The organism is Mesorhizobium sp. G2-6-1 (genome assembly GCF_055809095.1).
Genome location: NZ_CM147896.1, coordinates 3,741,805 through 3,852,886 on the forward strand (window position 1 = coordinate 3,741,805; position 111,082 = coordinate 3,852,886).

Sequence of the window (111,082 nt, forward strand, 5' to 3'; positions counted from 1 at the left end):
ATTCCTTCCAGGAGGCATCATGGAAGGGCTGCGGCGCTTCGGGTCTATTTTCAACAGGGGTGACGACGACGGCGATCCCGTCGCCATTCAGCACCCTCAAGCGGCAGAGTAGAGCGATGAGCGACAAGAACATCGTTCTCCATGTTGCCGACGTTCACAAGAGCTTTGGCGGGTTGCAGGCGCTTTCCGACGTTGATCTGCAAGTCGCGGAAGGAACTGTTCATGCAATCATCGGACCGAATGGCGCCGGAAAATCCACATTGCTCAATGTCTGCGTCGGACGCATTCGGCCGGACCGGGGTCAGGTCGTATTCGATGGCGAAGCCCTCAACGACCACCAGCCATATGAAATCAACCAACTTGGTGTCAGCCGCGTTTTCCAGACGCCGGAAATTTTTACCGACCTGTCGCTGATCGAAAATGTCATGATCCCCGCCTTCGCCAAACGCGATGGTGCGTTTCGCTTCAATGCTGTTTCAACAGTGACGGGACAATCCGATATTCGCGAGATGGCCGAGGCTGCACTCGACGATGTCGGTCTGCTTGATCGCCGTAACGCGGAAGCCGGCAGCCTGTCGCGCGGCGACAAGCGTCGGCTGGAACTTGCAATGTGCCTGGTTCAAAAACCTCGCCTTCTACTGCTCGATGAGCCGACTGCCGGAATGTCGCGCCATGATACCAACAGCACCATCGACCTCTTGAAGCGGATCAAGAGCCGAGGCATGACCAAGGTCATCATCGAACATGACATGCACGTCGTATTTTCTTTGGCGGACAAGATCAGCGTGCTTGCTCAAGGCCGCATTATCGCTGATGGTTCTCCAGAAGAGGTTCGCGCCAATCCGAAGGTGAAGGAAGCCTATCTCGGGGAGGCGCAGGAATGAACATTTCTGCACACGGGCAACAACAACTTTCGGGGAGGCTGTTCTGGTGGCCGAAAACGACGCCGAACCATTCTTCAGCGTAAAGGACATTCACGCCTATTACGGTGAATCCTACATCGTCCAGGGCGTGTCGTTTGAAATCAAGAAAGGCGAAGTCCTGTCGCTCCTCGGGCGCAATGGTGCCGGGAAAACCTCGACATTACGCACATTGGCGCGCGTCGATGATCCAGCGCTCAAAAATGGTGAAATCTGGCTTCAGGGTATGCCTCTGCATAAGATGAAAGCCCATCAGGCGGCGAAGTCCGGTGTGCAACTGGTGCCTGAAGACCGCCGCATCATTGGCGGATTGACGGTCGAGGAAAACCTGGTCCTCGCTCAGGTAACCGAACCTCTGGGTTGGTCGCTCGACCAGATCTACGAACATTTTCCGCGTCTGGCGGAGCGCCGCAAACAGGAGGGAACCACGCTTTCCGGTGGCGAGCAGCAAATGCTGGCCGTCGCACGCGCCCTTGCCCGCGACATCAAGATCTTGTTTCTCGACGAACCATACGAAGGGCTCGCCCCGGTTATCGTTCAGGAGATCGAGAAGATCGTGCAACAAATCCGCGATATCGGCATTACGACGATCATCGTCGAGCAAAATGCCGTTGCGGCGCTTAGGCTTTCGGACAGCGCCGTGATCATGGATACGGGCACCGTCGTCTTCAGTGGCAGTGCCAAGGAAGTGCTCGATAATGCGCAATTACGGCACGAATATCTGGCAATTTGACGCCAAACCGGACTGTTTTTGGCGCAAAACTTCGAAATTTCGGGTGTTTTCGCCGGTATTTTGCCGGATTTTGCGCCAGTTTTCCTGAAAAATTCTGCAAAAACGCCTATTTTCGCGGCTCATCAAGCGCCTTGAGAAGGGCGACCGCCGCGATCATGTCGCGTTCCCGGTGCTTGCGGCGGGCGGCAGCTTCGGCGTCGTGCCCCCATTGCTCGATCTGCCAATCCTCATCGACATGGGCCGCAAGCCAAGCCGTCTCGTGATCCAGTTCGCCAGCTTCGACAGCAAGAGCAAGCAAGGCCGATCCGGTCAACGCCGTCACGATGTGAATGGAGCCAATCCGGAAAGGATGCGTACGCTGCTTGAGATGAGAGCCGATGATTGCAATCGATTCGCGGGGTTGCTCGACATGGATGATGCCCTCGGCAAGATTGAAGCGCGCGCCCAACTGACGCTCTACCCAATCCAGAACCGGGTCCCAATGGATATTCTGGCGATCCACCAGACCCTGCGGCTGGTCTGCCCGGTAGCAAAGCAGATCGGATGACGCAAAGCGCAAAATGTCTTCCAGCACCGACTGGGTGTCCGTTGCCACGCCGTCGATGACGGTATTGACCAATCTCAATGTGGGCATTGAAACGGGATCAATGACATCAAGCTGCGCGTCAAATTCACCGGCAACAAGGGTAGCTGCCTTTTCGCTGGGCAATGCAAGTGGCGATTTACCCGGCGTGCGCACCGGCTTGCCATCCAGAAGCACGGCAAAACCATCATATGATGGTGAAACGGATGCGGCTTTGTAAAACCGCTTTGGCAGAGGTGACTTCATCTGAATTTGCGCACGACGCACCGGGTCTGGATCGGAAAGGTAATTTTCTGCGTCGAGATCGCTCAATATGTCCCGGATTTTTCCGCCATTCATGCGTTTTCTCCCGCACTCTCGTCGTCAAAACCGATCAGATTCCAGCTTTGGCGCATGTGTTGCGGCATCGGTGCCGTGACATCAATGGTTCCTTTGTCGGGATGGGGAATGATGATTCGACGGGCGTGCAGATGCAGGCGATTTTGCATGCCGCCCGGGAAATCCCAATTGGTGTCAGCTTCAAAATATTTCGGATCGCCAATGATCGGACAACCGAGATGGGCGGCGTGAACACGAAGCTGATGAGTGCGGCCCGTGTACGGCTCCATCTCAAGCCAGCACATGGACTGAGCCGCCTGCTCAAGAACACGATAATAGGACACGGAGTGGTCGGCACCTTTTTCGCCATGTCTGGCAACCCGCATGCGGTCGCCATCAGGTGTCTGCTCTTTGATCAGCCACGTCGATATCTTGTCTTCGCGCTTGGCCGGCACACCTTTCACCAGCGCCCAATAAGTTTTCTTCGTTTCACGCAGACGAAACGATTCTGCCAGTTTCATGGCCGCGAGCCGCGTGCGCGCGACAACAAGAACACCAGACGTATCGCGATCCAGCCGGTGAACAAGCCTTGGCTTTTCGCCCTTCTTGTTGCGCCATGCTTCCAGCATGTCATCGACGTTTCGCGTGACACCCGAGCCACCTTGAACGGCAAGACCGGCAGGCTTGTTGAAAACGAAAACCTTTGGGTCTTCATGCAGGAGCATTTTGGCGAGGACGTCGCCATCGTCTTGATTTCGGATCGAATGGCCGGTGAGATTTTCGGCTCCCTTGCGATCGACGCCAAGCGGCGGAATGCGGATGATCTGGCCAGGTTCGATACGAGTGTCCGATTTGGCGCGCCCACCATTGACGCGCACCTGCCCGGAACGGAGAAGTTTTTGCAGATGGCCGAAGCCAAGGCCCGGAAAATGGGTCTTGAACCAACGGTCAAGCCGCATACCTGTCTCGTCAGGCTCTACGGTGATTTGTTCAACGCCTGTCATTTGTACTGCCTGTCAATTGAATGCGTGCCAATAGCATTAGGGCCTGTTGACTATCAAGATTTGGAGCGTGGTATGAGCAAAAATCGTTTGGTTTCAGGAGTGGAGCCGATGGAAGGATCGCCCCCTTTCGAAGCTCTGCGACGTAAAACCGGACGATTTTGGCCATATCCTTATCGGACGCGGGCCAAGCGACCAGACCGCTTAGTTGGGGCGCTCTTTGCGTAGTTTTGCCCAATAATCCAGCCTCTTGCGCAGTTCGCGCTCAAAACCGCGTTCGGGCGGATCGTAAAAAGTCCGTCGCCCCATTTTTTCAGGGAAATAATCCTGACCGGAAAAGGCATCCGGTTCGTCGTGATCGTAACGATATCCCGAGCCGTAACTCTCTTCCTTCATCAATTTGGTCGGCGCATTGAGAATATGCTTGGGCGGCAACAGCGAACCAAATTCCTTTGCGGCGCGGGTAGCTGCCTTGAAAGCGGTATAGGTGGCGTTGGATTTCGGTGCTGTCGCCAGATAAACACATGCCTGCGCAAATGCGAGTTCACCCTCCGGCGACCCCAAATAATCATAGGCATCCTTTGCTGCATTGGCGACGACCAGAGCTTGCGGATCGGCGAGGCCGATGTCTTCAATAGCCATGCGCACAAGCCGGCGACCGAGATAGAGCGGGTCTTCGCCTGCATCGAACATTCGCGAGAGATAATAGAGGGCGGCATCGGGATCGGAACCGCGCACCGACTTATGCAGCGCGGAAATGAGGTTGTAATGACCGTCCTGCCCCTTGTCATAAATCGGAGCCCGGCGTTGAACGATATGTTGCAGACCTTCGGCGTCAAATATCTCGCCCGTTTTGGCAGAACGCCACACTTCCTCCGACAATGTGAGGGCCGCACGACCATCGCCATCGGCCATGCGAATGAGAACTGCCCTCGCCTCCTCGTCCAGCGGCAGCGGCTTTCCTTCGGTTTCTTCCGCTCTCAACAGCAATTTGCGGATGCTGTCTTCATCGAGCGAATGGAAAACCAGAACCCGTGAGCGCGACAACAGAGCGGCATTGAGTTCAAATGACGGATTTTCGGTGGTGGCTCCGATGAGCACCACTGTTCCATCTTCCATTACCGGCAAAAATGAATCCTGCTGAGCCCGGTTGAAACGATGAATCTCATCGACGAAGAGCAATGTCTGCCTGCCGCTTGTGCGGCGCAGCCGCGCCCCTTCAAAGACTTTTTTCAGATCCGCAACGCCGGAAAAAATCGCCGATATCTGCTCGAAAGCCAGGCTGGTTTCACCGGCCAGCAGCCGCGCAATGGTTGTCTTTCCAGTGCCCGGAGGTCCCCAGAAGATCATGGAGCCAAGAGTGCCGGAGGCTATCATGCGTGTGAGGGCGCCATCGGGCGCTGTCAGATGTTCCTGGCCAACCACTTCACCCAGGTTTTTCGGGCGCAACCGGTCTGCGAGCGGGCGGCCAACGGGTGCCTTTTCCGGTTCGTCTGATCTGAACAGATCGGCCATGAATTATGCCACTATCTGCGAAAGTGCGTTTCGCATCCCAATGCCTTTCACAAGTCCCGGCTCAATAGCGAAGAACCTGGCGCAGCAATTGCCCGTTACGCTCAACTGTGAAGCGCCACCAGCGCGTGTTCTGCTGGGAAATCTCGGCAAGCTTCTTTGTCGCATCAACCGTCTGACCATTGACCTCGCGCACGATATCGCCCGGCTGGAAGCCGAAATCGGCCGCCGGTGAATTACGGTCGATATCAACGATAGCGATGCCCTTGGTATCCGTGCGCAGACCGAGGCGTTGCGCCAGCCGCGGCGACATTTCCTCGACCTTGGCACCGGCAAACGGGCTACGACCGCGCAGAGTGATTTCGCTGGACCGCGCACCTTCGGGCGCACGCTCAAGGGCGATATCCATGGTTTCCTGCTCGCCCTTGCTCAAAATCTCGAACGTGGCGCTGCCGCCTATGGGCAGCGTTGCCATGCGATAATCCAGTGCTTCGGTGCCTTCAACAACAGCACCATTAAGCGTCAGGACGACATCTCCCGGCTTCAAACCTGCTTTGTCTGCCGGGCCTTCCGGCTCTACCGACGACACAAGTGCGCCGGTTGGCGCGTCCATGCCAAGAGATTCTGCAATTTGTGGTGTGACCGTCTCGAACTCGGCACCAATATAGGGACGCTCGAAGAACTCGCGGCCAGCACTTGCAGCATCAACGAATGCACGCACCATGTTCGATGGAATGGCAAAACCAATGCCGATCGAACCACCGCTGCGGCTATAGATCGCCGTGTTGATGCCGACGAGTTGACCACTCATATTGATCAGCCCGCCGCCGGAATTTCCCGGATTGATGGCGGCGTCAGTCTGAATGAAAAAGCCGGAGTCGGAAATGCCGATATGGGTGCGCGCCAGCGCCGAGACGATGCCGCTGGTTGTCGTTTGACCAACGCCAAACGGGTTGCCAATTGCCAGCACCAGATCACCGACCTGAAGTGCATCGGAATCACCAATGGCGATGACGGGGAACGGCTTGTCCGATTCGATTTTCAGCACCGCAAGGTCCAGTGTCTCGTCCTTCAACAATATCTTGCTGGTGAATTCGCGCCCGTCGGATGTCGCAACCTTGACCTCATCGGCATCCTTGATGACGTGGTAATTCGTGACGACAATGCCGCTTGGATCAACCAGCACGCCCGATCCAAGCGAGGATTGCGCGCGCGGTATTGAACGTCCAAAGAACTCCTCAAAGAACGGGTCCCCATCGAATGGTGATTTGACCTTGGCTGTTTGTGAGGCATAGACATTCACGACGGCGGGAGCGGTCTGTTTGACAAGCGGGGCAAAGGACAATTGCACTTCGCCCTGTCCGAATGGCACACGCCGATCCGGGCCAACGTCTGCTTTTTACCCTCGTTACCTCGAAGCAAGTCCGTGAGAACATCGGACAGGCCCGGTTCATCGCTACCACTTTGGGCCACGGCGTGGCGAATTGATAAAACAGATGCAAACGCCATCAAAGCGCAGATCACAAGCAAAGAAAGGCGTTTGGCGCGCATTCAAGAATCCTCCAAAACGAGTCCGGCGCCATTGTCGCGACGATTGTGCAAATTGAAAGGCTAAGACACGGATTTCGGGTTATTTTTTCAACCCGGCTTCGATACGCCGCGCAATATCGCGAAAACCACGCTGGCGCGCGTGATCGAGCGGCGTTTGCCCGTCATTGTCGACAATGTTTTTAGCGCCTGCGTCAACCAGCAAACCGACGATCTCCTGATATATCGCCCCGCCATCGCCAAGCAGTACCGCTTCGAGAAGTGCGGTCCAGCCGAGATTATTGACGTGATCAATGTCAATGTCGGTTCCAAGCAGGATGCGCACGGTATCGGGGTGACCATGATGCGCGGCCGGTATCAAGGCGGTTCCACCGTAGCGGTTCGTATCCGCCAAATCTGCCTTACCGGTTGCAAGGATCAGCTTCAGGATTTCGTTTCGCCCCTCTGCTCCGGCGAAGAGGAATGGCGTGTCGTCGATCTCATCCTTCGCATTCACATCTGCACCGGCGGAGATGAGTTCGGCGGCTATGTCGATATGGTTCGCACGCACTGCGACAAGCAATGCGGTGCGCCCGTTGCTGCCACGAACGTCAATATCCGTGACACCGGCAATGAGTGAGCGCACCTTGTCGATATCTCCTTTTTCTGCGGCGGAAACAAGCATGGCTTCACCCTTTCCATCTTCGGCCACTGCGAATGGCACGGCACAAAGCAAGAGCGCCATCGCCAATGAAGCGATCCGTGCGCCTATTGCCCGCATGAGATTTCTCCCTTCGACGCAGGTTTGCATCATTACTCCATCGTCTATCGCATTTCATCGCATGTTCGGCCGCACAGCAGAAACGTGTTGATTTTGGGCTGCCCTACATCGGATTTCAACGCAAATAAAAAAGGGGCCCTCGCAGGCCCCTTTGATGTGTTTCGGAAGGAGTTTGAGGCTTATGCAGCCTCCGCTTCCTCACCATTACCTTCGGCTTCAATCCGTACGCGATCTGCCGCGCCCTTGGCCGATGTGTCGCGATCAACGAATTCGATCACTGCCATGGCAGCATTGTCGCCCTTGCGAAAACCAGCCTTCATGATGCGCAGGTAGCCGCCATTACGGGTCGCGTAGCGCGGCGCAATAGTGTCGAACAAACGCTTGACGACGCCTTCATTGCCGATCTGGGCAATGACCTGACGGCGGGCGTGCAAATCGCCGCGCTTGCCAAGCGTCACCAGCTTTTCGACGATCGGACGCAGGTCTTTCGCCTTCGGCAGTGTGGTTACAATCTGCTCATGCTCGATGAGCGACACGGCCAGATTGGCAAACATCGCCTTGCGGTGACTTACACTGCGGGCGAACCGGCGGCCGGCAAATCCATGGCGCATGGTTCTTCTCCTTGAATGGTCCGGTCGGGCTTTGTGCCCGCCTGTTGGTTAGTATTGATCTTCGTAACGCTTGGCGAGATCTTCGATATTTTCCGGCGGCCAGTCGGACACTTCCATGCCAAGATGCAAGCCCATTGCCGCGAGAACTTCCTTGATCTCGTTCAGGGATTTACGACCGAAATTCGGGGTCCGAAGCATTTCGGCCTCGGTCTTTTGAATGAGGTCGCCGATATAGACGATGTTGTCGTTCTTCAGGCAGTTGGCCGAACGAACCGAAAGCTCAAGTTCATCAACCTTCTTGAGAAGTGCTGGGTTGAAGGCGAGTTCGGTAACGGTTTCGGTCGCAACTTCCTTCTGAGGTTCATCGAAGTTCACGAACAGGCTGAGCTGATCCTGCAGGATGCGAGCTGCAAATGCGACCGCATCTTCGCCCGTGATCGAGCCGTCGGTTTCAAGCGTCAGGGATAGCTTGTCATAGTCGAGCACCTGACCTTCGCGGGTGTTTTCGACCTTGTAGGAGACTTTCTTGACCGGAGAATAGAGGCTGTCGACCGGTATCAGGCCGATAGGTGCATCTTCGGCACGGTTGCGATCGGCCGGCACGTAGCCCTTGCCTGCATCGACCGTGAACTCCATGCGGATTTCCGCGCCTTCATCCAGTGTGCAGATGACGTGATCGGGATTGAGTATCTCGACATCGCCGACAGTCTGAATGTCACCGGCGATAACAGCGCCCGGGCCCTGCTTGCGCACAACCATGCGCTTTGGACCTTCGCCTTCCATCTTGATGGCGATTTCCTTGATGTTGAGGACGATGTCGGTCACATCCTCGCGAACACCAGCGATCGAAGAAAACTCGTGCAATACGCCGTCAATCTGGACAGCGGTTACAGCTGCACCGCGCAGCGACGACAAGAGCACCCGACGCAGGGCGTTGCCAAGCGTAAGGCCAAAGCCACGCTCAAGCGGCTCGGCAATCAACGTCGTCAAAGTCTTTTTCTTCGACGAGAACTCAACCTTGTTCGGCTTGATGAGTTCCTGCCAATTTTTCTGGATCATGTTGTCTTCCTTCCGTTTGCCCACCACCATCCAATCGTGGCAGGCGACCTGGAAAACCGTAGGGAGCGCAATAGCCCCGCACGGCGTTCAGAATAATTCTATACGCGGCGCTTCTTGCGTGGCCGGCAGCCATTGTGCGGGATCGGTGTCACATCACGGATCGACGTGATGGTGAAACCCGCCGCCTGCAACGCGCGCAATGCTGACTCGCGCCCGGAGCCAGGTCCGCAAACCTCAACCTCAAGCATGCGCATGCCATGTTCCTGCGCTTTCTTGGCGACGTCTTCGGCGGCCATCTGCGCGGCGAATGGTGTCGACTTGCGCGACCCCTTGAAACCCTGCGCACCGGCCGAGGACCAGGCAATTGCATTGCCCTGCGCATCGGAAATGGTGATCATGGTGTTGTTGAATGTCGAGTTGACGTGGGCAACGCCCGAAGAAATGTTTTTGCGTTCGCGACGGCGAACACGTGCGCCTTCCTTGGCCATAATAGTCCTTTCAGTTGATCTCTACACCGCCGTAGTGCCAGCGGCTCCACCTTTCCCCGTTTTCAGTTGCCTGGGAAACGCAACGTGTCGAAACAAAGCATCATCCAAAGGCGAGTTTCGCCAGAAGACTACTTCTTCTTGCCAGCAATCGCCTTTGCCGGGCCTTTGCGGGTGCGCGCATTTGTATGCGTACGCTGACCACGAACCGGCAGGCTGCGGCGATGACGAAGACCGCGATAGCAACCGAGGTCCATCAATCGCTTGATGTTCATCGATACTTCACGACGCAGATCGCCTTCGACATGATAGTCGCGGTCAATCGCTTCGCGGATCGACAGAACTTCGGCATCTGTGAGCTGGTTGACGCGACGCTCTGCTGGAATGCCGACCTTGTCGACGATTTCCTGCGCAAAACTCTTGCCAATGCCGTGAATATATTGAAGGGCGATGACCACGCGCTTGTTGGTCGGAATATTGACGCCGGCTATACGTGCCATTTCTTCTCTTCTCCATATGGGTCGGACTTGCCGACGCTATTTACAATACCCGCGTCCGGTGGAGGCCGGCCCTTGCGGGGGTTCCTTACTCAAAGCGGCTAGACTATCCTTACGGACAAGCAAACCTCATGCCTGACAGGGAGACGGGCCGCCATACCCCAGCGCCCTGCTCCAGTCAAGCCTAAATGTCTATCTCGGCTTGCCCGCAGATTTAAGAAGCGATTCAATTTCTGCAGTCACCGCATCAATCTCGCCCATGCCGTCGATGCTCTTGAGCATTCCCTTGGCATAGTAATAGCCGATCAAAGGCGAGGTTTCCTTGTAATAAGCCTGCAATCTCGTTCGCAATGTCTCGGCATTGTCGTCGGGGCGCCGCTTGAATTCATGCGAGCCGCACTTGTCACATACGCCTGGCACGCTCGGCTTCAAATAAGTGTCGTGATAACCCGCACCGCATTTGGCGCAGGTGTAGCGCCCAGAAACGCGCTCCACCAAAACATCGTCATCCACTTTCATCTCGATCACGACATCGAGAGCCAGCCCCTTCCGGGTCAGCATGGCCCCCAGTTCGTCAGCTTGCGCCAAAGTGCGTGGAAAACCGTCGAGAATGAAACCATTTTTGGCGTCGTCCCCGTCAATGCGCTCTGAGACGATGTCATTGACGATCTCGTCGGATACCAGTTTGCCCGCGTCCATTACCGCCTTGGCACGCTTGCCGACTTCGCTTTGCGCCTTGACGGCCGCGCGCAGCATATCGCCCGTTGAAAGTTGCGGTATGCTATATTTGTCGACCAGTCTATGTGCTTGCGTACCTTTGCCCGCTCCGGGCGGACCGAGCAGTATCAGCCTCATTTGCCTCGCTTACCCCCGCGTAACTTCGACTTCTTGATCAAGCCTTCATACTGATGCGCAATCAGGTGACCCTGAATCTGCGCAACAGTATCAAGTGTTACACTGACAACGATGAGAAGCGAAGTACCACCAAGGTAGAAGGGCACACCGGTAGCGGCGATCAGATATTCCGGCAGCAGGCAAATCAGCACCAGATAAATGGCTCCGACGACCGTGATGCGCGTCAAGACATAGTCGATATAGCTGGCTGTTCGTTCGCCGGGCCGATAGCCCGGTATGAAACCGGAATGTTTCTTGAGCTGATCGGCCGTATCCGTCGGATTGAAAACAATGGCTGTGTAGAAGAATGTGAAGAACGCAATCATGCTGCCATAGAACAGCATGTATAGCGGCTGGCCATGACCAAGCGCCGATAGCACGGTTGCAGCCCAAGACGGCAAATTGGTCGTGTTGGAGAAACCGGCAAGCGTAGCTGGCAGGAGCAACAAGGATGACGCGAAAATTGGCGGAATGACACCGGCGGTATTGAGCTTCAATGGCAGGTGCGACGTATCACCCTGGAACATCCGGTTGCCAACCTGGCGCTTGGGATACTGGATCAGCAGCCGGCGTTGCGCACGCTCGACAAACACCATCAGCCCGATCACGGCGACGGCAAGCACCATGATTGCCAGGACGACGCCCGTCGACAACGCACCTGTGCGGCTCAATTCAAGTGTTCCGGCGATTGCGTGAGGCATGCCGGCCACGATACCGGCGAAGATAATAAGCGAGATACCGTTGCCGATACCGCGAGCCGTTATCTGCTCACCAAGCCACATCAGGAACATTGTTCCGCCAGTCAGCGTAATGACAGTCGATACCTGAAAGAAAACGCCAGGTTGAGTGACGATATTGGCACCACCTTCAAGGCCAACAGAAATGCCGTATGACTGAACCACGGCAAGCAGGACTGTTCCATAGCGGGTGTACTGGTTGATGATCTTGCGGCCCTGTTCGCCTTCCTTCTTCAAGGTTTCAAGCGAAGGAATAACCGACGTCATCAACTGCATGATAATCGATGCAGAAATGTAGGGCATGATACCGAGCGCAAAGATAGCCATGCGCTCGACAGCACCACCGGCGAACATGTTGAACATGCCCAGAACACCGCCGCTCTGCTGCTGGAACGCTTGAGCGAAGGCTTCCGGATTGATGCCAGGAAGTGGAATATAGGTGCCAAGCCGATAGACGAACAGCGCAGCGAGCGTAAACCAGATGCGCTTCTTCAAGTCTTCAGCCTTGGCAAAGGCCGCGAAATTAAGATTGGAGGCTAGTTGTTCAGCAGCCGAAGCCATTGTTGTTTCTCCGCTAGATGACGCGGGAGGCCCGCTTCGGGCGGCGCGTATCACCGTAACCCCGAAATAGGCTCGGCTTGGCCAATATGCAAGCGGCCACCCTGGAGCAGCCGCCTGGAGAGAATTTATTCGCTGGCAGCAGGTGCCGGCAGCTTGATCGTTCCGCCAGACTTTTCGATCTTCTCGATAGCGGCCTTGGAAGCGCCGGCAACGTCGAATGTCAACTTGGTTTTGATGTCGCCGTCGGAGAGAATGCGAACGCCATCCTTGATGCGACGGATAACGCCAGCCTTCAGCAAGGTATCCGCAGTCACGGCTTCCTTGGCGTCGAGCTTCTTTGCATCAAGCGCCGTCTGAATACGGCCCAGCGACACAACTGCGAAGCTTTTGGCGAAGATGTTGTTGAAACCGCGCTTTGGCAGGCGACGATAAAGTGGCATCTGGCCACCCTCAAAGCCATTTACGGAAACGCCGGACCGCGATTTCTGGCCCTTGACGCCTCGACCGCCGGTCTTGCCGGTGCCAGAGCCGATACCACGGCCAAGACGCTTTCTTGAATGCGTCGCGCCGTCATTATCACGCAGATCGTTCAATTTCATGGTGCTTCTCCTGCGCTATGGCTCAGGCCTCGTCCACGACGCGGACGAGGTGGCTGACAGCTGCGATCATGCCGCGCACCGAAGGGGTGTCTTCCAGCGTGCGCTGCTTGTGCATCTTGTTCAGCCCCAAGCCGACCAGCGTGGCACGCTGCTCTTTGGGCCGGCGGATCGGCGAACCGATCTGCTCAACGGTGATTGTCTTTGTAGCTTTCTTGGCCATGGTCAATATCCCTGGTCCATGCCGACTATTCTTCAGCCGCTACGGCGGAACCGCGGCGGGCCTGAAGTGTCGAATACTTGATGCCACGCGCAGCAGCAACATCCTTGGGATGCATCTGGGTCTTCAGCGCGTCGAATGTGGCGCGGATCATGTTGTACGGGTTGGACGAGCCCATCGACTTGGCAACCACATCATGCATTCCCAGCGTCTCGAAGACAGCACGCATGGGACCGCCTGCAATGATGCCGGTACCCTGCTTGGCTGCACGAAGGAGAACACGACCAGCTCCCCAGCGACCCTCAACGTCATGGTGCAATGTGCGGCCTGAGCGCAGCGGCACAAAGATCATGTCGCGCTTTGCCGATTCGGTTGCCTTGCGAATTGCCTCTGGCACTTCGCGCGCCTTGCCATGACCAAAGCCAACGCGGCCCTTCTGGTCCCCGACAACTACGAGCGCCGCAAAGCCGAAGCGACGGCCACCTTTTACGACCTTGGCAACACGATTGATATGTACGAGCTTGTCAACGATCCCGTCGTCGCGCTCATCGCGATCACGGCCACGGCCGCCATCCCTACGTTCTTGTGCCATTATCCTAGTTCCTTATTCTTTTCCGGAAGCACGGGTTGAAAAATGCCGACCCCTTAGCGAGGCCTTGCGGTGAATTCTAGAAGCTCAGACCACCCTCACGAGCGGCATCGGCCAAGGCTTTGACGCGCCCGTGAAAAATGTACGAACCGCGGTCAAATACAACCTCTTTGACGCCCGCTTTCGTTGCCCGCTCGGCAATCAACTTGCCAACGGCACTGGCCGCCGCAGTGTCTGCGCCGGTCTTGAGCGAACCCTTGATGTCCTTTTCAAGTGTCGATGCGGCTGCGAGTGTCTGCCCCTTCGCATCGTCGATGACCTGAACATAGATGTTCTTTGACGTGCGGTGTACCGAAAGGCGGGGACGCCCATTCGCAACTGCCTTTATTTGACGGCGGACGCGCGCCGAACGGCGCTGGGTGGTTTCCTTCGAAGCCATGATCTATTCCTTGCCTTGAAAAACGGGGGCGGCCATATGCGGTAGGCAGAACCTCCCGCGACAGCGCCCCGTGGCGTTAAAACTACTTCTTCTTGCCTTCCTTGCGGAAGACCTTTTCGCCCGCATAACGTACACCCTTGCCCTTGTAGGGCTCTGGTGGACGATATTCTGCGGATTTCGGCGGCCACCTGGCCAACCTGCTGCTTGTCGATGCCGCTTACACTGATTTCCGTCGGCTTGCCAACAGCAATTGTTACGCCCTCTGGCGTTTCGTAAACGACGTCATGGCTGAAACCCAACGCCAGTTGCAGGTTCTTGCCCTGCATTGCGGCACGATAGCCGACGCCGGTGATTTCGAGCTTGCGTTCAAAACCGTTGGTGACACCCGTCAGGATATTGACGATCTGCGTGCGCGACATGCCCCATTTCGAGCGCGCAACCTTTGACTGATCGCGCGGTTGAACGGAGATTTCGCCGTTTTCCAAGGTTACCAGAACTTCGTCGTTGACGACGAACTTCAGTTCACCCTTCGGGCCCTTGGCAGTCACGGTTTGACCGTCAAGTGTCGCTGTCACACCTTGCGGTACCGAAACGGGCTTTTTTCCAATACGAGACATGATGTTGTCCTCGTCACTTTTCTTGTTTCAGGTCTCTGCTATCAAACACGGCCGTTACAGATAAAGGGCATAACCCTCTGTTTGGCCGTGCACCAGACTAGAATATCTGACAGAGAATTTCGCCGCCGACATTCTGCTCACGCGCTTCATGGTCTGCCATAACGCCTTTCGGCGTTGAAAGAATGGCAATACCCAAACCGTTCGCAATATGCGGAATCGATTTTGCCGAGACGTAAACGCGCCGGCCAGGCTTTGAGACACGCGAAATTTCACGCACCACAGGAGCACCATCGAAATATTTCAGTTCGATTTCGATTTCCGACTTACCGCTATCGAAGTCCGTCTGGCTATAATCGCGAATGTAGCCTTCCGTCTTCAACACGTCGAGAACACGGGCACGCAACCGGGAAGCAGGCGTTGAAACCGACGACTTCTTACGACCATATGCATTGCGAATGCGGGTAAGCATATCGCCGAGAGGATCGCTCAATGACATCTCGTATCCTCCTTACCAGCTCGACTTGACCAGGCCCGGGATCTGGCCGCTATTGCCGAGATCACGGAGCGCGATACGCGACACCTTCAATTTACGATAATATGCCCGCGGACGTCCGGTCACTTCGCACCGGTTACGGATGCGAATACGAGCCGAATTGCGCGGCAATGCTGAAAGCTTCAACTGCGCACGAAAGCGATCTTCCATCGGCTTGGATTGATCCATGACGATGGCCTTGAGAGCTTTACGCTTTTCAGCATACTGATCCACAAGCTTGCGGCGCTGCTTGTTCTTCTCGACTGAGCTGGTCTTTGCCATTTCAGAGTTTCCTTTGCTCGCTGCCGTTACTGGCGGAAGGGGAAGTTGAAGGCCTTGAGCAACGCTCTGGCTTCATCATCCGTCTTCGCAGTCGTACAAACGATGATGTCCATGCCCCAGATCTGATCAACCTTGTCGTAGTTGATCTCCGGAAACACGATGTGCTCCTTGATACCCATGGCATAGTTGCCACGGCCGTCGAAGCTCTTCGGATTTAGCCCACGAAAATCGCGGACGCGCGGTAGTGCAATATTCACAAGACGGTCAAGAAACTCATACATGCGTTCCTTGCGCAACGTGACCTTGGCGCCAATTGGCATCTGCTCACGAACCTTGAAGCCGGCAATCGACTTGCGGGCACGCGTGACAACCGGCTTCTGCCCGGCAATCATCGCAAGATCTTCAGCGGCGATCGTCGGCTTTTTCGAGTCAGCCGTTGCTTCACCAACGCCCATGTTAAGAACGATCTTGTCGATGCGGGGAACCTGCATCTCGTTGCCGTACTTGAACTGCTCCAACAGGGCCTGGCGGATGGTCTCGTTATAGACCTTCTTCAGGCGCGGCGTGTTCTGAGCCGTGGCTTGTGTGTTTTGAGCCTTAGCCATTGATGGTTTCTCCCGAGCGCTTGGCAAAGCGCACCTTCTTACCGTCCTTCTCGAATTTGAAGCCGACGCGGGTCGGCTTGCCGTCCTTCGGGTCGGCCAATGCAACATTCGACAACTGGATCGGAGCTTCCTTGGTGATGATACCACCTTCTTGAGTCTGGCTCTGTTTCTGATGACGGCGGATCAGATTGACGCCACGCACCAAAGCCTTGTCTTCTTTTGGCTGCACCGAAAGGACTTCGCCAGAGCGGCCCTTGTCCTTGCCAGCCAGAACGACGACCGTGTCGCCTTTACGGATCTTCTGCATTGTTCCGGCTCCTTACAGCACTTCAGGCGCAAGCGAGATGATCTTCATATGGTTCTTTGCACGAAGTTCGCGCGGAACCGGTCCGAAAATACGCGTGCCAACTGGCTCTTTTTATTATCGACAAGAACGGCTGCGTTCTTGTCGAAACGGATCACGCTGCCATCTGAACGGCGAATATCCTTGGCGGTGCGAACAACAACCGCCTTCATGACATCACCCTTCTTCACGCGGCCGCGCGGAATGGCTTCCTTGATCGACACCACGATGATGTCGCCAACGGAAGCATATTTCCGCTTCGAGCCGCCCAGCACCTTGATGCACATGACACGACGTGCGCCGGAATTATCCGCCACGTCGAGGTTTGTTTGCATCTGAATCATGACTGGCCGCCTTCTTCTTTTACATCGGGATGGGTCTTAGCCCCTCCCCGGTCTGTCCAAAATTCGATTGTTATGCCTGGTCCGACGATATGACGACCCAGCGCTTGTCCTTGGAGACTGGAGCCGATTCCTGAATCGACACCTGATCGCCTACCTTGTGGGCATTGTTTTCGTCATGCGCCTTGTACTTCTTCGACATGCGCACTGTCTTCTTCATGACGGGATGCGTGAAACGCCTCTCGACCTTGACGACAACCGTCTTCTCATTCTTGTCGCTGACGACAGTGCCCTGCAGGATGCGCTTTGGCATGGTTTTCGTCCTTAAGCCTTCTTGGCCGCAGCTTTTTCAGCGGCGATGGTCTTGATGCGTGCAATGTCACGGCGGACTTGTTTGACGCGTGCGGTCTTCTCAAGCTGGCCCGTTGCCTTCTGGAAGCGCAGGTTGAACTGCTCTTTCTTCAAGCCCGACAACTCATCGGTGAGCTGATCGGGGGTCTTGGTGCGAATATCTTCGGCTTTCATCTCAGCTCTTCCTTATTCTGCGATGCGCTGCACGAAGCGGGTACGCACCGAGAGCTTCGCCGCGCCCAAGCGCAACGCCTCACGGGCAATTTCTTCGGACACGCCGTCGATCTCGAACATGATGCGACCCGGCTTGACGCGCGCCGCCCAATAGTCAACCGCGCCCTTGCCTTTACCCATACGAACTTCCGTCGGCTTGCCGGTAACGGGCAAATCCGGGAAAATACGGATCCAGACACGACCAGCGCGCTTCATTTCACGCGTGATCGCACGGCGAGCCGCCTCGATCTCACGTGCGGTGACGCGGTTTGGTTCCAACGCCTTCAGTCCAAATCCGCCGAAATCCAGATTGGTGCCGCCCTTGGCAGCGCCGTGGATACGGCCTTTGAACTGCTTGCGGAACTTAGTGCGCTTTGGCTGCAGCATCTTACTTGCTCCAAATTCTCAGTTTGCTCAGGCGTTTTCGCGCCGGCGTCCACCGCCGCGTTCGCCAGGATGTGCATCGCCTTCAGTGGCGCGGCGTTCGGAAGCCATAGGGTCATGCTCAAGGATTTCGCCTTTGAATACCCAGACTTTTACACCGCAAATGCCATATGCGGTTTGCGCTTCAGCCGTACCGTAGTCGACGTCAGCACGCAGAGTGTGAAGCGGCACACGACCTTCGCGGTACCATTCCATACGCGCGATTTCCGCACCGCCGAGACGACCGGCGCAATTGATGCGAATGCCTTCCGCGCCAAGACGCATTGCCGACTGAACAGCGCGCTTCATGGCGCGACGGAACGCGATACGGCGCTCAAGCTGCTGGGCGATCGACTGGGCAACCAATGTCGCGTCGATTTCCGGCTTGCGGACTTCAACGATATTCAGGTGCGTTTCCGACTTGGTCATGTCGGTCAGCTTGCGGCGAAGCTTCTCGATGTCGGCGCCCTTCTTGCCAATGATGAGGCCCGGACGCGCAGCATGGATCGTGATCCGGCATTTCTTGTGCGGACGCTCGATCACCACCTTGGAGATGGCAGCCTGCTTGAGTTCCTTTTCGATATACTCGCGGATCTTGATGTCTTCATGCAGAAGCTTGCCGTACTCTCCGGTATTTGCATACCAGCGGGAATCCCAAGTGCGGTTAATGCCGAGGCGGAAACCGATTGGATTGATTTTCTGACCCATTATGCGGCCTCCACTTTTTCTTCGACTTCACGAACGACGATCGTGAGGTGCGAAAACGGCTTCTCGATACGGCTGGCACGACCGCGGCCACGAGCGTGGAAGCGCTTCATGACAATCGACTTGCCGACAAAGGCCTCAGCAACGACCAAGGCGTCAACGTCGAGGTCGTGATTGTTTTCCGCATTGGCGATCGCGGACTCGAGCGTCTTCTTGACGGTTCCCGAAATCCGTTTCGCCGAAAATTCAAGATCGTTCAGTGCAGTCGCAACCTTCTTGCCGCGAATAAGCGCAGCAACGAGATTGAGCTTTTGCGGGCTGATACGAATGGTGCGCAATACGGCACGCGCCTCGTTGTCAGCAAGCCTGCGCGGAGCTTTGGCCTTGCCCATGACTATTTCCTCTTCGCCTTCTTATCCGCGCCATGACCGTAATAGGTCCGGGTTGGAGCGAACTCACCGAATTTGTGACCGACCATGTCCTCATTTACCGAGACGGGAACATGCTTCTGGCCGTTGTAGACACCAAAGGTGAGGCCAACAAACTGCGGCAGGATGGTGGAACGGCGGCTCCACATCTTGATTACCTCACTACGACCACCTTCACGAACCTTGTCTGCCTTCTTCAAAAGGTAGCCGTCGATGAAGGGGCCTTTCCAAATAGAACGAGTCACTTGGGCGTTACCTCTTCTTAGCTCTTGCGCTGATGACGCGAGCGCAGGATGAATTTATCGGTCGCCTTGTTGGACCGCGTCTTCTTGCCCTTGGTTGGCTTGCCCCAGGGGCTGACTGGATGGCGGCCACCCGAGGTGCGGCCTTCGCCACCACCGTGCGGATGATCGACCGGGTTCATGGTCACGCCGCGATTGTGCGGACGCTTGCCACGCCAAACCGTACGACCTGCCTTACCGTCATTGATGTTGCCGTGATCCGGATTGGACACAGCGCCAACAGTTGCAATGCAAGAGCCGTGCACAACACGCTGCTCGCCGGAATTCAGGCGAAGGATCGCCATTCCCTGATCACGACCAACCAATTGGGCATATGCACCTGCCGAACGGGCGACCTGGCCACCCTTGCCCGGCTTGAGCTCAATATTGTGAACGATGGTGCCAACCGGCATGGCCGACAGCGGCATTGCATTGCCTGGCTTCACGTCAGCCGATGCGCCAGCCACGACCTTGTCGCCGACCGCGAGACGCTGAGGTGCGAGAATGTAATTCAACTCGCCATCTTCATACTTGATCAGCGCGATGAACGCGGTCCGGTTGGGATCGTATTCGAGGCGCTCAACGGTGCCAACGACATCAAACTTGCGACGCTTGAAGTCAATGATGCGATAAGAACGCTTATGTCCACCACCGATAAAACGTGCAGTGATGCGCCCGTAATTGTTACGCCCGCCCGACTTGGTCAGACCTTCGGTCAAACCCTTCACCGGCTTGCCCTTATACAGGCCCGACCGGTCAACGATGACCAGTTGGCGCGTGCTCGGCGTGATCGGATTGTATTTTTTAAGTGCCATTGTTGTTGTCCTCGCCGTCCGTATCAGAGGCCTGTCGCGACGTCGATCGACTGACCGTCAACCAGTGTCACAACTGCTTTTTTGACATCACCCTGGCGACCGATCGTCCCGCGAAAGCGCTTGACCTTGCCCTTGCGTACCAGTGTGTTGACGGCGGTTACCTTGACACCAAACAGCGCCTCGACCGCTGCCTTGATCTCCGGCTTGGTCGCCTTTCGAGCCACATTGAACACCACCTGATTATATTCAGAAGCCATTGTGGACTTTTCGGTGATCGCCGGGCTCACGATGACATCGTAATGACGAAGGTCGGTCATTTGAAGCGCTCCTCGAGAGCCTCGACGGCTGCCTTTGAAAGGACCAGCGTGCCGCGGCGCATAATGTCATAAACGTTGATGCCCTGAATTGGCAGCACATCAACATTGGGGATGTTGGTTGCAGCAAGCTTGAAGTTGTTATCCAACTCCGAACCGCCGATCAGCAGAGCGTTGGTCAGACCGAGTGCCGCAAAATTGGCAACCAGCGCCTTCGTCTTGGCCTCGGACAGCTTCAACTCGTCAATGACGATGATCGATGCGCTCTTGGCTTTCGCCGACAATGCGTGCTTGAGCCCAAGTGCGCGGACCTTCTTGGGAAGATCGTGCTCATGGCTGCGTACAACTGGGCCATGAGCCTTGCCACCGCCACGGAACTGTGGGGCGCGCGCTGAATGGTGACGGGCACGGCCCGTGCCTTTCTGCTTGTACATCTTCGCGCCGGTGCGGGAAATTTCGGCGCGGGTCAGTGTCTTGTGCGTGCCCTGCTGGCGCTTTGCCAACTGCCAACGCACCACACGCTGCAAAATGTCTTCGCGAGGATCAAGGCCGAAAATCTCATCGGAGAGTTTTACCTTGCCGGCATCCTTGCCGCCAAGTGTGGAGATCTTGATATCCATTATTCCGCTCCCTCGCTGGCCGGAGCCTCGTTGCTGGCAGCGCGAACCGCAGCAGGCTTCGGTGCATTGTCCGGAAGCGCAACCTTGGCGGCATCACGTACCAATATCCAGGCACCCTTGGAACCCGGAACAGCGCCACGGATCAGGATAAGACCGCGATCCGTATCGGTTGAAACAACTTCAACATTCTGCGTGGTGACGCGAACATCGCCAAGATGGCCAGCCATGTGCTTACCCTTGAACACCTTGCCCGGATCCTGACGCTGGCCGGTCGAACCATGCGAACGGTGAGACACCGAGTTACCATGCGAAGCGCGACCGCCACCCATGTGATGGCGCTTTATAACGCCTTGAAAACCCTTACCGATCGTGGTGCCCGTCACGTCAACCTTCTGACCGACCACGAAATGCTCGACCGTGATCTCGGCACCGACATCAATGAGATTGTCGGCGGAGACACGAAATTCGGCAACCTTCGCCTTGGGCTCGACCGAAGCGGTCGCGAAATGGCCGCGCATCGCCTTGGATGTATTCTTCACCTTGGCCAAGCCAACGCCGAGCTGCACGGCTGTATAGCCGTTCTTCTCCTGCGTGCGCTGCGCAACGACCTGGCAGTTCTCCATCTGGAGAACGGTGACGGGAACATGCTCACCTGCATCATTATAGATGCGGGTCATTCCCACCTTCTTTGCAATCACACCTGAACGCATCAGTTCGTTCCTCTAGAGTTGCCTGTCGGAGCCTAGGCTCCTTCATGCCTCTTGTTCCTTAAAGCTTGATCTCGACGTCCACACCGGCAGCAAGATCGAGCTTCATCAGCGCATCGACCGTCTGAGGGGTCGGATCCACAATATCGAGCAGCCGCTTATGTGTGCGCATCTCGAACTGTTCACGGCTCTTCTTGTCGACATGTGGCGACCGGTTGACCGTGAATTTCTCAATTCGCGTCGGCAGCGGGATCGGGCCGCGGACATTGGCGCCAGTGCGCTTGGCCGTCGACACGATTTCCTTCGTCGAAGCGTCGAGCACACGATGGTCGAACGCCTTGAGGCGAATTCGGATATTCTGTCCGTTCATGCGTCAATTCCTTGTTCTGGCGCGGCGCGGGCTAACCGCGCCCGCGACAGATCGGTTGTTTTACTTATTCGACGATGGAGGCGACGATGCCGGCGCCAACGGTGCGGCCACCTTCGCGGATAGCGAAGCGAAGCTTCTCTTCCATGGCAATCGGCACAATCAGTTCAACATCAACCGTGATGTTATCACCAGGCATCACCATCTCGGTGCCTTCCGGCAGGCTGACAATGCCCGTCACGTCCGTCGTGCGGAAATAAAACTGCGGACGATAGTTGGTGAAGAACGGCGTATGACGCCCACCCTCTTCCTTCGTCAGAATGTAAGCTTCCGCCTTGAACTTCTTGTGCGGCTTCACAGTGCCCGGCTTGGCCAGAACCTGACCACGCTCAACACCCTCACGGTCAACACCACGCAACAGCGCGCCAATGTTGTCGCCAGCCTGACCCTGATCAAGCAGCTTGCGGAACATCTCAACGCCCGTGCAGGTCGTCTTCGACGTGTCGCGAATGCCGACAATCTCAAGCTCCTCGCCAACCTTGACGATGCCGCGCTCAACGCGACCCGTGACAACCGTGCCACGACCCGAAATCGAGAACACGTCTTCGATCGGCATCAGGAACGGCTTGTCAATCGGACGCTCCGGCGTGGGAATGTAAGCATCAACCGCTTCCATCAGCTTGCGGATCGCGTCCTCGCCGATTTCCTTGTTCGAATCTTCAAGGGCAGCAAGCGCCGAACCCTTGATGATCGGAATGTCATCGCCAGGAAATTCGTACTTCGACAAAAGCTCGCGAACCTCAAGTTCGACAAGTTCAAGCAATTCGGCATCGTCAACCTGATCAACCTTGTTCAGGAAAACGACAATGGCGGGAACGCCAACCTGGCGCGCCAGCAAGATGTGCTCACGCGTCTGGGGCATCGGGCCATCGGCTGCCGAAACAACCAGGATCGCGCCGTCCATCTGTGCTGCACCCGTGATCATGTTCTTCACATAGTCAGCATGGCCCGGGCAATCGACATGGGCGTAGTGACGCGCCGGCGTCTCATACTCAACATGCGCCGTCGAAATCGTGATGCCGCGCGCCTTTTCTTCAGGAGCCGCGTCAATCTGGTCGTAAGCCTTGAACTCACCAAAATACTTCGTGATCGCTGCCGTCAACGACGTCTTGCCGTGGTCAACATGACCAACCGTGCCAATGTTCACATGAGGCTTATTACGCTCAAATTTACCTTTTGCCATGTGAGGTCTCCATTCCTAGCTGCCCACCAGGGCGTTGAATTGATCTGCTTTTGCAACCCGTCGGGGATTACGCGTATTTCTTCTGAACTTCCTGAGCGACCACTGTCGGGACCGGCTCATAATGATCGAACTGCATCGAGTACTGGGCGCGGCCTTGCGACATCGAACGCAGATTGTCGACATATTTGAACATGTTGGCGAGTGGCACCATCGCATTGACAACGGTTGCAACACCACGGGCTTCAGTGCCCTGAATCTGCCCACGACGAGAATTCAAATCGCCGATTACATCACCGACATAATCTTCAGGGGTGACGACCTCGACCTTCATGATCGGTTCGAGCAACTGCACACCCAATTTCGGCGCTGCTTCACGGAAACAGGCACGACCGGCGATTTCAAATGCCAACACGCTGGAGTCAACATCATGGTAGGCACCATCGATGAGCGTCGCCTTGACGCCGATCATCGGGAACCCGGCAAATGGACCGGAAGACATGATGCTCCCAATACCCTTTTCCACGCCCGGGATATATTCCTTCGGCACGGCACCGCCGACGATCTTCGACGAGAACTGAAATTCGCTGCTTTCCGGATCGGGCTCGAAGATAATCTTGACACGCGCGAACTGGCCAGTACCGCCGGTCTGCTTCTTGTGCGTGTAATCCTGCTCATGCGTGCGGGTGATCGTTTCGCGATAAGCCACCTGCGGCGCACCGATATTGGCCTCGACCTTGAATTCGCGGCGCATACGGTCAACGAGAATGTCGAGATGCAACTCGCCCATGCCGGCAATAATGGTCTGGCCGGACTCTTCGTCAGTCTTGACGCGGAATGATGGATCCTCAGCCGCAAGACGATGCAGCGCCAGGCCCATTTTTTCCTGATCGTTCTTGGTCTTGGGCTCGATCGCGATCTGGATGACCGGATCGGGGAACTCCATACGCTCAAGAATGACCGGGTGCAGCGGATCGCAAAGTGTGTCGCCAGTGGTCGTGTCCTTGAGACCGGCAAGCGCCACAATATCGCCTGCGAAAGCCTCATCCACATCGGCACGCGAATTGGCATGCATCTGAAGCATGCGACCGATGCGCTCTTTCTTGCCCTTTACCGTATTGTCGAGCGATGCGCCCTTGACGACCTTGCCCGAATAGATGCGGCAGAAGGTGAGCGAGCCAACGAATGGATCGTTCATGATCTTGAAGGCGAGCATCGACATTGGCTCATCGTCGTCTGCATGGCGCTCGATATCGTTTTCCGTCTTCGCATCGATCCCCTTGATGGCAGGGACATCGAGCGGCGATGGAAGAAACTCGACAACAGCATCAAGCAAAGGCTGGACGCCCTTGTTCTTGAAGGCAGAGCCGCAGAACATCGGGAAGAATTTCACCGCAATGGTGCCCTTGCGGATCAAAGCGCGGATCTCGTCATTGTCAGGCATCTTGCCTTCGAGATAATTTTCAAGCGCCGTCTCGTCCATCTCGACAGCGGCTTCAATCAATTTCTCGCGATACTCCTCAGCCCGATCCTTGAGGTCGGCGGGGATTTCCACGATGTCCCAGGCAGCGCCGAGAGATTCATCGCGCCACACCAGCGCATTCATCTCGACCAGATCAACAACACCCTTGAATTCGGACTCGGCACCAATCGGAAGCTGCATGACAACGGCATGCGCGCCAAGACGCGAACCGACCATCTCAACCGAGCGGTAGAAATCCGCACCGATCTTGTCCATCTTGTTGCAGAAGATCATGCGCGGGACGCGATACTTGTCGGCTTGGCGCCAGACAGTTTCCGTCTGCGGCTCGACACCAGCATTAGCATCAAGCAGCGCAATCGCGCCGTCGAGAACGCGCAATGAACGCTCGACTTCAATGGTGAAATCAACGTGGCCGGGCGTGTCGATGATATTGAAGCGGCGCATCTTGCCGTCGCGACCCTTCCAGAAGGTCGTCGTCGCAGCCGACGTGATGGTTATGCCGCGTTCCTGTTCCTGCTCCATCCAGTCCATGGTGGCCGCGCCGTCATGGACTTCACCGATCTTGTGCGACTTGCCCGTGTAATAGAGGACGCGCTCGGTGGTCGTCGTCTTGCCGGCGTCGATATGCGCCATGATACCGAAATTGCGGTAGTCTTCGATTTTGTATTCGCGGGCCATGGGATGGTGCCTCTAACTCTTGTTCGCGCTCTTACCAGCGGTAGTGCGCGAAAGCGCGGTTGGCTTCCGCCATTTTGTGGGTGTCTTCACGCTTCTTCACAGCCGTGCCGCGGTTGTTGGCCGCATCCATCAACTCGCCGGAAAGGCGCTCAACCATCGTCGTTTCGTTGCGATTGCGCGCGGCAGTGATCAGCCAGCGAATAGCAAGGGCCTGGCGACGCTCGGGACGAACATCGACGGGAACCTGATATGTTGCACCACCGACACGGCGCGAACGCACTTCAACATGCGGCGCAACATTCTCAAGCGCCTGATGAAACACGGTGACCGGCTCCTGCTTAGTCTTGCCCTCGACCTGATCGAACGCACCGTAAACGATGGTTTCGGCGATCGACTTCTTACCGTCATACATAACGGCGTTCATGAATTTCGTGACGATGAGATCTCCGAATTTCGGATCCGGATTGATCTCACGCTTTTCTGCACTGTGACGACGCGACATTGCTTTTGTCTCTCAATCTCGTAGCCCGGCGCATTCACATGAAACGCCAGAGCCGGAAAACCCTTACTTCGGACGCCCTACTTCGGACGTTTGGCACCGTATTTGGAACGACGCTGCTTGCGGTTCTTCACGCCCTGTGTGTCAAGCACACCACGGATGATGTGATAACGAACGCCGGGAAGATCCTTCACGCGGCCGCCGCGGATCATGACCACGGAATGCTCCTGGAGATTATGCCCTTCACCAGGAATATAACCGATCACCTCGAACCCATTGGTGAGGCGGATCTTGGCAACCTTACGCAATGCTGAGTTCGGCTTCTTCGGCGTCGTTGTATATACGCGCGTGCAGACACCCCGCTTCTGCGGATTCTGCTGCATGGCCGGGACCTTGTTGCGCGTTGCCGGCGCCTGGCGCGGCTTGCGTATCAGTTGGTTGACGGTAGGCATTAAACCCTCTTGTCTCTCAATTCCGTGTCTCAAGCCCATTTGGGTCTCAAGCCCATTTGGGCAGCTTCAAGTGCGATTCCCATACGCAAATTCGGGCCACAAATCGCAAATCGCGATCCTGCCCGAACAAAGTGCAGAGGAAGCGATAACCGCTTCATGCGTGCCGGAAATGTCTTTTCGCTCGTAAAACGAACCTTGTTTGAGATAAACTCCAAAGCGTGTCGCCTTGGAAAAGAAAATCTCACATCGGTCCAGACTTGGCGGCTTCTACTCGCATGCCCGCACCTCGTCAACCCCGAAGCGTCAATTATCGCACTGACACCGAACAGAACGACCGACAGCCCGCATCAATGTAATTATCGTTCGCGGCAGCGAGGTTCCGGGGAAGAAAATGACCGGCTTTGATTGTCGAAAGGCGCTTTTTCGTGCGACAAGGCCGCCGACAACATGCACTCGCCGACAAAGGGAATCAATACATGTCCGATAGTGACGAGCGGCCCGTTACAATTATTACCGGCAGGGTCTGGAAGCGCAAAGGCGGTGAACCGGAAGGTGTTCATGTCATGTTGATCGCGCCGGACGATGATTCTGCGGTGAGACGCGCGCTCGAATCACTGGCGGCCGAGGGATACGCCGAAGCCGAACTCGACCAGATTGGCGATATGGAAGGCGAACCGGACGAAGAACCACATATCTCGGCCTTTCAGGGCGCACTGGAGGGAGAAGTCTCTATCGTAACATTCAACGAACCATTCTGAGGCGGCAATTTCGCAGCGATCTGGTCTTGTTTGACCATCGTCTCACGCATTACCGGCCCTTTGCAGCCTGATAGAACGGATCATCTTTCATCATGCGGGTGTATTCTTGATGACTTCAGACAATTTCCCCATCAGACTCGGAATTGTCGGGGTCGGCAAGATTGTCCGGGACCAACATCTTCCGGCTTTGTCCAAAGACCCCAATTACCGCCTTGTCGCCGCGGCGAGCCGCAATGGCAAGGTTGATGGCATCGAGAATTTTGCGAGCATTGAGGCGATGCTGGACAGTGTCGAGAACCTCGATGCGGTTTCACTGTGTATGCCACCCCAATACAGGTATGATGCAGCCCGCAAGGCGATCATGGCGCGAAAGCATGTCTTTCTGGAAAAGCCGCCGGGCGCAACGCTCAGCGAGGTCGAAGACCTGAAGTCACTGGCATTGGCGAAAGGAGTTTGTCTGTTTGCAAGTTGGCATTCCCGCTACGCTCCGGCTGTTGAGGCCGCGCGCAAATTCCTTGCTTCCACGCAAATTCTATCGGCGAAAATCATATGGAAAGAAGACGTTCGGCGCTGGCACCCTAATCAAGAATGGATTTGGGAACCGGGAGGGCTTGGCGTCTTTGATCCGGGCATCAACGCGCTTTCAATCGCAACGCATATACTGCCTTCATTCTTCGTCACCAATGCAGAACTGGCATTTCCCGAAAATCGAGATGCACCGATTGCCGCCAGCATGACATTGCGCACGTCCCAGGGATTGTCGGTAACGGCGGAATTCGACTGGCGTCAGACCGGCCCGCAAAGTTGGGACATCATCGCGCAAACGGAGGCAGGTGAAATGGTGCTGTCTGGTGGCGGGGCGAAGCTGACAGTTGACGCCCAGATTGTCCACGAAGAGCCTGAAGCAGAATATAGCGCACTTTATGCACGCTTCGCCGAGATCGTGGCAGCCGGCCACTGCGATGTCGATCTGGCACCGCTGCGCCACGTCGCCGACGCTTTCATGCTCGGAAAGCGAAATGTGGTCGAGGCGTTTCACGACTGAGCCCCGGCACCTATCGCGCACGCTTTACCCTAACTACATGATCCAAAGTAAAAAGCCGCCGGATATCTCCGGCGGCTTTTATTCATATTGATCGCAGCGCTTACTGTGCTGCCGTAATCATATCGGTCAACATCGGCTCGGCGACTTCCGCACCAGATGACTTGCGGCGCTCGTCGAGGATCAACTCGTCGCGCGACGTGGCAATGCGCCTGATCTGGCTCATCTGACCACCGGTACCGGCAGGGATCAAGCGGCCCACGATGACGTTTTCCTTCAAACCCTGAAGCATGTCGACCTTGCCTGCAACCGCAGCCTCCGTCAGAACGCGGGTCGTTTCCTGGAAGGAAGCGGCCGAGATGAAGGATGGCGTCTGCAGCGAAGCCTTGGTGATGCCGAGCAGAACCGGCTGACCGACAGCCGGCTTCTTGCCGTCCTCAACGAGACGTTCGTTGATTTCGTCAAGCTCGATGACATCGACATGATCGCCCGGAATATAGGTCGAGTCGCCCTGCTCCGTGACTTCCACCTTCTGCAGCATCTGGCGCACGATCACCTCAATGTGCTTGTCGTTGATTGACACGCCCTGCAAACGGTAGACTTCCTGGATTTCGTTGACGAGGTAGGAAGCAAGCGCCTCCACGCCCCTGATTGCCAGGATGTCATGCGGTGCCGGATTGCCGTCCAGAATGTAGTCGCCCTTCTCGATGACGTCCCCATCCTGAAGATGGAAAGGCTTGCCCTTCGGGATCAGATATTCGACCGCCTCCATTGTCGAGTCATGTGGCTCGATAACGATCCGGCGCTTGTTCTTGTAATCCCGACCGAAGCGAACCGTACCGTCGATCTCCGCAATGATGGCGTGATCCTTGGGACGGCGTGCCTCGAACAATTCGGCAACACGCGGCAGACCACCGGTGATGTCCTTGGTCTTGGCGCTTTCCATCGGGATACGTGCAAGCACGTCGCCCGGACGGACCTGACTGCCAGGTTCAACCGACAGGATTGCCTCGACCGAAAGCAGGAAGCGAGCATCGCCACCCTTTGACAGCTTGCCAACCTTGCCTTTGGCATCTTGCACGACCATTGCCGGCTTGAGGTCCGCACCACGCGGCGTGGAACGCCAGTCAATAACCTCGCGCTTGGTGATGCCCGTGGATTCGTCGGCTGTTTCCTGAACGGAAATACCGTCGACAAGATCCTCGAACTCCACCCTGCCCTCGATTTCCGTCAAGATCGGGCGGGTGTAAGGATCCCACTCGGCGATACGCTGACCGCGCTTCACCTTGTCGCCATCATCAACGAAAATACGCGAACCGTAGGTGAGACGATGGCTGGCGCGTTCCTTGCCGGCTTCGTCGAGAATGAGGATCGCCATGTTGCGGCCCATTACGACGAGATTGCCATCCGAATTGCGCACGACATTGCGGTTACGCACCTCGACCTTGCCCTCATAGGAGGCTTCAAGGAACGAGCTGTCGACCACCTGAGCGGTGCCGCCCATGTGGAAGGTACGCATGGTAAGCTGGGTGCCCGGCTCACCAATCGACTGTGCCGCGATAACGCCAACAGCTTCACCCTGGTTGACGGGCGTGCCGCGCGCCAGATCGCGACCGTAGCAAATTGCGCAGACGCCGGTCCTGATATCGCATGTCAAGGCAGAACGGATACGAACCGACTGTACGCCAGCCTTTTCAATCTGTTCAACGTCGCGTTCATCCATCAGCGTTCCGGCTTTGACGATCACGTCGCCGGTGACCGGATGCAGGATGTCGTCAAGCGAGGTACGGCCAAGCACACGCTGGCCAACCGAGGCAACGACCTGTCCGGCATCGACGATCGGCTGCATGGTAAGACCCTTGTCGGTGCCGCAGTCGAGCGAATTGACGATACAATCCTGCGCCACGTCGACAAGACGCCGCGTGAGATAGCCCGAGTTCGCCGTTTTCAAGGCGGTGTCGGCCAGACCCTTGCGGGCACCATGGGTCGAGTTGAAGTACTCGAGCACGGTGAGGCCTTCCTTGAAGTTCGAAATGATCGGCGTTTCGATGATTTCGCCAGACGGCTTGGCCATGAGGCCGCGCATGCCAGCGAGCTGGCGCATCTGTGTCGGCGAGCCACGCGCACCGGAATGCGACATCATGTAGATCGAATTCATCTGCTTTTGACGGCCATCGTCATCGAATTCGACCGCCTTGATGCGGCCCATCATTTCATCGGCAACCTTTTCGGAGCACTTGGCCCATGCATCGACGACCTTGTTGTACTTCTCACCTTGCGTGATCAGGCCGTCATTATACTGCTGCTCATATTCCTTGGCGAGCGATTCAGTATCGGTGACCAGCTTCTCCTTGGTGTTTGGCACAAGCATGTCGTCCTTGCCGAACGAAATGCCGGCGCGGCAGGCATGACCGAAGCCGAGCGCCATGATGCGGTCGCAGAAAATAACCGTCTCTTTCTGACCGCAATGGCGGTAGACCGTGTCGATCATCTTGGAGATGTTTTTCTTGGTCATCTCCTGATTGGCGGTCTCGTAAGGCACGTTAACGTTCTTGGGCAGCAATTCGCCGATGATCATGCGGCCAGGTGTCGTCTCGTAAATCTTCGAAACTTCATTGCCTTCAGCATCGACGGTGCGGAAACGGCCCTTGATCTTGGAATGAAGGGTAACCGCCTTGGTTTCCAAGGCATGTTGCAGTTCACCCATATCGGCAAAAACCATGCCCTCGCCCGGTTCGTTCTGATTGACGATCGAGAGATAATAGAGGCCAAGCACCATGTCCTGCGACGGCACGATGATCGGCGCGCCAGATGCAGGATGCAGGATATTGTTGGTCGACATCATCAAGACGCGCGCTTCGAGCTGTGCTTCCAATGAGAGCGGCACATGTACCGCCATCTGGTCGCCATCGAAGTCGGCATTGAACGCCGTGCACACCAACGGATGAAGCTGGATGGCCTTGCCTTCAATGAGGGTTGGTTCGAACGCCTGGATACCAAGACGATGCAGCGTCGGAGCGCGGTTCAGGAGAACCGGATGCTCGCGAATAACCTCGTCGAGAATATCCCAGACTTCCGGGCGTTCCTTTTCAACCAGCTTCTTGGCCTGCTTGACGGTCGAGGAGTAACCCTTGGCGTCAAGGCGCGCATAGATGAAGGGCTTGAACAGCTCAAGCGCCATCTTCTTTGGCAGGCCACACTGATGGAGCTTCAATTCGGGGCCCGTCACGATGACGGAGCGGCCCGAATAATCGACGCGTTTACCAAGCAAGTTCTGGCGGAAACGGCCCTGCTTGCCCTTCAGCATATCGGACAGCGACTTCAACGGGCGCTTGTTGGCACCCGTGATGACACGGCCACGACGACCGTTATCGAACAGCGCATCAACAGCTTCCTGCAACATGCGCTTTTCATTGCGCACAATGATGCCGGGAGCGCGAAGCTCGATCAGGCGCTTCAGGCGGTTGTTACGGTTGATAACACGCCGATAAAGGTCGTTCAGATCGGATGTCGCGAAACGGCCGCCATCAAGCGGCACCAGTGGACGCAGGTCCGGCGGAATGACCGGCACGACCTTCATGATCATCCATTCCGGGCGGTTGCCGGATTCCATGAAATTCTCGACGACCTTGAGGCGCTTCAGGAATTTCTTCTGCTTCAGTTCCGACGTGGTGGTTGCCAGTTCGGTGCGCAGATCACCCGCGATCTTTTCCAGGTCCATGCCTGACAAGAGATCGTGGATCGCCTCGGCGCCAATCATGGCGGTGAAGCTGTCCTCACCATATTCGTCGACGGCCAGCATATGCTCTTCTTCGGAGAGGAGCTGGTGTTCCTTCAACGCTGTCAGACCGGGTTCGGTAACGATGTAGTTCTCGAAATAGAGAACACGTTCGATATCCTTCAAGGTCATGTCGAGCAGCGTTCCGATGCGGCTCGGCAGTGACTTCAGGAACCAGATATGCGCAACAGGTGCTGCAAGTTCGATATGGCCCATGCGCTCACGGCGAACGCGTGACAAGGTGACTTCAACGCCGCACTTTTCGCAGATGACGCCCTTGTACTTCATGCGCTTGTACTTGCCGCACAAACATTCGTAATCCTTGATCGGACCGAAAATGCGCGCGCAAAACAGACCGTCACGCTCGGGTTTGAACGTACGATAATTGATCGTCTCCGGCTTCTTGATTTCGCCGAAGGACCACGACAGGATTTTCTCAGGGCTGGCGAGCGAAACCGGATGGAATCGAACACCTGCGCTGGCGCCTGCGGGTTGAAGAGATTCATGACCTCTTGGTTCATGCCATTCTCCTTTGCGGGGTCCTCGAAAACCCCATTCCAATTTTATGCGGGAGGTCACCCGCGAGACTCGGCCTTGGCCGAAAGATTCGTGGCGACCGCGAAAAATTACGCGGTCGCCTTTCGCCGAACTTATTCGGCAGCATCCGGCAGACGCTGTTCGGGCTCTTCGAGTTTGGTATTCTCCAACTCGACATTGAGACCCAGCGACCGCATTTCCTTGACGAGAACGTTGAAGCTTTCGGGAATACCAGCTTCAAACGTATCATCACCACGCACGATGGCTTCGTAGACCTTGGTTCGGCCGGCAACGTCGTCCGATTTCACCGTCAACATTTCCTGCAACGTGTAGGCCGCACCATATGCTTCCAGTGCCCAGACCTCCATTTCACCAAAGCGCTGGCCACCGAACTGCGCCTTACCACCCAATGGTTGCTGGGTGACAAGCGAGTAAGGTCCGATCGAACGCGCATGGATCTTGTCGTCGACAAGATGGTGAAGCTTGAGCATGTAGATATAGCCCATCGTCACCTTGCGATCGAACGGTTCGCCTGTGCGCCCATCATAGAGCTGGGACTGGCCACTTGTGTGAAGGCCCGCCTGTTCCAGCATCGTATTGATGTCGGCCTCATGCGCACCGTCGAACACCGGCGTTGCAATCGAAACGCCGCGCCGCATCTGTTCACTGAGGCGAACAACGCTCTCATCATCGTAGTCGCGAACCGGCTCGTTACGATCATTGGCTGGCATGAAGCTTTCCAGCGTATCACGCAACGGCTTGATGTCGCTTCCATCCTTATAGGCGTCGATCAACTCACCGATCTTCTTGCCCATGCCAGAACATGCCCAGCCCAGATGCGTTTCCAGAATCTGGCCGACATTCATGCGGCTCGGCACACCCAGCGGGTTGAGCACGATATCGGCATGAGTGCCGTCTTCAAGGAATGGCATATCCTCGACGGGAAGAATGCGCGACACGACACCCTTGTTGCCATGCCGACCGGCCATCTTGTCGCCCGGCTGCATCTTGCGTTTCACGGCCACGAAGACCTTGACCATCTTCATGACGCCAGGAGGCATCTCGTCGCCGCGCTGTACCTTTTCGACCTTATCCATGAAACGCTGTTCGAGCGCCTTTTTGGAATCGTCATACTGGCCACGCAGTGCTTCCAGTTCGCTCTGGAGCTTTTCATCCTCCACTGCAAATTGCCACCACTGCGAGCGCGGATATTCGTCGAGCGTTTCCCTCGAAAGGGTCGAACCCTTCTTGAAACCCTTCGGCCCGGCAATCGCTTCCTTGCCAATGAGAACATCGGCAAGACGCGAATAGACGTTGCGGTCAAGGATCGCCTGTTCGTCGTCACGATCCTTGGCGAGGCGTTCAATTTCCTCGCGCTCGATAGCCATGGCGCGCTCGTCCTTCTCCACACCGTGACGGTTGAAGACACGCACTTCGACAATCGTACCAAACGTTCCGGGCGGCATACGCATGGACGTATCGCGGACATCCGACGCCTTTTCACCGAAGATCGCGCGCAGGAGCTTTTCTTCCGGCGTCATCGGGCTTTCGCCCTTTGGCGTGATCTTACCGACCAGAATGTCGCCCGGCTGAACTTCAGCACCGATATAGACAATGCCTGCTTCGTCGAGATTCTTCAGCGCTTCTTCCGAGACGTTTGGAATATCGCGCGTGATTTCCTCAGGCCCAAGCTTGGTATCGCGCGCCATGACCTCAAATTCCTCGATGTGAATCGAGGTGAAGATGTCGTCGGCGACGATCCGCTCGGACAGGAGGATCGAATCCTCATAGTTGTAGCCATTCCACGGCATGAACGCGACGAGCACGTTGCGGCCGAGCGCCAGATCGCCAAGATCAGTCGAGGGACCATCAGCAATGATGTCACCCTTGTTGACATGATCGCCCATCTTCACCAGCGGGCGCTGATTGATGCAGGTCGACTGGTTCGAGCGCTGGAACTTCATCAGGCGGTAGATATCGACGCCGGACTTGCCCGGGTCGAGATCTTCGGTCGCGCGGATAACGATACGGGTCGCATCGACCTGATCGACGATACCGCCGCGACGGGCACCGATGGCCGCACCTGAGTCACGCGCGACAATCGGCTCCATACCAGTTCCAACGAATGGCGCTTCAGCGCGTACCAGTGGCACGGCCTGACGCTGCATGTTGGAGCCCATCAGAGCGCGGTTGGCGTCATCGTTTTCCAGGAACGGAATGAGTGCTGCGGCAACAGACACCATCTGCTTTGGCGACACATCCATCAAATCCACGTTTTCACGCGGTGCCATCATCACCTCGCCGGCGCTGCGGCAGATGACGAATTCATCAACAAAACGGCCATTCCCGTCGAGTTCGGCATTGGCCTGCGCGACGTGATGCTTGGCTTCTTCCATTGCCGAGAGATAGACGACATCATTGGTCAGCTTGCCATCGACGATCTTGCGATACGGGCTTTCGATGAATCCGTATTTATTGACGCGTGCGAAGGTTGCGAGCGAATTGATAAGGCCGATATTCGGGCCTTCCGGCGTTTCAATCGGGCAGATACGTCCGTAATGCGTTGGATGAACGTCTCTTACCTCAAAGCCAGCGCGTTCGCGTGTCAAACCACCAGGCCCGAGCGCCGAGAGACGGCGCTTGTGGGTGATCTCCGACAACGGATTGGTCTGATCCATGAACTGGGACAGCTGCGAGGAGCCGAAGAATTCACGAACCGCGGCAGCAGCAGGCTTGGCATTGATCAAATCCTGCGGCATGACCGTATCGATCTCGATCGACGACATGCGCTCCTTGATCGCGCGCTCCATGCGCAACAAACCAACGCGATACTGATTTTCCATCAACTCGCCAACCGAGCGCACGCGCCGATTGCCGAGATTGTCGATGTCGTCGATCTCGCCCTTGCCGTCGCGCAATTCGACGAGTGTCTTGACCACAGCAAGAATGTCATCCTTGCGCAGCACACGCACTGTGTCTTCGGCGTCCAGTTCAAGACGCATGTTCATCTTGACGCGACCGACGGCTGACAGATCGTAGCGTTCGCTGTCGAAAAACAGCGAATTGAACATGGCTTCGGCTGTTTCCAGCGTTGGCGGCTCACCTGGGCGCATGACACGATAAATATCGAACAGTGCTTCCTGACGGCTTTCGTTCTTATCGACGTTGAGTGTGTTGCGGATGTAGGCGCCAATATTGACATGATCGATGTCGAGAATCTTGATCTCATCATCGCTGGCGTCAAGCAGCACCTTCAGTGTCTTCTCGTCGATCTCGTCACCGGCTTCGAGGTAAACCTCGCCGGTTGCAAAATTGACGACATCCTCCGCCAGATAATTACCAATCAGGTCTTCATCCGTCGCCTTGATCGCCTTGAGGCCCTTCTCTCCAAGCTGCTTGGCCTGGCGAGCGGTGATCTTCTTGCCTGCTTCGACAACCACTTCATCCGTATCGGCGTCGACCAGATCGGTGACCGCCTTGAGGCCACGAAAACGATCGACGTTGAAGGGAATGCGCCAATGATCGCCAGCACGCTTGTAGGTGATCTGATTGTAGAAGGTCGACAGGATTTCTTCTGGATCCATGCCAAGCGCCATCAACAGGCTGGTGGCCGGAATCTTGCGGCGGCGGTCGATGCGGGCATGCACGACGTCCTTGGAATCGAACTCGATATCGAGCCACGAACCACGGTAGGGAATGACGCGTGCGGCAAACAGGAGCTTGCCAGACGAGTGCGACTTACCCTTGTCGTGATCGAAAAACACGCCGGGTGAACGATGCATCTGGGAAACGATCACGCGCTCAGTGCCGTTGACAATGAACGTGCCGTTCAATGTCATCAACGGCATGTCGCCCATATAGACGTCCTGTTCCTTGATGTCCTTGATCGACTTTGCACCGGTGTCTTCATCAATATCAAACACGATGAGGCGCAGCGTCACTTTCAAAGGTGCCGCATAGGTCAGATCGCGCTGACGGCATTCGTCAACGTCGAATTTGGGTCCCTCAAACTCGTACTTCACAAACTCCAGCATGGAAGAGCCGGAAAAATCCGAAATCGGGAATACAGACTTGAATACCGCCTGCAAGCCTTCGTCGCCGCGACCGCCTTCGGGTTCATCCACCATCAAAAACTGGTCGTAAGATGCCTTTTGAACCTCAATGAGGTTCGGCATCTCAGCGACTTCGGGGATTTTACCAAAGAACTTTCTTACGCGTCTGCGGCCATTGAACGTCTGAATCTGGGCCATCGTCGCTCCTTAACTCATCTATCGGCGGCGGACCTCGCCATGATCCGCCATACCTTCAGGGCCGCCGCATCGCGGCCTATCCGAAACAGGTGAAAACCTGTTTCCAGAGAGCCGTTCTCGGCCATCGGGAAAGAGGTTCTGTAAAAACTACCACTTCAGGCTTCGTTCGCTTCCGAGATGGAAGCGGCGGACGGCAAATGGCCGTCCGCCGAAACCGCAAAACTACTTATTTCAATTCGACCTTGGCGCCAGCTGCTTCGAGCTGGGTCTTGATCGTTTCCGCGTCGGCCTTGGAAACACCTTCCTTGACCGGCTTTGGTGCGGCCTCGACCAGATCCTTGGCTTCCTTGAGGCCAAGACCCGTGATGGCGCGCACTTCCTTGATGACGTTGATCTTCTGAGCGCCGGCTTCCGTCAAAACGACGTCAAATTCGGTCTTTTCCTCAGCAGGCGCATCAGCCGCACCACCGCCAGCGGCAGCGGCAGCAACCGGAGCAGCAGCGGAAACGCCCCACTTTTCTTCCAGAAGCTTCGAAAGTTCAGCCGCCTCAAGGACGGTCAGGTTCGAAAGGTCGTCTACGATCTTTGAAAGATCAGCCATTGTTATATTCCTTCATAAGGTTCGAACATGTGTTGTTGATAGTGAGGAACGGCCTCATGCCGCCTCGTCCTTCCGGGCGTAAGCACCAATAACGCGTGCGACCGATGCCGCAGGCGCATTGACGACCTGGGCGATCCGGGTTGCCGGCGTGGCGATCATGCCAACCAGCTTTGCACGCAGTTCGTCGAGCGACGGAAGTGTGGCAAGTGCCTTTACACCGTCGGCATCGAGCGAGGTCTTGCCCATCGAGCCACCGAGAATGACGAGCTTGTCATTCCCCTTGGCGAAGTCGGACGCGACCTTCGGCGCAGCAATCGGATCATCCGAATAAGCAAGAAGCGTCTGTCCTTTGAACAGATCAATCATGCTTTCGGATTCCGTGCCCTGAAGAGCGATTTTGGCGAGGCGGTTCTTCGCAACTTTGACGGTGCCGCCGGCATGACGCATCTTCTGACGAAGATCGTTCATTTGCGCGACGGTGATACCGGCATAGTGGGCCACGACTACTGAACCGGCGCCTTTGAAAGCGTCGTTCAGGCCCGTGACGAGTTCGCGTTTTTCCGCTCTGTCCACTGCCTATCTCCAGTTGACCCCCATCTCATTTTCGAGAACGGGAGTCTGGTTGCCTTTTGCCGGGCGGGCGGTTCCATTTCTGGATCACCCGAACGGCGCTCGAGGATCCTGTCCCCCTTCGCCACACCGTTTGGACAAGCCGCCCGGTGCGCAGACAAAAGGCAAACACGGTTCGAACCTTTCATTGGAGCAAAAGCTCCTTTGTCCGGTCTTCACCCGTCTCATGCAGGCCCACATGAATTAAGGTCCAATAATAAGCCGGACCGCCCACAATCTCGGACAGGATAACCAAAAGTCTTTCGACTTCCGGCACCCGAACCCCACAAAAGCGGGGTTCAGATTTCTTCATCGGTTCAATCTTCCAGAGACGAAACCGAATAATTCAAATCACGACACGGCGAGTGTCGCAGCGTCGATTTTCAGGCCAGGGCCCATCGTCGAGGTGATCGACACCTTCTTGACGTAGTTGCCCTTGGCACCCGCGGGCTTGGCCTTGGTCACGGCATCAGCGAAGGCGCGAATATTTTCTTCCAGCGCCTTGAGATCGAACGACACCTTGCCAACACCTGCATGTACAATGCCGGCCTTTTCGACGCGGAATTCCACAGCGCCGCCCTTCGATGCCTTCACCGCAGCCGCCACATCGACAGAAACCGTGCCGACCTTGGGGTTTGGCATCATGCCGCGCGGGCCGAGTACCTTACCCAGACGTCCAACCAGCGGCATCATGTCCGGCGTAGCGATGCAGCGATCGAAGTCGATCGTGCCTTTCTGGACGATCTCGACCAAATCTTCGGCACCGACAATATCGGCACCAGCAGCCTTGGCTTCGTCGGCCTTGTCGCCACGTGCGAAAACGGCAACGCGAACGTTACGCCCGGTACCATTAGGCAAATTGACCACGCCGCGAACCATCTGGTCAGCATGGCGAGGATCAACACCAAGGTTCATGGCGACTTCGATCGTCTCGTCGAACTTCACGGTCGAGCGGTCCTTAAGCAGTTTCAACGCCGCATCAAGAGCATAAGCCTTGTTCGGGTCGACACCTTCGCGGGTCTTGGCTACACGTTTTGCTAGCTTTGTCATCCGATCAGCCCACCACTTCCAGACCAATCGAGCGGGCGGAGCCCTCGACCATGCGCATGGCCGCCTCGATATCGTTTGCGTTCAGGTCCTTCATTTTCTGCTCGGCAATCGCGCGCACCTTTTCACGCGAAACCGTGCCAGCCTTGACCTTGCCCGGCTCCTTGGAACCCGATTTCAGGTTGGCGGCCTTCTTCAGGAAATACGCCACCGGCGGCGTCTTCATGACGAAGGTGAACGATTTGTCCTGATAATAAGTGATGACGACCGGGATCGGCGACCCCTTTTCAAGCTCCTGAGTCTGCGCGTTAAACGCCTTGCAGAACTCCATGATGTTAATGCCACGCTGACCAAGCGCAGGGCCGATAGGGGAGACGGCGTAGCCGATCCCGCGGCAACCTGAAGCTTGAGCTGGCCTGCAATCTTTTTAGCCATCTCTATTCCTGCCTTTTCTCAAGCCGGTTTCCCGGCGGTTGCAGTCTGGTGGTTCGGTTCACATGGCCGGCTAAGCCACATTCGCCTCCCACCGCTTTGGCGACACACATTGCGCAGCGCCAAGTTTACCCATCGCCGAAGCGATGAATTGCGGATCAGCCCTTTTCGACCTGTCCGAATTCCAAATCTACCGGCACGGCACGTCCAAAAATCGACACCTCGACTTTCAGCCGCGCGCGCTCTTCGTCCACTTCCTGAACAAAGCCGTTGAACGATGCGAAAGGCCCGTCCGATACGCGAATAGCTTCGCCAATTTCAAACGTGACCGACGGCTTGGGCCGCTCGACACCCTCCTGCACCTGATGCAGGATCTGGTCGGCTTCCTTGTCGGTGATGTGCATCGGCTTTGCCGTATGCTTGTCTTCACCGAGAAACCCCGTCACGCGCGGCGTATTCTTGACCAGACTGATCACCGCATCCGTCAATTCAGCCTTGAGCAAAACATAGCCCGGGAAGAATTTTCGCTCAGCATCCACCTTCTTGCCGCGGCGAATTTCGACGACCTTCTCGGTCGGCACAACGACTTGCTCGATCTTGTCGCTCAAGCCCTTCTGCTTCGCTTTGTTTTCAATATCTTCAGCGACCTTTTTCTCGAAATTCGAGTAGGCGTGAACGATGTACCAGCGGGCGGTCATTTCAAAAGCTCTCCGTTGTCGCCGAACTTAACGCCCGATACCCAAAATCAGTTCGACCGCATAACCCATGATCTGGTCGGCAGCAAAAAAGAACACCATGGTAAGCGCAGAAAAGATCAGCACCATCACCGTGGAGATGAGGGTCTCCCGCCGCGACGGCCAGGTCACCTTCGAGGTTTCTGTCCGTACCTGCTGCAGGAAGACGAAAGGATTGGTTGTCTTCGAAGCCATATGCCGCTCTGCTTTCAAGACCTGCAAACAGGCCCTTGGATGATCCCGTGACCGGGAGCTGCCGCCTGGAAAAGCCATCCACACCATTTCGGCGAGACCGCATCTTCCATGCAAATCAGACGCGCAAAGCCGGAATGCCAGCTCCACGCGCCGCGTGTCTGTTGTCACCTACATAAAACTGATTCTTGGTCCACGCAAGTGGCAAGTACCCGCTTTACGTCCAAACGCCGCTTCGGAACCATCCAGTCGTCCCGTTCCGGCTATTGGTTTGTTATGCGCCAATCCGATATGAATGGCAAGATCGTCGTTCGTACTTCAAAAAATGGCAGGGGCAGCAGGGCTTGAACCCGCGACCTGCGGTTTTGGAGACCGCCGCTCTACCAACTGAGCTATACCCCTATCACACCTGCGCACGACCCCACTTTTGATCATCTTTCAAGCGGGATAATGTTTCGGCGCGCCTGTTCCTAATCTCTCGACACAAAAGCATCAAGCGGTTTCCGCGAAAATGGCGGCCCTTGCAAGGGTCGCCATCTCGACAGATCGGTTGTTTTACTTATTCGACGATGGAGGCGACGATGCCGGCGCCAACGGTGCGGCCACCTTCGCGGATAGCGAAGCGAAGCTTCTCTTCCATGGCAATCGGCACAATCAGTTCAACATCAACCGTGATGTTATCACCAGGCATCACCATCTCGGTGCCTTCCGGCAGGCTGACAATGCCCGTCACGTCCGTCGTGCGGAAATAAAACTGCGGACGATAGTTGGTGAAGAACGGCGTATGACGCCCACCCTCTTCCTTCGTCAGAATGTAAGCTTCCGCCTTGAACTTCTTGTGCGGCTTCACAGTGCCCGGCTTGGCCAGAACCTGACCACGCTCAACACCCTCACGGTCAACACCACGCAACAGCGCGCCAATGTTGTCGCCAGCCTGACCCTGATCAAGCAGCTTGCGGAACATCTCAACGCCCGTGCAGGTCGTCTTCGACGTGTCGCGAATGCCGACAATCTCAAGCTCCTCGCCAACCTTGACGATGCCGCGCTCAACGCGACCCGTGACAACCGTGCCACGACCCGAAATCGAGAACACGTCTTCGATCGGCATCAGGAACGGCTTGTCAATCGGACGCTCCGGCGTGGGAATGTAAGCATCAACCGCTTCCATCAGCTTGCGGATCGCGTCCTCGCCGATTTCCTTGTTCGAGATCTTCAAGGGCAGCAAGCGCCGAACCCTTGATGATCGGAATGTCATCGCCAGGAAATTCGTACTTCGACAAAAGCTCGCGAACCTCAAGTTCGACAAGTTCAAGCAATTCGGCATCGTCAACCTGATCAACCTTGTTCAGGAAAACGACAATGGCGGGAACGCCAACCTGGCGCGCCAGCAAGATGTGCTCACGCGTCTGGGGCATCGGGCCATCGGCTGCCGAAACAACCAGGATCGCGCCGTCCATCTGTGCTGCACCCGTGATCATGTTCTTCACATAGTCAGCATGGCCCGGGCAATCGACATGGGCGTAGTGACGCGCCGGCGTCTCATACTCAACATGCGCCGTCGAAATCGTGATGCCGCGCGCCTTTTCTTCAGGAGCCGCGTCAATCTGGTCGTAAGCCTTGAACTCACCAAAATACTTCGTGATCGCTGCCGTCAACGACGTCTTGCCGTGGTCAACATGACCAACCGTGCCAATGTTCACATGAGGCTTATTACGCTCAAATTTACCTTTTGCCATAGTATCTTTTCCTTGGGCGCGAGGACCTTGGTTCAATCGAATGCCGGGCGATTACCGACAAAGGCCATAAAACACAAGAGTCTTTTGTGTATTGGCGTTGATCGGGTTGCACAAAATTCGCGTGAACCGTCGGTCCGATTTAGGGGATATGAGGCCTATATGGGAGCGCACTTGCCCAAATTAAAGGCCGAGCCAGCCCTGCCAGAGTGCCAGACACTGGAAAGAAAACTGGAGCGGGTGAAGGGAATCGAACCCTCGTATTCAGCTTGGAAGGCTGCTGCTCTACCATTGAGCTACACCCGCGCCGCTTGTCTCCGGTCCGGCAGTGGTGGAGGGGCTGGATTCGAACCAGCGTACGCATAGCGAACGGATTTACAGTCCGTCTCCTTTAACCACTCGGACACCCCTCCAATCTGCCGACGGAGCCATGCAACGAGGCATTCCCGCAGCCCCGAAATGAAAAGCGTTCACCCTGAAACTGCGAAGCGCCTTATGGCGTCATGGCAATACACTGTCAACTGCGTAGCCGGGGAATTTCGTCGCTCGGGCGTATCCAAAGCCGCAACGCAAGAGTATAGGGCCGGTATGAGCGACACAAAGAAGCCCGGAACTCCCAAAGACAGCCATTACGCGAAGCTGCGGCGCGCGCACCGCGACGAAAAGTCCGGCGGCGGCCCGGTCTTTCGTCCACGTCAAAAAATCGCCCCCGGCGAACCAGCCGCCGACGGTCTTGTAAGGCTATATGGTTTGCACACGGTGCGGGCAGCACTCGACAATCCGTCCCGCAAAATTCACAGGATGATTGTGACGCGCAACGCCCTAGAGAGGCTGGAAATTGCCAATCCGGACGCCCTGCTCTTCGCCATGGAAATGGTTGAGCCGAAAGACATCGACAAGATCACCGGGACGGATGCCGTACATCAAGGCGTTCTGATCGAAGCCGAGCCACTCAAGCCCAAGCGTCTCGATGCACTGGGCGACACGCCTCTTGTTCTTGTCCTCGACCAAGTCACCGATCCGCACAATGTCGGCGCAATAATGCGCTCGGCTGTGGCTTTTGGTGCCAGCGCATTGATCACGACCGCACGCCACAGCCCGACCGAGTCGGGAGTGCTGGCCAAATCAGCATCGGGCGCGCTTGAACATATCGACCAGATTGAGGTGCGAAATCTCGCGGACGCTCTCGGTGAATTACACAAAGCCGGGTTTCAGACGATCGGTCTTGATTCGGATGGCCCCGATGCGCTGGAAAATTCTTTCTCCGGCAACAAGATCGCTCTGGTGCTTGGCGCTGAAGGCAAAGGTTTGCGCCAAAAAACGCGTGAGACAGTCAACTCGCTCGCCCGTCTCGATATGCCCGGCCCCATCCGTTCGCTCAACGTCTCCAATGCTGCGGCGGTTGCACTTTATGCGGCCCGGAAGTTCATGGGCATTGGCAAGTAAAGGGGCATCGGCAAGTAACGAGTTGTGATGCAGATGTCCGTGGGAACGGATCGGATAGCTGTCACGCCTCGTTACTCGCCAACCTCCAAAACAGTTCAGCTTTTGTTAGAATCACTGATCTGCACGAAATTTTTGCGTTTTACGCAATTCCCAACGGAAAATCGCAACACACTTTTCCTGGAATTGCTCGGGCGATCACACTTCGTGGCCAGCCATCCGCTCCAACGCCCTGACCAAGGCTGAGTGGTCTTCCCTGGCTCCGCCATTGGCGGCGCAGGAGTTGAACAATTGTTGTGTGGTTGACGTATTGGGCAGCGATACACAGAGCGCCTTTGCCCCTTCCAGCGCCAAGTTCAAATCCTTCTGATGCAATTCGATACGAAAGCCCGGCGCAAATGTGCGCTTGATCATCCGCTCACCATGCACTTCAAGGATGCGCGAAGAGGCCAAGCCGCCCATCAGCGCCTGACGCACCTTGGCGGGGTCGGCGCCTGCTTTCGATGCGAAGACCAACGCCTCACCAACCGCTTCGATGGTCAAGGCCACAACGATCTGATTTGCCACTTTTGTAGTCTGGCCGACGCTATTGGGACCGACAAGCGTGACGTTCTTGCCCATTTTCTCAAAAGAGGCCGCGCTCGCTCGAATGGCTGTTCTTCACCCCCGACCATGATGGTCAGCGATGCTGCCTTTGCACCGACTTCGCCGCCCGATACCGGCGCATCCAGATAGTCGCAGCCGAGTTCATTGATCCGGCTCGCAAACTCCTTCGTTGCGATTGGCGAAATCGAACTCATATCAATGACCAGCTTGCCATTCGACAGACCGGAGGCGAGGCTGTTGTCGCCAAACAGAACATCGGCCACCTGCGGCGTGTCAGGAACCATTGTGATGATGATGTCGGCAGCCTTCGCAACGGCGTTATTGCCGGTCACGGCTTTCAACCCCTTGGCGACAAGGTCGGCAGGCGGCGTGGAGCGATGGTCGCTGGTGACAACCGCATAGCCCGCATCCAGAAGATGCCCCGCCATCGGCGCGCCCATAATGCCAAGGCCTATGAAACCGATCGTTTCCATTCTTCTTCTCCAAATGTCTTTTGATTATGCAGCAGCGTTGTTCTTGCCAACGAACGGCTTGAACCAACCCAAACCGGCCTCGGTGCCGGCACCCGGTTTGTATTCGGCCCCAATCCAGCCCGAGTAGCCGAGACGGTCGATCAGGTCGTAGAGGAATGGATAGTTGATCTCGCCCGTTCCGGGTTCGCGACGGCCGGGATTGTCGGCAAGCTGGATATGAGCGATGCGCGCGAGGTTTGCCTCGATTGTACGGGCGAGATCCCCCTCCATGATCTGCATGTGATAGATGTCATATTGCAAATAGAGATTTTGCGAGCCGACCTGTTTGGCCAGATCGAGCGCCTGTTGGGTGTTGGTGAGAAAGAAGCCGGGAATATCGCGTGTGTTGATCGGTTCTATCAACAGGCGGATACCGGTTTCCTCCAGTTTATCGGCGGCAAATTTCAGGTTTTCGACGAAGACTTTTTTTGCATCTTCGCGGGTCACTCCATCGGGAACGATGCCGGCCAGGCAGTTTATTTGCGGACAATCCAGCGCCTTTGCGTAGGTGATGGCCTTGTCGACGCCTGCGCGGAACTCATCGACGCGGTCAGGTAAAACGGCAATGCCGCGCTCTCCGCCGGCCCAATCGCCTGCCGGAAGATTGAACAGGACTTGCGACAGATCGCAGGTCTTCAAGCGCGCGGCCACGACCTCCGGTGCGTGGTCATAGGGGCCGATATATTCGACACCCTTGAAACCCGCACGGGCTGCGGCATCGAAGCGGTCGAGAAATTCGTGCTCGGCGAAAAGCATGGAAAGATTGGCTGAAAACCGTGGCATGGCAGTATTTCCTTACAAAATGAATCAATCGAGCATGACGATTGCAGTGGGAGCGTCCTCGTGCTTTTCGGCAAGATCCTCGAACTCGGTGATATTGTCGATTTCGGTACCCATCGAAATGTTGGTGACACGCTCGAGGATGAATTCGACAACAACAGGCACCTGATGTTCCTTCATCAATCGCCTGGCTTCGGCAAAGGCGTTTTCGAACTCTTCGGGCCTGCGCACACGAACCGCCTTGCAGCCCATCGCCTCGGCAACGGCAACGTGATCGACACCGTACCCAACTTCTGCATGGCCGACCGTGTTGACATTCTCAAATGCGAGGCTGACCTCATAGTCCATCGAAAAACCGCGCTGGGCCTGACGGATCAACCCAAGATAGGCATTATTCACGACGACGTGGATATATGGCAGCTTGTGCTGCGCTCCCGCCGCCAATTCCTCGATCATGAACTGAAAGTCGTAATCGCCTGACAGCGCAACGATGTTTGCATCAGGCCGAGCCGCGCGAACACCGAGAGCCGCCGGCAACGTCCAACCCAGTGGACCGGCTTGCCCGCAATTGATCCAGTTGCGGGGCTTGTAGACATGCAGGAACTGCGCGCCCGCAATCTGGCTAAGGCCGATCGTGGAGATATAGGTGGTATCTCGTCCAAAGACCTTGTTCATCTCCTCATAGACGCGCTGCGGCTTCAGCGGCACCTGATCGAAATGCGTCTTGCGCTTCATTGTCTTCTTGCGCTGCTGACAAGCCTTGGCCCATCCGGTCCAGTCGCGCAGCTTGCCCGCTGTTTTCCATTCGGTGGCGACATCAAGCAACATCTTCAATGCCGCGCCAGCGTCTGATACCACACCGAGATCGGGCGCAAAGACGCGACCGATCTGCGTCGGTTCGATATCGACATGGATAAATTTCTTACCCTTGGTGTAGGTCTCCACCGACCCGGTATGACGATTGGCCCACCGATTGCCGATGCCGAAAACAAAATCGGCTTCCAGCATGGTCGCGTTGCCGTAGCGATGTGAGGTTTGCAGCCCGCACATGCCAGCCATCAGGCGGTGATCGTCGGGAATGGCACCCCACCCCATCAGCGTCGGAATGACCGGTACGCCGGTAACCTCCGCCAATTCGATCAGAAGGTCGGAAGCGTCAGCATTGATGATACCGCCGCCCGCGACGATGAGCGGCTTTTCAGCCTGATTGAGCATGGCCAGCGCCTTTTCGGCCTGGCCGCGCGTCATGACCGGTTTGAAGGGAGCCATTGGCTCATAAGCATCAATATCGAACTCGATTTCGGCAAGCTGGACATCGACCGGCAGGTCAACCAGCACCGGCCCCGGCCGCGATGAACGCATCAGGTGGAATGCTTTTTGCAACACCATCGGCACCAGATACGGCTCCATGACCGTCACCGCCCATTTGGTAACCGGTGCGGCGATAGCTGCAATGTCAACGGCCTGGAAATCTTCCTTGTTGAGACGGGCACGCGGTGCCTGGCCTGTGATGCACAGGATCGGGATGGAATCGGCTGCTGCCGAATACAGGCCCGTAATCATGTCGGTCCCTGCAGGGCCAGAGGTGCCAAGACACAGGCCGATATTGCCAGCCTCGGCGCGCGTATAACCTTCCGCCATATGCGAGGCAGCTTCGACATGGCGAGCCAGAATATGGCGGAAGGTCCCCTCGCCTTCAATGCCGCATAAAAGGGATTGATCGCGGCTCCCGGTACGCCGAAGGCACATGAAACGCCTTCCTTTTCGAGAACAAGAACAGCAGCGTCGACAGCGCGCATTCTGGCCATATTGAAAACCTCCATCGGAAATTCGCGTTGAATGAGTTCAATTTGTCATCGGTTGATCTATTATTCAATTTTTTCAAAATAATTTTTCATTTTTTCAGTTTTGTATTATCATATTGTTTCTTATGCATTTATCGTTTTTCAATTCGTGATTTATTTGATTCATAAAAAACTTTTTTATTCCACTCGCCCGACTTTTGGAGATAATGGCCGAATGAGCACAACCGAAAAACGCCAACGCGGGCGCCCGCGCGCATTCAATGGTCCTGCTGAAGCGGGATCGGTCCAGTCGCTTGATCGGGCGTTGCGAATTCTGGCAATTGTTGCGCAAGGTAGCGGACTGTCTTTGAGCGAGATCGCCGACAGTTCCGATATCGCAGCGTCCACTGTCTATCGAATGCTGACCACGCTGGAAAATCACGGCATGGTCGAGTTCGACAAGGCCGAGCAGCTTTGGTCGATAGGCGTGGAAACCTATCGCATGGGAGCATCGTTTCTACGCAGCCGAAAGCTGGTTGATCGCGCCCGCATTGTCATGCAGGAATTGATGGAAAACACCGGAGAAACCGCCAATCTAGGTGTGGCGGAAGATGGTTGCGTAGTCTTTGTCAGTCAGGTCGAGACCCATCAGACCATCCGCGCCTTCTTCCGGCCTGGCACGCGTACCGCGTTTCACGCATCAGGTATCGGCAAGGCAGTTCTGGCGCATCTCGATGCGGACCGCGTTCACACGATCATCAAGCGAAATGGGCTGGAACTTTTTACCGAAAGAACGCTGGCGACAATGCCCGCGCTGTTTCAAGATCTGGCAGAGATAAAAAACCGCGGCTGGGCTGTCGATGATGAGGAACGCAATCTTGGTATGCGCTGTGTTGCGGCAGCTATCTTCAACGAATTTGGCGAACCGGTCGGCGGCGTTTCGGTATCGGGACCGACCGTGCGCGTGACACCGCAGCGATTGGAAGAAATCGGCCCGATTGTCCGCGACGCGGCAGCGGCAGTCACAGCCATGATCGGGGGCAAAGCTTAAACGATTCATCCCATTCCGGTGACGTGACGCAAATAGAAAGCCATGATGACGAAGCAAATCATTGCGGTCACGCCGGTCCAGTCAATCCGGGAAGTTCTCAAGAATCGTAGCACCTGCAATATCAACAACCAGATCGCGAATGCCGCCAAAGCAATCATCACAATTCGGATCAACGCCTGCCCTCCATGCCGGTAAATATGTTGTCTTCAGGTATATAGGGAGGCGTCCGTGGGTTTTCATATTGGCGGATGATGGGGCAAAGTGATCTGACCATTGCAACAAAATAGGACATTTGCCTTTACTGGCGCGACAAATATGCTAACGGAGCGCCGTGCCCTTGTAGCTCAGCTGGTAGAGCAGCGGTTTTGTAATCGGAGGGCCTTGGAGTCAAAAGACGAGTCGGATCATGCGCTTAAGCTTCGCGCGATCCGATCAAGTACCGAATAGGCACCGAAATCGGTGTCCGCCAGGGCCGGCGTAGCACAGCGGTAGTGCAGCGGTTTTGTAAACCGAAGGTCGGGAGTTCGATCCTCTCCGCCGGCACCATTTCCCCCTCAATGATCCTACTCAGCCCGGAAACGCCGCTTAGTGATCGTCGATGCTTTTACCCAGATGGGTAAAAATCGGCCTCAACTCCTCCCGCGTGAGCGGCCAAGCTTGAACTGTCTCTGCGGGCTTGGAGGCAACGCCGAGATAGGCCAGCAATACGGCTGGTTGTCGAAACAGGTGACCATGGGCGGCATGCGTTGCGATGTGCGCAGGGATGTGAGGCTTAGCAGCAAGAAGGCTCTTGAGCGATGCGGCGGCATCTGCGCCAAGGATGGGGCCGAGCGCATCTGCTATCAAGACGTTTGACTTGGCGCCCTCGGGTTCAATCCCGCTTACAGAACCTTTGTAAATACCCAAGACTTCCTCAAGGAGCTCCCTCGTGGGCCGATCCAGTTCGTCAAGCGCTATGACGACTTGGCCGAAAAAGTCGTCAGTGGTCTCGATGAGAGCCATGCTTCGCGCGACAGTGCGCCTGACATTGGTCGGGGCTTCTTTCTCTCCCTTGTATATGCGGTCGTGTGTAAGCTCGCTATGCGCGTGCTGGAGGAGGGTACGGACCTGCACCTCGCACGGTATGCCCTTCGGCAGAGTTAGTCCGTCTACCCCGATCTCATGCGAGGTCCGCACAACAAAGTGGTCAGACTGGTATGCGAACTCCAGCGGCCTCGCCTCTCGCTCCTGCTCAAAGTCCCTATCTTTGGAGACCTCGAAGCCGCACTCGCCAATAGCCTGCCCAACAAGCTTCACGTCGCCTGCAAGCAAAACCACGAAGCGGACGCCCACCTTGTCCTCCACGCCGGCATAAGGGTTGGCATAGCTATTGCGGTGAAACGCCTTGTCGACGAAGGAGCTGTCACCCTTCAGCCGAGGCACAGGCGGAATTTTTATAACTTCATCAAGCGTGCGGGGAGCAGCGATTGCGCAGAAGGCGATCCGTTACGCAAGATACCACGAGGTTGCCCCAAGCCTTATAGAGCGGCTTCTCCTGTGCCCAAAGCGCGAGTAGCTCCGACTCGTTCATTGTTCATTGCGGATGCGATCCCGCACCGTGATGCGCGTCCACTCTGGCCGCGTGCCGTCCTCGTCCGCATCGCCTTTAATGGGCTCCACGGTAACGAGCTCGGCGAATCTCTCCGCTGGACCAGAGAGCTGCAGGTCCGAATTGAACAGCACCTTCCGCCGACGGAGCTGATGCTTGAGGTCTGATAAGTCTTTGCTTACAGAAGCGCTGGGAAAGTCGTTGCGCCCCATGAAGGCGGCGTATGCATCGCGCATGTCTGCTCCCTTCAGGTAGCGGCTCGCGAACGTCGCGGTGTCGACCGTGGGAGATTGGTCGACCTTCAGGTAGGTATACAGGCCCGTGTTAATATCCAGTTTCTCGTGCTCGGGGATTTCCAGCTTGCCAACGAAATCTTTCGTCAGATCAAAGAACTTCTTCGTCTGCCGAGCGCTGTTTTGCGGTATGTTGCACCCGAGGAAGGTCTCGTAGAAATACTGCGCCGCCCCGTCCCGGTTGGCCGCCGTCATCAGGTCGTCGTAGACGAAGGCTCGCCAGCCATCGCCTCCTTGCGCTTCCTGATCGACTTCTACGAACGCGCCGATCTTGTACAGTCTCGCCTCGGGCGTGAGGACGAGGTTGCGAAGAAATGCGAGGGTGAGCGAGCCGTTCTCGCTGAACGAGAACCCCGAGTGCGGTTCGGCCTTGATTACACCGATGAATCGTTTTGCCGGGAAGCTTACTTGTCCACTTATGACGACGACGATTCCGCCAGGAATATTCAGGCGGGTCTGCGCGCGGGCCAGCATGTCCGCCGCCTCGCACGACTGACTAATGAACAGCGGATCGTCGCTGTCGGCTAGGCGCCTCGCCAGCTCAAGCGCGCTGCCTGCCGCGTCTGATGCAATCTGCATCTCCATGCAGCGAGACGAGCTTCCAAGCGCGGCAATAAAACGATCCTGCAGAGCAGCAGCATCTTCAGCGCCAAGAACTGTTAAGGCGGATGCGTATCGAGGTGATACGATCTGCCTATCTTCCAACCTCTTAAATACTTGGTGGATAATTACGCGAGAAATGCTCAAATTTTCAAATATCACGTCGCGCCCCATTCTCGGTCCGGGGTGCCACCCCGAATCCCTTGCATATAAGAAACTCTTGACATTGTTGCGCCAAGATATTCTCGAAGTCTATCGTTCGCGGGGGTCTCGCGATCGAGGGCATAGTTCGCTAGGGTAGTTTCAGGGCAACGGTTTCTCTCGATGCGAGGCAGATACCGCGCACCAAGTCCCCTACGTGGTCGATGTCTTAATCTTGCGAATGCGTTGCGCTAGCTCATCCAATGATGAAGGGCGGAGGGAGCACTCCCATACCACAACAACCTCCCACCCTGCGGCTTCCAACTGCGATCTGGCGCGAGCATCCCGCGACCTGGTCCCCTCGATCTTTGCGCGCCAAAGTCGGCGCGCGTCGCCGGGATAGTAGCCCTCTTGCATCCCTCGTGGCCGTGCCAAAAGCAACCGTGGACGAAAACGACCACGCGTCGAGACGGAAACACCAAGTCCGGCCGCCCGGGCAGTTCCTTGTCGTGGAGCCTGTAGCGCAGCCCGACAGCGTGCAGGTAGCGGCGGACCCGCAGCTCCGGCTTGGTGTCCTTGCCGCGCACTCGGGACATGACCTCGCTTCTCTTCTGAGGGGCAAAAATGTCCACGTTAACGACCCTATCCCTTGCATTCCCGGACGGTGGCTGCTCTTTTGATTCGAGAATAATCAAGAGTCTCGGGCGGCATGCTAACAAACATTTCGAAGAGCTACCTCGCAGCCAAGAAGAATTACGACAGAGGAACGCAAGCGTTGACAGGGTGCGTGGGCGTCGCCTCTGAGTGCCTGGAAACCCTGCGAGTGCACGCGACCCTACGCCACTTCGGTAACTTTTCCACCGCCAACTCCTTGGCCTATTCGGTCGCCGACGCGGAAGGGGCGCTGAGCCGGCCGTATAGGCCTGAGCTTTTCATCGATGATCCAAAAGAGTTCGAAAAGGCCGCCGAAGCGGTCGTCAAGGCGCTTCGGGATGGGAAGCTGATCGACCCAGCAGGCTTCGACCGGATCATCTATACGGCCGTGACCAGCTTCAGCCTGTCATATGACCTATGGAAACCAAAAAGCAGAAAAACGCCCGGCACGTTCTTCGAGGTGCTGATCGGGTCGGCTGCGAGGATAGTGTTCCCAGACTACAAGCTAACGAAGCACATCCCCATCAAGGACTGCCGATTAAAGATGCCGAGGCAGCAGAAACGGACGCTCTCGTCGACGCCGTCGCATCGGATGGCGACGGGGAGGCAGAGGGGCTTACGGGTGACTCCGTTTCCACGGACCTTGTGATAACGAACCCCAAGACTGAGAGAGGAGCGGTTATCCCGCTCAAGATCACGACGCGCGAACGGATAGTCCAACCGTTCGCCCATCAGCGAATCTTGGACTCGGCGTACCCCGGACAGTACGCGAGCTTCGTCGCTTGCATCAGTGAGGTGCAGAGGGATGACAACGGTGGGACGGTAAAGCAGATTTGCGTGCCAGGGACGGTCGCCCTCTTCCAGAAGCACCTCGCACGGATCAACGGGCTCTACTACTGCGACATCCCTCGCAGATACGCGCAGCCAGACTTCAACAAGATCATCCCCGTGAGGCCATTCCATTCGCTGTTCGAGGACGTGGCCGAGCACCTTAGCACTGGCTAGAACGTGAACTCCCGCTGCCTGTCGAGTTGGTGGCTCGGGTGGGCTCGCGAGGCTGAAACACGCTCGCCCTTTAGTACCCGCGCAATCGCTAGTCCCGCAGCCTTCGCGAGCGGCGGCGGGACGGCATTGCCCACCTGGGTCCTAACGTCCATGCGATTGCCGAGGAAGTGAAAGTCGTCGGGGAAGCCCTGCAGGCGCGCCGCCTCGCGCGGGGTGATAGCTCGGTGCTGACTTGGGTGCCCGTATCTCCCGCGCGTGAAGCTGTCGAAGCCTACCGTGATGGTCGGGCACTGTCCATCCCATGTCAGGCGCCCATACACGTCAGGCCATCCGCCGCTCTTCACGTCGGCGACCTTGTGGCACGGTAGTCTGAGGTCCCATGGGATGTCTTGCCAACCACCACCCGGAGGAACGTGGGAGAACCTCTCCTCGTTGAGCGCTGTTATCTTGCACTTCTGGTGATTGTAGTGATTTGGGTGCTCACCGTAGTCGTCGGGCGGGGGAGGCAGGTCACCTATGACATCGCGGACCGACACGTACTCGTCGGACGTCTCCAGAAACGGGCTGGCCCCACCCACGTCGTTCCTTATGCCTATCATCAGGAACCGGCTACGCGTCTGCGCCAGTCCGAAATCGGAGCCGCAGACCTGGAAGCAGGAGATGGAGTAGTCGCTCAGGACCTCCGCAATCTCCTTGATGAAGGGCACGCCCCTCTTCTGTCCGAAGATTGCGACGTTCTCGAAGAGGAACGCCCTCGGATACATCTCGTTTGTGAGGCGGGCGAAGTCTAGAACCAGCCTGTTCCGCGGGTCTTGCAGCAGCGCCGCTCCTCTCCTCTGCTTGGAGAAGCCCTGGCAGGGTGGCCCGCCGGAGAATAGGTCGAGTTCGCCACGCCGCAAGTCGGCCATGGCCAGTAACTCGGCGCCTCCCACTTGGCTGCCGTCCATGACGTGCGAGTGCGGACCTAGATTGTGATTATACGTCCTGACATGAGCGGGGTCCTTGTCGAAGGCGACCTTCACGTCGAAGCCTGCCTCCCGGAGGCCGAGAGCCATTCCACCGGCCCCGCAGAATGACTCAATCGAACTCAGCATCGGCTTCCCTTCAGTCCCGCCACTCTCCCGAATCATAGCTCAGGTCTCTTCATCTTAGTCACGTCCTTTGGCTTTCGCAGTTAGTTCTGGGAGTTGTGCGCAGACTTTCGCGTCCTAATTCCGTCACGATGTTGCCTCTCCGTCCCCTTGATGCCCCGTCCCCGCATCTGGCTCGCATACCACCTGACGGATTTTTCGCTGGCAGCCGCCCCTCAATCCGACTGTTGACCTCCTCGGCGATACGCCGGTAGGTCCAGTCGGGATGCTCGACGATCAGTTGCTCAGCGAGCTTGCCGATGCCGCGTCCACGGCCTGTTGTGGTAGCCCGTGGCGGCTTCGAAGCCTTCGGCACTGATGTTGCCGAGCCGAACAGCGTCGAAGGCCTCGGCGGCCACCGGAATGCGTTCGGATCGAGCTTGTACTTGGCGACCAGCTCCTCGGCCTTTTCCAGCGCCGCCGCAGCCTCGCCCGGTGTGCAGCCGTTGGCCTCGGTCTTGTCCAGCAATGCCCCGACGCGCTGCTTGACCAGCGGCAACTCCCTCGCGTTCGGTTTCCTCGTCATGGCTTTGTCTCCCGGCGGCGGGATGCCGCAGGGATCATGCTGTCGCGGTTGGGCGCTCCCGCGAGCCGGGCCAAGGGAGAAAATCTTCAGGACTCGATGGCGCGAGACCGATCCTCGTCGGTGATGCCGGTTGCCAAAAGCTCGGCCGATACCCGCTTCAGGAATCGCCGGTGGCGGCCGTCCGGCGCGAAGCCCGCGGCCAGCATGTGTTCACCGATCACATGGATGGCAGCTTCGCCATAGTGCTGACGATAGAGGGAGGCCGCATGTCTTACGTCGGCGCTAGACGGCTCCCGCCTGCGGTCGAGACGTTCTGCAATGAGGATGAGCACGCCGCCAACGATCGCCGCCCCGTACCAGGTGGCAATGGCCGCATAAATCCAGGTCATGGCGGTCGAGATGAGGTCCACAGGCGTCTACCGGCTCGAGTTGCCTGTTAACGCTATCGTGCATCGCAATCCTCGGGAGCGTGGGCGGTCCTCAATCTTTCAGGATTTTGGCATTTCGGACGGTAGCCAGTCCGTCCATCACCGCGAGCTTCACAAAGTCGGACGGCGCCTGCTTTGAATGCCCGTCATTGAGCGCACTGATGTACGGCAGGCTGTTCGAGATATGGATCGAGCTATTCTTGCCTATATCGAACTCGTCGATCGTGGCTTCCGCGCGCTCTATGGCAATTTCGGCATTGGCCGTTGCCGTGCTGCCCTTCATGCCTGGAACATGAGCCGGAAACAGCTTCTGAAAAGCCTGATCCAGATCGGCTGTCCAGTTCGATCGAGCCCTGCCGGTATCAACCGGCGTGGCATTGATAACGGTGCGAGTTACGGCAACCGCGCAGTCCTTCACAGCCTGCTCGACGCCGCCTTCGACCTCGACAGAAATACGGCTCATGCGCTTGGCGAAATCATCAAGTCCGGCCATGGCCGCTCTCCCGTTGTGCCCGGTAGACAAGGAGCGCCATCAGCGGATCGCCGTCTTCCAGGTAAGGCAGAAAGCGGCCATCGATCGCACCCGCGAAATTGTCCGAAGCCCACGGATCGCGAACGAGCACGAATGTCGAATGCGTGCCGGACAATACCGGCACCGACACAGGCCGGTAGCCTGCCTCAATCAGCCGCGCGAGGTGGTAACGTTCTAGCGGCGTATCGGCATAACAGTCCCGGTCGAGGCCCGCCTCGACCCACAAATCCCGGACCTGGATGACCGGCCTGCTGGACAAAAGACGCCGGAGTTTTTCCTGATAGGCGGTGCGCGGATTGGCCATGATCACGTTCCGCGCATGAAGGAACCACCCCGATCGAGGGTCGGCCAAGTGGATTGCGCCCGTGCACCGACCGGCAGGCCGGCGACGAAGGCGGCAGGCGCCGAGGTGAGATCGACGGACGACCAGCCGGCAAGCGCATTCGGCTCGCCAAGCAAGGTTTCGGCAACGACGCGGGCGGCAGAGGCTGATGCGCCAACCGCGACGGCGAAATTGAGCCCGTCAGCGCGATATTCACGGCGCGGGTGGCGTTCGACTTACCCATCTCGAAGGCGCTGTCGGCGTGGACCGCCTCGACTGCGATCCGATCGACCTCGGCAATCGCCTGGTTGACCTTGCGCCATTCGTCGCCCACCAGCGCATCGGCCAGAGCCTGCGAGGAGAAAGCCCGGTCATTGACCGGCAAGCCGGAATTGCGGGTGAGAAGCGCCGCCGCCAATTCCTTGTCACCGGTCGATGCGGCAAGAGCGGCAAGCGATGCAAGTTCGATCTGGCCGGACTTTTCGATCTGGTGAAGCAGCCGGCTGCGGCGCTCGGAGCCGAGACCTTCGCGGGCCAGCATCTGCACGGGGCTCTGATAATGCGCGCGGGCCGAGTTCGCGTCATCGCGCAAGGCACCGACCGCCTTGAGATAGGCCACGCGGCTGTCGAGGGACTGGCGCTTGAGTTCGGATCGGAAGCCGTTGACGGCGCGGGTCACGACCTGGCTGCGCTGGCTATGGGGAAGATCGGCGAGCGAGCGTTCCACATCATCGCGGCGCTGCTTCGCTCGCCCTTCAAGTCCTTCGAGCAGCTTTGATTGCTGCTCGCGATTTTCTCGTGCCCGGCGCAGCCGGTCGATCACGTCCGTCACGGACATCCACCGGTTCGCAAGGACCATTTTCTTGACCGCCATGTTCATCTCCCTTTCGCGTCACGTCACGCGACGATCCGGAAGAAACAGGCGCGGGCTCAGCCGTCTTGTTGTCACCGCCATCGCGGTACGGACGGCCCATCGGCCGCCCGGACCATTCGATATTGCGATGAGGATTGAGCGCGGTGTGCCGCTGTTACGGCGATCAATTCACCTTGTTGTTTGCGATCAAAGGCGCGACAGCGCGCAAACCCAGATCGTCAAGCTTCTTCATGATTTCGGGCGTGACGTTGCCACGAAGTCCAAAGGAGCGAAACTTACCACCAGCCACAGCCTCGGCAAGCTTTTGACCACTCAGACGGCCCTCGTGCATGTCGCGAGCGATCTTTCCAGTGCGGCGAATCCCGAGCAGCAAGGCATCATCAAACTTTGCGAACTTGATCGGCGACTTCGGCGCCTCCATGTAAAATTCTTCCGAAGAACAGACCATCTGCGCGACCTTCCCCAAATCGATTGTGACCTGGCCCGCAGCCAATTCATCGTTATCAGTCGGGTCCATCATCTTCACCTCACCAACAAGGCGAAGCTCCAGGCAAAAATTCTGATGCGGTAACATTTCAATTCTCCTGTCGTTGTCGCTTGGCATCATTGCCGCGCTGCAATCACGATGGGGAATGTTTTCGCTTGCGTCCATTTCTACTTGCGTCCAGAAATGCAGTAAGGGCTAACTTCATCCAATTTCAACATGGCAAAACTCAAATATGATCCGCCATGGCTGCAAGAGCAGCGTGGACTGACGTATCAGACCGAGCGCACGAAGCAGCGCACTCCGTTCAGGCGCAAGTCGGATATTGTTGCTGACTATATCGATGAATTGGAGGCGCTAGGAGGGCGCGCAACGCATCCAATCATTCGGGCGTTGTTGAAAAGCCTGAACCGCGGATATGCGACAAATTCTGTCGCCATAAGTCGGTTGCTCCATGGAACCGGACGAGGAAACGCCGACGACACATTTCCGAATGGACATCGCGTCTCTGTCGCCGATGCCGCGAGCACCAGGCAGTACAAGAGTTTCAATATGGCTGCGAAAAATGAAAGATGCTCGCCGGAGTCGGTGAGGCAATGGGCCAAATCCGGCAGGCCAAACAGAAAGGGAGAAGTCTGGAATTTCATCGATCCCGCAGATGAGCGTTCCAAACGGAAAAAACCCAAGAAGCCGAAATGAGTTTACAGCCTTTAATCGCCCGGGTTCGATCGGTGCGGCGCCTGGTGTTCTTCCGCCATTCGTTCCCACAACGCTTCAGGCATCGGCTTGATCGACCAGAGCCAGGCGCCTGTCGGACTGCCAAGTCTGGCGACAAGGTGATGCGCGCCGCCTGCCGCCGCGATGGCGATAGGCGCGGTGGCGCTGAGCGATGCCGCCAGGGCTTCGACCGCTATCAGGTCGCGCAGCATCCGTTGCGCATTCTCAGTTGATCGGGATGATTGCGCCATTGGCCTTCACCTCGGTTTCGGCGACGAGATAGCGCCCAAGCAATTCGATCAACGCCGCTCGGTCTGCCGGCTCCATCCTGGCGATGACGCGCGGGTCAAGACCGGCTGACGCCGTGGCCGCCGAACCGCCTTCCGCCGTGAAGGCCAGAAAGCCGTTGAGGCGTTCGGGCCATCGGAATTTCAGCAGCACCTCGATCAGGCGATCCGAAGGCTCCGCATCGTCCATGGAGCGCTCGAAGGCCTTGCTAAGGACCTGATGAAAAGCCGTGTCCATGGCGGCGCCATACCTTGAACCAAACTCGGCATCGCGCCGCCTGTGATCGTGGATGGTGGCGACCGAAATCCCGATCAGCTCTGCCGCCATTTTTGGCGAGCCGGTCCTTGCGACGATGTCCAGGACCTGTGCCTCGATGGCTGGCGACCATTTGCGATCCAACTCTGGTCGCCGCACCTCCCTCGACTCTGCCGTTCTCGTTATTTCCGCCATGGCGCCACCTGTTGATTGCCTGCCTGCGATCCTGCGGTGTGCGGAGTGTGCGGGGAGCCATTGAAACGATCTTCCAAATTTTGGGAAACCAGCCTACCGGCGTTGTTTTCCACGAAAGGCACCGATGAGGCACGTGGACATCCCAGGATGCCACCTGCCTGGTCGATGGAAGTGGGTTGTTTGCTGGAAGGTCGGTCTCTGGGGTATTGCCGGTGCTCCGGCCAGTGCTTTGGTTCGCGCCGTTGACCAAGTCCTTGCACCGGTTGGCCTTCTGGACTCGCAGCGCCCAATCACGAATTGGATGCTCTGAGGTTCGATCAGGCTTGCCGCACGCCGCCTCGGTGGCCTTGAGCCACTGTCATCCACGTCGCTGTCGCATCGAAAGGGCGGCATTGCGGCTGGCATGGCGCTGCCCCGACCACCGGCTCGGCCGGCTGCTCAGGGGTCGCACGCGCGAGGACTACGAGGTCTGCGCCAAATTCGCCTCCTGCGCCTCAGCCGGTCCACGCCTGATGGTAGACAAGGCAGACGGCGATTTCGACGTTTCCGAAGTCTTATAGCGATGTCGGCTCTGCGCCGGACCTTCCCCCTGGCAGTCGTTTCATGTCTGTGAGACAGAATGGATATTTATATTGTCTACCTTGTCTACCGATCCTTAAGCGATTGATTTTCTTACGACAATCGGTGGACGACGATGCCGCCCACCGATTGTCTCCCTTGTCTACCGCCAGTCAATCAATTGCGTAGTGCGCCATATAGGCGTCGATCCTGCCAGCGGCGCCGATGTTGTCCCAGACATCATGGTTCCTAAGCGACCAAAGCTGCCAGGGCGGCCTGTTGGCGTGCTGCTTGGTGTGACGGGTGTGAGCCACGGCGCCAATCTCCTCCTTGAGGAACTTCGCCAGGTTGGAACGCAGGCTCGACCTGCCTGCGAGCTTCGCAGGCACCACGTTGACGAGATCGTCCACCCGCACCAGGTCGAAGTCGAAGGGTGCCTCGTTGCTCTCGAAGAGGTCCAGAAGATACGACTCGGCATCGCCCATGGACATCCGGCGCATCGTCTCCTTGCCAGAGGTTGCAGGCGCAACACCGTGACCGTTGAGAACGATCCGACGCTGCAACAACCAGTGCTTCACGAAAGCAGCACCGCCCTGTTCCAGATAGCCGAACAGACGCTCGTAGTAAGCGGCATCCTTCTTGACGGCAGGCGAGAAGACGACGAGCCACCGCCTGTCGCCATGCTCGATCTTCAGCGCGTCCTCATGATTGGTGAAGCACAGGAAATTGAGCTTGTTCGGGATCGAATAGATCGAGCAGTTCTTCTCCTCGATCCTGATCGTCGGGTCGGTGATGACGGGCTTGAGACGGTTCGCCACCTCAAGACGGCCGAGCGTCATCAATTCCTCGACGACCGCCAACTGCGCGCCTTCCATCCAGCGAGTCCACTTCGAGATGACCTCGTCGTTCGACGGCCGCACGACGTTCGGCCTGCCGACGATCCGCTCCATCAGGTTGCCGATCCAGCTCTTGCCCGTCCCCTGCGTGCCACGGACCAGCAGCGCGAAATGGATCTTGTCGGCGGGCTTCTGCGTGAGCAGCGCCAGATAATCGAGCACGAGGTCGCGGTCTGCCTCGTTGGGAAACAGAAACGCCATGTGTTCGAGGAACGGCGTCACATCGCCAGGCCTCGCGTCCACGCCTGACTTCCGCCAGATATTGTAGCGACCACCATTCTCGCCATCGGGAAACTCTGGCGCTTCGGGCAGATAAACCAGGGCCTCGAACTTCCTGATCGGAATGCGTGCCTTCCAGACGGCACCGAGGATTTCGCCATCGGGATAAAGGCCGCCATAGAGCGCCTTCCACTGGTCGGTGCGATACTTCTTGCCGTCCTCCCGCCTGATGAACTGCATGGCCTCGGCGACGAACACCCAGCCATCCCAGACATTCGCCAGAGGCGTCGATGACCGTTCGCCCTCGACATCTTCAGGGAAGTCATCTTCCGCCGTAACACGCCCAAGCGACTCGATGGCCTCGCGCCGCATCGCCCTCGGCAATGCCGCGATCAGCGTCCTTGCCGTGATCGCGCCCCGCTTTGCGACAAGCGAGCTCCAGCGGCGACGAATGATCTCGCCATGTTCGGCGTAATCGGGGTCCGTTGTGCTCCAGTCGATGAAGGCCTCGACTGCGAACCCGCCGGTCGCATGGTGACAGGCCATCATCAACTCCCGCCACCGCAGTTCGTCGCGAAACTCCGAGACATCGATGTGCGAAAGCCACTCGGCCAGCTTTTCCTCATCGATCGCACCGACATCGGCAGATGCTACGGCAGAACGCTTCGCAATCGCGTCCAGGAAGGCCGTAGGCGCTTCGGGTGCTTCCGACAGCGATAGTGCAAGCGCGTCATCGTCGAAGCGATACGGACGCGCGGTGTCGGGATGGATCGAACCGGCCGCCACGACTTGACCGCCCTTCGACTTGAAGTCGATGCCGTCGTAGGTCGCGAGCTTGCCCGCCACCTCAGCGCTCGCCGGCTTCCTGAAATAAAGGTGCAGGCCGCCGCCGCCCGTCTTGACGAAGGGAGCTTCAGGCAGACCGAAATCCGCCGTCAGCCGCGCGAGCGGATCGTCGTTCGCTGCGAAATGACGAGGATCGACATCGACGACCAGGTCGATGTCGCGCAGGCGAACGCCGACGTTCTTGCCATCGATCATTCGCGCCTTCGCCTTGTCGAGCGGGAGCGCGAGCGACGTGGTCCAGCCGCTCGACGTCGGCTTCTTGCCGGTGATCGGGATCAGGTCGTGACCGGCAGACGCATGAGCGTCGAGCGCGTCGGGATCGTGCTTCGACGGCGTGTCGGATGCCTTGTCGGCTTTATCCTCAACCTTGTCGAAGTCGAATGCGACGGTCTTCTCCAATGCTCCTGCGGGCGCGCCGATCCCCTCGGCGCGCCCTTCTTCATTTTCCACGAGCGTGCTCATCGACCGTCCTCCCCGCGAATGAACGCGTCGAGATCGTCGACGTGATAGCGCACCACCTTTCCGTGCACGATGTGATGACGCGGCCCGGTGCCGAGCGAGCGCCAGACCCGCAGCGTTCCCGCCGTCGATGAGAGATAGGCAGCAGCCGCGTCGCCATCGAGCCAAGGGGTGCGGTTGTGGGTATCGAGCACGCGGCGCAGCGCATCCTCGACATCGTCCTTCGTAAGAGTTGCCGTCATGGCAATGACCTCCGCTGACCAGGCGGCAAGGCCACCGGGCCGGTTTCAGACATGGGTTTCTGTCTGAGGAGGACCGGGATCACCCCGGTCACGCGCCTGCCGAATACCGGCTCCTCGTGGCGCGCGTCGTCTAATGATCACTAATCGGCGCTAATCGGCATCATTACTTCTCGTCGCCTTCGCGAGAGGGCTTGACAGCGGGCAAAGCTTTTCCGCAGCCCGGTCGACGACCTTCTCCATCAGCCAAGCGGGGACGTGCTTCTTGCGCTTGCCGCCCCGCACGAAGGCATCGAGGTCATCGACGTGGTAGCGGACGAGTTGATTGTTCACGAGATAAAACCGCGGGCCTTCGCCTCGCGACCGCCAGCCCTTCAGCGTTCCAGGTTCACGCCGCAGGTAGGCCGCCGCCGCCTCGGTATCGAACCACGGCGTGAACCAATGCGTGTCGAGATACCATCTGACGATGGCCTCGACCTCATCCATGGTGACAGGGCCCTGTTTCTTCGGCGGCCGCTGACGCTGCCTGGGGACCGGCGCGTGCGGTTTGGCGCGGGGGCCTTTTCCGTTACGCGGCATCGCGTGCCTCCGCCATGGCTGGAAGCTGCAATGTCGAGGCTCGCGCCGCAACGATCCTGTTTTCCAACGCCTGCGCGTGGGGGCGAAGATGTTCGACCAGGTGCTCGGCATGAACATATCCGCCGGACGCGCCGGGAAGCCGCTGGCCGAGAAGGAGCGCGCTTTCGGCATAGGGCACGCCGGCCGCGATATACATCGTGCGAGCATGGTGCCGGTACTCGTGCGGGCTCGGCAGGCCGCGCTTCCGTTCCTTCGGCTCGGTGGTGCAGCCCTTGCCGCTGAGCGGCGAAGGCCAGAGCCATGGATTGTTCAACGGCAGATCGTCCTCAAGCCGCTGGCGGATCATCGCCCGCAGGAACGTGCCCATCGGAAACAGCATTCTGCCGCCGGTCTTCATGTGGTTGAATGTCAGCACGCCCCTGTCGAGGTCCACGTCCTGGCGCTTGACGCTGAGGATTGAAGAACGCCGCGCGCCGGTCAGCAGCATCGCCCTGTGCAGGTCGCGCCGGATCGGCGAAAGCTCCTCTGTCTTCTCCCACCAATCGGCAAGATCGATCTCATCGACATGCCGGCTCTTGGACGTGGGCAATCGAAGAAACGTGACCGGGTTCGTGGTCAGCGTTTCGTCGAGACGCAGCGCCGTGTTGATGACCGCCCGCAAGGTGCGCATGACGCCGGTCGCGGTGGGCTGCCCCTTCGAGTCTCGCAGATGCATGTAGATGTCCCGCACTTCGGCGCGGGAAAGGTCGGCCACGGCCCGGTTCTTGTAGCGACTGAGATAGTGCTCGATGTTGTAGCGGTAGCTCTCGACCGTGGCCTCCCGCAGCGGCTTCTCCTGCAAGTGCTCGTCGAGCGCCTTCAGGATGGTGATGCCGGTCTCCTTCGGCTTCGCCGTAGGGTCCACGCCGGACTGGATTTGCGACATGATCGCACGCGCACGGTTGCGGGCTTCGCGCAGGCCGATCCGGTCGACGCGGTCGATCTTGACCCGCACGGTGCGGATGTGACGACCGTTCCGGCGAACGTCGCCTTGAACCGCGTAGGTCTTGGTGGCAGCATGACAGACGACGAGGAGGCCCTTGACCTGCTCGTCGCGCCAGATGCCCGAGCCGAAGGGTAAATCCCTGATGCGGGACTCAGTGAGGGATAGGACAGCCATTGGATTATTTCTTTCGCGAACACCGGGTGGAGCACCGTGCGACCGCTGCTTTCGGTTGCCGCACGTTGATCCAAATTGTCGCGTAAGTGGCTGTCCGCGAACCATTATTATCGGAAATTAATCCTAGCTAATAGGATAATAATCCTATTTGTAAACCGAAGGTCGGCGGTTCGATTCCGTCCGGGGGCACCATTCCAATCACATTAATGAATCCTACTCCTAAAATGTGTCGTGCATTTGAGGAGCATTTCTCACGCTTCAAGCCTTTGTTTTCATGCATGTCGTTGTCTGAAAACTCGCTGCACACTTTTGGGCGACGTGCATTAATGACGGTTGCGATTGATCCGGCATGAAGGGTAACTTGCTGGCGAATAATGGAGAATCTGAAGCATGGATCTTGGCATAAGTGGGAAAAAGGCGATCATCTGCGCATCAAGCAAGGGGCTTGGACGCGGATGTGCGATGGCATTGGCGGAAGCTGGATGCGAATTGGTGGTCAATGGGCGCGATGCCGCTGTTCTTGCAAAAACCGCTTCTGATTTACGCGAGCGATTTGGCGTAAGCGTGAGTGAGGTCGTCGGAGATGTCTCACAACCGGATATTCAAAAGAAGATTCTGGACGCCTGTCCGAACCCCGATATTCTGGTCAACAACAATGGCGGCCCTCCTTTTCGAGATTTTCGCGAACTGGACCGTGAAAAAATATTGGCCGGCGTCACCCAGAATATGGTGACACCGATAGAACTCATCAAAGCCGTCATCGATGGAATGGCCGAGCGTGGTTTCGGGCGTATCGTCAACATCACGTCCCTGTCAGTTTACGCGCCAATTCCGGGTCTGGATCTGTCCTCAGGTGCACGCGCGGGCCTTACCTCGTTCCTCGCCGGGGTCGCGCGAACAGTGATAGACCGCAATGTAACGATCAATAACATCATGCCTGGAAAACTCGATACCGACCGGCTACGCGGCCCCCATGAACCGGGCTCTATCGAGGATGCCGAAGCTGCAACCGCCCGCAAGAACCGCTTGAGCGCCAATATCCCGGCAAAGCGCCTCGGGACACCGGAAGAGTTCGGGCAGATTTGTGCATTTTTATGCTCGACACATGCCGGTTACATGACCGGGCAAAGCATTCCGGTCGATGGCGGTCTTTACGTCAGCGCCTTTTAATCGCGCCATGATACAAGCCCGCTGAATGAAGATGCGAGGGGGAGTTGACCTGATGAAAGGCGACAACAAGAAGCCGGTGCGCTCGGAACTGGATGAGGCGGCACTGTTCTTTCATAAATACCCGATACCGGGCAAACTTGAAATTCAGGCCACCAAACCTCTCGGCAATCAACGCGATCTTGCACTTGCTTATTCACCGGGCGTTGCTGCGCCTTGCCTCGCGATCAAGGACGAGCCTGCCACGGCAGCCGACTACACCGCCAGATCCAATCTTGTCGGCGTGGTGACGAATGGCACCGCTGTTCTGGGTTTGGGCAATATAGGGCCGCTCGCTTCCAAGCCTGTCATGGAAGGCAAAGCCGTCCTGTTCAAGAAATTCGCGGGCATCGACGTTTTCGATATCGAGATCGACGCGCCAAAGATTGAGGAGATGGTCGCAACAATTTCGGCGCTGGAACCAACCTTTGGTGGCATAAATCTGGAGGATATCAAAGCGCCGGAATGTTTTGAGGTGGAAGAACAGCTCAAGGCACGCATGAACATTCCGGTTTTTCATGACGACCAGCACGGCACTGCCATTATCGTTGCGGCGGCAATTCTCAATGGGCTGGAATTTGCCGGCAAGGCCATTGAAGACATCAAGATCGTTACGTCTGGTGCGGGCGCAGCCGCATTGGCCTGCCTCAATCTTCTTGTCTCGCTCGGTGCCCGCATCGAGAATATCTGGGTCACGGATCGCTTCGGCGTCGCCTATAAGGGCCGCACCGAAGAGATGGACAGGTGGAAAGATCCATACGTCAAAGACACGAAGGCGCGCACTCTGGCCGACGTCCTGCCCGGTGCCGATGTCTTCCTCGGGCTTTCGGCAGCGGGTGTGCTGAAGCCGGAACTGCTCAAACTGATGGCTGAAAAGCCGCTGGTACTGGCACTCGCCAACCCGACGCCCGAGATCATGCCTGAAGTTGCGCGCGCGGCGCGCCCCGACGCGATGATCTGCACCGGCAGGTCTGATTTTCCCAATCAGGTCAACAACGTGCTTTGTTTTCCATACATTTTTCGCGGAGCACTCGACTGTGGCGCCAGGGCCATCAACGAAGAGATGAAAATGGCGGCGGTAAGAGCTATTGCCGCCCTGGCGCGCGAGGAACCATCAGATGTGGCCGCGCGCGCCTACACCACGGAAACGCCCGTATTCGGTCCCGATTTCCTGATCCCCTCGCCTTTTGATCCACGCCTCATTCTCAGAATTGCGCCTGCGGTTGCCAAGGCCGCGTGCGACACCGGTGTCGCCACGCGTCCGATCACCGACATGGGTGCCTATATCGACAAACTGAACAGGTTCGTATTCCGATCCGGGCTCGTCATGAAGCCTGTGTTTTCGGCGGCGAAGGCCTCGAATGCCAAAAGGGTGATCTACGCCGATGGTGAAGACGAAAGGGTTCTGCGTGCAACGCAGGTCGTTATAGAAGAAGGCATTGCGCGGCCAATTCTCATTGGACGGCCGCATGTCATCGAAGTCAGGCTCAAGCGCCACGGCTTGCGAATAAAAGCAGGAACCGACTTTGAACTCATCAATCCCGAAGAAGATCCGCGCTATCGCCATTATGTCGACCTTCTGATCGAACTCGCCGGGCGGCGCGGCATCACGCAAGAAGCGGCGCGCACAATGGTGCGCACCGACAGTACAGTGATTGCAGCACTTGCTCTGAAACGCGGTGACGCAGACGCAATGTTGTGTGGTCTTGAGGGGCGATTCAACAAGCATTTGCGAAATGTTTCGCTGATCGTCGGGCCGCGTTCCGGCGTCAGGGAACGGCATATGTCGACGCTTTCAATGCTGATTTCGCAGCGAGGAATCACCTTTTTCACCGACACATATGTGACGGTCGATCCGAGCGCGGAGGAAATCGCTGAAATGACCGTGCTGGCGGCGGAAGAAATCCGGCGCTTTGGCATCGAGCCGAAGGCTGCTCTCCTGTCGCACTCCGATTTCGGTTCGCTCGACACGCCAAGCGCGCAGAAAATGCGATGTGCTGCCGAATTCATCGCAAAACTGGCGCCCGATCTGGAATGCGATGGTGAGATGAACGCCGATTCGGCGCTGTCGTCACAGTTGCGTCAACGCGTCTATCCTCATTCGCGCCTCAAGGGTGAAGCAAACCTGCTGGTCTTCCCCACTCTGGATTCGGCCAACATCGCCATGAACATGGTCAAGCAAATGATGGATGCCCTTCATGTTGGTCCAATCCTGCTTGGCGCGGACATGCCAGCCCACATCCTGACTGCCTCCGTCACGTCGCGCGGGGTCGTCAATATGACCGCATTGGCCGTCGTGGAAGCCGCACAGAAAGCACAGGCAACGCTTGGTCTGGTCCAGCCATCGGGCCACGCAAGGGTTGAAAACTAAAGAAATAGTTAACCAGTGAAGCGATAGGTTTTATCTCTGGAACCGGTGGTCGTGGCAAATGAATGCGTCGGATAGGAAGATGAGGCTTGCGATTGCCGCACTTCTTGGTGCCGCTGCTTTGTGCGCACCGTTTCAGGCCAGCGCCGCATCACGCGCGTGTCGGCAGCTTGAGGCGCGCCTTTCGGGGGCGTCAGGCAACGGCAAGCCAGCCTTGCTGCGGAAATACGATTCGGCAATTGACCGCCAAGCACGCGAAATCGACAAAACACAGCGGCAGACACGCCATGCCGGATGCGGCTTTTCGCTTTTTAGCCGCAACGTCAATCAATGTGCGGCGCTCAATAACACGCTTGATCGGATGAACAGCAATCTCGACGACCTGCAACGCAAGCGATCCCGGCTTGCAGGCGGTGCTGGGCGGGTTGAGCGCAGCCGCATTCTAGCCGCGCTCAAAGCCAGGGGATGCAGAGAAGAACCCGTGGCAGTTACCCGCGAGGTCACGCGTCCTGCCGAAACACCCGACGATGAAAATAAGCGGCAGCGCGACGAATTGGCGGAATATATACGCACCGATCATGGCTCCACCGGTGGAAAGGTGATTATTCGGAGAAGCGGCAGGAGTTTCTTGCCGTCTGGTGGTCAATACAAGACCATGTGTGTACGGACCTGCGATGGGTATTTTTTCCCAATGTCTTCAGCCTCTTCCGTCGGTGACTTCCAGCGCGACCAGAGTAGATGTGAAGCGGCGTGTCCTGGCACCGAAATTCAGATGTTTTATTCGGACGGGGTGAGCGACGATACGGCAAATATGACATCGGCGGTGACCGGCAGCCCCTATGGAGACCTGGCGAACGCCTATGTTTACAAGCGGCTGGACATACCCAGAGAACCGAATTGCGCCTGCGGCGGCGTGGCGCAAGACTCCTCCTTTATCGGTGACGACGCATCGACCGTGCAGCGCCCGCAATATTCGACAAAATCGACATCTTCGATCATCGACATGCGCCCGGCACTGCCTGCCACGGATGCCGATGCCAGCTCGCGAGAAGCGCCATCCGAAGCGGATACGAAAGTGCCCGACAAGGACCGAAAGGTCAGGGTCGTCGGGCCAACGTTCCTTCCCGCCCCACGAGAGGCAACAGGTCTGCAAGCTCCGGCCCCGAAGACAAGCCGGTAAGCGCCAGCCGAAGTGGCGCAAACAGGGCTTTTCCCTTGCGACCCGTGGCTTCCTTGATGGCAGCAGTCCAGGTTTTCCAAATCGTTGCGTCCCAAGGTTCAGGCGGCAAGGTATCGAACGCCAGACGCAGGAATTCGCGATCTTCATCCGAGAAGTCCGGCGCAGTCTGTGCCCCTTCATTGATAATTCGCCACCACAGGACAGCATCCGACAGTCTGTCGAGATTGCCACGCACCGCATTCCAGAACGCTTCGGCGCGATCATCGGATATGCCAAGCACTATCAGTCGATCACGCGCCTGGGGAAAGACAGATGGTGAAGCAAAGTCCGGTTGAGAATCAGAAGTTCATCGGGATCGAATTTGGCTGCGGATTTTGAAGTTGCCGCCGGATCGAAAAGATCTGCCAGTTCCGCCATATCGGAAACGGCCTGGACGCTGGCAGAGGTTCCAATCAATACGGAAAGCGAGGCAACCGCCATCGGTTCGATGCCATCTTCACGCAAACTTCCGATCGATAGTGAGCCGGTTCTCTTGGACAGGCCCTCGCCCGTTGTCGTGGTCAATAAATTGTGGTGTCCGAAAACGGGAGGCTCAGCACCTAGCGATCTGAACAACGCCAATTGCACGCCGGTATTGGTGACATGATCATCGCCGCGAATGATATGGGTAATCCCCATGTCGATGTCGTCTAGCACAGAGGGCAACGTATAGAGATAGGTGCCATCTTCGCGAACCAGAACAGGATCGGACAGCGATGCAAGATCGACCGTTTCCTCATCGCGCACCAGATCCGCCCAGTGAATATCCGTGCGTTCAGGCTCTTGTGGATCGGATTTGAAATTTGGCAGCAGAAAGCGCCAATGCGGTGTACGGCCTTGTGATTGGTAGTCGCCGATCTGTTTTTTCGTCAGGGTCAAGGCTTCACGCCCATAGACGGGCGGAAGGCCACGGGTGCGACGAACTTTACGACGCAGATCAAGTTCCTCGGGCGTTTCATAGCAGGGGTAGAGAACGCCTGCCGCCTTCAACCTGTCGACAGCCGCGTCATACATCTCGACGCGCTTCGACTGATATTCGGTAGCGTCCTGAAAAATACCCAGCCAGTTCAAATCATAGAGAATGGTGTCGGCATATTCCTGTTTTGAACGTGCAACATCGGTATCGTCGAACCGTTGGACGAACCGGCCTTTGTGCTTTTGCGCAAACAGCCAATTGAACAACGCCGTGCGGGCATTGCCGATATGGATGCGACCGGTGGGTGATGGGGCGAAGCGGACGGTGACTGTCATATCTGGGGCGTAACGGATGCTTGATTGGTTGACAAGGCGCGCGCCCGCACGTTGCGTGACACATAAAACATCACGACAGAGATAAACAGGCAGTACAAGCCCATCACGATGATCTGGCCGGGAAAACTTACTCCTGTGTCGATCAGATATCCCGTCAAGCCTGGACCTATGGCCGATGCAAGCACCATGATGGCAACGACAAGTGCGCGAATCGAACCGAGATGCCTGACCCCATACAATTCAGGCCAGAGCGCCCCGGACAGGGTGGAAGAAAAGCCATTGGAAATGCCGAGCAGTCCCATGAAGGCAAATGCGCTCCATTGGCCCTGAAAACTGCCAAGTACGAGACAGGCCGCCGCCATCGGCAAGAGAAAGCCCGGCAAGAGTGCGACCCCGGAAAAACGGTCGATCAAATAGCCCGCAACGAGGGAGAAAATGATGGTTGTCGTCGCGCTGAGAGTGAATGCGGAGGCAAACAGTTCCAATGACCACCCCCGCAGATCGACAAGGTAGATCTGGTGAAACATGATGGTGGTGGAAATGAACGCCGGTGCCATTACGCCGAGCAGCATCATGTAGAAAATCGGATCGCGCAGTACCTCAGCCCTTGTCCAGTCTCTTGCGCTGGACAGGCGCGGAACAGGGTCAGAAGATTTTGGCGCGCGTTCAACGCCAACCAGAAGAGCAATCGCGGGAAATGCTATCAGCAAAAGAAATGCCGTGCCCAACAACCATGTGCTGCGCCACCCGACCACCGCTGCAAAGCCGACAAAGATCAAAGGAAATGAAGCCTCTCCCACGTTTTGTCCAAGCGATACGAGGGATATCGCGCGACCACGTTGCGCCGAAAACCAGCGGCCCATTGCAGTCAAGGATGTGTGAGTCATCATCCCCTGTCCGAACAGACGCAGCAGATAGACCGTTACAAACAAAAGTGCGACGTTGTGTGACATCGCCATCAGGACGGTCGCGAAAGCGAGCATGGGAACAATGAGCAGCGTAACTTTGGATGCGCTGCGTCGATCCACGATCTGTCCCAGGCGAGGCAACGTCAGCGCGCTGGCCAAGGTGGCGAGCATGTACAACATGCCAAAGCCGCCATTGGTCAAACCGTATTCGTCTCGAATATGGCCGGCCGAAAGCGAAATGAAGTAGGTTTGGCCGAAAGCCGAGAAATACGTCATGAGAAAGCCGCCACCGATCCAGCGGGCATTTTCCCTGAGAAACCTGTAAATCTGCATGGTCAATTCACCTCAAAGGCGGTGGTGCGCTTGGTCGCCCACCTTTGCGTCAAGCGCGCGGTACATTGTTATCCGCGATCCCTGAACCTGTTGGTGATTGGATAGCGCCTGTCCCGTCCAAAATTCTTTTTGGTGATCTTGACGCCAGGCGCTGCCTGTCGGCGCTTGTATTCGGCAATATAAAGGAGGTGCTCGATACGGCTCACCGTTTCCAGATCATGCCCGCGCGCCACGATCTCATCGACCCCCATCTCGTTTTCGACAAGGCACTCGAGAATGTCGTCGAGAACCGGATAGGGTGGTAGTGAATCCTGATCGGTCTGATTTTCGCGTAATTCTGCAGATGGCGCCTTATCGATGATGTTATGCGGGATAACTTCGCCAGATGGTCCGAGAGCGCCGGGTGGCACATGGGTATTGCGCCACCGTGAAAGCGCATAGACCTGCATCTTGTAGAGGTCCTTGATAGGATTGAACCCACCATTCATATCGCCGTACAGCGTTGCGTAGCCGACAGACATCTCGCTCTTGTTGCCGGTTGTAACGACCATCGAGCCAAATTTGTTTGAAACCGCCATGAGAACGGTTCCGCGCGTGCGCGACTGGAGATTTTCCTCTGTGATGCCTTCCTCGGTGCCTGCAAAAAGCTGCGTCAATGCATGCAGGAACCCTTCAACGGGTTCTGCGATCGGTACGATTTCGTATCGGCAGCCAAGCGCGCGGGCACAATCTTCGGCGTCTTTGAGCGAATCCTTTGACGTATAGCGATACGGCATCATGACCGCCCGCAAGCGTTCTTCGCCAAGCGCATCCACGGCCAATGCCGCACAAATGGCAGAATCGATACCACCCGACAGACCAAGAACAACGTTCTTGAAGCCGTTCTTGTTCACATAGTCGCGTAAGCCAAGCATACAGGCACGATAATCCGCCTCCTGTGCTTCGGGAATTTTCGACATCGGCCCCGCCGAACAAACCCAACCGGCGTCCGTGCGCTTCCAAGTCGCGACCGCGACAGCCTCTTCAAACTGGCTCATCTGAAAGGCCAAAGCCTTGTTTGCGCCTATCGCAAAGGAAGCGCCGTCAAAAACCAGTTCGTCCTGCCCGCCCAACTGGTTGGCATAGATCATCGGAAGGCCGGATTCGATGACCTGTTTGATTACAACCTGATGGCGAACATCGACCTTGCCGCGGTAATAAGGTGAGCCGTTTGGCACCAGAAGGATTTCGGCACCGCTTTCGGCAAGCGTTTCGCTGACGCCCAACTCCCCCCAAATATCTTCGCAGATGGGAATGCCAAGACGCACGCCGCGATAGTTGACCGGCCCCGAAATATCAGGCCCAGCCTGAAACACGCGCTTTTCGTCGAACTCGCCATAATTTGGAAGGTCAATCTTGTGGCGTTCGGCAATGACTTTGCCACCATCTGCAACAACCACGGAATTGTGGGTGCCGCTTTCGCGTTTCAATGGCGTGCCGATGATGATCCCCGGCCCGTTATCGGCGGTGTCCCTGGCCAGCTCGTCGGTGGCTTGCTCACAGGCTTTCAAAAACGCTGGCTTCAAAACCAGATCTTCAGGCGGATAGCCGGCAATGAAGAGTTCAGTGAAAAGCACGATATCCGCGCCTTGCCGGGCGGCATCGGCCCGCGCCTGACGGGCCTTGGCCAGATTGCCGGCAATGTCACCAACCGTTGGATTGAGTTGAGCTACCGCGATGCGTAGCGTATCGGGGATATTCTTCTTCGTCATGTCAGCGGTTTAGCGTGAGGCACCCGAACCGGCAATGGTATTCCTGTCCGACGAACGCGAATCGGCTTCTTCGAAATTTAGCGTCAGTCTATTATTGCGATGAAATGGAAAAGAGCATCTTTTCGTCTTGCGATGAGACAATGGAGACATTGATGAACAAGAAGATCGAAGAACTGGCGACCCGCTGGCTGAAACGCAGAGCCGATGGCCTCAGCATATTGGAAAGCCGTGTTTTACAAAGCACGATTGAACGCAATACCATCGCAAAGGATACCAATAAAACCTTTGCGACAAGCCAAACGCTCGGCGACCGCATCGCCGATGGTATTGCCCGGTTTGGCGGCTCCTGGTCCTTTATACTGGGCTTTCTCGCATTTCTGGTAATGTGGACATTTGGCAATGTCTGGCTGTTGGGTCGGGAATCGTTTGATCCCTATCCGTTTATATTCCTCAATCTCATTCTCTCGATGATTGCAGCGTTACAGGCACCGGTCATCATGATGTCGCAAAACCGGCAGTCCGAACGCGACCGCATTGATGCCGCCCACGACTATGAGGTCAATTTGAAAGCGGAGATCGAAATCATGGCTCTCCACGAAAAGCTCGATGACATGCGCCACAGCCAGATACTCGACATGCACGCCGAGATTTCCCGGATTGCCGAACAGATCAACCGCATCGACCTGCGGATCTCAGAACAACAAGGTTCCGCCAAGCCGGGATAATCATCGAAACGACCCATAAAATGGCGCGCGGGAACGTGTACGATTTTACTGTCTGCGGGGCCTTAAATTGGAAATCCAGTGAAGCGCTCGATGAGCGCGATACCCCAGACACCCACAGCCAGCACGACCGCAATCAGCACGGCAAGTGACCCGCAATCCTTGGCCAATTGAATGTCAATATTGTAATCTCGGCTGACGGCATCGCAGGTTGCTTCAATGCCTGTGTTCAATACCTCAACCAGGATAAGCAAGAGCAGTGCCGCAATAAGCAGCGCAAAACCGCTCCATGATGACGAGAGCAACCAACCCACAGGGATAGCAATCAACAAGAGAATAAGCTCCTCCTGAAAAGCCGCCTCGTTACTCGCCAGCGTGCGAAAAGCGCGTAGCGAGTTGTGAAAAGCGTCGATCAACCGCTTCATCAATTGTCCCTTTTGAATTTCTCGAAACAGAACCTGCAACGTCAGACTGAACGACGAAACGATGTGCTTATCAGGCACATGTCACGCCTTCGCAACCTGAATTGAGGCCGATGAACCATCAAATTGCGGCAAACCATCGTCGAGCCGATAATAATCCCCCTTGTCACCAACAAAGATGTGGCTTTCAGCCTTCAGACCTGTGGGGTTGTCAAATGCCCCGGCCATAACAGAAATTGTGGCAAGGTCATTGTGTTTCCAAAATAAAAGTGACCCGCACACGCTGCAAAACCCTCTTCTGGCATCAGCCGATGCTTTATACCATGTAATCCGCTCTCCGCCTTTAATGGATATATCCATGTCTTTGACATTCGTGGCGGCCACGTAATGTCCGCTCTGCTTACGACATTGAGTACAATGACAATAAACAACATCGCGTAATGAACCTTGCACCTTGAAGTGAACTGCCCCGCACAAACACCCGCCACTACGTAATTTGCTCATCTTAGAACCTCGAGATGTATTGAATCTGTCAGGAAGATTTCATGTCATCAGGGCCAATGATTGAACAGATGCGACATCGACTGTGTTTCTTGGGCGAATAAAACCACGCTACCGAAACGGCCTGCAAATAATAAAAATTGCTTCAAATGCACGAAATTAAGGAAACTTTAGCCAAAACCCGTCTATCACTCGACTATGAAGATTGCTTTTGGGGCGCGGTCTTCACGCATGGCTTTAACTGAACAGATGCGCTCTCCGACCGGTCGTCTTTGCGCTCGAAAGCGTATGCCGACCTCAATGGGCAAATGGGTCATCCATGCAACCGGCAACAGTTTCCCAAGAACCAAGCGTTGATATCGGCACAAGCGTCGCGACAACCATGCGCAAACTAGGCGTTTTAGGTTTGCCTCGAAATTACGAGATATTCTATGAAGCATTCGCTGGTTCCAATCCGGAACTCAGCCTGGCTGTCATTGCCTTGAGCAACAAGCCGACGCAGGACGAACTCGACAAGATCGGCCAGAAGTTCTTTGCACACAACCACGGACAGGGGATTGTCGAACACGCCCGCGACGTGTTGGCCAAAGAACTTGAAGACATTGCCACCCTGCTTCGCAACGAACAATCTCACGTTGAAAAATATGGCAAAATCCTCGACCAAACCGCGGATGGCCTGTCCAACCGCGCGGCGCTGTCGCGTGAGTTGCTCCAAAAAATCGTCGGTGCCATTTCAATTGCCACGACGTCAACAATCGACCACGGGAAGACTGTTGCCACCACGCTCAATGACAAGTCGGCTGAACTCGAAAGCGTCAAGTCGAAGCTTGAAGAATATAAACGCCTCGCCGACACCGACCCATTGTCGCAAATCTGGAACCGGCGCGCGTTCGATAAGGAACTCGCCAAGATTTACAACAGTAACAAGGGTATCTTGTTCAACGCTCTTATCCTTGTCGACATCGATCGGTTCAAGGATATTAACGATCGCTTCGGCCATCCCGTTGGCGACAAGATAATCAGAACTGTTGCGCAGGTTCTCCAGACAAGCGTAAGGCGCGGTGTTTTTGTTGCCCGAACGGGCGGTGAGGAGTTTGCGCTCATTGTGGAAGGTACGAGCGAAGACGTTACCTTTGACATCGCCGAACGCGTGCGCACGGCGATCGAGCAGACGACATACCCCTGCCCCAACTCTGAGGTAGATTACGGCACCGTCACGGTTTCAATTGGACTTTGCATGGCATCCGAGGCTGAAAATCCAGAAGACCTTTATACCAAGGCGGACCTTGCGCTATATCGCTCAAAGGTCAATGGCCGCAACCGCGTGACGCGCCATTCGTCTATGGTTAATCAATCCACCAAAAGCTGGATGCTCTACAAAAAGGACTGACCTACCGGGTTCGATTGCAGGCCGCTTCGCTTTAAAGGCGCCCGCTTGGTCGGACGCCTTTAAAGATCAGAATATCACCACATCGCTCAGCTGTTGACGGCGCGCTTTTCCTGGAGCGGGGCGTTTTTTCTCAACAGATCAGAGACAAGAAATGCCAGTTCTATCGCCTGATCGGCATTCAAACGCGGATCGCAATGCGTATGATAGCGATCCTGCAATTCTTCTGCAGTAATCGCGCGAGCACCGCCGGTGCATTCAGTAACGTTCTTGCCAGTCATCTCAACATGGATGCCGCCAGGATGCGTACCTTCCGCGCGATGCACTTCAAAGAAGGTCTGCACTTCTTTCAAGATGCGGTCAAAGGGGCGCGTTTTGTAGCTCGCGGCCGTAATCGTATTGCCGTGCATGGGATCGCAAGACCACACAACATTGCGGCCTTCCTTCTTCACAGCGCGGACCAGTTTGGGCAGGTGCTCGCTGACCTTGTCAGCACCGAAACGCGCTATCAGTGTCAAGCGGCCAGGTTCATTGTCCGGATCAAGCCGATCAATAAGCTCCAGCAGACCATCTGGCGTGATTGACGGGCCACATTTCAAGCCAAGCGGATTCTTGATACCGCGGCAATACTCGATGTGAGCGTGATCTGACTGGCGGGTACGATCCCCGATCCAGATCATGTGGCCCGACGTTGCATACCAGTCACCAGACGTTGAATCGACGCGAGTCAACGCCTCCTCATAGCCAAGCAGCAAGGCTTCATGGCTGGTGTAGAAATCCGTCTCGCGCAATGCGTGATTGGTTTCCGAGGTGATGCCGACAGCCTTCATGAAGTCGACAGTTTCGGTAATGCGTTGGGCAAGCGATTCGTACTTCTCGCCCTGCGGACTGTCGGAAACAAATCCAAGCATCCAGCGGTGAACGTTTTCCAGACTGGCGTAGCCGCCTTGCGCAAAAGCGCGCAATAGATTGAGAGTCGCGGCGGATTGGCGATATGCCATCACCTGACGCTGCGGATCAGGTATGCGCGCACCTGGATCAAACTCGATGCCATTGATGATGTCGCCACGATAGCTTGGCAGCGTCACATCACCCTTGGTTTCATTGTCCGAGGAGCGCGGCTTGGCAAACTGGCCTGCGACACGGCCAACTTTTACCACGGGCTGCGAGCCGGCAAAGGTCAGCACAACGGACATTTGCAGGAAGACGCGGAAAAAATCACGAATATTATCGGCACCGTGTTCTGCAAAGCTCTCGGCGCAGTCACCGCCTTGCAAGAGAAATGCCTCGCCAGCTGCGACAGCCGCGAGCTGTTTCTTCAACTTGCGTGCCTCACCTGCAAAAACCAACGGCGGGAAGGTCGCGAGCTGATTTTCAATGCTCTTCAGCACATCCATGTCCGGATAGGCTGGCACCTGTTGAATGGGCTTCGCTCTCCAGGACTCCGGGGACCATTTTGTCATCGCCTTACCAATACTCTTTCCTACGGGCACAATAGACCGCTTTTCTCCTATTTAGGGATAGCGGCTCCTTACAGGAAGGCCGCTTTGTATTCTAGTGCGGAATTGATCGCGCCGCACCTGGCTTGGCGCGCGCTTTATCCCTGTCATTGCCCATGCAATTCGACATCTGCGAGCACATCTGGCGTCCCGCGATATCTGCGCAGATCCAATCGCGGCATATCGCTGTTGCAACAACGCAACGCAAAACGGTGCAATCGAGTGCTGTGTGACTAATTTAATAGAAAATGATCAATTGGTGTTACCATCTGTAACAAAGTGAACGAGGTGTGAGCAGGATCGTGATTCGGGTCGCTAGACCGCAAAATTCAATATCGAGACTTTTGCAACGCGGCAGTACTGTAGCGCCCAACTCGACGCCTGTTTCATCAATGCGCAATTTCTGGGGCCTGATGCGGGCCTATTGGTTTAACGACAAATGGCGGGAAGCCTGGACTTTGACGGTATTGGTTGCCGCGCTCACCGCTCTATCCAGCAAGGCCGGCGTGTGGTTTGCCGTCGCATCTGGCGAACTTATCAATTCGATCGCCTATTTTCACGACGCGGCGAACGAGGCGCCACTGGATTCCCTCCTGACAAATGCGGGCATTCTCGTTGCCCTTGTTGTTTTCAAAGACGCTGGCATTACCGGTACGCGCAGTTTTATTTCCGCTACCTTGCACCGAAAGTGGCGCGGTTGGCTGGACAGCCGGTTCAACGAAGCGCTGCTCGACGGCAACCATACGCATTTTCATGCCCAGAATGGCGGGCACTCAGAGACGCCCGACAACATCGATCAACGGGTGCAGGAATCCATCAAGGGCATGACGGGCGGAGCCATTGGTCTGGCAATGGGCATCATGGCGGTTGCCACGTCAATTTTCTTCGTCGGGCAAAAACTGCTTGAGACGTCGACGCAAGTGTATGGTTTTGAGGTTTTCGGCGAGTATGGCAGCGCCATTCTGGCGATGTTGGTGGTGATTGTCTATGTGCCGATCAACACCTTCATTGCGGCCAAACTCGGTGGGCTTCTGGAGCGCCTTTCCATCCGCATGCAGCGGGCAGAAGGCAGCTATCGCGGGGAATTGACGACATTTCTTCGCCGCAGCTTCCATGTGGCGGCGTCGAACGGCGAAAACGTGCAAAGAACTATGCACCGGCGTCTCTATGTCGATATCGACCGTACATGGGCGCGGTTGATCTGGGTCAATGCCGGCTATGGCTCTTTCGAGCGTATCTATAACTTCGTCGGGGCCAGAGTTGTTGCCTACGCGCCGGGTCTTTTGCCCTTCATTCACAATCGGGTCGATCTGAAGGGCTATATAACGGGTGCGGAACTGGTCAATTCACTGATCAGCCAATGCTCCTGGTTTATTCATGTGATGCCGGCAATCGCCACGCTCAAGGCAAACAGCCGCCGCGTCATGGACCTTGCCGAGTCCATTGAAAATGTCCAAAAGCCGGCCGAATTCTACCGCCAGAGCGGGCAATCCGAATTTCGCTACACAAGCCAGAATGCTGTGTTCGGGCTGACAATCCAGAACCTGGAATTGTGTCATCACGGGCATGAAACCGCACCGTTCCTTACCAGCGAACGGCTTCGTTTCCGCAAGGGAGAATGGACGTTCCTCAAGGGAGAATCCGGTTGTGGAAAGACATCGCTGATCAAGGCGCTGAACGGGCTTTGGCCTTATGGACGCGGCACTATCGTTTTCCCTGAAGGGATCAAGAGTCTGTTTGCGGCGCAGGAAGTCAAACTGCCGCAAGTTTCCCTGAAGGAACTGGTTTGCCTGCCGGAAACGCCTTGCGACAAAACGCAAGTCAGTATCGCGGCGGCTCTTCACAAGGCTGGGCTTGGCGAATTCATCGAGAATATGGACGATGAAAGCCGCGCCGGAAAGACCTGGGATCAGTTGCTTTCGGGCGGTCAGAAGCAAAAATTGGTGGTGGCGCGCATTCTGCTGCAACAACCCGGCCTGTTGTTTCTGGACGAGGCCACCGGCGCGCTTGATCCGGAGGGTAAAATCGCATTCCATCAAGCTATCAAGGATAATTGTCCGGACGTCACCGTTATCAGCGTGATGCACGAAGCCGAGCCTCCGAAATCCGCATCGGGCGAAGAATTCTACAACAGCGTGTTGTCGATTTCGGACGGTGTCGCTTCAAAGACGCCTCTGGTCACTCCACTCCCGGCCGAACTGACCACGATCCTCGAACATCCGCAGCCGTCTTTTTACGGTTGGTCACGCATCGGGCGCATCAAGCAAAGGCAGAAATAGCCGAATTGTGTGCGCAAATGTCGATGCACAGTCAGCAATAATTGGGATGAGAGGAAATTCTGGAACCGCCCGTCGGTTCCGTTGAATCAGCACCGCAGAGAATTCATTCGACGCGTTTGCCGTCCTTGACCCGATAGGTCGGCGTGTACATCGTCACAAACTCTTCCGCAGCGGTTGGATGCACGGCCATCGTTCGGTCAAATCCGTCCTTGGTAACGCCAGCTTTCAGCGGAATGCCAAGTAACTGCGCCATTTCACCAGCATCCGGCCCGAGAATATGAGCACCCAGCACTTTCCTGCTTGCACCATCGACGACAAGTTTCAGCAACATCTTCTCGTCGCGACCGGACAGCGTGTGGCGCATCGGCCTGAAACTGGCCCGGTAGATTTCCAGGTCCGAATAGTGCCTGGCAGCTTCATCTTCCGACATGCCCACAGTGCCGATCTCCGGCTGTGAAAACACTGCCGTTGCAATCATGTCGTGGTCGGGTGAAACGGGATTGCCCCGGAAAACCGTTTCAACGAAGCAAATTGCCTCGTGGATAGCCACCGGTGTTAATTGCACCCGGTTCGTAACGTCACCGATTGCCCATATGTTATCGACATTGGTTCGCGAGTGAGCGTCCACCTCGATCTCGCCCTCTTGCCCATCTGGACGCCTGCCAGATCCAGACCAAGACCGTCGGTGTTGGGGATGCGGCCTATGGCGAGCATAGCTTGGTCTACAGTCAGGACTTCATCGCCGCTTACCAGAACATCCAGTCGATTGTCGGCCCGGCGCGTCACCTTTTCGGAAACGGTGCGGGTGAGAATTCTTATGCCCTTTTTGTCCATCGTCTCATGCAGGGAGCGTCGCAAATCCATGTCAAAACGGCTGAGAATTTCGGTGCCGCGATAGATCAATGTCGTCTCGACACCCATTCCATGGAAGATGTTGGCGAACTCAACGGCAATGTAGCCGCCGCCTTCGATCGTGATCGCCTTCGGCAGTTCTGCAAGATGGAACGCCTCGTTGGATGAGATGCAGTGTTCGTGGCCGGGAAGAGCGGGATGCGGTGACGGGCGCCCGCCGGTAGCGACGAGGATTTGATCCGCCGTTACCGTGCGTTTCTCGCCTTCCAGGCTGATCGTATGCCGATCCACCAGTACGGCACGGGTATGGAATGTCTCGGCGCCAGCGGCTTCGACATTCTTTTGATAAAGCGCTTCGAGCCGGGCAATCTCGGTGTCTTTATTGGCTACCAGCTTTTTCCAGTCAAAGGATGCTTGCGGCACCGTCCAGCCATAACCTGTGGCATCTTCGAAATGCTCGGGAAACTGCGAGGCATAAACAAACAGCTTTTTCGGCACGCAGCCGCGGATGACGCATGTACCCCCAAAGCGAAATTCTTCAGCAATGGCGACGCGTTTTCCGAGTGCTGCCGCAAGACGAGCGGCACGAACACCACCCGACCCTCCACCGATAACAAACAGGTCGTAATCATATGCGGCCATAAGGCTGTTCCTTTGTCATGTGGATCGGCACATGTCTGGTAAGCGTTGAGCACCAAGAAGAAAAGCCCGGCAGGAACCGGGCTTTTCAAATCGTGGTGATCAGTACGAAATCAGTTGGCATTCTCTGCCGGTGCCGCCCCATCAGCGGGTGCTGCCCCATCGGCGGGTGCGGTTTGCACTTTCGAGCCAGCAGCAGCCTGAAGCGCTTCGCCAACCTGCTGTGCCAGATCGCGCGCAATACCATTTTGCCAGATATCGGCAGCCTTGACGAGCTCGCGGGTTACGATCGGGCCGCTTTCAAGCAGCTTTTTCCCGCTATCGGAAGCGTAAAAGTCCGCAATGTTTTTGAGATCTTGTTCCGAAAACACCTTGGCATAGGCCGTTGCTGCTTCCTTTTCGAGATCCGCGCGCCGACTAGCCAGTTCCAGCGCCTTGGTGCTTATCGTACTGGTGATCAGCTCCTGCAGATCCGGGTTTTTCTGGATAAGATCCGATTCGAGGGCAGCGGCGGCCTGCGGCAGAATATTGTCGAACGAGTCTGTTGCGTGAATTGCAGCCACCGCCGCACGAGCCGCAGCCAGATGCGTCTCGGAAATCTCCTGTGAAAACGCAGAAGACGAAAAAGTTACGATAGCCGAAGCCGCCAAAACGGCGGAAAAGCGGCGAATTCGGTTATTGATCATCATGAAAGATAAAACTCCCTGAGTTACCGGGCGGCTTGAATTGTCTCGATGCCGTCACCGTCGGCGACAATTGCCGTCGTTGCCAGCCCGATGAAAAGTCCATGTTCTACCACGCCGGGTATGGCATGGAGAACATCAGATAGCGCTCTTGTATCTGGAATGCGGCCAAAAGATGCATCCAGAATGAGATGACCACCGTCTGTAACAAATGGCTGCGTCCCCGTCATCCGCAATGTCAGAGGCCCGTTGAGGCCAAGACGTGCCGCCGCATTGCGGACCGCGATCTCGGTGGCGCGCAGGCCAAACCGGTTGACTTCAACGGGAAGCGGAAACTGGCCAAGCGTCGTCACCAATTTTGAACGGTCGGCGATAACGACCATCGCGCTTGATGCTGCGGCCACGATTTTCTCACGCAGCAAAGCGCCGCCGCCGCCCTTGATCAAGGTCAACATCGAGTCAATTTCGTCGGCACCATCAATGGTGAGATCAAGTTCGGGCGTTTCTTCGAGCGTTGAAAGTGGAACCCCGAGTTCGCGGCACAATGCGGCGGTACGCTCGGACGTCGGCACACCAATGACGTCCAGACCGGCAGTCACTTTCTCTGCCAGCAGGCGCACGAACTCCTCGGCGGTCGAACCGGTGCCAATTCCCAGCCGCATTCCCTGCTTCACATGCGCAAGGGCCGCGCGTGCAGCTTCGATTTTTAGTTGCCTGGCGTCCATTAAAAACTTCTGTCTCACGTCCCCACGTGCGAAACGCACACGCCTGACCGCGCTCCTAGCATTTTTGTCCGGGAGGTCAAGGGGCCGCATACGCCAACAGCGAGATGCTTGCATGTTGGCAGCGCAGGCTTTATCGCCAGCCATCGTCAATTGGGAATGGGGGAGCATGTCGCGCCCGATAATTGTCTTTGATCTCGACGGCACGCTGGTCGATACTGCTCCCGATCTGATGGACAGCCTCAACCACAGCCTGTCAGCCGGTGAGCTTCCAGCGGTCGATGCGCATTCCTTTCGCCGTTTCGTCGGCCACGGCGGCCGTGTGATGATCGAACGGGCTTTCGCAGCCAGCAACAAACTGCTCCCAAGTGACGAGCATGATAGGCTGCTGCAACTTTTTCTCGACCACTACACACAAAACATTCCCGGCAAATCGCAACCCTATCCGGGTGTTCTGGCTACAATCGCAAGGCTTGAGGCCAGTGGCTACCTGCTGGCCATCTGCACGAACAAGTATGAGGGCAATTCGCTGGCGCTGATCGAGTCACTTGGCCTCACTTCTCATTTCGCCGCTATCTGCGGACAAGACACTTTGCATTCCGAAAACCGGACCCACGCCATCTGATAGAAACGATCGCCAAGGCTGGAGGTGACCCGACCCGCGCTCTTATGGTTGGCGATTCGCGCACTGATATCGACACGGCCAAGGCCGCAGGAATTCCGGTCGTGGCTGTCGACTTCGGATATACGGATCGCCATGTGAGCGAATTTGAACCTTCGGTGGTCATCTCCCATTTTGATGAACTGACAATAGACCTTGCCAAACGCCTGATTGCCGCATCGCGTTGATTGCAACACGAATGACAGGTTTGCCACGGCGCAGGCTGTTGACTTCGACGATGCCGCTCCCTTATATCGCCGCGCGCTTGGGCTTTTTGCAACGAGCGGGCGATTAGCTCAGCGGGAGAGCACACCCTTCACACGGGTGGGGTCGCAGGTTCAATCCCTGCATCGCCCACCATCACCTTTGCCCCACATCGCGAATCGCAAACGGCTGCACTACCCAACATTTTTAGTGCCGTATCGGCTCTCCGAACGCGTGCTCACTTCCGTTGAGTAAACACCAAAAACCCTGTCAGCGGTGGATAGTGACTAGCCGGACAACCATATTAGTTGCCTGGGATATTGCTCCAATCCACTGATTGGAGTAGTTTTCCGAGTTGTTGGCGCTAGGTGGTTGATGACCTACGACAGCATGCGGACAGGAGATCAAGGATGAATACATCTGTCGCAGTGACCCTTACAATCATGGCGGTTGTCGATGCCGAGTTCCCGGCCAAGGAACATGTCGATGATATTGTGAGCAAAGCTCAAACAACATTTTCCGCTTGTGATATTAAAGTCGTGAATGTTGAGGTCGATGACCAGCCTGATACCCCAACGGTTACATTCGCAAACGGGGCATAGCGGTTTCGGCTGATTAAATTTGGTGGCCCGCTTACGCTTTTGCGTTGCGAGAGCGGTTCAGCTCTTTTATTGGTTTGCCGAACCTCTCTAAATATCTGTTTTCACACAATTTCTGTTGGAAAATTGCTGCGCTTTTTTGTGGAATTCCTCCAGACTATTGTTCAGGCGGAGGGGTTGCGCACCGCTTCCGTGGCATCGAACGCCCGTTTCAAATACTCATCCCGGTCGTAGATATCGTTGAAATATTCCACTTTGCCGGACATGTTCGGCCAAGCGGTGAAATAGGCCACATAAACCGGGATCTTGCGCGTCAATTTCTCTGTTGAATGACCCTGCTTCAGTTTTCCGGCAATATGATCTACCGAAGTGCCCAGAACGGCCGCCGCCATGCCGCGGGGATTTTGCAAACGCACGCAACCGTGGCTCAATGCGCGCATGTCGCGTTTGAATAGCGATTTTTGCGGCGTGTCGTGCATGTAGATCGCATGCTTGTTGGGAAACAATATCTTCAATTCACCAAGCGCATTGGCCTCGCTTGGCGCCTGCCTTACATTATAAGGCACTTTCCCACCGAACTGCCCCCAATTGATCGAAGCAGACGGAATGCGTCTTCCTTTCGCGTCGCTGACCTCATATCCGGCACGGTCGAGATAACCCGGGTCCTTGCGCAATCGCGGCAGCATTTCGTTGACAATGATGGATTGTGGAACACCCCAATAGGGATTGTAGTCGACCGTCTCGATCTGGTCGTAAAAGAAACTGGTCTGGTTCGATACTCTGCCCACAACGACGCGGGTTTTCAGCTTTTCCTCACCGCCATCAATATAGCTTGCCGTAAAGGCCGGCTGGTTGATGAAGACGCGCGGACTGCCAAGATCAGCGGGAAGCCATCGCAACTGCTCCAGGGCTACCTTTACTTTCTCCAGCCTGTCTGCCTTCGAGTTTCCCGCAAATGCCTGGACTGTATGCGGGCCAATCACACCATCGGGCTTTAGCCCGGCCTTTTTCTGAAATGCCTCGATCACCGGCACAAGATCAGGAACATAGGTCTCGCTTGCGCGAAATTTGGCAAGCGTTTCCCCATAATTTCCACCCATTTCGTCGTCGAGATCGCGCGAAATCACGGTGAGCAGCTTGGGCAGTTCCGGGCTGCTTTCGCCTTTCTCAGCAGCAGATCGGGATCGATGACGATTGCGTTTTCCGTGCTTGCATCGAGCGTTTCCAACTCGGCGCGCAGTGCCTGGTACTCCGCATTTTGCGGGTGGCGCGATTCAAGATAGGTGCGAACCTCCTGCGTGTGAGCAAGGGTCTTCAGCGCGGCTTTCATGTCCAGCGGCTTTTCAGGCAAATCGTAATATTCCGAAATGCGGTCTGGTTCGACACGGCCATTTTGAGCATCATGGATATAGCGCAGCACACGGGCCGAAAGCGCCATCTCAAAGCGGACCAAATCCTTCAAGTGGCCATTTGTATTATCGGTCGAATAGGCTGCCGGAGGTATCTGGACCGAATAGTCGTCGGGGATGAGGCCATAGCTTGCCGCATCACCGAGAACCCTTACAGCCTCTTTGGCGCGGCTATTTACGCTTGTGCCTGTCACCCAGATAAATTCCGGATTGGCGGAATAATACGCGATAAGCGCCTTACCGATTGCCGATTCTGCGCGAAGATCAAAACTTTGAAGACCGCTCAATGCTTCGCGAAACGCGGTGCCGGTGAGCGATGGCGTGAATGCTGCGTTCTGTGGCGCAGCCAACAACGCCGAAAAATCGACGTGCACCAATGGATCAGCCTTGTAGGTATTGTAGGTGGGGCTGGAAATACGTACCGGAGCAGCACGTTTCACAGCTTTAGGAGCTGGTGGAAACTTACCCTTCAATGGTCTGGTCTGGTTGCCTGGTCCCCCGCCAAGCAGCATCTCCAGAAAACCCTGGGCATTAGCCTGCAATGGGGTGGACCCCAACATTACAAGAGCTGCAACAACCGGCACAACGATGCGTCTTGTCTCGAACGATTTCATAAATCACTTGCCCCGAACGGTTTGCCGCACATAAATTCCGCCGCGTATGGATCGCGCCGTCTACAGGTGGGTGTATTTTACAACCATAGTCGATTCATACCGATTTCGTTAAGCTTTCATAAATTTCCGGGATTACTGTTGCAGTTAAGCTTCATAACTTTGTGAGCGTGAACGAATGTCTATTCAGTGTTGCCCTTTGGCATGATTATGGTTCGGTCTCTGGGCGAATTTCCTGTAACTCATCAAATGGCACCTGCCTTGTCTCCCGCTATCAATGAAGCATGTGAGCAGCTATTTGATGGCAAACGCGCTTTGGTCATGTGCCATCAAACAGGCGCGCAGAGATGTGTGGAGGATCGAACGTGAAAAAAGGTTATCGCGAACTTCTTGAAGAGGCCAATGGCGAGATCGAAGCCGTATCGCCTGACCAAGCCGCAGTTCTGCTTGATGATGACGGCGTCCAATTTGTCGACCTGCGCGATCCTCGCGAGATAGAACGCGAAGGTAATATTCCAGGGGCGAAGCATTGCACGCGAGGCATGCTGGAGTTCTGGATTGATCCTGAAAGCCCCTACCACAAACCATTTTTCGCGTCGGGCAAGACATTTGTTTTCTTCTGCGCCAGCGGTTGGCGATCCGCACTGGGTGCCAAGACAGCACAAGATATGGGACTTGAGCCTGTCAAACACATCGAAGGCGGGTTTTTTGCATGGAAGGCCGCCGGATTTCCAATAATGCCGGTCGAGCCCAAGAAATAGCGCACGTTCCTCTGTTTTAGTGCAACACCGCCGATTCAGGTTGCTCGCGCACAAATGCGACAGCACGCTCAATGACATCGGGGTTCGACAGGATGCGACGATGGCCTAGTCCGTCGGCCCAGTAAAGTTGAACATGTTCGCCAGCCTTATCGTAATTTCTGGCCTGTTCGGCTGACACTTCGCGATCTTCCGGCGCATGGATGACCAGTGTCGGCAAGTGCGTGGCCGCGAGTTGGCGATCTCCATGGAAATCCGAAAGCGGTCGCCCCGCCACTGACTTGACGCGCTTGGCCATCGCTATTTGGGATCGCGGACCAACATTGAGCATGTGGCTGAAATTCTCGAAAACAATGGGCAGCGAGCTTGGTGCCGCAATCAGAACAAGACGCTTGGTCTCGATCGGTGCAATGTTTCCGATCGAACCGACTGCGGCGTTGACGGCAATGGCACCGCCAAAAGAATGACCGACGACCGCCTCGAATGATCCGAACCGTTGTTGCGCAAGCGCAAGCGCCTCAACCGCATTGATCAAGGTGATATACCGGCCACTGGATTGGCCATGACCGGGAAGGTCGAGCGAGACAACCCGATATCCGGCTTGCCGATAACCCTCGGCAAGTGCCCGCATATATTCCGTGCGCGAACGCCAACCATGAACCAGAAGGACAGTTCCCGCAGGCACCCTGCCCTCGTCCGGCAAGAATTCATGCGCCGCAATCCAGCCATCTCCGGTTTCAAGCCGGTGATGGCGCGCCTCGGTCATGAAGTCAGCCGCGCTTTGCACGGCGCGGCGCTCACCTTCGGTCAGGTGTTTCACGTTCGGCGTTCGGCAAAAAGCTGGAACGCCGCGCGCCCCGCAAGCGACGGTGCAAGATGTTCGCCAGCACCGAACATGTGCCGGATGACCTTCACTGCAAATGATGCCATAGTGCCAATTCGTCATTTAGTTCAACTGTGAACATAATTGTTCAAACATGGACAATAAGCAAGACCTTCCCTGGGATAACCCGCGTTTCCGCAACTGGGTAGCAGTGGCGCGTGCGTGCCATGCGCTTGAACGCACATTGGCGGCGAAACTCGCGCCTCTAGACCTGAAACCGGCTCAACTCGATGTTTTGATGAATCTTTATCGTCATCCGGGAATGTCGCAACATGATCTCGCGCGCAAACTTCTCGTGGGCCGATCAAACATCACCATGCTGCTGCCGCAACTGGAGCGCCGCGAACTGGTGAGTCGTGAAACTGACGCGAAGGATAAGCGAATCTTGCGGCTGGCGCTCACGGACAAGGGCGAAGCGCTGATGAAGAAGGCATTGGAAGTTCACACCGCGCTCATCGAACTGGCGATGGGTCAATCGACACCTGACCAATGCGACCTGATCGGGGACCATATGCGCAAGGTCACCGAGGCACTCAAAACCGACTGAGTGTTTCTAAGCGCGCGGTTTATCAGTCGCGGCCCATGCCTTTGTCCGCCAGTTCGTCCAGATATTCGCGCCAGCGCTTGTCTTTTTCTTGTCCCAGCGTCTGTAGATAGGCCCAGGTGAAGATACCGGTGTCGTGAAGATCGTCAAAAGTAATACGCACCGCATAATTTCCGACAGGATCGACTTTTCGGATCGTCACCTCACGCTTGCCGGGCACTGTGACGCGCTGCTCGGGAGAATGGCCCTGCACCTCGGCTGACGGCGACAAAACCCGCAGCATTTCAGCCGGCAATTCAAATGGGGCGGAATCGAGAAACGTCACTGTAAAAAGTTTCCGATCCTTGGAGACCCTGAGTTCCTTTGGTGGTGTCATGTCAAAATGGATTCCATGTCTTTTGGTGTTTCCTACGCCGCTTTGCCAAGCACGAAAAGGCGCATTTACGACACCGACACGGGCATGTCAGTCATATCATCTTCCTCAAGAACGCTGTAGCTGGCTTGAATGATGCTTCAGTTCGTATCAAATAGAGGTCAGCGTTCTTGATCGCTGTCGTTAAAACTGGAAATGCCTCATGAACATGATCGACCCATTTGGTCGCACAATCAGCTATCTGCGTGTATCCGTCACCGACCGCTGCGATTTTCGTTGCGTCTATTGCATGTCGGAGGACATGGCGTTCCTGCCGAAAAAAGACCTTCTTTCGCTTGAAGAACTCGACAGGCTTTGCACGGCGTTTGTCGAAAAAGGCGTTCGCAGATTGAGATTGACTGGTGGCGAACCGCTGGTGCGCAAAAATGTCATGCATCTGGTGCGCCAGCTTTCACGCCACCTGAAAACCGGTGCGCTGGACGAACTGACCTTGACCACCAATGGCTCCCAATTGTCGCGCTTTGCCGAAGAACTTGCCGATTGCGGCGTCAAACGGGTCAATGTCTCGCTGGATACGCTTGACCCCGAAAAATTCCACGCCATCACGCGTTGGGGCCATTTGGACAAGGTCATGGCCGGCATTGATAGCGCGCTGGCAGCCGGCATCAAGGTCAAGCTCAACGCAGTTGCACTTCGCGGCTTCAACGACCTGGAACTGCCAGACATGTTGCGTTGGGCACATGGGCGCGGAATCGACATGACCGTCATCGAGACCATGCCGATGGGAGAAATTGACGAAGATCGCACGGATCAATATCTGCCGCTTTCACTGCTGCGCGCTTCATTGGAGCAGCAATTCACCTTGAAGGACATACCTTACAAGACTGGTGGCCCTGCCCGCTATGTCGAGGTCGTTGAAACCGGCGGGCGCCTTGGCTTCATTACACCGATGACGCATAATTTCTGCGAAAGCTGCAACCGCGTGCGCCTTACCTGCACGGGCACCCTTTATATGTGCCTCGGCCAGGACGACGCTGCGGACCTGCGGGCACCTTTGCGCGCATCGGAAGGCAATGAACTCCTCTCAAATGCCATTGACGAAGCCATTGGCCGCAAACCGAAAGGCCACGATTTCGTTATAGACCGGCGCACCAACCGGCCATCCGTTTCACGCCACATGAGCGTCACCGGCGGCTGACGACCCGTCCAGAGCGCCCAAGATCATGACGGGACCGGGTGCTTCGTAAAAGGCAGTGCCAATACGGGTGATGGCGTTCGTTGGGTGCCGATAGCGAGCAATTTCACTGTATTTGCAGGATTGGCCTATCGATTTGAGATTGCTGTTTTACCTGTGACTGATAGAGGCAATGGCAGGTACACGAAACAGGAACGCCTCTTGCTGCTATCTTCAAACCTTCGTGGTGCATTGTTCATGGTCGTGGCCATGGTCGCCTACACCAGTAATGATGTGATCGCCAAATTCTCTGGTGAATCCATGAATATGGCTCAGGTGATGCTGGTCAGAGGTGTATTTGCATCATTGCTAATATTCGTTCTGGCGTGGCGAAGCGGCGCATTTGAAAACCCCTGGCTTCTTGCCCAGCCTTTGGTTGCCTTGCGTGCTTCATGTGAGGTTGCGGCAACTGTCGCCTTCCTGCTTGCTCTTGCCCATCTCCCGATTGCCAACATCTCTGCCGTTCTTCAAGCTCTTCCACTGGCGGTTACCATGGGCGCTGCGCTGGCTTTGGGTGAAGGTGTCGGATGGCGGCGCTGGCTGGCAATCGGAACCGGTTTCCTGGGCGTGCTGATTATCGTGCGTCCGGGTTTCGAAGGTTTTAGTGCCTATTCGCTGCTTGCCCTTGTTTGCGTCGGGTTTTGCGCAGTGCGCGATCTGGCCACGAAAAGAATTCCGGCAGAAATTCCCACATTGTTGGTGTCAACGGTCACTTCAGTGGCCGTGATGCTGGCCGGTGGCGTATTGATCGTACCAATGGGCGGTTGGGCACCTATGGAAATGCACTCGACACTGTTGCTGATGTTAGGGGCCATCATGCTGGTGATTGGCTACCAGTTCATCATCAAATCGATGCGAACCGGCGAAGTCTCATTCATCGCTCCGTTTCGCTATACCTCGTTGCTGGCTGCCATTCTTCTTGGGTTCATTGTATTCGGGGATATTCCTGATGCCCTGATGCTGACAGGTGCGGTCATCATCGTGGCATCGGGCCTATATACGCTGTACCGCGAACAGGTGGTCGGCAAAGGCCATGCGGCCGCCGAAAGCACTGGACCGAGCATGGGACCGGACGGCATATAGGTGTGCCAGTTTACCAGCAAGCGCACCAAACCCGACGGGTCTTTAAGAATGAGACTGCCAGAACCCTATATCCCATTGAACATTGAAGCAGGCTTCATGGTGTTCGCTTGCAATTGCTACACAATGGGTTCGGTGGTTCGTGGCGCGCCGGTATTGTCCGATCATTGTGCGGGAGCCATTTTTGCATTTGAAGGCTGCACCTGATGAACCAACGCGTTTTTGGCATCACCGGGTGGAAGAATACCGGCAAGACGACATTGACCGAAAAACTGGTGGCTGAACTGGTTGCGCGCGGATGGCGCGTATCGACAGTCAAACATGCCCACCACAATTTCGATATAGACAAAGACGGCACGGACAGTTCTCGTCACCGCAAAGCTGGCGCATCGGAGGTCGCTATCGTTTCGGGCCGCCGTTGGGCGCTGATGCATGAACTTTCCGGCGAGGAAGAACCGCCCTTGGCGGAAATCCTGGCACGCCTCGCACCGTGCGACATCGTACTCGTGGAAGGCTACAAGCGCGAAACGCATTGCAAGATTGAAGCGCGCAGGATGGCAGCAGCGGACAGGCCACCCCTTTCACCAGATGACCCGCACATTGTGGCGATCGCCGCCGACTACGCCATTCCCGACGGAAAATTGCCGGTGTTTGATTTGAACGACACCAAACCAATCGCAGATTTCATCGAACGCGCGAGCGGATTACTTAGTTGAAACCAGCGTTATACCTTACGTTGGGGCAACTTCGCGCCAGCCGTTCCGGCAGGCAAAATCCGCTTTCGACTAAAGGACGAGTTTGTCCAAACCTGTGGTTTTACTGTTGATTTTTCATTGGAAAGAGTGGGAATATCTTTCCAGCGGCAGTCGGGAGGACTGCTCGGGAGTCGGATATCGACATCCTTTATCATAAAGAGAGGACCATTATGCGTATTGCAATGCGTATCGCGCTCGCGGCATCAGCCGCGTTGCTGATGTTGGGCAGCGCCCAAGCACAAGAGAAAACTCTAAAAATTGGCACCGAAGGCGCTTATCCCCCGTTCAACAATCTGACCTCGGATGGCAAGCTCGTCGGTTTCGACGTCGATATCGCGCAAGCTCTGTGCGACGAGATGAAAGTGAAATGCGAATTCGTCGCTCAAGACTGGGACGGCATCATTCCAGCTCTTCAGGCCGGCAAATTCGATGCCATCATCGCGTCCATGTCGATCACGCCCGAGCGTATGGAGAAGGTCGATTTTACCCACAAATACTATAATACGCCGCCGGCAATCGCTGCGCCCAAGGACACTGACATCAAGGGCGTGACGAAAGAAGACCTGGCAGGCAAGACAATCGGTGTGCAGGGTTCGACCACTCATTTCAACTATGCGACAAAGACCTATACCGACTCGACCATCAAGCCATATCCAACAGCACAGGAATATCAGCTCGATCTGGCCAATGGCCGTCTTGATGCGGTCAATGACGATATTGTCGTCATTCAGGAATGGCTGGATTCTCCTGATGGGGCTTGCTGCAAACTGGTTGGAGCCATCACACCGGATGTCGAAATCCATGGTCCCGGCGCAGGTATCGCCGTGCGCAAGGGCGAAACGGAGCTGGTCAACCAGTTCAACGCGGCAATCGATGCAATCCGCGCGAATGGCAAGTATAAGGAAATCAACGACAAATACTTCAAGTTCGACGTTTTTGGCGGCGATTCCTGATCGCTTGAGCGAAACGGTAAACGGCGGGGAAATCCCGCCGTTTTCATTCGAAGATATGCGCTATAGCGTCTCGGCTTTTGATAGAACCGTCCAACTGCTCTAAGTATTTATTTTACGCAATCCCGGACGGAAAACCGCACCGCACTTTTCCTGGAATTGCTCTAGAAGGCGGCGGAACGTCAGTCCTGATCAAACCGTCGCGAGAGGACAGGCAAGCCCATGCAAAGCGTCTGGACGCTACTCAGTTGGGGAGCCGAGGGCTGGCTTGACGATATAGCGTATGGTGTTTTCATCACCGTATCGCTTGCCCTTGCCACGCTCCCTCTTGGCCTCGTCGTCGGGTTTCTCATTGCGATTGCCAAGCAATCGAAAGAACCATCCCTGCGGCTTGCCGGCAATGTCTATACAACGATCTTTCGTGGCCTGCCCGAATTGTTGACGCTGTTTCTGGTGTTTTTTGGCGCACAGATCGGCATTCAGCAGGTGGTACGCATTTTCGACCCCGGCGCAACGGTCGAGGTCAACAGCTTCGTTTCCGGCATGATCGCTTTGGGAGTGGTCTTTTCCTCATATGCCAGCGAAGTTTTTCTCTCGGCATTTCGCGCTATTCCCAGTGGACAATATGAGGGTGGCTACGCAGTGGGCCTTTCGAACGGCCAGACCATGCGTCTCGTCGTCTTGCCACAGCTCATCCGCATTGCGTTGCCGGGCCTGGCAAACCTCTGGTTGATCCTGTTGAAAGATACCTCACTGGTTTCCGCCATTGGGCTGACCGACATATTGAGGCAGAGCGGTGTGGCAGCGCGTGTTACCAAGCACGCCTTTTTGTTCTTCGGTTTGGCGGCGTTCATCTATCTCGTTCTCGCCATCATCTCCTCCATCGGCATCAACGCGATCGAGCGAAGGGTCGGCAAGCAGGAGGTGCAACGATGAGCGGCTTTGCACAACAGACCGCTGCCGCACCCGTTGAGCGCCCACCGCTGCCAGCACATGGATGGTCGCGTCAACGCGTGCTTGGCTACGGGCTCGTCACGCTGTGGGCTGTCATGCTTACCGGTCTTGCCGCCTATCTCATATCGGCGTGGAACCTGGAACTCGTCGAGAAATATGCGCCCGGCTACTGGTCTGGTGTGATCACCACACTTTCGCTGGTCGGTATTTCAGTATTTCTGGGTGCAATCCTGTCCGTGCCTATCGCTTATGCGCGCATGTCGAGGAACTCGTTCTTATCGGCGCTTGCATATGGCTATGTCTATTTCTTCCGCGGAACACCGCTGCTTGCTCAGGCCTTCCTTGTCTACTATGGCGTTGGTTCCTTTCGACCGGAACTCGACGCGGTCGGCTTGTGGGGTTTCTTCCGCGAAGCCTACAATTGCGCAATTTTTGCGTTCGCGTTGAACACAGCAGCTTATCAGGCTGAAATGCTGCGCGGTGCCATTGAGAGCGTACCAAAAGGGCAATGGGAGGGGCTGCATCGCTCGGTCTGCACAAAATGCAGACGATGTGGAAGGTGATTTTACCCCAGGCAGCAATCGTCGCATTGCGCCCATATGGCAATGAGGTGATCCTGATGATCAAGGGCTCCGCCATTGTCTCCATCATCACCGTTTACGACCTGATGGGTATAACGCGCCTCACCTATTCACGCACATTCGACTTCCAGTCGTATCTGTGGGCGGCAATCATCTACCTTTTGATTGTGGAAACACTGCGCCACGCGATAGAGTGGATCGAGCGACGGATCACAAGGCATCTGAATCGCTGATATTTACACGAAACTACATTTATGAAAAACACCCGACAGTACGGGGTGAAAGGATTTTGACGATGGCAAGTGTTGCATTTCTTGGCCTTGGCGTAATGGGCTACCCCATGGCCGGACACTTGAAAAACAAGGGAGGCCATGAAGTTACCGTCTATAACCGCACCAAGGCGACGGCTGAAAAATGGGTGGCCGAGCACGGCGGCAATCTTGCAGAGACGCCCCGAGCGGCAGCAGAAGGCAAAGATTTCGTATTTTCCTGCGTCGGCAATGATGATGATTTGCGCTCGGTCACAATTGGCGCAAACGGCGCCTTTGAGGTAATGAAGAAGGGGGCAATCTTCATTGACAACACGACCGCGTCGGCTGAAGTGGCGCGTGAACTGGCGGGCAAAGGTGAAACCCTCGGCTTCTCATTTCTCGATGCCCCGGTTTCAGGCGGTCAGGCCGGAGCCGAGAACGGTGTTTTGACCGTTATGGTGGGCGGGGAAGAAAGTGCATTTACCACGGCAAAGCCAGTCATTGAAGCCTATGCCCGCATGATTGGATTGATGGGAGCGGCAGGCGCTGGCCAGTTGACCAAGATGATCAATCAGATCGCAATCGCCGGGCTCGTACAGGGATTGGCCGAAGGCATTCATTTTGGCAAACAGGCCGGGCTGGATATCGAAAAGGTCGTCGAGGTGATTTCAAAAGGCGCTGCAGGCTCATGGCAGATGGAAAACCGCCACAAGACCATGAATGCGGGCAAGTACGACCACGGATTCGCGGTAGACTGGATGCGCAAGGATCTCGGCATCTGCCTGGCTGAAGCCAATCGCAATGGGGCTTCTTTGCCCGTCACGGCGCTCGTTGACCAGTTCTACAAGGATGTGCAGGCAATGGGCGGCAAACGCTGGGATACGTCCGCACTTCTTGCGCGGCTGGAAAAATAGAAGCCGCGCCCGCGCTTTAACACTTCTTGCAATCAGGTCGAGGAATCAGGCGGCGCGCACGCCTGATTCCTTATCCATGATCAGGTAATCCAGCGGCAGTTCAGTCGTATATTTGATCTGCTCCATTGCGAAGGACGAGGACACGTCGCGAATTTCGATTTTGGCGATCAATCGCTTGTAGAATGCGTCATAGGCGGCAATGTCAGGAACCACCACGCGCAGCAGATAGTCGACATCGCCACTCATACGGTAGAACTCGACCACTTCCGGAAATTCCTGAACAACTTCGGAAAACCGGCGCAACCATTCATGGCTGTGGGAATTCGTGCGAATTGAAACGAAGGCGTTGACGCGCACATTGATCTTGGCCGGCTCAAGTATAGCCACGCGACGCTTGATGATGCCCTCCTCCTCAAGCTTCTGGATACGGCGCCAGCAAGGTGTGGTTGAAAGGCCTACTTTCTTGGCAACATCAGCTACCGCAAGCGTGGCGTCTTCTTGCAAAAGACGGAGAATTTTTCTGTCAAGCCGGTCCATGGATCACTCCCCGGAGAAAACATTACCTATTGTCCCTCGATTCACGCGTAGCTACAAGAAAAGAATTCCGGATAATGACTGCTGGAGAGTTATAACTTGCCAGAAACCTAGGCAAGACGAGTTCGGATTTCCTCTTGCAGAAAAGGCAGCAATTCCAGTTCAAACCACGGATGGCGTTTGAGCCAGCCTGTGTTGCGCCACGATGGATGCGGCAGCGGCAGAATTTTCACATCTGTCGGTGCTTGCCAAATAGCTCGCCAGTTCATGACAGTATCGGTCAAGGAGCCCTTTCGTGTCGACCCCATGTGCCAGGACTGCGCGTAAATGCCGATTGTCAAAATGACGTCGATCTGCGGCATCAGTTCCATCAACGGTGCGCGCCATGCGCGCGCGCATTCACGGCGCGGCGGTAAATCTCCACCCTTTACATCCTGCCCCGGAAAGCAGAAGCCCATCGGCACGATGGCAAATTTGTCTGGATCGTAAAATTCCTCGCTGGTGACGCCAAGCCAGTTGCGCAGCCTGTCACCAGATGCATCGGTGAACGGCACGCCGCTCACATGCACCTTGGTGCCCGGAGCCTGGCTGGCAATGAGGATGCGAGCCTTCGACGAGGCGACCACAACCGGGCGCGGCTCATGGGGGAGAGGCCGACCCGACGGGGTGTCCGCGCAGATACGACAGGCGCGGATATCCGCCACCAATCGAGCCAGTTCTTCACTCATATCAGGCAGCGGCACTCGGGCGAGCGGTAATCGCGGCGTACCACCTCAAGACATTGCTGTAATCGGACGGTATCTGGATGCGCGCCGGTTTCATGAAATCGACAGCGATCATGCCGGTAATATCGGCGATCGAATAGGAATTGCCCGCCACGAACTCCCTGCCCGCCAATTCGGTATCGAGAAACCGCAGGAATTCTATTGCCTTGGATTTATTGGCCTCACCCCATTCGGCGATCTGCGGCACTTCCCATTCCTTCATCGCCGGATGAATATGGCGAAACGCCGCCGCGACGCTGGCGAGCAGATTGAGTTCCATCCTTCGCTGCCACATTTCAACGACAGCCTTGCCTTCTGCACCCTCCCCGAACAGGGGCGGTGTAGGATGAAGTTCCTCGAAATAGCGGCAGATGGCGACGGATTCTGCAAGAATCGTTCCGTCATCAAGTTCAAGAACCGGCAATCGCAGCAATGGGTTGCGCGAGCGTATAACATCGCTCTTGTGCTCCAACGCACCCATGTCAACCGGCACGATTGGCACCTCAATACCTTTCTCGGCAAGGAATACCCGAACCCGGCGTGGATTTGGCGCTCGCCCGCCATCGAACAATTTCATGCATTTCTCCCTGGAAATCCAAAACCCACTATAGAACCAGTGTTATCTGATGCGAACGATTTCCCTGATGTAATCACCAAATGACGCCAATGGGTCCTGTTTTTCTTCCCGTCTACCAGCTTTTTTGCGACGCCAGTCTTGCGGTCTCTCAAATGTACCAGCCCATATACCGGCATTTGCTTGTCGCGCGGCCCTTTCGTCGCTCTGATAATCTCCATAGGCAACAGCCCAACCTGCCGTAATTTGCGCTCGATTCAAATTGGTCCCGTTTACCGTGCATTCTGCCAGCAAGCGACCGTAGCGGTCATTGCGCGAACCATTACAGATGACGGTCTGCCCCGCGGTCAAACGCACTAATGCTTCGCGAGAACGCTTGCCGCAGGCATAGTCAACGCCGCCCTTGCGGCACATTTGCCTGTATTCGGGTGCATCGATGCCCACAAGCCGAATGCGCTTGGCGCCAAGCGTGATCGAATCACCATCCACGATATGAGCAAAACCATGCGGTGTTTGTGTCTCAACCCGGTTCAGCCGGGCCACCAACAGCGTCAACAAACCAAACAAACCGAGCATCAGGCCATAATCGAGAAACTTGCGTGTCAGGCTGCGCTTGCGCGGTGGAAACCGATATTTCCTGCGCCTTTTTTGCCCGGAACGGGTCATATGGCAAACAATCTCTTAATCATTCACACGTAGCGTTAGCAGTTGATCTCGCCGCTCGCATAAATTGATGTTCAATGTCGTTGCAACGCTCGAATACAGCGGACAAAAATATAGTGGACCGCCGCAAACCGCATCGCAACAACGATGTGGCGCGAGCTGTGCGCAAAACGCGCGACCGTCTTTCACAACAAGCAGGCAACCCGGATTTCGACCGGGAAATGCTCAAACTCCATGCCCGCGCGATGGTCAGCAGTTCGACTATCATGCCCTTGTTGGTGGTCACGATTGCAGTGGCAGGCATGATCGCGGGAATGAGCAGCCAGGCCCTGGTGTGGGCTTTGCTGACCGTATCGTTTTATGCAGGTCTGGCATTCATTGCCCGCAGGGTTGATCGATCCCAGGCCTCCGCCATCAAACCGGGATTGACCCGGCGCAATTTCATGATCGCGCACTTCCTCAGCGGGATCGGCTGGACATATTTCGCCTCCATCGGCTGTGGAACCTGCGGAATCGACCAGTTTCAGATCGTCAAGGCAGTCATGCTTTTGCTTGCGATGGCCGCCACTGCCATCATGGCTTCGTCGTTGAGCGGGGCTTTGATTGCCACCTTTGCGCTGCCGGTCGTGGTTTACGCATATGCCGGCGCAAGGTTGGCCATGCCGGCTGAAATGGTAATGGTGGGTCTGCTTTTCGTGGCGCTGCCCTTCTTTACCTATGTGGCGCGCCACCTGAACCGATCCTCGATCATGCTTTTGTCATTCCGTTCCGAAAAGGACGCCCTTATCGCGGAGTTAGAGACAGCCAAGGCAATGTCCGACGAAGCGCGAAACAGGGCAGAAGAAGCGAATATGGCGAAGTCCCGCTTCCTTGCTTCGATGAGTCATGAATTGCGAACCCCGCTGAACGCCATACTTGGGTTTTCCGAGGTCATGTCAAATGAAGTTCTGGGGCCGATGGGCAACGCGACCTATCGTGAATATGCGCACGACGTCCATGATTCCGGCCAACACCTGCTCAATCTCATCAATGAAATCCTCGATCTGTCACGCATCGAAGCCGGACGCTACGAATTGAACGAAGAGCCGGTGGCCCTGCTCACATTGACAGAAGACAGTTGCCACATGATGGAACTGAGAGCGCGCAACAAGGACATCAAGATTGTCCAGGACTTCGAACACACGTTGCCGCGCCTGTTTGCCGATGAACGTGCGGTCCGCCAGATCGTTTTGAACCTTCTTTCAAACGCCATCAAGTTTACACCTACCAAAGGTGAAATTCGCGTTCGTGTTGGCTGGACGGCTGGTGGTGGCCAGTACATTTGCGTGAAGGATAACGGTCCGGGCATCCCCGCAGACGAGATTCCGGTCGTCCTGTCGACCTTCGGTCAGGGGTCGATTGCGATCAAAAGCGCGGAGCAAGGCACTGGCCTTGGCCTTCCCATCGTTCAAAGCCTGATCGCCATGCATGGCGGCGAGTTCGAGCTTCATTCCAAACTCCGCGAGGGAACCGAGGCGCTGGTGATCTTCCCGCCAACCAGAGTGATGGAAGAACTACCGGCACTGCCGACCAAAGCGACTGCGAATGGGCGGCGGCGTTAAACTATTGCTGCCGCCATTCCGGCGGTTACGCCTGCCGCTGCCTTGACCAGCCCTGCGGCGAGTGCTGCACCAACGCCCTCGCCATGACTGATCTCAAGATCGAGCAGCGGTTCAAGCCCCAGTTTTTCAGCTACACGTGCATGGACCGGATCTGGTGAAATGCTTGCCAGCAGGCAATGGTCCAGTGCCTTTGGATTGATGGTGTGCAAAACGGCCGCCGCTGCCATGGAAGCAGCACCATCTATGAGGACGGGAATTTTTTGGGTGCGTGCTGCAATTATTGCACCGGCAATCGCTGCAAATTCGCGGCCTCCAACACGTGCCAATGCCTCAAGCGGGTCTTTGAGATGCGGTGCGTGAAAAGCCAGCGCAGCGTCAACAAGCTGGACTTTGCGCATCCGCATCGCCCGATCCGCACCTGATCCGGGACCGACCCAATCAGCCCCCCGCCGCCGAACAAGGCCGCAAACAGCGCGGCTGCAACTGTGGAATTTCCAACACCGAGATCACCAAGGCACAACAGATCGGTGCCACCGGCGATAGCTTCCATACCAAATGCAATCGTCGCGACGCAGCCACGCTCGTCCAACGCTGCCTCATTGGTGATATCGCCAGTCGGAATATGCAAGGCAAGGTCAAATGCTTTTAGGCCAAGATCATATGCGACGCAGACCTGATTGATCGCAGCGCCGCCAGCGGCACAAAGTTCGACCGCCCTTGCCGTGGCGGCAACAGGACGTGGTGATATATCGTGACGCGCAATACCGTGATTGCCCGCAAAAATCGCCACGAGCGGTCGTGCCACGACCGGCCTTGCAAGCCCGCTCCATGTAGCAAGCCATGCGGCGATATCTTCCATGCGTCCAAGTGAACCGGCGGGTTTGTCTGTGTTGGCATACACGTCACGTACGACCGATTCGGCGCTTGCGGCACCTTCAGGCAGATTTGCCAACAGGTTGCGAAAATCGTCGAAAGGCAATGCGCTTGTCATGATGGGATTTTTCCTTGAGTTCGCAAGCGGCATAACTCCCACCATTTGCCTGCACAACACAAATGGCGTGAAAATGGTGGTATGCGGCGAAATATGAAGGGCTTGCATCATGGTTGGCATTGCACCATGTGGAAGCTAACCTAGGAATTTCACATGACGGTCATTGAATCACCTTGCATTCTTGTCTGCTCGATCGACATGAAGACCGGCTATTGCTTTGGCTGTGGTCGCACACGCAATGAGATATCCGACTGGTTGACGATGACACCTCAAATCCGCAGCGAGGTTATGGCCGAACTGCCTGCGCGGCTTGAAACCGTCGAACGGAAGCCGCGCAGAGAAACCCGACGCACGCGCATGGCGCGCGAACGCAGCGAAACCCCTGATCCACATGAACCGGATGCTTTGGATAATTCTCGGTATCATCGGTGTTGCATCGATCCTGCTGATGCTGAATGATTCATCCGGCCAAACATTGGGAATTGCCAATAACGACTTCGTGGAGCTTGTCTGGTTCGGTCTATTTGCCGTGGTGATCGGTGCTGGCCTTTTGCGTTCGGGCCAGCGGATGGGCGATATGGCGCGCAGCTTCGCGACATGGACGCTCATCGTGGTGGCGCTGATTGCCGGCTATCAATATCGATATGAATTGCAAGATGTTGCAAATCGCGTCAGTGCTGGCCTTATTCCCGGCAGTCCGCTGGCGTTGGGAACCGAGGATGGCCGTGCAACGGTGACGCTGGACAAGGGGAGTAATGGACACTTCGCGGCCCGTATTCTGGTCAATGGCACATCAATTCAGACTGTGGTCGATACCGGCGCGACAACAACGGTGTTGACCGCCGAAGACGCGCGCACTGCGGGATTCAATCCCGATACGCTGCACTACACCGTGCGCGTTTCAACCGCCAACGGTGTGACAAATGCCTCGGCAGTTCGCACGAACGAAGTGTCGATTGGCGCCATTGTGCGCAAAAACATGCCTGTGTTGGTTGCGGCACCTGGAACATTGCAGCAAAGCCTGCTCGGCATGAATTTCATGAGTTCGTTATCTGGCTTCGATGTGCGCGGCGACCGCATGATCTTGCACGATTGAGATCGTCAGGCAGCTTTATCCACGCAACTTAGATCGACCTCAGCAAAAGCAGTCTTCAGGATTTGAGGTGTCGCCTCCGGCTTTGTTGCATCGGTTGAAAGGACTTGACGCCATCGTCGTGCACCGGGCGCCCCATGAAACAGGCCAACCATATGGCGTGTGATGTGAGCGAGACGCCCGCCCTCTTCAATATGGTGTGCCGCATAATCTGCCATAGCGTCGATCAGCGCAGCGTAATCGTAAGGTTCGGGCGCTATTTCACCCAACATCGCATCAATGCCAATCAAGCGTCCCGGTGTATGATAGGCCGCGCGGCCAAGCATAACCCCATCGACATGGGCGATGTGCTGACGAGCCTCATCCAAGGTTTGAATTCCTCCATTTATGCCAATGAAGCGGCTATGGTTTTTACTCTTGAGCCGATATACGCGATCATAATCGAGTGGCGGTATATCGCGGTTTTCCTTCGGAGAAAGCCCTTCCAGCCAAGCCTTGCGCGCGTGAACCCACAAGGCGCCGGCACCGGCATCAAAAACGCCGTCCGACAGCGCGTCCAATGCTGCTTCCACATCCTGATCGTCAACACCGATGCGGCATTTAACGGTAACCGGAACTTTCACCGCCGCCTTCATCGCGGCCACACATTCGGATACCAGCGCAGGCGTTTTCATCAAGCACGCACCGAAAGTCCCCGACTGCACACGATCCGATGGACAACCAACATTCAGATTGATTTCATCATATCCGAATGTTTCGCCAATTCGTGCGGCTTCGACCAGCTTTGCGGGATCTGACCCGCCAAGCTGAAGCGCCACGGGATGCTGCGTCGCATCAAAACCTAGCAACCGCTCACGCGGGCCGTGGATAACGGCATCTGCCACCACCATCTCCGTGTACAAAAGCGCTTGCTTCGAAAGTTGGCGATGAAAGAACCGGCAATGCCTGTCCGTCCAATCCATCATCGGTGCGATGGAAATGACGTAAGCAGTTGATTTTATTGATTTCTCATATAAATTCAATAACTTGTGCATTTCTTGTTGTGTCACGCTTTATCAGAGTTTTGCACCGTGTTGCAAGGTTTTTCAACATGCAGTACAACATTGTCGTACCAACAAGAAGGCATGTTGTACCGGAATGGGCACCATCACAGAACGCAAGCGCAAGGACGGCAAGACCTCCTTTATGGCGCAGATCGTAAAAAAGCAAAAGGGCACGATCGTTTGGAGGGAGGCTAAGACTTTCGCCAGCGCGCGCGAGGCGCGATCATGGGCGGCATACCGGGAAGCCGCATTGGACAAGACCGGCGTGCTTGATGACCTCAAGAAGCCGAAGAGCACACTTGCCGATGCGATAGATCGCTACACATCCGAGAAGCGCACGATCGGCCGAACCAAAGAGCAGGTGCTGCGATCCATCAAGGACTACACCATCGCCACAATGGAATGCTCTTCTATCCGGTCAGCCGACATCGTTGCATTCGCGGACGAACTGGCCAAGGGCGATCGTAAGCCGCAGACGATCGGCAACTACGTTTCGCATCTGGCCGCGATATTCAGGGACGCCAAGCCCGCTTGGGGATTCCGCTAGACTATGCGGAGATGAAAGCGGCGCAGCACGTTCTTGCGAGACATGATAAGATCAGCAAATCAACCAAGCGGGACCGCCGCCCTACCCTGCCCGAACTGGATATGATCCTCGGTTATTTTTGCGAGCGGCAGGTGCGCGTACCACATTCAGCGCCTATGGCGAAGATAGTTGTCTTCGGCATGTTCAGTTCGCGGCGGCTTGAAGAGATAACCCGCATCGCATGGGTCGATCTTGATGATGAACACAGCCGCGTCCTTGTCCGCGATATGAAACACCCCGGCCAGAAAGCCGGAAATGACGTCTATGTCGACCTGCCGCCTGAAGCGATGCAGATCGTGAAGACCATGCCAAAGGTGAAGCTGGAGATATTTCCATACGGAACCGATGCCATAGGCGCGGCCTTCACACGGGCCTGCAAGGTTTTGGATATCAAAGACCTTCACTTTCATGACTTGCGCCATGAGGCGGTAAGCCGCCTGTTCGAGCTTGGCAATTCGATACCGCACGTCGCCGCAGTATCAGGGCATCGTTCATGGGCATCGTTGCAGCGCTACACGCAGATCAAGCAGCGCGGCGATAAGTTTGAAAACTGGAAATGGCTGGAAACAGTGTGTGAGACAGGAATAAGAAAATAATTTTCTGACACGGCTTCAAAAAAACGGGCAGAAAGCTACTTAGACGTTTTGAGTGCTTGTCGCACTTGTGGACATTCTCATTCGTCCGCAACAATGTTCGTCACATTCAGGAGAAAACTATTGCTCAAAACAAAAGAAGCCGCAGAAATTTTGGGGGTATCGACCTCGTGGTTGAATAAAAGCCGAATGACCGGCAGTGGCCCGGTTTACATGAAGGTTGGGGGCGCTGTGAGATACGCCATGCCAGACCTGCACGGCTGGCTAAACGCGCAAAAACGGACCGCGGTCTATGCGCACGCCAATGATAATTTTCGTGCTAAGGGAGTGGCAGCATGAGTGATTATATAGAGCTTCTAGAACGGCTGAAGCAAATCCGTCGCGGGAAAATCGACAGCTATGTGATGTCATCTTTCGATGTCGATCATAAATTCGTAGCGGAACTTGCGGCGGTCCAGACTGCGATTGAAGCAGTAGAATCTGTTATCGAAGAGGCCAGTTCCTTTTCCTAAAAGAGGCTAAATTACGTTTTTCTCCAACTGGATTGATCCGCATAACAACAACAACGCCCGGAACCAACCGGCCATTCACGCAGTAAAAACACAACATCAATTTTATGGAGGTTTCCTTTGGAAATTTCAAACTACCGGCCCGCGCGGTCGGGAGGCAATACGCGCGCGTTCATCGACGTTCGTTTCGACAACGGAATTTTTGTTCGAGGGCTACGGCTCGTTTCTACCCGGAACGGAACGCGCGTGTATGGCCCAGATATAGGAGGCGCGACTATTGTCGCCATCCCGCCTGCTTTGGCGGATCAAGTCGTGGAGGCGGTAGCCCATGCCAGCCGCTAAATCGCTATTCGCAATCGGCGACCGCGTTGAGCACGGGATCTGGAAATCAGGAACGGTGGCAGGTGTTGATGGCGAAAAAGTATTCGTGACCTTCGATGACGGCAGGGACAAGCCAATCAAACACAGTTACCTAAAGCCATCGAGTATACCAAAGCCTGCAACACCAACCGCCGCCAATGACAATGGCATTTTCAATGCACAGGCGTTGCTTGGCATGGAATTCCCGCCTGTCCAGTACATCCTTCCGGGATACGTCGCGGAAGGATTGACAATCCTCGGCGGGCGGCAAAAGCTGGCTCGCGCTTGGCGGCTGCGTTGCTGTGGCCACGGGAGGCGTTTTCCTTGGCGAGCATGTCGACCAAGGCGACGCGTTTTACCTTGCGCTTGAAGACAACCAGCGGCGCTTGCAGGACCGATTAAACACCGTCCTACCGCCGCTTCGAACTGCCCCGGACATGTCGCGATTGTCCTTTCTAAACAACGCGCCACGCATCGGTGCCGGCCTGATTGAGTTGCTGGAAAGTTGGCGAACCGCTGCGGCAAATCCGCGGCTTATTGTCATCGACACGCTCGCGATGGTTCGCCCGCCGAAAGGCAGAAATCAGGATTCTTATGACGCCGATTACGCAGCCTTATCTCCACTGCAAAAGTACGCAGGCGAGCACAGGATTGCTGTCGTCGTGGTGACGCATGTTCGGAAAATGGAAGCGACTGACCCGCTTGAGATGATCAGCGGCACCAACGGACTGACCGGCGCCGCCGATACCATCATGGTGCTGAATAGAGATCAAGACGGTCCGAAGTTATACGGGCGCGGTCGAGACATTGAAGAAATAGAAAAAGCTCTCCGCTTCGACAATGGCGTGTGGTCAGCGCTTGGTGACGTCGATGAAGTCAAGCGGTCGGGGCAGCGCAAGCAGATACTGGAAGCGATGGATGAGGCGAACCTGCCAATGTCGCCTACAGAGATTGCCAAGGCTACAGGCGCGAAGGTCGATTCCGTCCGGCACCTAGTACCCAAAATGGTAGCGGCCGGCGAGTTGGAGAAACTCGCATACGGCACGTACCGTATTCCACCAAAATCATAGTCCTAGTGTACCCCGTACATTCCATACATTCTGTTCATTCTTACTACCCACTAAAGGAAGAATGATGAGAATGAATGGAATGATGGGGGTATATAGCTATATTCCATTTATTACAGGATGTAACATTCCGTGAACACAATCGCGATCACGCCATTCGCAGGCGAATACGAAGTAAAACACAGGGACGGCCGGTCCGAATGGCTCCCGTGCGAAGTAGTTGGAATCCACGCGGAGGCGTTCGGCGCTTCGGATTGCTTCGTCGTCATGTCACCAGACGATGACGGAACGCTGTGGCCGCACACTGTTCAAGCGGTGCGACGGGTGGGGTGACGGCCAACGCATCCGCGCCCGCGCTACCCGGCGCGCGGGTGAATTGCTGAAACAGATTGAGGCGGCGAAGCCGGGTCCGAAGCCAGAGATAAGTATGGGCGCCAATACCCAATTGGGAAGACAGGTCGCAGCCACCGCGGCTGGCATGTCCAAGCACCAGCAAGTCCAAGCCATCCGCGTTGCCAACGTTCCGCAAGCGGTATTCGAGACGTGCATTGAGGACGGGGCGCAAAGAAAATCTGCTGCATAAATTGCAGAAAATGCACTTTTCATGGTGAAGGTAGGTGAGGGGTAGAGAACCTACCTCAACGCCTTCCATTCGCGATTGCGATGGACGGGGTGCAAAAAAATGCTGAATAGCGTCCCTTTTTGCGTTTCTGTCCGGAGTATATTGAGAATAGTTGCGCTTTTTGCGTTTGAACACACAGTATTATGACAGCAGGTATACCTTTTTGCGTTTGAACCCACAGTATTATGAGACAGGGTATAATTTTTCCAATCTCGCAACCCTTTAATATAGAAGGGTGCACTTGGAGATATCAAGCGCGATCAATTAGCATCATGATGCATGCATCAAACGGTTTCAGAAACCTAAGTTATGAGAAGAATAACTCATAGCGAGGTATACCTCAAACGGCTCGCAGGACCTTTGTTATGAGAAGAATAAACGTCGTTTGACACCCAGCGCCAGTGGCGCCATTTTTTTAACCTGCCGACAATTCGGCAAACACCAAACAGCAATCAGCAAACAAAGGAAATAGATATGACCACGCCAAACTTCTGGCGGCTGCCGTGCTATGGCGTGGCGGAAACCGCGGAAATGATCGGATCGTCCGAGGACGCCTTGCGTACCTGGCTCGCACGAAATCCACTAAGTGAATACACTGGCGAGAAACAGAACGGCAGGTTGTGGCTATCAGGCCGTGACGGCTATTTCTATCGGTTGGTGATGGTGCTGGCAGCGTTCGGCGTGCCTGTCCAGACTGCAATGCATACCGCGGGCGGCATCGCCAGCGACACAGACGACGGCCCGCCGATGCACAGCTATCTTATCGTAAAAACTGCGGCCGGCGTAACGAATTTTGAGATTACCGATGCCCTGAAAACGGACGGACCTGCACTGACGGTTCCGATACGCGATCTCTTTGAGAGGCACGTCGACGATTGCCGCAAGGCGTATGCAACGGAGTCGTCGTGATGTGGCCGTTTAGCAAGCCAGCCGCGCCCGTCGAAACAAAATCTCTGTCCGCACCGAACGAAGAACTGCTCGCCATCCTCGGCGCCTCAGTGGCCGGTACTGCGGCGGTATCGACAAGCGTCGCGCTGACGGTTCCGGCGGTCCGAAACGCCGTCAGCGTGATCGCGGAAAGCGCGGCTTGTATGTCGTTAGCGGTCAAGCGAAAAGTCGGCGACGTCGAGGTCGATGTGCTCGATCATCCGGCGCTAAAGCTGCTGACCGGGCAGGCGAACCCGTGGACATCAGGCTACGAATTAATCCGTGATCTCGTTGCTCAGGCATTGACGCACGACCGCGGCGGCATGGCATGGGTAAACAAGATCGGAGATAGGCCAGCCGAGATTATACGTTACGACGGTGGCACGATCGACGTTCAGTTCGCTTCAAACGGCTCCGGCGAACCGACCTATCGGCTAGCGGGCAAAATAATCCAAGCCAGCGACGTCATCCACCTTCGTGGTGCTTTCTCCAAGTGTCCGTTGACGCAATGTGCGGAAGCAATAGGCGTTGCAAATATCATGGAAAGATACGCCGCTCGTCTCTGGACTCAGGGCGCAAAGCCTGGCGGCGTTATACAGCACCCCAGCAAACTGGGTGACGAAGCACTGAAAAAAATGAAAGCAGGATGGCAGGCCGCGCACGCAGGCGCCGACAACGCAGGCAAAGTTGCGATTTTGTGGGAGGGCGCGACATGGCAGCAGATGACGTTAAATTCCACAGATGCGCAGTATCTGGAAAACAGAAATTTCCAGTTGGCCGAGATTGCAAGAGCATTTTCAATCCCGCAACACATGATTGGAAAACTCGATCGCGCAACATGGTCAACGTCCGAGCAAGCAGCTAAAGAATACTTGACGTTTACTCTGCTGCCTTGGTTGCGTGCGCTTGAATCATCTTTCAATCGCGCTTTGCTTACCGAAGAAGAGCGCGGCGAGTATCGGTTCTGCTTTGATCTAGATGACTTTACGCAGGCCGACATAACCGCACGAGCAACGGCCGTTTCGACGCTTATCACAGCGCGCGTGCTCAATCCAAACGAAGCGCGCGATTGGCTCGGTATGCCCGCTTATGCGGGCGGAGAAACCTACGCAAATCCAGCCATAACACCCGGCACACCAGCCAACGACAACGCAAACAAGAAGGGGGCAGCATGACCGACACGGCGACACACGTGGACGAGTTCTTTGGCGACGGCACGCATCGCTTCGATATCCATGCGAATGGATTCGAACAAATTATAGAGCTTCAGGAGAAAACCAAAGAAGGACCGTTCGTCACTTTTCGCCGTCTCTACGCGGGAGAATGGCGGGTTGACGATATCCGCGAAGTCCTGCGGCTCGGACTGATTGGAGGCGGCATGTCTCCATCAGACGCGCACAAATTGGTAAAGCGATACTTCGAAAAATCGCCACTCGCTGAACATTCCGCGCTGGCCCTTGCCGTCATGTCTGCTGCCATCGTCGGCCGCGATGCTGACGATCAGACCAGCGACGAATCGGAGGCCGCATAATGGAGCATCTGTTCATTGAAACGAAATTCGCGGCTGGAGATAGTGGCGAGATCGAAGGCTTGGCGTGGCCATTCGCAACGCCCGACCGCGTCGGCGACGTGATCGAGAAAGGCGCCTTTGCCAATGTGCCGTTGCCGTTACCGATGCTCTTCGGTCATGATCAGAACGACCCGGTCGGCGCGTGGACGGAGGCAACCGAAGCTCCGGACGGCCTGAGGCTCAAAGGAAAGCTGCTTGTCGGTGAGGTCAAGCGTGCCGACGAAGTCCGGTCATTGGTCAAGGCTGGCGCTGTGCGCGGCTTGTCCATCGGATTCATCACCAAGAAGGCCATGCCGCGAAAAGGCGGCGGGCGCACAATCACCAATCTCGAATTGCTGGAGGCTTCGCTTGTGGCGATCCCCATGCATCCAGGCGCGATGGTTACATCCGCGAAATCCGCCGTGCGCGCACTTTCCATTGCGGCGGCTATCACCAGGACTGCCTCGGCATTCCGCACTTAAAAACTAGGATATCCTTTATATGAAAAATTTGAACACCGCCCTTGAAATCAAGGGTGAAGACGAACTCGATTCGATTGTCACCAAGGCTCTGGAAGACTTGCAGACCAGCGTTGACGACCGCCTCAAAGCCATCGAAACCAAGGCCACCGACAACGGCAAGCTCGTTGAACGTCTTGACGCTGTTGAAACCAAGCTGAACCGGCCGGCCGTTGTTACCGACAAAAGCGATGCCAGCCCTGAGCAGAAGGCATTCACGTCTTTCCTCAAGTATGGCCCAGAACGCATGCCAGGCGAGGAAGCCAAGGCGCTGGTCGTTTCCGACGACACCCGCGGTGGATATCTTGCACCAGCCGAATTTCAGGCCGAAGTCATCAAGAACATCGTCCAGTTCAGCCCGGTCCGTCAGGCGGCACGCGTCGGTAGCACTGCGTCTGGCTCTGTAATTTTGCCAAAGCGCACTGGCACGCCAACTGCCTCCTGGGTTGGTGAAACCGAAGATCGCTCTTCGACTGAATCTGCATATGGCCAGATTGAAATTCCGGTCAATGAGGCTGCGTGTTACGTAGATGTTTCGCTTCAACTTCTGGAAGATGCGGCCATCAACGTAGAAAGCGAGGTCGCAATGGATCTTGCCGAAGAATTCGGCAGACTCGAAGCCACGGCCTTCGTCAATGGTGACGGCGTAAAGAAGCCAACAGGCTTCATGAACAACGCAAACATCCCATTTACTGTGTCAGGTTCGACTTCGGTTATTGCGGATGCGGATGGCACCGCTGACGGATTGATCAGCTTGATGTACGCTCTCAAGCCGGCGTACCGGGCAACTGGCGTCTGGATGGCGAATGGTGCGACAATCGCGGCTCTGCGAAAGCTGAAGGATACAGACAAGCAGTACATATGGCAGCCGGGTATCCAGGCTGGCGAACCTGCAACGCTGCTCGGTCGTCCCATTGTCGAGGCACCGGACATGCCCGACATTGCGGCGGGTAAATTCCCTATCATCTTCGGCGATTTCACTCGCTATCGAGATCTATGATCGCGTTGCGATGTCGATCCTTCGGGATCCATATAGCCTGGCGACGACCGGCAAGGTGCGCTTCCATGCCAGACGCCGCGTTGGCGGTGCAAATACGCAAGCCGAAGCCTTCCGCAAACTGAAGATTGCTGCTTCCTAATCAACAAACGGGCGGTCGCTAGGACCGCCCCACTCATTTCATAAGGAATAATACATAATGCGAGACATTTCTCACAACATCGACGCTGTTCTTGCGCTCTCGCCAGCAGTTCAAACCGCTACCATTAAGGGCCTGGCGATCGACACGGCCGGCTTCAACAGCGCGGCGATCGTCGTCAATTCCGGCGCAATTGCGTCATCCGGTGACTTCACTGCAAAGCTTCAGGAAAGCGACACGACCACGGATGGCGACTTTGGCGACGTTGCTGCTGGCGACCAGACTGGCGCTTACCCTGCATCGCTTGCGGCGGACTCTACGGCCAAGGCTGGCTACACTGGCAACAAGCGATACATCCGCGTCGTTCTCACAAAGAACAGTGGCACTTCTATTGCAGCCGGCGCTATTGCGGTGCTCGGCCACGCTGCGGACAAACCCGTCAGCTAAAGAATAGGCGGGCAGACATAAGAGGGCAACGATGCACGATGTGCGTCTAACGGGCCTGCTCAATAACGATATCAAAAATGCGCCCCGCCAATCGTTTTCAGCGCTCAATTTTTGAAGGTCCAGATACCACCGGTACTCCTTCCGGCAAAGGGTCATGAACGGCTCGCCTTCGGGCGGGCCGTTCGCACAGGGAGTATTCATGAACATCATCTGCCCGTGTGGCTTCAGCGTACCAAAAGGCACCAAGTGCACCTGCCAGGTCAAGCGCAAAGTGGAACAGCAAAAGACCAATGATGCCAAGCGGGGGAGCGCGGCCAGCCGAGGCTATGATGCCGCGTGGTCAAAGCTGCGCTTCCGATTCCTGCACCATCATCCGACGTGCATTTCATGCGGCGGCAAGGCGACCCACGTTGATCACATTCAGAGCGTGAGGGATGCACCGCATCTTAGATTAGTGGAGTCTAATCTTCGCTCGATGTGTCACCCGTGTCATTCAAGACGAACGGCGCGCGACCAGTCGGCTAATTGGGGACACTAAGGATGCAGCAGCCTTTGCAGCCATGACTTGGTTTTAAATTGGTGCTCATAACGCAGTGTATAAAACGACACCATTCCATTTTCCTCGGTGTCTATATGACAACTCACCTTTATATCTTTGAAGAACAGGTCATCCCCACTAGGCATGTATTTGAGCAAGTCAGCATTATAATCACGGACGACAATTTGGATATGAGCCTTGTTATCACGACCTGAATAATCTGAGAAAG

General features: G+C 56.1%; 109 protein-coding genes, 5 tRNA genes and 16 pseudogenes (2 of these 130 running past the window's edge). 44 read left to right on the forward strand and 86 right to left on the reverse strand.

Going from position 1 to position 111,082, the window contains the following annotated elements; translation table 11 throughout:
* The 3 genes and pseudogenes from AC0L7S_RS18045 to AC0L7S_RS18055 form a co-directional block, all read left to right on the forward strand.
* Nucleotides 1-112: pseudogene (locus AC0L7S_RS18045) on the forward strand (branched-chain amino acid ABC transporter permease) (it extends 1,039 nt beyond the left edge of the window).
* A 4-nt stretch (nucleotides 113-116) separates the two neighbouring features.
* Nucleotides 117-884, forward strand: a complete 768-nt coding sequence (locus tag AC0L7S_RS18050; RefSeq protein ID WP_473472267.1) for an ABC transporter ATP-binding protein — start codon at nucleotides 117-119, stop codon at nucleotides 882-884.
* A gap of 46 nt (nucleotides 885-930) precedes the next feature.
* The gene (locus AC0L7S_RS18055) at nucleotides 931-1,653 is read left to right on the forward strand and encodes an ABC transporter ATP-binding protein (protein ID WP_473472268.1); all 723 of its coding nucleotides are present in this window, start codon (nucleotides 931-933) and stop codon (nucleotides 1,651-1,653) included.
* Between the two features lie 106 nt (nucleotides 1,654-1,759).
* Here AC0L7S_RS18055 and AC0L7S_RS18060 read toward each other — a convergent pair whose 3' ends face one another.
* The 36 genes and pseudogenes from AC0L7S_RS18060 to rpsL all read right to left on the reverse strand — a co-directional run bounded on the left by AC0L7S_RS18060 (nucleotide 1,760) and on the right by rpsL (nucleotide 26,359).
* Nucleotides 1,760-2,560 carry an ATP12 family chaperone protein gene (locus AC0L7S_RS18060; RefSeq protein ID WP_473474360.1) on the reverse strand — a complete coding sequence of 267 codons (801 nt, stop codon included), beginning with the start codon at nucleotides 2,558-2,560 and terminating at the stop codon, nucleotides 1,760-1,762.
* Nucleotides 2,561-2,571: 11 nt separating this feature from the next.
* Entirely contained in the window at nucleotides 2,572-3,558 is a 987-nt protein-coding gene (locus AC0L7S_RS18065) for an RluA family pseudouridine synthase (RefSeq protein ID WP_473472269.1), read from the reverse strand.
* 201 nt (nucleotides 3,559-3,759) lie between these two features.
* Nucleotides 3,760-5,070 (reverse strand): replication-associated recombination protein A, encoded by a 1,311-nt coding sequence (locus AC0L7S_RS18070; protein WP_473472270.1) that lies wholly within the window; start codon nucleotides 5,068-5,070, stop codon nucleotides 3,760-3,762.
* A 61-nt stretch (nucleotides 5,071-5,131) separates the two neighbouring features.
* A pseudogene (locus AC0L7S_RS18075) lies at nucleotides 5,132-6,618 on the reverse strand (DegQ family serine endoprotease).
* Between the two features lie 79 nt (nucleotides 6,619-6,697).
* Complete coding sequence (locus AC0L7S_RS18080; RefSeq protein ID WP_473472271.1) at nucleotides 6,698-7,375, reverse strand: ankyrin repeat domain-containing protein; 678 nt, start codon at nucleotides 7,373-7,375, stop codon at nucleotides 6,698-6,700.
* A 179-nt stretch (nucleotides 7,376-7,554) separates the two neighbouring features.
* Nucleotides 7,555-7,986, reverse strand: coding sequence for a 50S ribosomal protein L17 (gene rplQ / locus AC0L7S_RS18085; protein ID WP_473472272.1), 432 nt, complete (start codon nucleotides 7,984-7,986; stop codon nucleotides 7,555-7,557).
* 48 nt (nucleotides 7,987-8,034) lie between these two features.
* Nucleotides 8,035-9,045, reverse strand: coding sequence for a DNA-directed RNA polymerase subunit alpha (locus AC0L7S_RS18090; protein WP_473472273.1), 1,011 nt, complete (start codon nucleotides 9,043-9,045; stop codon nucleotides 8,035-8,037).
* 98 nt (nucleotides 9,046-9,143) lie between these two features.
* Nucleotides 9,144-9,533, reverse strand: coding sequence for a 30S ribosomal protein S11 (gene rpsK / locus AC0L7S_RS18095; protein WP_473472274.1), 390 nt, complete (start codon nucleotides 9,531-9,533; stop codon nucleotides 9,144-9,146).
* 128 nt (nucleotides 9,534-9,661) lie between these two features.
* Nucleotides 9,662-10,030, reverse strand: a complete 369-nt coding sequence (gene rpsM, locus AC0L7S_RS18100; protein ID WP_473472275.1) for a 30S ribosomal protein S13 — start codon at nucleotides 10,028-10,030, stop codon at nucleotides 9,662-9,664.
* A gap of 189 nt (nucleotides 10,031-10,219) precedes the next feature.
* Nucleotides 10,220-10,882 carry an adenylate kinase gene (locus AC0L7S_RS18105; protein ID WP_473472276.1) on the reverse strand — a complete coding sequence of 221 codons (663 nt, stop codon included), beginning with the start codon at nucleotides 10,880-10,882 and terminating at the stop codon, nucleotides 10,220-10,222.
* Entirely contained in the window at nucleotides 10,879-12,219 is a 1,341-nt protein-coding gene (gene secY, locus AC0L7S_RS18110; protein ID WP_473472277.1) for a preprotein translocase subunit SecY, read from the reverse strand. The genes AC0L7S_RS18105 and secY overlap by 4 nt, the downstream gene beginning before the upstream one ends.
* Nucleotides 12,220-12,344: 125 nt before the next feature.
* The gene (gene rplO, locus AC0L7S_RS18115; protein WP_473472278.1) at nucleotides 12,345-12,818 is read right to left on the reverse strand and encodes a 50S ribosomal protein L15; all 474 of its coding nucleotides are present in this window, start codon (nucleotides 12,816-12,818) and stop codon (nucleotides 12,345-12,347) included.
* A gap of 22 nt (nucleotides 12,819-12,840) precedes the next feature.
* Entirely contained in the window at nucleotides 12,841-13,038 is a 198-nt protein-coding gene (gene rpmD, locus AC0L7S_RS18120) for a 50S ribosomal protein L30 (protein WP_473472279.1), read from the reverse strand.
* A gap of 25 nt (nucleotides 13,039-13,063) precedes the next feature.
* Nucleotides 13,064-13,627 carry a 30S ribosomal protein S5 gene (gene rpsE / locus AC0L7S_RS18125; protein WP_473472280.1) on the reverse strand — a complete coding sequence of 188 codons (564 nt, stop codon included), beginning with the start codon at nucleotides 13,625-13,627 and terminating at the stop codon, nucleotides 13,064-13,066.
* A 76-nt stretch (nucleotides 13,628-13,703) separates the two neighbouring features.
* Nucleotides 13,704-14,063: a 50S ribosomal protein L18 gene (gene rplR, locus AC0L7S_RS18130; RefSeq protein WP_473472281.1), complete on the reverse strand. Its 360-nt coding sequence runs from the start codon at nucleotides 14,061-14,063 to the stop codon at nucleotides 13,704-13,706.
* Between the two features lie 82 nt (nucleotides 14,064-14,145).
* A pseudogene (gene rplF, locus AC0L7S_RS18135) lies at nucleotides 14,146-14,680 on the reverse strand (50S ribosomal protein L6).
* Nucleotides 14,681-14,777: 97 nt separating this feature from the next.
* The gene (gene rpsH / locus AC0L7S_RS18140; protein ID WP_473472282.1) at nucleotides 14,778-15,176 is read right to left on the reverse strand and encodes a 30S ribosomal protein S8; all 399 of its coding nucleotides are present in this window, start codon (nucleotides 15,174-15,176) and stop codon (nucleotides 14,778-14,780) included.
* A gap of 12 nt (nucleotides 15,177-15,188) precedes the next feature.
* Complete coding sequence (rpsN, locus tag AC0L7S_RS18145) at nucleotides 15,189-15,494, reverse strand: 30S ribosomal protein S14 (protein WP_473472283.1); 306 nt, start codon at nucleotides 15,492-15,494, stop codon at nucleotides 15,189-15,191.
* A gap of 26 nt (nucleotides 15,495-15,520) precedes the next feature.
* Nucleotides 15,521-16,099 carry a 50S ribosomal protein L5 gene (gene rplE, locus AC0L7S_RS18150; protein WP_473472284.1) on the reverse strand — a complete coding sequence of 193 codons (579 nt, stop codon included), beginning with the start codon at nucleotides 16,097-16,099 and terminating at the stop codon, nucleotides 15,521-15,523.
* Nucleotides 16,092-16,406 (reverse strand): 50S ribosomal protein L24, encoded by a 315-nt coding sequence (gene rplX, locus AC0L7S_RS18155; protein ID WP_473472285.1) that lies wholly within the window; start codon nucleotides 16,404-16,406, stop codon nucleotides 16,092-16,094. The genes rplE and rplX overlap by 8 nt, the downstream gene beginning before the upstream one ends.
* A 12-nt stretch (nucleotides 16,407-16,418) precedes the next feature.
* Nucleotides 16,419-16,786, reverse strand: a pseudogene (gene rplN, locus AC0L7S_RS18160) (50S ribosomal protein L14).
* A 70-nt stretch (nucleotides 16,787-16,856) separates the two neighbouring features.
* Nucleotides 16,857-17,096: a 30S ribosomal protein S17 gene (rpsQ, locus tag AC0L7S_RS18165; protein ID WP_473472286.1), complete on the reverse strand. Its 240-nt coding sequence runs from the start codon at nucleotides 17,094-17,096 to the stop codon at nucleotides 16,857-16,859.
* A gap of 11 nt (nucleotides 17,097-17,107) precedes the next feature.
* Nucleotides 17,108-17,308: a 50S ribosomal protein L29 gene (gene rpmC / locus AC0L7S_RS18170; protein WP_473472287.1), complete on the reverse strand. Its 201-nt coding sequence runs from the start codon at nucleotides 17,306-17,308 to the stop codon at nucleotides 17,108-17,110.
* A 12-nt stretch (nucleotides 17,309-17,320) separates the two neighbouring features.
* The gene (gene rplP, locus AC0L7S_RS18175) at nucleotides 17,321-17,734 is read right to left on the reverse strand and encodes a 50S ribosomal protein L16 (RefSeq protein WP_473472288.1); all 414 of its coding nucleotides are present in this window, start codon (nucleotides 17,732-17,734) and stop codon (nucleotides 17,321-17,323) included.
* Nucleotides 17,735-17,761: 27 nt separating this feature from the next.
* The gene (gene rpsC / locus AC0L7S_RS18180; protein ID WP_473472289.1) at nucleotides 17,762-18,478 is read right to left on the reverse strand and encodes a 30S ribosomal protein S3; all 717 of its coding nucleotides are present in this window, start codon (nucleotides 18,476-18,478) and stop codon (nucleotides 17,762-17,764) included.
* On the reverse strand, nucleotides 18,478-18,867 hold the full coding sequence (gene rplV, locus AC0L7S_RS18185; protein ID WP_473472290.1) for a 50S ribosomal protein L22: 390 nt from the start codon (nucleotides 18,865-18,867) through the stop codon (nucleotides 18,478-18,480). Before rplV ends, rpsC begins: the two co-directional genes overlap by 1 nt.
* A gap of 2 nt (nucleotides 18,868-18,869) precedes the next feature.
* Entirely contained in the window at nucleotides 18,870-19,148 is a 279-nt protein-coding gene (rpsS, locus tag AC0L7S_RS18190; RefSeq protein WP_056101454.1) for a 30S ribosomal protein S19, read from the reverse strand.
* Nucleotides 19,149-19,165: 17 nt separating this feature from the next.
* Nucleotides 19,166-19,999 (reverse strand): 50S ribosomal protein L2, encoded by an 834-nt coding sequence (gene rplB / locus AC0L7S_RS18195; protein ID WP_473472291.1) that lies wholly within the window; start codon nucleotides 19,997-19,999, stop codon nucleotides 19,166-19,168.
* Nucleotides 20,000-20,022: 23 nt separating this feature from the next.
* Complete coding sequence (locus AC0L7S_RS18200; protein ID WP_473472292.1) at nucleotides 20,023-20,316, reverse strand: 50S ribosomal protein L23; 294 nt, start codon at nucleotides 20,314-20,316, stop codon at nucleotides 20,023-20,025.
* Entirely contained in the window at nucleotides 20,313-20,933 is a 621-nt protein-coding gene (rplD, locus tag AC0L7S_RS18205; protein WP_473472293.1) for a 50S ribosomal protein L4, read from the reverse strand. The genes AC0L7S_RS18200 and rplD overlap by 4 nt, the downstream gene beginning before the upstream one ends.
* On the reverse strand, nucleotides 20,933-21,643 hold the full coding sequence (rplC, locus tag AC0L7S_RS18210) for a 50S ribosomal protein L3 (protein WP_473472294.1): 711 nt from the start codon (nucleotides 21,641-21,643) through the stop codon (nucleotides 20,933-20,935). Before rplC ends, rplD begins: the two co-directional genes overlap by 1 nt.
* 58 nt (nucleotides 21,644-21,701) lie before the next feature.
* On the reverse strand, nucleotides 21,702-22,010 hold the full coding sequence (gene rpsJ / locus AC0L7S_RS18215; RefSeq protein WP_010909272.1) for a 30S ribosomal protein S10: 309 nt from the start codon (nucleotides 22,008-22,010) through the stop codon (nucleotides 21,702-21,704).
* 64 nt (nucleotides 22,011-22,074) lie between these two features.
* Nucleotides 22,075-23,250 (reverse strand): elongation factor Tu, encoded by a 1,176-nt coding sequence (gene tuf / locus AC0L7S_RS18220; RefSeq protein WP_473472295.1) that lies wholly within the window; start codon nucleotides 23,248-23,250, stop codon nucleotides 22,075-22,077.
* A gap of 67 nt (nucleotides 23,251-23,317) precedes the next feature.
* Complete coding sequence (gene fusA, locus AC0L7S_RS18225) at nucleotides 23,318-25,408, reverse strand: elongation factor G (protein ID WP_473472296.1); 2,091 nt, start codon at nucleotides 25,406-25,408, stop codon at nucleotides 23,318-23,320.
* A 31-nt stretch (nucleotides 25,409-25,439) separates the two neighbouring features.
* A complete protein-coding gene (gene rpsG / locus AC0L7S_RS18230; RefSeq protein WP_473472297.1) occupies nucleotides 25,440-25,910 on the reverse strand; it encodes a 30S ribosomal protein S7 in 471 nt (156 codons plus the stop codon).
* A 77-nt stretch (nucleotides 25,911-25,987) separates the two neighbouring features.
* Entirely contained in the window at nucleotides 25,988-26,359 is a 372-nt protein-coding gene (gene rpsL, locus AC0L7S_RS18235) for a 30S ribosomal protein S12 (protein WP_106775706.1), read from the reverse strand.
* Nucleotides 26,360-26,835: 476 nt separating this feature from the next.
* On the opposite strand from rpsL, the gene AC0L7S_RS18240 reads away from it, so the two are divergent.
* Nucleotides 26,836-27,117, forward strand: a complete 282-nt coding sequence (locus AC0L7S_RS18240; protein WP_473472298.1) for a transcriptional regulator — start codon at nucleotides 26,836-26,838, stop codon at nucleotides 27,115-27,117.
* A gap of 109 nt (nucleotides 27,118-27,226) precedes the next feature.
* Nucleotides 27,227-28,162 (forward strand): Gfo/Idh/MocA family protein, encoded by a 936-nt coding sequence (locus AC0L7S_RS18245; RefSeq protein ID WP_473472299.1) that lies wholly within the window; start codon nucleotides 27,227-27,229, stop codon nucleotides 28,160-28,162.
* A 100-nt stretch (nucleotides 28,163-28,262) separates the two neighbouring features.
* On the opposite strand, the pseudogene rpoC reads toward AC0L7S_RS18245, so the two are convergent.
* The 13 genes and pseudogenes from rpoC to AC0L7S_RS18310 form a co-directional block, all read right to left on the reverse strand.
* Nucleotides 28,263-32,458 (reverse strand): annotated as a pseudogene (rpoC, locus tag AC0L7S_RS18250) (DNA-directed RNA polymerase subunit beta').
* Between the two features lie 129 nt (nucleotides 32,459-32,587).
* Nucleotides 32,588-36,724 (reverse strand): DNA-directed RNA polymerase subunit beta, encoded by a 4,137-nt coding sequence (gene rpoB / locus AC0L7S_RS18255; protein ID WP_473472300.1) that lies wholly within the window; start codon nucleotides 36,722-36,724, stop codon nucleotides 32,588-32,590.
* Nucleotides 36,725-36,950: 226 nt separating this feature from the next.
* Nucleotides 36,951-37,325, reverse strand: a complete 375-nt coding sequence (rplL, locus tag AC0L7S_RS18260; protein ID WP_473472301.1) for a 50S ribosomal protein L7/L12 — start codon at nucleotides 37,323-37,325, stop codon at nucleotides 36,951-36,953.
* Nucleotides 37,326-37,379: 54 nt separating this feature from the next.
* Complete coding sequence (gene rplJ, locus AC0L7S_RS18265) at nucleotides 37,380-37,898, reverse strand: 50S ribosomal protein L10 (protein WP_473472302.1); 519 nt, start codon at nucleotides 37,896-37,898, stop codon at nucleotides 37,380-37,382.
* A 181-nt stretch (nucleotides 37,899-38,079) separates the two neighbouring features.
* Nucleotides 38,080-38,247 carry a hypothetical protein gene (locus AC0L7S_RS18270; RefSeq protein ID WP_473472303.1) on the reverse strand — a complete coding sequence of 56 codons (168 nt, stop codon included), beginning with the start codon at nucleotides 38,245-38,247 and terminating at the stop codon, nucleotides 38,080-38,082.
* Between the two features lie 38 nt (nucleotides 38,248-38,285).
* On the reverse strand, nucleotides 38,286-38,984 hold the full coding sequence (gene rplA, locus AC0L7S_RS18275; RefSeq protein ID WP_473472304.1) for a 50S ribosomal protein L1: 699 nt from the start codon (nucleotides 38,982-38,984) through the stop codon (nucleotides 38,286-38,288).
* Between the two features lie 4 nt (nucleotides 38,985-38,988).
* A pseudogene (rplK, locus tag AC0L7S_RS18280) lies at nucleotides 38,989-39,416 on the reverse strand (50S ribosomal protein L11).
* A 155-nt stretch (nucleotides 39,417-39,571) separates the two neighbouring features.
* A complete protein-coding gene (gene nusG, locus AC0L7S_RS18285) occupies nucleotides 39,572-40,111 on the reverse strand; it encodes a transcription termination/antitermination protein NusG (RefSeq protein ID WP_473472305.1) in 540 nt (179 codons plus the stop codon).
* Between the two features lie 27 nt (nucleotides 40,112-40,138).
* A complete protein-coding gene (gene secE / locus AC0L7S_RS18290) occupies nucleotides 40,139-40,342 on the reverse strand; it encodes a preprotein translocase subunit SecE (protein ID WP_473472306.1) in 204 nt (67 codons plus the stop codon).
* 323 nt (nucleotides 40,343-40,665) lie between these two features.
* A tRNA-Trp gene (locus AC0L7S_RS18295) sits at nucleotides 40,666-40,741 on the reverse strand.
* 157 nt (nucleotides 40,742-40,898) lie between these two features.
* A pseudogene (gene tuf / locus AC0L7S_RS18300) lies at nucleotides 40,899-42,075 on the reverse strand (elongation factor Tu).
* 229 nt (nucleotides 42,076-42,304) lie between these two features.
* Nucleotides 42,305-42,378 (reverse strand) — tRNA-Gly (locus tag AC0L7S_RS18305).
* A 23-nt stretch (nucleotides 42,379-42,401) separates the two neighbouring features.
* Nucleotides 42,402-42,485: transfer RNA gene (locus AC0L7S_RS18310), tRNA-Tyr, on the reverse strand.
* Between the two features lie 175 nt (nucleotides 42,486-42,660).
* Here AC0L7S_RS18310 and AC0L7S_RS18315 point away from each other — a divergent pair.
* Nucleotides 42,661-43,518, forward strand: coding sequence for a TrmH family RNA methyltransferase (locus AC0L7S_RS18315; RefSeq protein WP_473472307.1), 858 nt, complete (start codon nucleotides 42,661-42,663; stop codon nucleotides 43,516-43,518).
* A gap of 195 nt (nucleotides 43,519-43,713) precedes the next feature.
* Here the strand turns inward: AC0L7S_RS18315 and AC0L7S_RS18320 are convergent.
* From AC0L7S_RS18320 to gcl, 3 genes and pseudogenes are all read right to left on the reverse strand, one after another.
* Nucleotides 43,714-44,594, reverse strand: a pseudogene (locus AC0L7S_RS18320) (2-hydroxy-3-oxopropionate reductase).
* A gap of 24 nt (nucleotides 44,595-44,618) precedes the next feature.
* Nucleotides 44,619-45,416 carry a hydroxypyruvate isomerase gene (gene hyi / locus AC0L7S_RS18325; protein WP_473472308.1) on the reverse strand — a complete coding sequence of 266 codons (798 nt, stop codon included), beginning with the start codon at nucleotides 45,414-45,416 and terminating at the stop codon, nucleotides 44,619-44,621.
* 24 nt (nucleotides 45,417-45,440) lie between these two features.
* Nucleotides 45,441-47,221 (reverse strand): annotated as a pseudogene (gcl, locus tag AC0L7S_RS18330) (glyoxylate carboligase).
* A 211-nt stretch (nucleotides 47,222-47,432) separates the two neighbouring features.
* On the opposite strand from gcl, the gene bhcR reads away from it, so the two are divergent.
* Both bhcR and AC0L7S_RS18340 read left to right on the forward strand, forming a co-directional pair.
* Entirely contained in the window at nucleotides 47,433-48,248 is an 816-nt protein-coding gene (gene bhcR, locus AC0L7S_RS18335; protein ID WP_473472309.1) for an HTH-type transcriptional regulator BhcR, read from the forward strand.
* Between the two features lie 471 nt (nucleotides 48,249-48,719).
* Nucleotides 48,720-48,794: transfer RNA gene (locus AC0L7S_RS18340), tRNA-Thr, on the forward strand.
* Nucleotides 48,795-48,833: 39 nt separating this feature from the next.
* Here AC0L7S_RS18340 and AC0L7S_RS18345 read toward each other — a convergent pair.
* The 3 genes from AC0L7S_RS18345 to AC0L7S_RS18355 all read right to left on the reverse strand — a co-directional run bounded on the left by AC0L7S_RS18345 (nucleotide 48,834) and on the right by AC0L7S_RS18355 (nucleotide 51,466).
* Nucleotides 48,834-49,670 (reverse strand): GTP pyrophosphokinase, encoded by an 837-nt coding sequence (locus AC0L7S_RS18345; RefSeq protein ID WP_473472310.1) that lies wholly within the window; start codon nucleotides 49,668-49,670, stop codon nucleotides 48,834-48,836.
* Nucleotides 49,671-49,814: 144 nt separating this feature from the next.
* Nucleotides 49,815-50,903 carry a nucleoid-associated protein gene (locus tag AC0L7S_RS18350; RefSeq protein ID WP_473472311.1) on the reverse strand — a complete coding sequence of 363 codons (1,089 nt, stop codon included), beginning with the start codon at nucleotides 50,901-50,903 and terminating at the stop codon, nucleotides 49,815-49,817.
* 218 nt (nucleotides 50,904-51,121) lie between these two features.
* Nucleotides 51,122-51,466: a very short patch repair endonuclease gene (locus AC0L7S_RS18355; protein ID WP_473474361.1), complete on the reverse strand. Its 345-nt coding sequence runs from the start codon at nucleotides 51,464-51,466 to the stop codon at nucleotides 51,122-51,124.
* A 113-nt stretch (nucleotides 51,467-51,579) separates the two neighbouring features.
* Here AC0L7S_RS18355 and AC0L7S_RS18360 point away from each other — a divergent pair, with 113 nt between their 5' ends.
* Nucleotides 51,580-52,173 carry a hypothetical protein gene (locus AC0L7S_RS18360; RefSeq protein ID WP_473472312.1) on the forward strand — a complete coding sequence of 198 codons (594 nt, stop codon included), beginning with the start codon at nucleotides 51,580-51,582 and terminating at the stop codon, nucleotides 52,171-52,173.
* Between the two features lie 352 nt (nucleotides 52,174-52,525).
* Here AC0L7S_RS18360 and AC0L7S_RS18365 read toward each other — a convergent pair whose 3' ends face one another.
* The 5 genes from AC0L7S_RS18365 to AC0L7S_RS18385 all read right to left on the reverse strand — a co-directional run bounded on the left by AC0L7S_RS18365 (nucleotide 52,526) and on the right by AC0L7S_RS18385 (nucleotide 55,449).
* Nucleotides 52,526-53,623 carry a DNA cytosine methyltransferase gene (locus tag AC0L7S_RS18365; RefSeq protein ID WP_473472313.1) on the reverse strand — a complete coding sequence of 366 codons (1,098 nt, stop codon included), beginning with the start codon at nucleotides 53,621-53,623 and terminating at the stop codon, nucleotides 52,526-52,528.
* Nucleotides 53,624-53,681: 58 nt separating this feature from the next.
* Complete coding sequence (locus AC0L7S_RS18370) at nucleotides 53,682-54,185, reverse strand: DUF2786 domain-containing protein (RefSeq protein ID WP_473472314.1); 504 nt, start codon at nucleotides 54,183-54,185, stop codon at nucleotides 53,682-53,684.
* An 86-nt stretch (nucleotides 54,186-54,271) separates the two neighbouring features.
* A complete protein-coding gene (locus AC0L7S_RS18375) occupies nucleotides 54,272-54,595 on the reverse strand; it encodes a hypothetical protein (RefSeq protein ID WP_473472315.1) in 324 nt (107 codons plus the stop codon).
* 70 nt (nucleotides 54,596-54,665) lie between these two features.
* Entirely contained in the window at nucleotides 54,666-55,106 is a 441-nt protein-coding gene (locus AC0L7S_RS18380) for an HK97 gp10 family phage protein (protein WP_473472316.1), read from the reverse strand.
* Nucleotides 55,093-55,449 carry a hypothetical protein gene (locus tag AC0L7S_RS18385; RefSeq protein WP_473472317.1) on the reverse strand — a complete coding sequence of 119 codons (357 nt, stop codon included), beginning with the start codon at nucleotides 55,447-55,449 and terminating at the stop codon, nucleotides 55,093-55,095. The genes AC0L7S_RS18380 and AC0L7S_RS18385 overlap by 14 nt, the downstream gene beginning before the upstream one ends.
* Before the next feature lie 280 nt (nucleotides 55,450-55,729).
* On the opposite strand from AC0L7S_RS18385, the gene AC0L7S_RS18390 reads away from it, so the two are divergent.
* Complete coding sequence (locus AC0L7S_RS18390; protein ID WP_473472318.1) at nucleotides 55,730-56,245, forward strand: hypothetical protein; 516 nt, start codon at nucleotides 55,730-55,732, stop codon at nucleotides 56,243-56,245.
* Nucleotides 56,246-56,504: 259 nt separating this feature from the next.
* Here AC0L7S_RS18390 and AC0L7S_RS18395 read toward each other — a convergent pair whose 3' ends face one another.
* The 7 genes from AC0L7S_RS18395 to AC0L7S_RS18425 all read right to left on the reverse strand — a co-directional run bounded on the left by AC0L7S_RS18395 (nucleotide 56,505) and on the right by AC0L7S_RS18425 (nucleotide 63,235).
* Nucleotides 56,505-56,915: a hypothetical protein gene (locus tag AC0L7S_RS18395; RefSeq protein WP_473472319.1), complete on the reverse strand. Its 411-nt coding sequence runs from the start codon at nucleotides 56,913-56,915 to the stop codon at nucleotides 56,505-56,507.
* 620 nt (nucleotides 56,916-57,535) lie between these two features.
* On the reverse strand, nucleotides 57,536-57,793 hold the full coding sequence (locus AC0L7S_RS18400) for a hypothetical protein (protein ID WP_473472320.1): 258 nt from the start codon (nucleotides 57,791-57,793) through the stop codon (nucleotides 57,536-57,538).
* Nucleotides 57,768-58,280: a hypothetical protein gene (locus AC0L7S_RS18405; RefSeq protein WP_473472321.1), complete on the reverse strand. Its 513-nt coding sequence runs from the start codon at nucleotides 58,278-58,280 to the stop codon at nucleotides 57,768-57,770. The genes AC0L7S_RS18400 and AC0L7S_RS18405 overlap by 26 nt, the downstream gene beginning before the upstream one ends.
* Nucleotides 58,281-59,011: 731 nt before the next feature.
* Complete coding sequence (locus tag AC0L7S_RS18410) at nucleotides 59,012-61,261, reverse strand: bifunctional DNA primase/polymerase (RefSeq protein WP_473472322.1); 2,250 nt, start codon at nucleotides 61,259-61,261, stop codon at nucleotides 59,012-59,014.
* The gene (locus tag AC0L7S_RS18415) at nucleotides 61,258-61,500 is read right to left on the reverse strand and encodes a DNA-binding protein (RefSeq protein WP_473472323.1); all 243 of its coding nucleotides are present in this window, start codon (nucleotides 61,498-61,500) and stop codon (nucleotides 61,258-61,260) included. The genes AC0L7S_RS18410 and AC0L7S_RS18415 overlap by 4 nt, the downstream gene beginning before the upstream one ends.
* Before the next feature lie 150 nt (nucleotides 61,501-61,650).
* Nucleotides 61,651-61,983 (reverse strand): helix-turn-helix domain-containing protein, encoded by a 333-nt coding sequence (locus tag AC0L7S_RS18420; protein WP_473472324.1) that lies wholly within the window; start codon nucleotides 61,981-61,983, stop codon nucleotides 61,651-61,653.
* An 82-nt stretch (nucleotides 61,984-62,065) separates the two neighbouring features.
* Complete coding sequence (locus AC0L7S_RS18425) at nucleotides 62,066-63,235, reverse strand: tyrosine-type recombinase/integrase (protein ID WP_473472325.1); 1,170 nt, start codon at nucleotides 63,233-63,235, stop codon at nucleotides 62,066-62,068.
* A gap of 390 nt (nucleotides 63,236-63,625) precedes the next feature.
* Between AC0L7S_RS18425 and AC0L7S_RS18430 the strand changes: the two genes are divergently transcribed.
* The 3 genes from AC0L7S_RS18430 to AC0L7S_RS18440 all read left to right on the forward strand — a co-directional run bounded on the left by AC0L7S_RS18430 (nucleotide 63,626) and on the right by AC0L7S_RS18440 (nucleotide 67,989).
* On the forward strand, nucleotides 63,626-64,405 hold the full coding sequence (locus tag AC0L7S_RS18430) for an SDR family oxidoreductase (protein ID WP_473472326.1): 780 nt from the start codon (nucleotides 63,626-63,628) through the stop codon (nucleotides 64,403-64,405).
* A gap of 52 nt (nucleotides 64,406-64,457) precedes the next feature.
* Nucleotides 64,458-66,812, forward strand: a complete 2,355-nt coding sequence (locus AC0L7S_RS18435; protein ID WP_473472327.1) for an NADP-dependent malic enzyme — start codon at nucleotides 64,458-64,460, stop codon at nucleotides 66,810-66,812.
* A 79-nt stretch (nucleotides 66,813-66,891) separates the two neighbouring features.
* Nucleotides 66,892-67,989, forward strand: coding sequence for a DUF2865 domain-containing protein (locus AC0L7S_RS18440; RefSeq protein WP_473472328.1), 1,098 nt, complete (start codon nucleotides 66,892-66,894; stop codon nucleotides 67,987-67,989).
* On the opposite strand, the pseudogene gltX reads toward AC0L7S_RS18440, so the two are convergent.
* From gltX to AC0L7S_RS18455, 3 genes and pseudogenes are all read right to left on the reverse strand, one after another.
* Nucleotides 67,907-69,279: pseudogene (gene gltX, locus AC0L7S_RS18445) on the reverse strand (glutamate--tRNA ligase). The gene AC0L7S_RS18440 and the pseudogene gltX overlap by 83 nt on opposite strands.
* Nucleotides 69,276-70,520, reverse strand: a complete 1,245-nt coding sequence (locus AC0L7S_RS18450) for an MFS transporter (protein WP_473472329.1) — start codon at nucleotides 70,518-70,520, stop codon at nucleotides 69,276-69,278. The pseudogene gltX and the gene AC0L7S_RS18450 overlap by 4 nt, the downstream one beginning before the upstream one ends.
* Before the next feature lie 68 nt (nucleotides 70,521-70,588).
* The gene (locus AC0L7S_RS18455) at nucleotides 70,589-72,271 is read right to left on the reverse strand and encodes an NAD+ synthase (RefSeq protein ID WP_473472330.1); all 1,683 of its coding nucleotides are present in this window, start codon (nucleotides 72,269-72,271) and stop codon (nucleotides 70,589-70,591) included.
* Nucleotides 72,272-72,423: 152 nt separating this feature from the next.
* Here AC0L7S_RS18455 and AC0L7S_RS18460 point away from each other — a divergent pair, with 152 nt between their 5' ends.
* On the forward strand, nucleotides 72,424-72,996 hold the full coding sequence (locus AC0L7S_RS18460) for a DUF1003 domain-containing protein (protein WP_473472331.1): 573 nt from the start codon (nucleotides 72,424-72,426) through the stop codon (nucleotides 72,994-72,996).
* A 62-nt stretch (nucleotides 72,997-73,058) separates the two neighbouring features.
* Here AC0L7S_RS18460 and AC0L7S_RS18465 read toward each other — a convergent pair whose 3' ends face one another.
* Together AC0L7S_RS18465 and AC0L7S_RS18470 are read right to left on the reverse strand one after the other, a co-directional pair.
* Nucleotides 73,059-73,418, reverse strand: a complete 360-nt coding sequence (locus AC0L7S_RS18465; RefSeq protein ID WP_473474362.1) for a diacylglycerol kinase — start codon at nucleotides 73,416-73,418, stop codon at nucleotides 73,059-73,061.
* Nucleotides 73,419-73,499: 81 nt separating this feature from the next.
* A complete protein-coding gene (locus tag AC0L7S_RS18470; RefSeq protein ID WP_473472333.1) occupies nucleotides 73,500-73,919 on the reverse strand; it encodes a GFA family protein in 420 nt (139 codons plus the stop codon).
* A 379-nt stretch (nucleotides 73,920-74,298) separates the two neighbouring features.
* Here AC0L7S_RS18470 and AC0L7S_RS18475 point away from each other — a divergent pair, with 379 nt between their 5' ends.
* Complete coding sequence (locus AC0L7S_RS18475) at nucleotides 74,299-75,306, forward strand: GGDEF domain-containing protein (protein ID WP_473472334.1); 1,008 nt, start codon at nucleotides 74,299-74,301, stop codon at nucleotides 75,304-75,306.
* A gap of 86 nt (nucleotides 75,307-75,392) precedes the next feature.
* On the opposite strand, the gene AC0L7S_RS18480 is transcribed toward AC0L7S_RS18475, so the two are convergent.
* Nucleotides 75,393-76,766 (reverse strand): class II 3-deoxy-7-phosphoheptulonate synthase, encoded by a 1,374-nt coding sequence (locus tag AC0L7S_RS18480; RefSeq protein WP_473472335.1) that lies wholly within the window; start codon nucleotides 76,764-76,766, stop codon nucleotides 75,393-75,395.
* A 428-nt stretch (nucleotides 76,767-77,194) separates the two neighbouring features.
* On the opposite strand from AC0L7S_RS18480, the gene AC0L7S_RS18485 reads away from it, so the two are divergent.
* Nucleotides 77,195-79,081 carry an ABC transporter ATP-binding protein/permease gene (locus tag AC0L7S_RS18485; protein ID WP_473474363.1) on the forward strand — a complete coding sequence of 629 codons (1,887 nt, stop codon included), beginning with the start codon at nucleotides 77,195-77,197 and terminating at the stop codon, nucleotides 79,079-79,081.
* 103 nt (nucleotides 79,082-79,184) lie between these two features.
* On the opposite strand, the pseudogene gor reads toward AC0L7S_RS18485, so the two are convergent.
* The 3 genes and pseudogenes from gor to rpiA all read right to left on the reverse strand — a co-directional run bounded on the left by gor (nucleotide 79,185) and on the right by rpiA (nucleotide 81,980).
* A pseudogene (gene gor / locus AC0L7S_RS18490) lies at nucleotides 79,185-80,575 on the reverse strand (glutathione-disulfide reductase).
* 110 nt (nucleotides 80,576-80,685) lie between these two features.
* Nucleotides 80,686-81,261: a DUF2059 domain-containing protein gene (locus AC0L7S_RS18495; RefSeq protein ID WP_473472336.1), complete on the reverse strand. Its 576-nt coding sequence runs from the start codon at nucleotides 81,259-81,261 to the stop codon at nucleotides 80,686-80,688.
* Between the two features lie 20 nt (nucleotides 81,262-81,281).
* Nucleotides 81,282-81,980 carry a ribose-5-phosphate isomerase RpiA gene (gene rpiA / locus AC0L7S_RS18500; protein ID WP_473472337.1) on the reverse strand — a complete coding sequence of 233 codons (699 nt, stop codon included), beginning with the start codon at nucleotides 81,978-81,980 and terminating at the stop codon, nucleotides 81,282-81,284.
* A gap of 166 nt (nucleotides 81,981-82,146) precedes the next feature.
* Here rpiA and AC0L7S_RS18505 point away from each other — a divergent pair.
* The 3 genes and pseudogenes from AC0L7S_RS18505 (at nucleotide 82,147) to AC0L7S_RS18515 (ending at nucleotide 83,444) form a co-directional block, all read left to right on the forward strand.
* A pseudogene (locus tag AC0L7S_RS18505) lies at nucleotides 82,147-82,826 on the forward strand (phosphoglycolate phosphatase).
* A gap of 97 nt (nucleotides 82,827-82,923) precedes the next feature.
* Nucleotides 82,924-82,998 (forward strand) — tRNA-Val (locus tag AC0L7S_RS18510).
* A gap of 254 nt (nucleotides 82,999-83,252) precedes the next feature.
* A complete protein-coding gene (locus AC0L7S_RS18515; protein ID WP_473472338.1) occupies nucleotides 83,253-83,444 on the forward strand; it encodes a hypothetical protein in 192 nt (63 codons plus the stop codon).
* Nucleotides 83,445-83,605: 161 nt separating this feature from the next.
* Here the strand turns inward: AC0L7S_RS18515 and AC0L7S_RS18520 are convergent.
* Nucleotides 83,606-85,464 (reverse strand): annotated as a pseudogene (locus tag AC0L7S_RS18520) (L,D-transpeptidase family protein).
* 362 nt (nucleotides 85,465-85,826) lie between these two features.
* Here AC0L7S_RS18520 and AC0L7S_RS18525 point away from each other — a divergent pair.
* On the forward strand, nucleotides 85,827-86,222 hold the full coding sequence (locus AC0L7S_RS18525; RefSeq protein ID WP_473472339.1) for a rhodanese-like domain-containing protein: 396 nt from the start codon (nucleotides 85,827-85,829) through the stop codon (nucleotides 86,220-86,222).
* Between the two features lie 16 nt (nucleotides 86,223-86,238).
* Here AC0L7S_RS18525 and AC0L7S_RS18530 read toward each other — a convergent pair whose 3' ends face one another.
* Nucleotides 86,239-87,039 (reverse strand): alpha/beta hydrolase, encoded by an 801-nt coding sequence (locus tag AC0L7S_RS18530; RefSeq protein ID WP_473472340.1) that lies wholly within the window; start codon nucleotides 87,037-87,039, stop codon nucleotides 86,239-86,241.
* 157 nt (nucleotides 87,040-87,196) lie between these two features.
* Here AC0L7S_RS18530 and AC0L7S_RS18535 point away from each other — a divergent pair, with 157 nt between their 5' ends.
* A complete protein-coding gene (locus tag AC0L7S_RS18535) occupies nucleotides 87,197-87,649 on the forward strand; it encodes a MarR family winged helix-turn-helix transcriptional regulator (protein ID WP_473472341.1) in 453 nt (150 codons plus the stop codon).
* 22 nt (nucleotides 87,650-87,671) lie between these two features.
* On the opposite strand, the gene AC0L7S_RS18540 is transcribed toward AC0L7S_RS18535, so the two are convergent.
* The gene (locus tag AC0L7S_RS18540) at nucleotides 87,672-88,022 is read right to left on the reverse strand and encodes a gamma-butyrobetaine hydroxylase family protein (protein WP_473472342.1); all 351 of its coding nucleotides are present in this window, start codon (nucleotides 88,020-88,022) and stop codon (nucleotides 87,672-87,674) included.
* 199 nt (nucleotides 88,023-88,221) lie between these two features.
* Here AC0L7S_RS18540 and moaA point away from each other — a divergent pair, with 199 nt between their 5' ends.
* The 7 genes and pseudogenes from moaA (at nucleotide 88,222) to AC0L7S_RS18575 (ending at nucleotide 94,738) form a co-directional block, all read left to right on the forward strand.
* A complete protein-coding gene (gene moaA, locus AC0L7S_RS18545) occupies nucleotides 88,222-89,217 on the forward strand; it encodes a GTP 3',8-cyclase MoaA (RefSeq protein ID WP_473472343.1) in 996 nt (331 codons plus the stop codon).
* Between the two features lie 198 nt (nucleotides 89,218-89,415).
* Nucleotides 89,416-90,336, forward strand: a complete 921-nt coding sequence (locus AC0L7S_RS18550) for a DMT family transporter (protein ID WP_473472344.1) — start codon at nucleotides 89,416-89,418, stop codon at nucleotides 90,334-90,336.
* Nucleotides 90,337-90,539: 203 nt separating this feature from the next.
* The gene (mobB, locus tag AC0L7S_RS18555; protein ID WP_473472345.1) at nucleotides 90,540-91,049 is read left to right on the forward strand and encodes a molybdopterin-guanine dinucleotide biosynthesis protein B; all 510 of its coding nucleotides are present in this window, start codon (nucleotides 90,540-90,542) and stop codon (nucleotides 91,047-91,049) included.
* A 209-nt stretch (nucleotides 91,050-91,258) separates the two neighbouring features.
* Nucleotides 91,259-92,041: an ABC transporter substrate-binding protein gene (locus AC0L7S_RS18560; RefSeq protein WP_473472346.1), complete on the forward strand. Its 783-nt coding sequence runs from the start codon at nucleotides 91,259-91,261 to the stop codon at nucleotides 92,039-92,041.
* 219 nt (nucleotides 92,042-92,260) lie between these two features.
* Nucleotides 92,261-92,974, forward strand: a complete 714-nt coding sequence (locus AC0L7S_RS18565; protein WP_473472347.1) for an ABC transporter permease — start codon at nucleotides 92,261-92,263, stop codon at nucleotides 92,972-92,974.
* Nucleotides 92,971-93,806: pseudogene (locus AC0L7S_RS18570) on the forward strand (ABC transporter permease). The gene AC0L7S_RS18565 and the pseudogene AC0L7S_RS18570 overlap by 4 nt, the downstream one beginning before the upstream one ends.
* A 62-nt stretch (nucleotides 93,807-93,868) precedes the next feature.
* Complete coding sequence (locus AC0L7S_RS18575; RefSeq protein WP_473472348.1) at nucleotides 93,869-94,738, forward strand: NAD(P)-dependent oxidoreductase; 870 nt, start codon at nucleotides 93,869-93,871, stop codon at nucleotides 94,736-94,738.
* 45 nt (nucleotides 94,739-94,783) lie between these two features.
* Here the strand turns inward: AC0L7S_RS18575 and AC0L7S_RS18580 are convergent, their stop codons facing one another.
* From AC0L7S_RS18580 to AC0L7S_RS18595, 4 genes are all read right to left on the reverse strand, one after another.
* Entirely contained in the window at nucleotides 94,784-95,275 is a 492-nt protein-coding gene (locus AC0L7S_RS18580; protein ID WP_473472349.1) for an Lrp/AsnC family transcriptional regulator, read from the reverse strand.
* A 107-nt stretch (nucleotides 95,276-95,382) separates the two neighbouring features.
* Nucleotides 95,383-96,000 (reverse strand): uracil-DNA glycosylase family protein, encoded by a 618-nt coding sequence (locus tag AC0L7S_RS18585; RefSeq protein ID WP_473472350.1) that lies wholly within the window; start codon nucleotides 95,998-96,000, stop codon nucleotides 95,383-95,385.
* A gap of 1 nt (nucleotide 96,001) precedes the next feature.
* A complete protein-coding gene (locus AC0L7S_RS18590) occupies nucleotides 96,002-96,613 on the reverse strand; it encodes a glutathione S-transferase (protein WP_473472351.1) in 612 nt (203 codons plus the stop codon).
* A 42-nt stretch (nucleotides 96,614-96,655) separates the two neighbouring features.
* Nucleotides 96,656-97,276, reverse strand: coding sequence for a thermonuclease family protein (locus AC0L7S_RS18595; protein WP_473472352.1), 621 nt, complete (start codon nucleotides 97,274-97,276; stop codon nucleotides 96,656-96,658).
* Between the two features lie 74 nt (nucleotides 97,277-97,350).
* Here AC0L7S_RS18595 and AC0L7S_RS18600 point away from each other — a divergent pair, with 74 nt between their 5' ends.
* Entirely contained in the window at nucleotides 97,351-98,874 is a 1,524-nt protein-coding gene (locus AC0L7S_RS18600) for a sensor histidine kinase (protein ID WP_473472353.1), read from the forward strand.
* Here AC0L7S_RS18600 and AC0L7S_RS18605 read toward each other — a convergent pair.
* Nucleotides 98,871-99,868, reverse strand: a pseudogene (locus tag AC0L7S_RS18605) (nicotinate-nucleotide--dimethylbenzimidazole phosphoribosyltransferase). The gene AC0L7S_RS18600 and the pseudogene AC0L7S_RS18605 overlap by 4 nt on opposite strands.
* 150 nt (nucleotides 99,869-100,018) lie before the next feature.
* On the opposite strand from AC0L7S_RS18605, the pseudogene AC0L7S_RS18610 reads away from it, so the two are divergent.
* Together AC0L7S_RS18610 and AC0L7S_RS18615 are read left to right on the forward strand one after the other, a co-directional pair.
* Nucleotides 100,019-100,237: pseudogene (locus AC0L7S_RS18610) on the forward strand (DUF1289 domain-containing protein); the annotation flags it as partial.
* Between the two features lie 19 nt (nucleotides 100,238-100,256).
* Nucleotides 100,257-100,961 carry a TIGR02281 family clan AA aspartic protease gene (locus AC0L7S_RS18615; protein WP_473472354.1) on the forward strand — a complete coding sequence of 235 codons (705 nt, stop codon included), beginning with the start codon at nucleotides 100,257-100,259 and terminating at the stop codon, nucleotides 100,959-100,961.
* Between the two features lie 5 nt (nucleotides 100,962-100,966).
* Here the strand turns inward: AC0L7S_RS18615 and dusA are convergent, their stop codons facing one another.
* Nucleotides 100,967-101,992 (reverse strand): tRNA dihydrouridine(20/20a) synthase DusA, encoded by a 1,026-nt coding sequence (gene dusA, locus AC0L7S_RS18620; RefSeq protein WP_473472355.1) that lies wholly within the window; start codon nucleotides 101,990-101,992, stop codon nucleotides 100,967-100,969.
* A 103-nt stretch (nucleotides 101,993-102,095) separates the two neighbouring features.
* On the opposite strand from dusA, the gene AC0L7S_RS18625 reads away from it, so the two are divergent.
* The 13 genes from AC0L7S_RS18625 to AC0L7S_RS18685 all read left to right on the forward strand — a co-directional run bounded on the left by AC0L7S_RS18625 (nucleotide 102,096) and on the right by AC0L7S_RS18685 (nucleotide 110,853).
* Nucleotides 102,096-102,548 (forward strand): hypothetical protein, encoded by a 453-nt coding sequence (locus AC0L7S_RS18625; protein WP_473472356.1) that lies wholly within the window; start codon nucleotides 102,096-102,098, stop codon nucleotides 102,546-102,548.
* Complete coding sequence (locus AC0L7S_RS18630) at nucleotides 102,533-103,183, forward strand: site-specific integrase (RefSeq protein WP_473472357.1); 651 nt, start codon at nucleotides 102,533-102,535, stop codon at nucleotides 103,181-103,183. Before AC0L7S_RS18625 ends, AC0L7S_RS18630 begins: the two co-directional genes overlap by 16 nt.
* A 120-nt stretch (nucleotides 103,184-103,303) precedes the next feature.
* A complete protein-coding gene (locus AC0L7S_RS18635) occupies nucleotides 103,304-103,519 on the forward strand; it encodes a helix-turn-helix transcriptional regulator (RefSeq protein WP_473472358.1) in 216 nt (71 codons plus the stop codon).
* Entirely contained in the window at nucleotides 103,516-103,692 is a 177-nt protein-coding gene (locus AC0L7S_RS18640) for a hypothetical protein (RefSeq protein WP_473472359.1), read from the forward strand. Before AC0L7S_RS18635 ends, AC0L7S_RS18640 begins: the two co-directional genes overlap by 4 nt.
* 659 nt (nucleotides 103,693-104,351) lie before the next feature.
* Nucleotides 104,352-105,119: an AAA family ATPase gene (locus AC0L7S_RS18645; RefSeq protein ID WP_473472360.1), complete on the forward strand. Its 768-nt coding sequence runs from the start codon at nucleotides 104,352-104,354 to the stop codon at nucleotides 105,117-105,119.
* 1,093 nt (nucleotides 105,120-106,212) lie between these two features.
* Complete coding sequence (locus AC0L7S_RS18650; RefSeq protein ID WP_473472361.1) at nucleotides 106,213-106,647, forward strand: hypothetical protein; 435 nt, start codon at nucleotides 106,213-106,215, stop codon at nucleotides 106,645-106,647.
* Nucleotides 106,647-107,840, forward strand: a complete 1,194-nt coding sequence (locus AC0L7S_RS18655; RefSeq protein ID WP_473472362.1) for a phage portal protein — start codon at nucleotides 106,647-106,649, stop codon at nucleotides 107,838-107,840. The genes AC0L7S_RS18650 and AC0L7S_RS18655 overlap by 1 nt, the downstream gene beginning before the upstream one ends.
* A complete protein-coding gene (locus AC0L7S_RS18660; RefSeq protein WP_473472363.1) occupies nucleotides 107,837-108,196 on the forward strand; it encodes a gene transfer agent family protein in 360 nt (119 codons plus the stop codon). Before AC0L7S_RS18655 ends, AC0L7S_RS18660 begins: the two co-directional genes overlap by 4 nt.
* Nucleotides 108,196-108,696, forward strand: coding sequence for an HK97 family phage prohead protease (locus AC0L7S_RS18665; protein ID WP_473472364.1), 501 nt, complete (start codon nucleotides 108,196-108,198; stop codon nucleotides 108,694-108,696). Before AC0L7S_RS18660 ends, AC0L7S_RS18665 begins: the two co-directional genes overlap by 1 nt.
* A gap of 19 nt (nucleotides 108,697-108,715) precedes the next feature.
* Nucleotides 108,716-109,732 (forward strand): phage major capsid protein, encoded by a 1,017-nt coding sequence (locus tag AC0L7S_RS18670; protein WP_473472365.1) that lies wholly within the window; start codon nucleotides 108,716-108,718, stop codon nucleotides 109,730-109,732.
* Nucleotides 109,733-109,742: 10 nt separating this feature from the next.
* The gene (locus AC0L7S_RS18675; RefSeq protein ID WP_473472366.1) at nucleotides 109,743-109,871 is read left to right on the forward strand and encodes a phage major capsid protein; all 129 of its coding nucleotides are present in this window, start codon (nucleotides 109,743-109,745) and stop codon (nucleotides 109,869-109,871) included.
* Nucleotides 109,872-109,928: 57 nt separating this feature from the next.
* Complete coding sequence (locus AC0L7S_RS18680; protein ID WP_473472367.1) at nucleotides 109,929-110,315, forward strand: hypothetical protein; 387 nt, start codon at nucleotides 109,929-109,931, stop codon at nucleotides 110,313-110,315.
* Between the two features lie 199 nt (nucleotides 110,316-110,514).
* Complete coding sequence (locus AC0L7S_RS18685; protein WP_473474364.1) at nucleotides 110,515-110,853, forward strand: HNH endonuclease; 339 nt, start codon at nucleotides 110,515-110,517, stop codon at nucleotides 110,851-110,853.
* Here AC0L7S_RS18685 and AC0L7S_RS18690 read toward each other — a convergent pair.
* Nucleotides 110,850-111,082, reverse strand: the 3' portion of a protein-coding gene (locus tag AC0L7S_RS18690) for a hypothetical protein (RefSeq protein WP_473472368.1). It continues 259 nt past the right edge of the window; the window shows 233 of its 492 coding nt (coding positions 260-492); its start codon lies beyond the right edge, outside the window; its stop codon occupies nucleotides 110,850-110,852. The genes AC0L7S_RS18685 and AC0L7S_RS18690 overlap by 4 nt on opposite strands.

Excerpts from the sequence above, each read along its gene's own strand:
- dusA (WP_473472355.1), bottom strand. The coding sequence starts at position 101,992 with ATGCACAAGTTATTGAATTTATATGAGAAATCAATAAAATCAACTGCT.
- AC0L7S_RS18485 (WP_473474363.1), top strand. The coding sequence starts at position 77,195 with ATGCGCAATTTCTGGGGCCTGATGCGGGCCTATTGGTTTAACGACAAA.
- AC0L7S_RS18595 (WP_473472352.1), bottom strand. The coding sequence starts at position 97,276 with ATGACCCGTTCCGGGCAAAAAAGGCGCAGGAAATATCGGTTTCCACCG.
- AC0L7S_RS18360 (WP_473472312.1), top strand. The coding sequence starts at position 51,580 with ATGCTAACAAACATTTCGAAGAGCTACCTCGCAGCCAAGAAGAATTAC.
- AC0L7S_RS18475 (WP_473472334.1), top strand. The coding sequence starts at position 74,299 with ATGCGCAAACTAGGCGTTTTAGGTTTGCCTCGAAATTACGAGATATTC.
- AC0L7S_RS18415 (WP_473472323.1), bottom strand. The coding sequence starts at position 61,500 with ATGACGGCAACTCTTACGAAGGACGATGTCGAGGATGCGCTGCGCCGC.
- AC0L7S_RS18380 (WP_473472316.1), bottom strand. The coding sequence starts at position 55,106 with ATGGCCGGACTTGATGATTTCGCCAAGCGCATGAGCCGTATTTCTGTC.
- AC0L7S_RS18350 (WP_473472311.1), bottom strand. The coding sequence starts at position 50,903 with ATGGGGCGCGACGTGATATTTGAAAATTTGAGCATTTCTCGCGTAATT.
- rplP (WP_473472288.1), bottom strand. The coding sequence starts at position 17,734 with ATGCTGCAGCCAAAGCGCACTAAGTTCCGCAAGCAGTTCAAAGGCCGT.
- rpsN (WP_473472283.1), bottom strand. The coding sequence starts at position 15,494 with ATGGCAAAGACCAGCTCAGTCGAGAAGAACAAGCAGCGCCGCAAGCTT.
- AC0L7S_RS18655 (WP_473472362.1), top strand. The coding sequence starts at position 106,647 with ATGTGGCCGTTTAGCAAGCCAGCCGCGCCCGTCGAAACAAAATCTCTG.
- rplV (WP_473472290.1), bottom strand. The coding sequence starts at position 18,867 with ATGGGCAAGGCCAAAGCTCCGCGCAGGCTTGCTGACAACGAGGCGCGT.
- AC0L7S_RS18615 (WP_473472354.1), top strand. The coding sequence starts at position 100,257 with ATGAACCGGATGCTTTGGATAATTCTCGGTATCATCGGTGTTGCATCG.
- AC0L7S_RS18105 (WP_473472276.1), bottom strand. The coding sequence starts at position 10,882 with ATGAGGCTGATACTGCTCGGTCCGCCCGGAGCGGGCAAAGGTACGCAA.
- AC0L7S_RS18660 (WP_473472363.1), top strand. The coding sequence starts at position 107,837 with ATGACCGACACGGCGACACACGTGGACGAGTTCTTTGGCGACGGCACG.
- secY (WP_473472277.1), bottom strand. The coding sequence starts at position 12,219 with ATGGCTTCGGCTGCTGAACAACTAGCCTCCAATCTTAATTTCGCGGCC.
- rpsJ (WP_010909272.1), bottom strand. The coding sequence starts at position 22,010 with ATGAACGGACAGAATATCCGAATTCGCCTCAAGGCGTTCGACCATCGT.
- AC0L7S_RS18670 (WP_473472365.1), top strand. The coding sequence starts at position 108,716 with ATGAAAAATTTGAACACCGCCCTTGAAATCAAGGGTGAAGACGAACTC.
- rpsE (WP_473472280.1), bottom strand. The coding sequence starts at position 13,627 with ATGGCACAAGAACGTAGGGATGGCGGCCGTGGCCGTGATCGCGATGAG.
- rplD (WP_473472293.1), bottom strand. The coding sequence starts at position 20,933 with ATGGATATCAAGATCTCCACACTTGGCGGCAAGGATGCCGGCAAGGTA.
- AC0L7S_RS18590 (WP_473472351.1), bottom strand. The coding sequence starts at position 96,613 with ATGAAATTGTTCGATGGCGGGCGAGCGCCAAATCCACGCCGGGTTCGG.
- AC0L7S_RS18270 (WP_473472303.1), bottom strand. The coding sequence starts at position 38,247 with ATGAAGAAATCTGAACCCCGCTTTTGTGGGGTTCGGGTGCCGGAAGTC.
- AC0L7S_RS18565 (WP_473472347.1), top strand. The coding sequence starts at position 92,261 with ATGCAAAGCGTCTGGACGCTACTCAGTTGGGGAGCCGAGGGCTGGCTT.
- AC0L7S_RS18395 (WP_473472319.1), bottom strand. The coding sequence starts at position 56,915 with ATGTTACCGCATCAGAATTTTTGCCTGGAGCTTCGCCTTGTTGGTGAG.
- AC0L7S_RS18650 (WP_473472361.1), top strand. The coding sequence starts at position 106,213 with ATGACCACGCCAAACTTCTGGCGGCTGCCGTGCTATGGCGTGGCGGAA.
- AC0L7S_RS18435 (WP_473472327.1), top strand. The coding sequence starts at position 64,458 with ATGAAAGGCGACAACAAGAAGCCGGTGCGCTCGGAACTGGATGAGGCG.
- AC0L7S_RS18420 (WP_473472324.1), bottom strand. The coding sequence starts at position 61,983 with ATGGATGAGGTCGAGGCCATCGTCAGATGGTATCTCGACACGCATTGG.
- AC0L7S_RS18540 (WP_473472342.1), bottom strand. The coding sequence starts at position 88,022 with ATGACACCACCAAAGGAACTCAGGGTCTCCAAGGATCGGAAACTTTTT.
- AC0L7S_RS18050 (WP_473472267.1), top strand. The coding sequence starts at position 117 with ATGAGCGACAAGAACATCGTTCTCCATGTTGCCGACGTTCACAAGAGC.
- AC0L7S_RS18675 (WP_473472366.1), top strand. The coding sequence starts at position 109,743 with ATGTCGATCCTTCGGGATCCATATAGCCTGGCGACGACCGGCAAGGTG.
- AC0L7S_RS18240 (WP_473472298.1), top strand. The coding sequence starts at position 26,836 with ATGTCCGATAGTGACGAGCGGCCCGTTACAATTATTACCGGCAGGGTC.
- rpsC (WP_473472289.1), bottom strand. The coding sequence starts at position 18,478 with ATGGGTCAGAAAATCAATCCAATCGGTTTCCGCCTCGGCATTAACCGC.
- AC0L7S_RS18385 (WP_473472317.1), bottom strand. The coding sequence starts at position 55,449 with ATGGCCAATCCGCGCACCGCCTATCAGGAAAAACTCCGGCGTCTTTTG.
- rpsQ (WP_473472286.1), bottom strand. The coding sequence starts at position 17,096 with ATGCCAAAGCGCATCCTGCAGGGCACTGTCGTCAGCGACAAGAATGAG.
- AC0L7S_RS18495 (WP_473472336.1), bottom strand. The coding sequence starts at position 81,261 with ATGATGATCAATAACCGAATTCGCCGCTTTTCCGCCGTTTTGGCGGCT.
- secE (WP_473472306.1), bottom strand. The coding sequence starts at position 40,342 with ATGGCTTCGAAGACAACCAATCCTTTCGTCTTCCTGCAGCAGGTACGG.
- AC0L7S_RS18410 (WP_473472322.1), bottom strand. The coding sequence starts at position 61,261 with ATGAGCACGCTCGTGGAAAATGAAGAAGGGCGCGCCGAGGGGATCGGC.
- rplA (WP_473472304.1), bottom strand. The coding sequence starts at position 38,984 with ATGACAAAGCTAGCAAAACGTGTAGCCAAGACCCGCGAAGGTGTCGAC.
- rpmC (WP_473472287.1), bottom strand. The coding sequence starts at position 17,308 with ATGAAAGCCGAAGATATTCGCACCAAGACCCCCGATCAGCTCACCGAT.
- AC0L7S_RS18090 (WP_473472273.1), bottom strand. The coding sequence starts at position 9,045 with ATGATCCAGAAAAATTGGCAGGAACTCATCAAGCCGAACAAGGTTGAG.
- rplR (WP_473472281.1), bottom strand. The coding sequence starts at position 14,063 with ATGGCTTCGAAGGAAACCACCCAGCGCCGTTCGGCGCGCGTCCGCCGT.
- rpsG (WP_473472297.1), bottom strand. The coding sequence starts at position 25,910 with ATGTCGCGTCGTCACAGTGCAGAAAAGCGTGAGATCAATCCGGATCCG.
- AC0L7S_RS18315 (WP_473472307.1), top strand. The coding sequence starts at position 42,661 with ATGAGCGACACAAAGAAGCCCGGAACTCCCAAAGACAGCCATTACGCG.
- AC0L7S_RS18450 (WP_473472329.1), bottom strand. The coding sequence starts at position 70,520 with ATGCAGATTTACAGGTTTCTCAGGGAAAATGCCCGCTGGATCGGTGGC.
- nusG (WP_473472305.1), bottom strand. The coding sequence starts at position 40,111 with ATGACCGCCCGCTGGTACATCGTTCACGCCTACTCGAATTTCGAGAAA.
- AC0L7S_RS18245 (WP_473472299.1), top strand. The coding sequence starts at position 27,227 with ATGACTTCAGACAATTTCCCCATCAGACTCGGAATTGTCGGGGTCGGC.
- AC0L7S_RS18580 (WP_473472349.1), bottom strand. The coding sequence starts at position 95,275 with ATGGACCGGCTTGACAGAAAAATTCTCCGTCTTTTGCAAGAAGACGCC.
- AC0L7S_RS18685 (WP_473474364.1), top strand. The coding sequence starts at position 110,515 with ATGAACATCATCTGCCCGTGTGGCTTCAGCGTACCAAAAGGCACCAAG.
- AC0L7S_RS18585 (WP_473472350.1), bottom strand. The coding sequence starts at position 96,000 with ATGAGTGAAGAACTGGCTCGATTGGTGGCGGATATCCGCGCCTGTCGT.
- AC0L7S_RS18680 (WP_473472367.1), top strand. The coding sequence starts at position 109,929 with ATGCGAGACATTTCTCACAACATCGACGCTGTTCTTGCGCTCTCGCCA.
- AC0L7S_RS18480 (WP_473472335.1), bottom strand. The coding sequence starts at position 76,766 with ATGACAAAATGGTCCCCGGAGTCCTGGAGAGCGAAGCCCATTCAACAG.
- AC0L7S_RS18365 (WP_473472313.1), bottom strand. The coding sequence starts at position 53,623 with ATGCTGAGTTCGATTGAGTCATTCTGCGGGGCCGGTGGAATGGCTCTC.
- rplL (WP_473472301.1), bottom strand. The coding sequence starts at position 37,325 with ATGGCTGATCTTTCAAAGATCGTAGACGACCTTTCGAACCTGACCGTC.
- AC0L7S_RS18465 (WP_473474362.1), bottom strand. The coding sequence starts at position 73,418 with ATGAAGCGGTTGATCGACGCTTTTCACAACTCGCTACGCGCTTTTCGC.
- AC0L7S_RS18070 (WP_473472270.1), bottom strand. The coding sequence starts at position 5,070 with ATGGCCGATCTGTTCAGATCAGACGAACCGGAAAAGGCACCCGTTGGC.
- fusA (WP_473472296.1), bottom strand. The coding sequence starts at position 25,408 with ATGGCCCGCGAATACAAAATCGAAGACTACCGCAATTTCGGTATCATG.
- rplQ (WP_473472272.1), bottom strand. The coding sequence starts at position 7,986 with ATGCGCCATGGATTTGCCGGCCGCCGGTTCGCCCGCAGTGTAAGTCAC.
- AC0L7S_RS18200 (WP_473472292.1), bottom strand. The coding sequence starts at position 20,316 with ATGACCGACCTTCGTCATTACGATGTCATCGTGAGCCCGGCGATCACC.
- AC0L7S_RS18535 (WP_473472341.1), top strand. The coding sequence starts at position 87,197 with ATGGACAATAAGCAAGACCTTCCCTGGGATAACCCGCGTTTCCGCAAC.
- AC0L7S_RS18575 (WP_473472348.1), top strand. The coding sequence starts at position 93,869 with ATGGCAAGTGTTGCATTTCTTGGCCTTGGCGTAATGGGCTACCCCATG.
- AC0L7S_RS18560 (WP_473472346.1), top strand. The coding sequence starts at position 91,259 with ATGCGTATTGCAATGCGTATCGCGCTCGCGGCATCAGCCGCGTTGCTG.
- AC0L7S_RS18460 (WP_473472331.1), top strand. The coding sequence starts at position 72,424 with ATGAACAAGAAGATCGAAGAACTGGCGACCCGCTGGCTGAAACGCAGA.
- rplO (WP_473472278.1), bottom strand. The coding sequence starts at position 12,818 with ATGAAATTGAACGATCTGCGTGATAATGACGGCGCGACGCATTCAAGA.
- AC0L7S_RS18600 (WP_473472353.1), top strand. The coding sequence starts at position 97,351 with ATGTCGTTGCAACGCTCGAATACAGCGGACAAAAATATAGTGGACCGC.
- AC0L7S_RS18065 (WP_473472269.1), bottom strand. The coding sequence starts at position 3,558 with ATGACAGGCGTTGAACAAATCACCGTAGAGCCTGACGAGACAGGTATG.
- AC0L7S_RS18400 (WP_473472320.1), bottom strand. The coding sequence starts at position 57,793 with ATGGCGCAATCATCCCGATCAACTGAGAATGCGCAACGGATGCTGCGC.
- rpsL (WP_106775706.1), bottom strand. The coding sequence starts at position 26,359 with ATGCCTACCGTCAACCAACTGATACGCAAGCCGCGCCAGGCGCCGGCA.
- rplB (WP_473472291.1), bottom strand. The coding sequence starts at position 19,999 with ATGGCACTTAAAAAATACAATCCGATCACGCCGAGCACGCGCCAACTG.
- tuf (WP_473472295.1), bottom strand. The coding sequence starts at position 23,250 with ATGGCAAAAGGTAAATTTGAGCGTAATAAGCCTCATGTGAACATTGGC.
- AC0L7S_RS18405 (WP_473472321.1), bottom strand. The coding sequence starts at position 58,280 with ATGGCGGAAATAACGAGAACGGCAGAGTCGAGGGAGGTGCGGCGACCA.
- AC0L7S_RS18430 (WP_473472326.1), top strand. The coding sequence starts at position 63,626 with ATGGATCTTGGCATAAGTGGGAAAAAGGCGATCATCTGCGCATCAAGC.
- rpsH (WP_473472282.1), bottom strand. The coding sequence starts at position 15,176 with ATGTCATTGAGCGATCCTCTCGGCGATATGCTTACCCGCATTCGCAAT.
- AC0L7S_RS18640 (WP_473472359.1), top strand. The coding sequence starts at position 103,516 with ATGAGTGATTATATAGAGCTTCTAGAACGGCTGAAGCAAATCCGTCGC.
- rplE (WP_473472284.1), bottom strand. The coding sequence starts at position 16,099 with ATGGCTAAGGCTCAAAACACACAAGCCACGGCTCAGAACACGCCGCGC.
- AC0L7S_RS18455 (WP_473472330.1), bottom strand. The coding sequence starts at position 72,271 with ATGACGAAGAAGAATATCCCCGATACGCTACGCATCGCGGTAGCTCAA.
- mobB (WP_473472345.1), top strand. The coding sequence starts at position 90,540 with ATGAACCAACGCGTTTTTGGCATCACCGGGTGGAAGAATACCGGCAAG.
- AC0L7S_RS18425 (WP_473472325.1), bottom strand. The coding sequence starts at position 63,235 with ATGGCTGTCCTATCCCTCACTGAGTCCCGCATCAGGGATTTACCCTTC.
- rpiA (WP_473472337.1), bottom strand. The coding sequence starts at position 81,980 with ATGGACGCCAGGCAACTAAAAATCGAAGCTGCACGCGCGGCCCTTGCG.
- AC0L7S_RS18355 (WP_473474361.1), bottom strand. The coding sequence starts at position 51,466 with ATGTCCCGAGTGCGCGGCAAGGACACCAAGCCGGAGCTGCGGGTCCGC.
- rpsK (WP_473472274.1), bottom strand. The coding sequence starts at position 9,533 with ATGGCCAAGGAAGGCGCACGTGTTCGCCGTCGCGAACGCAAAAACATT.
- AC0L7S_RS18515 (WP_473472338.1), top strand. The coding sequence starts at position 83,253 with ATGAATACATCTGTCGCAGTGACCCTTACAATCATGGCGGTTGTCGAT.
- hyi (WP_473472308.1), bottom strand. The coding sequence starts at position 45,416 with ATGCCACGGTTTTCAGCCAATCTTTCCATGCTTTTCGCCGAGCACGAA.
- rpoB (WP_473472300.1), bottom strand. The coding sequence starts at position 36,724 with ATGGCCCAGATTCAGACGTTCAATGGCCGCAGACGCGTAAGAAAGTTC.
- rpsM (WP_473472275.1), bottom strand. The coding sequence starts at position 10,030 with ATGGCACGTATAGCCGGCGTCAATATTCCGACCAACAAGCGCGTGGTC.
- rplC (WP_473472294.1), bottom strand. The coding sequence starts at position 21,643 with ATGCGTTCAGGTGTGATTGCAAAGAAGGTGGGAATGACCCGCATCTAT.
- AC0L7S_RS18440 (WP_473472328.1), top strand. The coding sequence starts at position 66,892 with ATGAGGCTTGCGATTGCCGCACTTCTTGGTGCCGCTGCTTTGTGCGCA.
- AC0L7S_RS18370 (WP_473472314.1), bottom strand. The coding sequence starts at position 54,185 with ATGACGAGGAAACCGAACGCGAGGGAGTTGCCGCTGGTCAAGCAGCGC.
- AC0L7S_RS18625 (WP_473472356.1), top strand. The coding sequence starts at position 102,096 with ATGGGCACCATCACAGAACGCAAGCGCAAGGACGGCAAGACCTCCTTT.
- AC0L7S_RS18080 (WP_473472271.1), bottom strand. The coding sequence starts at position 7,375 with ATGCGGGCAATAGGCGCACGGATCGCTTCATTGGCGATGGCGCTCTTG.
- rpmD (WP_473472279.1), bottom strand. The coding sequence starts at position 13,038 with ATGGCCAAGAAAGCTACAAAGACAATCACCGTTGAGCAGATCGGTTCG.
- bhcR (WP_473472309.1), top strand. The coding sequence starts at position 47,433 with ATGAGCACAACCGAAAAACGCCAACGCGGGCGCCCGCGCGCATTCAAT.
- AC0L7S_RS18470 (WP_473472333.1), bottom strand. The coding sequence starts at position 73,919 with ATGAGCAAATTACGTAGTGGCGGGTGTTTGTGCGGGGCAGTTCACTTC.
- rplX (WP_473472285.1), bottom strand. The coding sequence starts at position 16,406 with ATGCAGAAGATCCGTAAAGGCGACACGGTCGTCGTTCTGGCTGGCAAG.
- AC0L7S_RS18665 (WP_473472364.1), top strand. The coding sequence starts at position 108,196 with ATGGAGCATCTGTTCATTGAAACGAAATTCGCGGCTGGAGATAGTGGC.
- moaA (WP_473472343.1), top strand. The coding sequence starts at position 88,222 with ATGAACATGATCGACCCATTTGGTCGCACAATCAGCTATCTGCGTGTA.